Genomic DNA, 112,725 nt, shown 5'->3' with positions numbered 1-112,725 from the left:
CCCAGGCCGCAGAGTCGGACCCCGAAGACCAGGGCAACGAGCCGACCGAGATCACGTTCGACGAACACCTGCACCCCGCGCGGCCGCGCGCCCTGCGCTACCGGCCGCGGGTCCGCGCGCCCTTCACCCGTCGCTCGCTGGCCCAGGACGGCGAGCCCGCCGGTGACAACCCCGCGTACGTGTCGTGGCTGCTCAGCCAGTCGATGCTCGCCGACGCCAACGAGATCAGCCAGCAGTTCTCCGGTCAGGGCTCGATGTGGCAGAACCCGTACGCCACGCCGAGCCCCCGGCACGCCGTCGAGACCGCATCGGTGTGGTTCACCGCCTATCCGCTCTCGCTGATCACCCGGCCCGACGAGTCGTTCCTCAAGTCGATGGCCGACGAGAACCTGTGGAAGGCGTTCGCCGAAATCGGCATCGAGGGCATCCACACGGGACCGGTGAAGCGTGCCGGCGGCATCTCCGGCTGGGAGCTCACACCGAGCGTCGACGGCCACTTCGACCGCATCAGCACCCAGATCGATCCGGCGTTCGGCACCGAGGACGAATTCCGCACGATGTGCGGCACCGCCAACTGGTACGGCGGCACGATCATCGACGACATCGTCCCCGGTCACACCGGTAAGGGCGCTGATTTCCGGCTCGCCGAGATGAAGTACGCCGACTACCCCGGCATCTACCACATGGTCGACATCGACCCCCGCGACTGGGAGTACCTGCCCGACGTGCCTCCCGGCGCGGACTCCGTCAACATCGATCCCGCGACCGAGGAGTGGCTCGACAAGGCCGGCTACATCATCGGCCGACTGCAACGCGTGATCTTCTACGCGGAAGGGATCAAGGAGACCAACTGGAGCGTCACGCGACCGGTCGTCGGGATCGACGGCGTCGAGCGCCGCTGGGTCTATCTTCACTACTTCAAGGACGGTCAGCCGTCGATCAACTGGCTCGACCCGACGTTCGCGGGGATGCGGCTGGTGATGGGCGACGCGCTGCACTCGCTCACCGACCTCGGCACCGGCGGGCTGCGCCTCGACGCCAACGGTTTCCTAGGTGCGGAGAAGACCGCGGCCGAGGACAGCGCGGGGTGGTCCGAAGGGCACCCGCTGTCGGAAGCGGCCAATCACCTCATCGCCAGCATGGTCCGCAAGGTGGGCGGCTTCACGTTCCAGGAGCTCAACCTCACGATCGACGATATCCGGGAGATCGGGGAAGCCGGCGCCGACCTGTCGTACGACTTCATCAATCGACCCGCTTACCAGCACGCGTTGGCCACCGCCGACACCGAGTTCCTGCGGCTCACGTTGCGCACCACACTGGAATCCGGTGTCGACCCGGCCTCCCTGGTACACGCGTTGCAGAACCACGACGAGCTCACCTACGAGTTGGTGCACTGGTCCACCGGACACCGCGACGACGTCTTCACCTACAAGGGCGAGGAGATCACCGGTGAGGCCCTCGGTGACACCATCCGGGCGGATCTGACGGAGAAGCTGACCGGTGAGAACGCCCCGTACAACCTGACTTTCACCACCAACGGCATCGCGTCGACCACCGCCACCGTGATCGCGGCCGCCCTGGGAATCACCGATCTCGACACGATCGACGACATCGACCGCATTCGGCGGGCGCACCTGCTGCTGGCGATGTTCAACGCGCTGCAACCGGGCGTGTTCGCGTTGTCGGGCTGGGATCTGTGCGGCATGCTCACGCTGCCGGCGTCTGAGGTCTCCGAGCTGATGCGCGGCGGCGACACGAGATGGATTCACCGGGCTGCGCACGACCTGATGGGCGTCAACCCGAACGCGAAGCAGTCATCGGCCGGAATGCCCAGGGGCAGAAGCCTGTACGGCTCGATACCGGAGCAGTTGGCGGACGACACCAGCTTCCTGCGTCAGCTGCAGGCGATCCTGAAGGTGCGCTCGCACTACGGGATCGCGACCAGCAAGCAGATCGACATCCCCGAGGTGTCACATCGCGGCATGCTGGTGCTGGTCCACGAACTCGAAGACGAGGGGCAGTACCAGCTCACGGTGCTCAACTTCGCCAACGAGGACATCGCGGGCACGGTGCGGTCCAAGGAGTTGCCGCCCGGAGCCACCGTGTCGGACATGTTCAGCGGCCACCAGATGGCGACGGTCGACGACCTGTTCAGCTTCTCGGTCGAGATGCCGGCCCACCACGGCATGTCACTGCTGGTCGAAGCGCCGGTCAGTACGCCGGAGCCGACGGACTGACTCGACACCCCGAGTGGCCATACGTAAATCGAGAAACGTATGGCGAAGCGGACGAAAACGCCCCGCCGATGGCGCGTTCGTCGTAGCGTCGGATCGACCACACGGGACACATCAGCCCGATCCGTCTCGCCGAGGAGACCGCGATGCCCACGACCACGACGGCGAAGAGCGTGTTCGACGCGGGCCTGCCGATGCTGGGCTACGACATCGACGCCGAACCCGCGCAGGCGTGGGCCCACATCCGCGAGGCGCAGCGGGTCGCACCCATCGGGATCGGCCCGGCGGGACCCGAGATCCTGTCCTACGAGTACGCCCGCGCGATCATGCGCGATCCCCGCTTCACCACCCCGCCGGGGATCAGCCTGATGGCGCAGGGCGTCACGTCGGGCCCGCTCTACGACAAGGTCATGGCCACGCTGCTCTGCATCGAGGGCGACGAGCACGTCCGTCTGCGCAAGCTGGTGTCGAAGGCGTTCACGCCGCGCGCGACGACACGTCTGCACGACACCATCGACACCGTCGTGAACGGGCTCATCGACTCGGTGGCCGACGCGGGACGCTGCGACATCGTCGAGGACATCGCCAAGCACTACCCGATTCCGATCATCTGCGCGCTGCTCGGCGCCCCCAGCGAGGACTGGAAACTGTTCTCCGACTGGACGGCTGACGTGTTCAAGGCCTTCAGCTTCGGTACCGACCTGGAGACGGAGACGCCGACGGTGCTGCGGGCGTGGGGCGAACTGGACGCCTACGTCGACGAGATGATCGATCGCAGGCGCGGCGCTCTGACCGACGATCTGATCTCCGAACTCATCCGCGCCGAGGACGACGGCGACCGGCTGAGCCAGGACGAACTGCGCACCCTGGCGGCCAGCCTGCTGATGGCGGGCACCGACACCACGCGCAATCAGCTCGCCGCATCGGTTCAGGTGCTGTGCGATCACCCCGATCAGTGGGCCGTCCTGCGCGACAACCCGGAGTTCGCCATGCGCGCCGTCGAGGAGAGCATGCGCCACTCGCCCGCCGTCTGCGGTACCCCGCGCTGGGTGACCGAGGACGCCGACTTCAACGGATACCTCTTCCCCGCAGGGACTTTCATCATGGTGAACACCTACGCGGCGAATCGCGACCCTGCGGTCTACGACGACGCCGACCGCTTCGACGTGTCCCGACAGGGCGCGCCGGCCATCCTCACCTTCGGCGGCGGCGTGCACTACTGCCTCGGCGCGAATCTGGCCCGCCTCGAACTCGCCGAGGCGTTGCGCATTCTCGCCACCCGGCTCCTCAACCCTCGGCGCACCGCGGCGACGAGGTGGAAGCCGATGCTCGGCATGACCGGACCCGAGTCACTGCCGATCGAGTTCGACGTCGTCGCCCGTGCGTAGCCACGGCTGGTCCGGCAACGCGCCCACGTCGGACGAGGAGGCCATCGAGCGGATTCTCGACGCCGTCGACGCGATCATCGCCGCGGACGGCGCGTCGATGCGGATCGCCGACGTCGCCCGAGCCCTCGGCGTGACCCGCCAGACCGTCTACCGCTACTTCCCCGGCACCGATGCGCTCCTCATCGCCAGCGCCATGCGCTCGGCCGACGGGTTCATCAGCCGGTTGGAGAAGCACGTCAGCGGACTCACCGATCCCGTCGCCGCCGTGGTGGAGAGCGTCAGCTACGCGGCCGAGGAGCTGGTGGGCAACCGGCAATTCGAGAACCTGATCACGCGACGACAGGAGGGCGGGTCCATGGTCTCGCTCACCGGGGACACCGCGATGGCGTTTCAGCGTTCGATCCTGCACCGCTTCGACGTCGACTGGGAAGCGCATGGATACGACGACGACGCCATCGACGAACTCGGCGAACTCGCGCTGCGCACCCTGCACTCGCTACTGATCGACCCCGGCGATCCGCCTCGCGACGGCGCCGCGCTGCGCCGGTTCGTCGCACGCTGGCTCGGACCGGCGATCCTTTATCCGAGCCTGGCCCGCGGCGTCGGGGCCATTGCGTCGACGTCAGCCGGTTAGGTCTCGTCGGCGATCTGGTGCCGGTCCTGCTGGAGACCCGGCGCATCCGGGTCCTCGCCCCGGTGGTCCAACTCGTCCTGCCACTCCCGCTGTTCGTCGGTCGCCTCGGTGGCGTCCGTCGGGATGGGCGATGGGTCGTCGGTCCGTTCCATGTCGGGTGGAGTCACCCCGAATCGGGGCGGCTAAACGGGCCGACCTCCCCCGGTTGGTCGGCACCCTCGATGTCATCCGCTCCGTCGAACCCGGCGCAGCCGCACCGCCGGTAGGGGTGGTCGTCGAAGAAGTCCTGGTCGCCCGGTGGGCGCTCCTCGACGTCGGGACAGTCGAGACACCCGTAGCACGTGCCGAAAAGCGAGTGCTCGGGATAGCGGTGCCCACACGTGCACACCTCATGGGTCCCGCGGCTCATCTCGACACTGGAGGATAGTCGTAGATTCTCAACAATCGATCCGAGGAGGACGCGTGGCCGAGACAGGCTTCTGGGTGGCGTGGGGCATTCCGACCCGCGGACGCGAACGGCAGGCGCTCGACCTTCTCAAGAACACCCTCACGGGATATCTCGACGGGCTGGTCCGCGATGGGCGCATCGAGCGGTTCGACACCGCGATCCTCAAGCCGCAGAGCGCCGAGCTGGGCGGCTTCATCCTCGTTCAGGGATCGAAGGCTCAGGTCGCCGCGCTGCGGGCCGAACCCGATTTCGAGCAGTGGGTGATGCAGGTGCAGCTGGTGGCCGACAAGGTCGGAATCGTCGAAGCCTGGGTCGGCGACGGGTTGGCCGAGGCCTTCGGCCTCTACGAGGACGCCCTGCGCACGCTCGACTGAAGAAACGGGTGTGAAAGTTGGGGCATTTCGCGAGTTTGCTCGTGCCCGTGTAACGAATGGGGTCTAATCACTTATTGACGGGGGAGGAACGCACGTGCATTTGACCGAGGGGACACCATGCCAGCCTCCGCCTACATCGGCCGTGTCGGCCGGCTAGCCGTCGCACTGGGAGTCGGCACCGCCGTCTTCACCGGACACGGGATCGCCGCCGCCGACGACACCGACACCTCGTCGTCGAGCACCTCGACGGCCGGCCCGTCCGCCGAGTCGAGCGGCCCGCAGACCGGCGGCGAGCAGACCACCCCGGCCACCGGCACCGCCGTCGACACTCCGACCGAGGGGTCCTCCGGCAGCGCGGGGCAGACATCGCAGGAGGGTGCGACGACGACGCCGGCCGGTGTCGTGAGCGCCCAGACCAACACCGGGTCTGCGACCACCGCGCCGACCGTGCCCGCGGAAATCGAACCCGAGATCGAGCCCGACACCGCCACGCCGGACGACGAGACCGCAGCCCCGTCCGAAGATACCTCGACCACGAAGCCGAAGTCCTCCAAGAAGTCGACGGCCGTCGCCGACACCGCGAAGACCACCCAGACGGCCGCTGTCGAGACGACGTCCGACCCGGAGCCCACGACACCGAAGGCCGGCGAGACCTTCTCCGCCGCAACGACTTCCACCGCAGGGGCGCCCGAAGCGGAGGCCGCGCCCGTCGCGGCGCTGTCCACGCAGGTGTCCGCGGCGACCACCACGGCCACCACGCGAACCGCCGCCGCGGTGGCACCCGCCGCGGCGCCCAACCCGTTCTCCATCGTCACGAACTTCGTGTCCGGGGTGGTGAACTCGATCCTCGGCCCGCTCGTGGGCAGCGGCCCCGCCGCCCCGGCCGGGCAGCCGATGGCGTGGACGCTGCTGGCGTACGCGCGGCGCGAGATCGAGGACTTCGTCAACGCCGTCACCGGCCAGTCGACCACGTCGACCGTCGCGACACAGCAGACCAGCCTGGCAATGGCCGCCGCCAGGGCAGTCGCGAACGTGCCGGGTTTCCCGCTGGCCGGGGCGCAACTGAGCCCGTCGACGAGCTTCGTCAACTGGGTCACCGGCGGCTACCAGGTGCTCGGCGCGAACGGCCAGATCAACCCGTTGATCGCCGACACCCTGACCCGCTTCGGCGTCTCCGGTACCGACGTGGGCACCATGTGGGACAACGGGATCGCCGACGACCCGGCCACCCCGTACAACGAGCATCAGGTGCTGATCGCCTTCGGCGACACCTTCGGACTGCGCAGCGTGCCGGGCGAGGACTGGCGCTTCAACGTGCTGATGCGCAGTGCCGATACGTACCTCGCGGACGGCATGGACGTGCCGGACGGCGAGTTCGGCAACGGCAACTGGTTCGGCGGTATGCCGCTGTGGGACGTGCCCAACGGCAGGCCGTACGAGCAGTACGCGCGGCGCATCATCAACCCCGAGGCGCTCCCGCCGGGACTCGCGCCGGGCATCACCCTCATCCCGACTGCGGGCATCGCGCTGCCCTCGACCGACCCCAAGGCCATCGGCGGGATGACCCAGTACCTCAGCTTCATGTCGGTGCGGCAGTGGGGCGCCGCCGGCCAGTGGACCACCAACTACTCGGGCATCGCCTACTCGATCGACAACGGCGAGAACTGGAAGATCGCACCGCAGTCCATTCGGATGAACGACCCGTGGAGCGGCAACGCCAACTTCCAGCAGGCGGCGCTGGTGCGCCCCGGTGACGGCTACGTCTACTCCTACGGCACGCCGAACGGCCGCCAGGGCGCGGCGTACCTCTCGCGCGTCGCCGAGAAGGACATCCTCGACGTGACGAAGTACGACTACTACAGCAAGGGCAGCGCGGGCGGCTGGTTCGGCATCGGCGCCACCAAGGCGGGCTGGTACCGGAATCAACCCGCGAAGGCGACCGCGGTGTTCGGCGCCAGCGAGCAGGGCGCGTGCGGCGCGGTGAACCCCGGCGTTCAGGTCAGCGAGCTCTCGGTGCAGTACAACAAGCAGCTGAACAAGTACGTGACGCTGTACGGCGACCAGTTCAACAACATCGTCATGCGCACGTCCGATACCCCGCAGGGCACCTGGTCGTCCGCGAAAGTGCTTATGAGCCAACAGCAGGGCGGCATCTACGCGCCGATGATGCACCCGTGGTCACCGTCGACGATGGGCACCGGCAGCGACCTGTACTGGAACCTGTCGATCTGGTCCGAGTACAACGTCATGCTGATGAAGACCGATCTCACCAAGGTGTAGCCGGACCGGGCGAGCGCCCGTTGACACATTACGTTACGACATGTAACGATTCGTCACCATGAGTGCCGACGCCGTCCACGATCAGAGCGGGCTGTCCCACGCGTTCGGTGATCTCCTCGACGAGGTGCGCGCCATCGAGTCCACCATGCTCGACGCCGATCCCCCGTTGCCCGAGGCGGACCTGCTGGACGGATACCGGCTGGCTTTCAGCCTGCTCCGGGTCGCGGTCGACGCGTTCGTGTGGAACGAGAAGGAGCGCCCGCGGTTCGTGGACGTCATCTCACCCTTTCTGAAGTGGGGTGGCGACAACTCGGACGCGTATTACCAACTGGCGCCGATTGATCCGACGCGGACCTACCGCGTCACCGGCAACCGCGGTGATGCCGTCTACCTGTCGCTGACGGTGTACGGCGGCCCGGACGACGGCCGCTACAGCGACCGGATCGTCGGCACGATCAATGACCGAGCACTCGAGTTCGACGCCGACGGCAACTTCGAGTTGACCATCAGCCCCGACCCTCAGCAGGGTCCGTGGCTGAAACTCGAACCCGACGCGGTATTCGCCCTCACCCGAGACTACGTCAACAACCGTGAGACGGCGCGGCGTTCGGAATGGACCATCACCGCACTCGACGCGCCCCAGCGTCGCGACGAGGACCGCGCCGACCTGACTCGCCGGCTGCGCGCCGCGCGCACGTGGCTGCACGAGCAACTGGCGATGCTCCCGGTGAAGGTGGAGCCCGCCAACGAGATTCACGAGCCCTTCCCCGTGCCGACGGTGACGTACGGCTGGGCGGCGGGTGACGCCGCATACGCGATGGGCGCCTACGAGTTGACACCGGACCAGGCGCTCGTCGTCGAGGGCACGTCACCGGAGTGCGCGTTCTGGAATCTGTGCCTGTGGAATCCGTTCCTCCACACCTACGACTTCACCAGCGAGCGCGTCACCATCAACGGCTCCGAGGTCACCTACGAGGCAGACGGGTCGTGGCGGGTCGTCATCAGCGCCGAGGATCCCGGCCATCCGAACTGGGTGTCGACGGCGGGCCGCGGCAAGGGGCTCATCTGGTTGCGCTGGTTCCTGCCCGCGGATACGCCGGCGCGTCCGGTCTGCCGGGTCGTCGGCGTCGCCGAGCTCCGGCCGTGACCAGGCCCGCCGCGATCCGGTTCACCGACCTCGCGAACCCCGTCTTCCCTCCGGAATCGCAACCCATCCGGGACGGGCTCGGCGCCTACGGAGCGACGCTCGACCTCGACCCGGACACCATGCTCGAGACCGCCGTCGACCGCGCTCGACTGGAGGACTTCGGTGATCCGGCGTTCCGGCCACGACTCGACGTCCTGTGCCGGTCGCTGCGCGAGCAAGCCGAACTGTCCAATATGGGAACGGCATTGGCGTTCGAGCAGGTGGTCGGACACCTGGTCAACCGGCTGCGACTCGAGGCGCTCATCGCCGAGCATCCGGAGATCGAGGACGTGTCGATCGACCGGCCGATCATCATCGCCGGACTGCCGCGCACGGGAACGACCCACCTGCACAACCTGATTGCGGCCGACCCGGCGATCCGGTATCTGCCGTACTGGGAGAGCCTCGAACCGTTCCCCGTGCCCGGCGAGGACGAGCACGGCCGACGGGACCGCTGCGAGGCGGGCCTGAACATCGTGAACACCGTCATGCCGGACTTCAAGCGGATGCACGAGATGACGGTGGATCACGCCCACGAGGAGATTCAGATCCTCGGCAACGACCTCTCAACCATGTTGTTCGAGACCACTTTCCACCTCCCCGACTACGCGAAGCACTACCGGGGCGAGGATCAGGCCCCGGCGTACGCCTACCTCAGGCGCTCGCTGCAGGCAATGCAGTGGCTGCGCGGCGGGACTCGCTGGGTGCTCAAATCGCCACAGCATCTCGAGCAGTTCCCCGTCCTGTACCGGACGTTCCCCGACGCCACCTTCGTGGTCACTCACCGCGACCCGGTCGAAGTGATCCAGTCGATGTGCACGATGGTGAGCTACGCCGCGCGGATGAACAGCGAGCGGCCCGACCCGATCAGGACCTCGCGGTACTGGCTGGACCGTGGAGCCGACCTGCTGACCACCTGCCTGCGCGATCGCGCCGTGCTCCCCGGTGCCCAGTCGATCGACGTCGCGTTCGAGGACTTCATGGCCGACGAACAGGGCACTGTCGCAGCGATTTACGCACTCGCCGACCAGCCGTACGACGACCGCGCCCGAGCGGCGATGGCCGCCTTCTGCGCCGCGCATCCGCGCGGCAGGCACGGCGGCGTGCGCTACGAACCCGCGGATCTCGGCCTCGACGTGGACGAGGTGGCCCACCGGCTCGCCGGCTATCGGGAGCGGTTCGTCGGCTGAACGTCACGCGGGTGGGGCCGGTGTTGGCTTCGTCACGCGGACGCCCCGTAGCGCGCTCTCGGCGACCTTCGCGGCCTAGCATCGGACACCAGGAGGCATCTGGTGAGCAAGTCCCTGCACGCGCACGAAACCCGCACGGTCCGAGCGGTCTGCTCGATGCTCGGCGTGCCCGAGGCGGACTGGACGCGGTTCGCGCGGTGGGCCGACGATCTCGTCGGCAGCGGCCTGCACGATGAACTCGACCGCTACGTCGACATGATGATCGCCGATCGCTGCTACCGCGGCACCGACGACCTGCTCAACGACCTCATCATGATCGGCGTCGACGGCGAAGACCTCATGACCGAGGAGATTCAGCTCGCGGTCCGTACCATGCTTAAGCTGGCCCGCCAAGCTGAAATCGCTACTCGCGGAATGTGATTCCGGTTTCCGAGCAGCCGGTGACGGCCTTGTCCTTCGGGAACGCTGCGGGGTCGGCGTCGGCGATCACCGTGTCGCGGTAGTACGCGCGGGTGGCATCGGCCGTGCACTCGAAGTCACCGTTGAGCACGACGAACGAGGCGGCGTCGGCACCGGGTATCACCGCGCCCATCCAGTACGCGTGCGCGCGGTCGCGGGCGTACGCCCCCTCGAGCACCTCGAGCTCCGCCGCGTTCGCGTCGGGCATCGCATCGGTGAAGTAGAAGGCGCCGGCGTCGTCGCGGCTGTACCCACCGGCGAGCACGCGGAAGGTGGCGGGGTCGGCGGCGGTGATCGGGGTGCCGTTGACGTGCACCGTCGTGCCGTCCCTGGTGTAGGTGTAGTAGTCCCTGTTCGACACGATCTCGAAGTTCGCGGGGTCGTCGGACAGCACGCTCCCGTCCGACCAGTAGACGTGGGCTGAGTCCTTCGAGAGGTTCGCGTCCAGCAGTTCGTAGTGCTCGGGGTCATCGGACACCACCCGGTCGCGGGCGTAGACGTACCGGGCGTCCTTCGCGTGGTTCGGCCGGTCGAGTAGGACGAACGTCGCGGGATCGGCGTCGGCCAGCGGTCGGCCGTCGAGATACACCTGCGCCGCGTCCTTCGCGTAGGTGCGGTCGAGCACTTCGAACGAGTTCACGTCCACGCCCTGCATCTCGTCCGCGGCGCCGGGGAAGGCCCGCAGGTAGTAGACCGTGTCGCCGCGGACGTGGTAGCCGGCGGCGTCGAACAACGAGTTCGGCTCGCCCCGACCACAAGCGGGGATGAGCACGACGGATGCGGCGCACATCGCGGCGATCAGCTTTCGCATGCGGTCACGGTACGGTCCTACACTTGGTCGATGCGTGACGTACTCGACGAACTCGCGTCGGTCTGGCGCGCCGGTGGCACCGCAGGCCTGGCCACCGTCGTACGCACCCTGCGCTCCGCACCGCGTCGGGCCGGGGCGGCCATGGTCGTCTCCCCCGACGGTTCGGTGGCCGGTTCGGTGTCGGGCGGCTGCGTCGAGGCGGCGGTGTACGAGATGGCCACCGAGGTGGTCGCGACGGGGACGCCGGTGCTGCAGCGCTACGGCATCAGCGACGACGACGCGTTCGCCGTCGGCCTCACCTGCGGCGGCACCATCGACATCTTCGCCGAACCGGTGTCGGTGGAGACGTTCCCGCAACTCGGTGCCGTGGTCGACGCGATCGCCGCGCACCGGCCGACGGCGGTTGCGACCGTCATCGCCCACCCGGACCCCAGTCGACTCGGTCGCCGGCTCGTCATCGGCGCCGATACCGTCGACGGCTCACTGGGGTCGTCGCGCGCCGACGACGCGGTCGGCGACGACGCGCGCGGCATGCTCGTCGCGGGCAGCACGGGGGTCCTGGTCTACGGACCGGACGGCGAGCGCCAGGGTGCCGGTATGGAGGTCTTCGTCGCCAGCCACGCACCGCCACCGCGCATGATCGTCTTCGGCGCCATCGACTTCGCCGCGGCGCTCACCAGGCAGGCCGCCTTCCTCGGCTACCGCGTCACCGTGTGCGATGCGAGACCCGTATTCGCCACGGCAGCAAGGTTTCCCGCGGCCGACGAGGTTGTCGTCGACTGGCCGCATCGCTATCTGCGCGCGCAGGCCGACGCCGGTGCACTGGACTCGCGCACGGCGATCTGCGTGTTGACCCACGATCCGAAGTTCGACGTCCCGGTGCTCGAGGTGGCCCTTCGGCTGGAGCTCGGCTACATCGGCGTGATGGGTTCTCGCAAGACCCATCTGGACCGGGTGGACCGACTGCGCGCCGCCGGCCTGACCGACGACGAACTGAGCCGGATGTCGAGCCCGCTCGGCCTCGACCTCGGGGCGCGTACCCCCGAGGAGACCGCGGTGTCCATCACCGCGGAGATCATCGCGCGGCGGTGGGGTGGCCAGGGCCGGCCACTCGCCGAGGTCGACGGCCCCATTCACCACGAACGCACGATCTTCGGTCCGTAAAACCGGCCGTACGTGCGGAAATGCCACTCTCTCTTTTTGGCACACCGCCTCTCCGTGTACGATAACGGCACTCGTCCACGTTGTGACAGCTATCACTTACACGCGCAAGTGATACAGGGAGGACCGCCCAGGTGACGACCGCTACGCCCGAGACTCCGCCATCCGCTCCAGACGCCGTCAGTCCCCGCTACTCCGGCACCCGGATGCCGCGGGTCGAGGACACCCGACTGCTGACGGGCAAGGGGACGTTCGTCGACGACGTGATGCGCCCCGGCATGCTGCACGCCTGCTTCGTCCGCAGCCCGTTCGCTCGCGCCACCATCACGAACATCGACACGGCTGCAGCCCTCGCCCTGCCGGGGGTGCACGCGGTGTTCACCGCCGCGGACATCAACGACGACGTCGTCGAAGCGTGGCACGCCGTCGCGGGCAAGGACATTCCCGACACCCCTCGGCCGCCACTGGCCGTCGGCGAGGTGAAGTTCGTCGGCGATCCGGTTGCGCTCGTCGTCGCCGACAGCCGGTACCTCGCCGAGGACGCCGTCGACCTCGTCGACGTGGATTACGAACCGCTGCCCGCCGTCGCGGACTTCCGCAAGGCGGTAGGGGGCGCGGCCGCCGGAGTTCCGGTCGTGCACGAGGCCTACCCCGACAACGTCGCGGGAGGCATGGGCGGCGCACCGCCGGACGAGGAGCTGTTCGCCACCGCCGCCCACGTCGTGTCCGAGCACATCTATCAGCAGATGTACGTTCCGGTGCCGATGGAGACCCGCGGCATGGTCGCCGAATGGAGTGGCAGCACAGAGGAACTCACGGTCTGGGCGTCCACCCAGACGCCACACGAGCTGCGCGCCTTCGCCGCCCGTCTGCTCGGTATCCCCGCCCAGCGGGTCCGCGTCATCATGCGCGACACCGGTGGTGCGTTCGGGCAGAAGGTCGTCCCGATGCGCGAGGACATGTGCATCCTGCTGGCGGCCCGCAAGGTGTCCGCGGCCTTGAAGTGGATCGAGGACCGCCGCGAGAACCTGATGTCCGCAGGCCAGTCCCGGCACGTCGACGGCACCGTGCGGATGGCGTTCGACGAGGACGGGAAGATCCTGGCCGCCGACATCGACTTCGTGCAGGACGTCGGGTCCTACCCGACGCCGTACCCCGTGCTCACCACGGCCGCCATCGGCATGTTCTTCCCTGGACCGTACCGGGTGCCGAAGGCGAGCTTCAACTACAAGACGGTGTTCTCCAACACTCCCGGCCTGCACGCCTACCGCGGGCCGTGGCAGTACGAAACCCTCACGCGGGAAATGCTTCTCGACTCAGCGGCGCGCAAGATCGGGATGGACCCCGTCGAGCTGCGCCGCATCAACATCCTGCGCGGCGACGAGATGCCGTTCTTCAATCCCAACGGAATGCCCTACGACAACTGCGCGCCCGCCGACACCTTCGAGCAGGCCGTCAAGATCCTCGATCACGAGGGCTTCCGCAAGGAGCAGGCCGATGCGCTGGCCGAGGGCCGCTACATCGGCCTCGGTTTCTCGGCCTACATCGAGCCCACCGGCGCCGCGACCGGCCATCTCGCGACCGAGGGCGCGACCGTCCGCATGGAGTCGACCGGCAAGATCAACGTCTACGTCAACGGCGGTTCGGCGGGCAACAGCATCGAGACGACCGTGGTCCAGCTGACCGCGGATGCGTTGGGCGCCGACATCGACGACGTGTCCACCATCCAGGGCGACACCGCGGTCACGCCCTACGGTGCGGGCACGCAGGGCAGCCGCAGCGCACCCATGACCGCCGGAGCGGTGAACGAGGCGGGCACGATCCTGCGGGGGCAGATCATCGCGATCGCCGCTCAGATCCTGGGGGTGGAGCCCGACGCCGTCGAACTCGCCGACTCCCGTGCGACGGTGCGGGATTCCGTCGGGGGCGAGGCGAAGAGCGTGAGCTTCGCCGACATCGCCTACCGGTCGTACTACGAGCCCGCACAGCTCGGCGGCGTGTCGCCGACACTGGAGGCCACCGCCCGCTTCAACTCGCAGGCGATGATCCACTGGGCCAACGCGACTCACGTCTGCACGTGCGAGGTGGACATCGAGACCGGCCACGTGACCCTCACCCGCTACATCGTGAGCGAGGACGTGGGTCCGATGATCAACCCCAACGTCGTCGAGGGCCAGGTCGCGGGCGGCACGGTGCAGGGTATCGGCGGCGCCCTGCTCGAACACCTCGCATACGACGACGCGGGTAACCCCGTCGCCTCGACGTTCGTCGACTACCTGCTGCCGACCGCCACCGAGGTCCCGCCGATCGAGTTCGGGCACGTCGAGATTCCCGGTCCCGGTGTCGGCGGCTACAAGGGCGCGGGTGAGGGCGGCGCGATCGGGTCGCCGCCAGCGGTCATCAACGCCGTCAACGACGCGCTCGCACCGCTCGGGGTGACGGTGACGCAGCTGCCCGCGTCCCCGGCCGCCATCGTCGCGCTCATAGAAGCCGGCGGGCAGGAGCGAAGCGACCGGGGAATCGAACAAGCTGGAAAGGACCATTAGACGTGGAACTGAACAACGAATTCCGGGTGGCCGTACCCCTGGCCGAGACCTGGGAGGTGTTCACCGACGTCGAGCGCGTCGCGCCGTGTCTGCCGGGTGCCACGCTGCTGTCGGTCGACGGCGACGAGTTCACCGGCGCGGTGAAGGTCAAGGTCGGCCCGATCACCGTGTCCTACCAGGGCGTGGCCGCGTACAAGGAGAAGGACGAGGCCGGGCGCCGGATCGTGCTGCGCGCCGAGGGCAAGGAGACCCGCGGCAACGGCACCGCGGCGGCGACCGTCACAGCGCAACTCAGGGACGAGGGTGACGCGACCCACGTGGCCATCACCACCGACCTGGCGATCTCGGGTAAGGCGGCGCAGTTCGGCCGCGGCGTGCTCGCGGACGTGTCGGGCAACCTCATCGCGCAGTTCGCCAGGACCCTCGAGGCCGAACTCGTCGGCGGGTCGACCGCCACGGCGGCGCCCACCGCGGAAACCGCCGCGGCGGCGGCGCTGCCGGCCGACGACTCGGTGGACCTGCTGAAGGTCGTGGCGCTGCCGGTGGCCAAGCGATTCGCACCCGTGCTCGCCGGACTCGCGGCCGGTGTCGCGGTCGGCTTCCTCGTCGGGCGCAGGCGCAAACCGGTCCATCCGGCGGCCGTGAAGACCGACGAGTTGCTCGCGGCGCTGTCGAAGCTGCTGTCGTGAAAGCCGCACCGTTCGCGTATCACCGGGCCGATTCGGTCAAGGACGTCGTCGAGCTGCTCACCGAGTACGGCGACGACGCCAAGATCCTGGCGGGCGGCCAGAGCCTGGTGCCGATGCTGGCGATGCGGCTCACCCACTTCGAGCACCTGGTCGACATCTCCAGGGTCGCGGAGTTGCAGGGCATCGACCTGGTCGACGGCGACGTCGTGGTCGCCGCGGGCACCCCGCACGCGCTGGTGGGCATGGATGACGAAGTGGCCGAGTCGGTTCCACTGCTGACCGCGGTGACACCGCACATCGGGCACTTCCAGATCCGCACCAGGGGCACACTCGGCGGCGCCGTCGCACACGCCGATCCCGCGGCGGAGTACGCGGCTGCGGCACTCGCCCTCGACGCGACGATCGAGGCCACGTCCGCCCGCGGCGACCGGGAGATCCCGGCGGCCGAGTTCTTCACCGGGCTGTGGGAGAACGCGTTGGCGCCCGACGAGATCCTGCGTGCCGTGCGCTTTCCGGTGTGGTCCGGACGCTGCGGTTTCGCCGTGCACGAATTCGCAAGGCGACACGGTGATTTCGCCATTGCAGGCGCGACCGTCGGAGTTCAGCTGGACGACGACGACGTCGTCACCCGTTGCGGTATCGGCCTGCTGGGGCTGGGCTCCACTCCCGAGCGCGGCAGCGCGGCGGAGCGGGCGATCACCGGTCGGCCCGTCTCCGACGTCACCGCCGAGGAGATCGGCGCACTCGCCATGTCGGAGCTCACCGACGTGCCGTCCGACCTCCAGGGGTCGGCGTCCTACCGCACCAGGGTCGGCGCCGCGATGGTCGCGCGCGCCTGGACCGACGCCATGAGGGAGGCGCTCGATGCATGACGTTCCGGTCGGCCTGTCGGTCAACGGTCGCCGTTTCGAGGCCGTCGTAGAGCCGCGCCTGACGCTCGCGGACTTCCTGCGCGAGAAGTGCGGGCTGACCGGCACCCACCTCGGGTGCGAGCACGGCGCCTGCGGTGCCTGCACGGTCCTGCTCGACGGGCAGGCCGTTCGCGCCTGCCTGCTCTTCGCCGTCCAGGTCGACGGCCAGGAGATCACGACGGTCGAGGGCCTGGCGTCACCCGACGGCCAGCTCTCGCCGGTGCAGGCCGCCATGCGGGACTGCCACGGGCTGCAGTGCGGCTTCTGCACGCCGGGCTTCGTCACCTCCATTACGGCGTTGCTGCGCGACAATCCGCAGCCCACGGACGCCGAAATCCGCGAGGGGTTGTCCGGTAACTTCTGTCGGTGCACCGGGTATCAGGGCATCGTCAACGCCGTGCACAAGGCGGCCGAGGCCCGGCAGTAACGCCTCGACACCCGCCGTCGATAGGCAACGAGACGTTTGCCGACGTACTGTTGGCTTTTGATCTGGGACAGGGGATACACATGGGAATGAAGCTCATCCTGGCGGCAGCGGTCGTCGCCGTCGGAACCGCTTCGGCCCTCGCTGCACCCGCGACGGCCGAGCCCGCGGACCCGAACCAGGAGCAGCGCGACGAGTTGTTCGCCAAGGCCGTTCGCGAGAAGGGCCTTCGAATCAGCGCTAACGAGGCGATGGACATCGCCCAGTCGACGTGCGATGTACTCAAGCGCGGCAAGCCGGTGTATCAGGCGCTCGAGCACGTCAAGAACGCGACCGGCTGGACGAACGAGAAGGACATCACGGCACTCGGCCAGCTGGGAGTTCAGGCGTACTGCCCGGCGGCCCTTCCCGCGTCGTAACCCGGCTCAGTTCACGACGCCGCGCAGGCCGTCGGCGCCGAAGACCGGCTCGAGCATGGCGGACATGTCGGGTCCGCGACGCAGGCAGTGCCCACCGTCGACGTTGATCACCTGTCCGGTGATCCACGAGGCGGCGTCACTGAGCAGGAACACCGCGGCGTTCGCGATGTCCTCGACCTCACCGGGGCGGGTCAGCGGAGTGCAGCTCGCGTAGTCGGCGCTGATCTCGGGCGAATCCAGAATGGGCGCAACCATATCCGTCTTGATCAAGCCGGGCCGGATGCTGTTGACGCGGACCTTCGACGGGCCGAGTTCGTCGGCGGCCAGCATCATGAGGTGATCCAGCGCGGCCTTGCTCGGGCCGTATGCGGCGAACCACCGGTGGGTGTTGCTCGACGCGATCGACGAGATCCCGACGAATGAGCCGCCGCCACCGCGCACCATCTCACGCGCGCTGTGCTTGAGCACGTACATGGTTCCGTTCACGTTGAGGTCGACGGTCTGCCGCCAGCCCTCGGAATCCACCTGCGTCAGGGGCCCGATGGTCAACGAGCCGCCCGCGCAGTGCACAACGCCGTCGAGCCGCTCGTGCCACGCGGTTGCGGCGTCGACAACCGCCGCGACCTGGTCCTCGTTGGTGATGTCGGCGGGCTCGTAGCGCGCCTCGCCGCTGTCGTCGCCGCGCTGCGCGTTGATCTCCTCGACGGCCGACGCGAGCTTGTCGGCGTTGCGGCCCACCAGCATCGCGTTGCCGCCGGACGCCACCACCTCCGCGGCGACGCCCTTGCCGATACCACTACCGCCGCCGGTCACGATGTACGTCCGGCCTGCCAACGAAAGCTGCACCGCTATCCTCCGCGTCGAGAAGTTCAGAAGCTGGAAATTGGAACACGTTCTCGTTTATCGAACCATGCTCGGCCGCCGTGTCATAGGGCGACTCGGCAGGGAGATCGGAGGCGATCGTCAGCAAATCCACAATGGCTACTCAGGAGACTTCCAGAAATGGCACGGCCGCACCATTTCGATCGTGTGTCCCGCGGTGAAATCACCGCTCACCGCGTATTCTCGTCCATGCAGTCACCCTGCGAGATGGACCAACACCTCTAGACGAAGGCGTGCCATGGCTACTATTGATTCCCGCGTCGGAACCAGCGTCTCGCTCCGGCGCCTGATTCTGGCCGGCGGCTTCGCGCTCGCGGTCGCCGCAGCGCCCGTCATCGCCGCGCTCGGGGTCTCGGCGTCCGGTCCGGCGGTCGCGGCGTGCCCCGGCGGCGAGACCGAGGACACGTTCACCGGGTCCTGCACCCCGGACCTGGTACCCAACTCGCCGGAGTTCGGCCAGACCTCTCCCGCCGGGGGGCTGCCCGAGATCAGCGGCGTCCCGTGCACCGGCGCCAACAGCGGTCAGTGCCTGGGACTGGCCGAGGAGCAGCAGGCCGAGGGACCCCAGCCGATCCCCCGTTCGACCGTCAGCTCGAGCCCGTAAGCACGCGCTGGCGGAGGCCCGGCGTCGGCGGGTGGTCGCGACTTTGCGCGACACCCGGGGCGGGAACTGTGCGAACGTGTGCAGATTCCTGGCAGCTTCCATAGAATTCTCCCGACGACCCGGTCAATAACCGACAGAAAGCGTGACGATGGCGATCTCCGACTTCTCAGCCCGACGACTTGTCCTTGCGGGTGGCTTTGCCCTCGCGCTCGCGGCTGCACCCGCCGTCGCCGCGTTCACGGCCCCCGCGCCCGCGCCCGGCGTGGTCGCAGAGGGCTGCTCCGGCGGCGAGGAGGCGGACACCTTCACCGGCAACTGCATCCCCCACACCGTGCCCAGCTCGCCGTTCAGCTCCATCCCCGGCAATCCCGACATCCCGGCGATCGACGGCATCCCCTGCACCGGCGCGAACAGCGGCCAGTGCATCGGCCTCGCCGAGGACGCGCCGCAGTACGTGCCGCCCACATCCAGCGAGAGCAACACCCCGACCGCTACCGGTTCCATCGGTTAGCGCTACCGGCCATTGGTCCAACCTCTAGGCGGCTCCGTCTCGGAGTCGCCTAGAGTTGTCTCATGGCAGCCAAGACTGAAGCCGACATCGATGATGTCGAACCCGTAGCCGACGACACCGCGAGCCAAGCCCGCCGAGTGGTCGCCGCGTACGCCGAGGACGCCGACGAGTGCAGGGTCTTCCTCTCGATGCTGGGTATCGGGCCGGCGAAGCTCGACGCGTAGTGACGCCTGGAGGCGGCAAGAGCGCCGACTCCGGGACCGCCGACTTCGTGGTGGTCGCCAACCGGCTGCCCATCGACATGGAGCGCCTACCGGACGGGTCGACGACGTGGAAGCGCAGCCCCGGCGGGTTGGTCACCGCACTCGAACCGCTCCTACGTAAACAGCGCGGCGCATGGATCGGCTGGCCGGGAATCACCGACGGTGACGAGGAGCCGATCGTCGAGGACGGCCTGTCGTTGCGGCCGGTCCGACTGTCCGCCGACGACTTCGAGCTGTACTACGAGGGCTTCTCGAATGCCACCCTGTGGCCCCTCTACCACGACGTCATCGTCAAACCCGTGTACCACCGCAACTGGTGGGACACCTACGTCGACGTGAACCGTCGGTTCGCCGAAGCGACGGCCAAGTCCGCCGCGAAGGGCGCCACCGTCTGGGTCCAGGACTACCAACTGCAGCTCGTGCCCAAGATGCTGCGCGAGCTGCGGCCCGATCTCACCATCGGGTTCTTCCTGCACATTCCCTTTCCACCCGTCGAGCTCTTCATGCAGATGCCGTGGCGCACCGAGATCATCGAAGGACTGCTCGGCGCCGACCTCGTCGGTTTTCACCTGCCCGGCGGAGCCCAGAATTTCCTGTTCCTCGCACGACGGCTGGTGGGAGCCAACACGTCACGCGGCACGGTCGGGGTGCGCTCGCGATTCGGTGAGGTTCAGGTCGGATCCCGGACGGTGAAGGTGGGCGCCTTCCCCATCTCGATCGACTCCGCCGACCTCGACGCCAAGGCCCGCAACCGCACGGTCCGGCAGCGGGCCCGCGAGATCCGCGCGGAACTCGGCAACCCGCGCAAGGTGCTGCTGGGCGTCGACCGACTCGACTACACCAAGGGCATCGACGTTCGGCTGTACGCGTTTTCGGAGCTCCTCGACGAGGGCCGGATCAACGCCGACGACACGGTGCTCGTCCAGTTGGCCACGCCCAGCCGCGAGCGAGTCGAGAGCTACAAGGAGATGCGCGAGGACATCGAGCGGCAGGTCGGCCACATCAACGGCGAGTACGGCGAAGTGGGCCACCCCGTGGTGCACTACATCCATCGGCCGCTGCCACGCGACGAGCTGGTGGCGTTCTTCGTCGCCGCCGACGTCATGTTGGTGACCCCGCTTCGGGACGGGATGAACCTTGTCGCCAAGGAGTACGTGGCCTGCCGCAGCGATCTCGGCGGCGCGCTGGTGCTCAGCGAGTTCACCGGCGCCGCAGCCGAATTACGCCAGGCGTACCTGACCAATCCGCACCACCTCGACGGCGTCAAGGATTCCATCGAGGCCGCGGTGAATCAGGAACCCGAAGAGGGCAGGCGTCGGATGCGCGCCCTACGTCGTCAGGTGCTGGCGCATGACGTCGACCGCTGGGCGAGATCGTTCCTCGACGTGCTGGAATCCACCAGAAGCAGCTAGATCGGACAGCCCTGACGCGGAACTCGCGGCATCCGGCCTCCGTTTCTGCGGGAGGGTCGTGATCCGTCGAGGAGTACCGCCCACACGCAGAACTCGAGGTAACCGGCGTCCGCTTCTGCACCAGGGTCGTTGGCTCGCGACCACCGCGCGACCGTCGCGCAGAAATCGTTGATGCAAACCAGCTAGATCGGCTGGATGTACTTGATCTTCCACTCGCCGCGCTGCTTGGTGTAGTCGACGCGCAGCCGGCTACCGTCGTACACCGGCTGCTTGGACTTGTCGGTGACCGTGCGGTTCAGGAACACCAGCACCGAGCCCGAATCACGTTGCGCGTCGAGCATTCCCGCGCCGACGACGTTGGCCTGCGTGACGAGCTGACGCTCGCGCGCCTGGGGGATGATCTCCTTCTGGGCGCGGTTCTCGAACTCGACCTTGTAGTCGTCGGTGAGCAGGAGCGCAGCGGTGTTCAGGCTACCCTCGACCGTCTGGTAGTCGAACCCGAAGATCTGCGGAACCTGCTCAGTCGCCAACGCGGGCAACGCGTCCCGTGTCTCCTTGGCGCCCTCGGCCTGCACGCCCTCCCAGAAGACGTAGCCACCGAGTCCGCCGAGTCCGACCACGACGACGGCCAGCAGCACTCCGACGACGGCCAGCAGCCTGCGCACGGCGAGCGACATCAGTTACCCCCGTCCGGGTACTTGAGGTCGTAGCCAGACATCGTTCCGTCGTCGGCCTCGTGCACGATGACGCGCAGCCGGTACGGCTTGGACGGTGCGTTCACCCCGTCGATGTCGGTCACGGTGACCCGCACCGCCACCAACACCGAGGCGTTCTTGGCGATCTCGTCGACCTTCTCCAGGGCCGCGCCGCTGACGACCGCCTCCGAGTCCGCCTGCGTCTGCTTGAAGATCGCCTTCAGATTGTCCTTGTTGTTGCCCTGCGCCATCATGTCCCGAAGCGGACCGCTGATCCCGTTGTAGAACCGGTCGACGCTCTCGTCGATGGTGTTCTGGGTGTAGCTGAACATGTTCACCACGGTCTGCTCCGCGGTGCTGACGAACAGCTGGTCCCGCTTCTCGACCGCGCCCGCGTGCCGGAGCTGAACGGCCCCGTAGGCGATCGCGCTACCGAGGGCGAGCGCGAGCACCGTCAGCACCGAGAACCAGCCCAGGGCGACACGACCGCGCGACGGTTGCCTGCGCGGCGGCGGCGCGGCGGTGCTCACCCGCTGCTTCGGGGGCGTGACAGGCTTCTCCAGCTTGATTCCGAGCGCCGCGGGCCCGACCTCGTCGCTCGCGGGGCCTGCGGCGCGAGACGCGCGACGACGCGTCGAGGATCGAACCGCGGGCCGGGCTTCGGCCTGGGTGTCGTCCGAACCCATTTACACCTTCCGTGGATCCAGCAGCATCAGGTCAACCCAGTTCTCCGCACCCGTGGCCTTGTCCATGCCGGCCGCGAAGACACCGGTCCCCCCTGCGGGGTCGACGAAGACGCCCGTCCTGGAATCGTACGTCGCCGTCGCAGGCCCACCGGCCATCGGCTGGTCACCGGGCGGCGGGGGAACCGGCGGCTGCCCTACTTCCGCGGGCAGCAGCGGTCCCTGCCCCGGAGGCAGCTCGGCGGGAGCCGGGGCCGGAACCGCTGCATCGGCAGGCGGTGGGGCCGGCGCTCCGGGTGGCGCCTGCCTGCCGTACGGCGGCAGCACCTGGTCCTGCGGCGCGAAGAACGGCCACGGTGCAGGCTGCGGACCCGGCTGATTCGGCGGTACCGGCAGCGGGAACGGCGCGTGCGGAGCTGGGCCGGGACCCGGTGTCACGCCGGGTGGCAGCTGCACCGACGGCGCTCCGGGGTCGTAGTCCGCGTACGGCGGGATGAACGGGAACTTGTTGGGCGGCGCCAGGTTACGGCCATCCGGCTCGTAACGCTGGTCCTCCGACTGACCCATCGGCGTGCCGTATGGGATCGGCGGCCCGCGCCACGGGTTGGTGCCGATCGGCACGTAGCCGACCGGGTCGCGGCACAGCTGCACCGTCGGCGCACGCTTGCCGGGGAACTCCTGGCACGGGTAGTTGCGTGCCCCTCGCACCACCGACGCGTCGTTCTGCGCCGTCTTGCAGTACAGGTCGGTCGGCAGCTCGCGCAGCGTGGTGTCGGCAGGCGACCGGATCAGCGGCGGCGGAATGAAGCCCGTCGAGCACGGCGGCGGATCACCGAGGTCCACCTTGAAGTCCAGCTTGCCACCCTCGTCGGCGGGCAGTCCGCCACCGACGGTGACGAGTGCGGCCATCAGAGCGGGGAAGATCACCAGCGCCTGCTCGATCGACTTCCGGTAGATGACGCCGATGCGGCCGACGTTCGCGAGATTGGCAGCCAGCATCGGGAAGTTCGGCCGGATGCCGTCGAACGTCTCGTTGGCGGCCTGCGTCGCACCCGGCACGGTCTCCAGCACCGACCGCAGCTGCGGATCGGCGTTCGCCACCTCGCCGGTGAACCGCGCCAGTCCCTCCGCGAGCGACTTGATGTCGTCGCCGCTGCGGATCTGCGCGTCGAGGAACGGACCCGTCTGATCGATCAGCTGGATCGTCTGGTCGTAGTTCGCGTTGGCTTCGTCGACCAGGAGCCGCGACGACGAGATCAGCCGCGATAGTTCCGGGCCGGATCCGTTGAACGCCTTGAACGTCTCCCGCAGCAGTTCCTGCAGCTTGCTGTCGCCGATGCTGCTGACCAGGTTGTCCGCCTGAGTCAGCAGACCCGCGATGTCCTGGCCGACGGCGGTCCTGTCGACGTCGATGGTGGAGCCGTTGGCCAGCATCGTGTTCGACGCGTTCTCCGGAGGCACCAGGTCGATGTACTGCTCGCCGACCGCGGAAACGCTCTTGACGGTCGCGGTGACGTTCTCCGGGACGGGCGTCCCCGAGTTCAACCGCATGTCGGCGACGATGCCGTCGTTCGTCAGACCGACCGACTCGACGCGGCCGACGGTCACGCCGCGGTAGGTGACGTTCGCGTTCGGGTAAAGGCCGCCGCCGACAACGAAATTGGCCTTGACCTTGTAGCTGCCGATGCCCAGCGCCGACGGCACGTGCAGGTAGAAGACCGAGATCGCACCGACGCACAGCACGGTGACGATCGAGAAGATCGTGAGTTGAAAACGGGTGAGCCGATTCATCCGTTGTCCCGTCGCTTCGCTCGCCTCATCAGGGCACCGCTTCCGTGTGCTGAGTCGCCGTGCCCGGCGGGATCTGGAACGGGTCGGCCGCCTGCCCGGACAGGTTCGACATGGCTCCGGTGAGGAAGTCCGGCGGATTGACGACCTCGTCCATCCGCTTCATGTTCGGGTCCAGTCCCGCCGATGTGGTGAAGACCGACTCGCCGAGGCGTCGCACGGTGAGGTCGAACGTGACGAACACGTTCAGGTAGTCACCGCGAACCGCATTGCGCAGGTACTTGTAGTGGAACGGGAACGTCGGCAGCAGTTCCAGATCGGAGATGAAGTCGTCGGCGTTGTCGTTGAACGCCTTGATCACCGGGTAGAGGTCCTTGAAGTTCGCCGCCAGGTCGTCGGAGGTCTGCGACAGCACGTTCGAGGCGATCTCCGCGAAACTCCGCAGCGCGGTGAACGCGTCGACGATGTTGGCCCGGTTGTCGTTGAGCACCTTCAGCGCCTCGGGCAGCGAATCGAGGGTGCGGCCCAGGGAGTCCTTGCTGCGCGCCAGGATTCCCGCGAAGCGGTCCAGTCCCTCCGCCGCCGAGATGATGTCGCTGGTCTGCTGGTCGAGCGAGGTGGTGAGCTCGGCGAGACGCGGCAACAGGTCGGCGAACTGTCCGGTCCGGCCCGCCACCGCGGCGTAGGTCTCGTCGCTGATGTCCTGCAGCGCGCCGAGATTGCCCTTGTTGACCACCACGCCGAGCGAGGACAGCACCTCTTCGGTGGTGGGGTAGCGACCGGTCTGCTCGATCGGGATGTTGGATCCCTCGCGCAGCCTGCCCCGCCCGGCCTGGTCGACCGGCCGCGCCAGCTCGACGTGCTGGGAGCCGAGCAGCGACGTCTGCGCGACGGTCGCCGTCGAGTTGTCCGGCAGGTCGACGTCGGAGTTCAACGACAGCTTGACCGCCGCGAAGAACGTGCCGTCGGGACGCTGGACCGCGTCGATGCCCGACACACTGCCGACGGTCACGTCGTCGACCATGACGGGCGAGTTCTGCGGCAGCGTCGCCACATCGGGCAGTTCGACGGTGATGGTGTACGAGCCGGACCCGTGCCCCTGGGTGCCGGGCATGTCGATCGAGTTCAGCCCTCCGAACGAGCACCCCGCCAGCAGTAGCGCGCCCGAGCCGAGCGCCACCACACTGCGACCGCAGCGCAACGCCTTGGCGGTCAACGGTTTACGCATCTAGCCGCCCCCCTGCTCGCTGGGCAGGGGTTCCCCCGGTGCGGGACCGGGAAGCGGACCCGCCCCCATCGGCGAGGGCGCCGGAACCGGACCGGCCGGCGAGATCTGACCGGGCACCGCGGGCGGCGGCAGGATCAGGTCGCTGAGGTTGCCGTCGGGCGACGTTGTAGGCGGGATCACTCCTGGCGCCGGCTGCCACTGCAGATACGGCACCGGCGTCTGCGCCTTGGCCTGGGTCTCAGGGGTGTCGTAGATGATCTGGCCCTTGTACGCGGTGATGCTGTTGATCGGGTGGAACAGCACCGGCGGGTAGTTCATGGTGATGCGCTTGAGCACCGGACCCATGCGCTGCCTGCAGATCTCGGCGCGCTTGAAGTTGTCCGGCGACGCGCCGACGTCGAAGGTGCCACCGCAGATGAACTGCACCGGGTTGGCGAAGTTGGGCAGCGACAGCAGGCCGCCGACCGTGCCCTGCGCGGGGTTGTAGATGTTGTAGAAGTTCGCCAGGCCGTTCGGCGTGATGTGCAGGACCTGCTCGATGTCGTCGCTGTGCTCGGTCAAGAGGTTGGTGAAATCGGTCAGCTTGGAGATCTGACCGATGAGCGCCGAATTGTTCTCGTTGAGGAAGCCCTTGACGTCTCCGAGGGCCTGATTCAGCGTGCCGAGCGTCGCGTCCAGATCCGTCGACGCGTCCGCGAGCACCTGCGACACCGAGGCGACGTGGTTGGAGAACTGGACGATCTGCTCGTTGCTGTTCGACAGCGCGTTGACGAGAACCTGCAGATTGCGGATCGTGCCGAACAGATCGGTACGCGAATCCCCCAGCCGCCCAGCGGTTTGCGACAGCTCGCGGATCGCGTTGCGGAACGAGTCGCCGTTGCCGTCGAACGTGTCGGCGGCCTGGTTGACGAACTCGGTCAGCGGACCCTGCATGGAACCCTGCTGCGGCCCCAATTGGGTGCTCAGTTGCGTGAGCTGTTCCTTGACCTCATCCCATTCGACGGGAACACCGGTGCGGTCCAGGCCGATCTCGGTGTCGTCCGCCAGCGCCGGTCCGTCCGTGTAGGCCGGGGTGAACTGAATGAAGCGGGCCGACACCAGGTTCGGCGAGATGATGATCGCCTTGGCGTCGGCGGGCAGCGTGACGCCGTCCTCCACCTTCATGGTGATCTTCACGTCGCCGGCCCGCGGCTGGATGGATTCGATCTTGCCGACCGGCACGCCGAGCACCCGGACGTCGTCGCCGGGGTACAGACCGACGGCATTGGTGAACAGGGCCGTCACGGTGCGGCCCTGTCGCGAGGGCCACAGCAGGTAGGCGCCGCCGATGATCCCGGCGAGCAGCATCGCCACCACGGCGAGGCGCAGCCAGCGTGAGCGCGAGGGCGTCGAGTTGTCGTGGGTCATGGCGTCTTCGGCCTGATGATCATGCGCTCCGAGATGTATCCACGCAGGTAGTCGGCGAGGCTGTCGGGCAGCTTGCCCGGTTGGAAGTAGGTGTCCAGCAACACTTCCGACAGCGTCGCGGGAGGCAGGCCGTACAGGTTGATCTGGAAGCCGGGGCCGGAGCCGACGACCTCGCCGAGGGCGGTGGCGTACGGCGGCAGCCTGCGCAGCGCCTCGCCGATGTGCTCCCGGCGTTCGAGCAGGTTGTCCAGCACGGCGTTGAGCTTCTCGAGGGCCGGCTTGAACTCGCGCCGGTTGTCGGCGACGAAGCCCGAGAGCTGTTGGGAGACGTCGTCGATACCGGAGATGAGCTGGCTCAGTGCCTGCCTGCGCTCGTCGAGTGCGGCGAACAGCAGGTTGCCCTCGGTGATCAGCTGGTTGACCTGGCCGGACCGCTGCGCCAGCGTGTCGGACACCCGCTTGGCGTGCATCAGCAGCTGATCGAGTGCCTCGTCGCGCTTGTTGAGGCTGCGCGACAGGTTCGCGACCCCGTCCAGCGCGCCGCGCAACTGCGGGGTGGCGTCCCTCAGCGTCGACGTCAGCGTCTGCAGGGCCTGCTCGAAGCGCGGCTTGTCCAGCTCGCTGGCGTTGCCGCCGAGGTCCTGCAGCGCGGTGTTGAGGGTGTACGGAGTCGTGGTGCGCCCCAACGGGATCGACGTGACGCTGCCCGCACCCTTCGGTGTGACGTTCAGCGATCTCTCACCGAGCACCGTGTCGGTCTTGATGGCCACCAGCGACTGGTCGCCCACCTTGATCTTGCGGTCGACGGTGAAGTTCACCTTGGCCGAGTTGCCGGCCAGCGCCACGCTCGACACCTTGCCGACGGTGATGCCGGAGATGTTCACGTCGTTACCGGGCGTGATGCCGCCGGCGTCGGCGAAGAAGGCCTCGTAGTTCTTGCCCTGCGGCCAGAACGGCAGCCCCGTGTAGCCGAAGGACACCAGCACCAGCATCGTCACCAGGGCGATGCCGAAGATGCCGGTACGGATCGGATTGCTTCCGTCCTGTGAGCCGAAACTAGCCATTGTCCGAGCACCTGCCCTTCGACGGGTCGGGCGGACCACCGAACGGGATGAGGATGTCACTGCCGGCGGGGCCGTTGATCTTCATCCGGATCGAGCAGTAGTAGATGTTGAAGAACGACCCGTAGGCGCCGAGTGCGTTGAGCCGCAGGTAGTTCTCGGCCAGCGGCTCGATGACCTTGTTGACGTCGGCCTTGCGCTCGTCCATCCGCTGCGCGAACGGGCGGAGGTTCTCGATGACGCCCTGGATGGGCCTGCGCCCCTTCTCCAACGTGTTGGTCAGCTCGCTGGACGCCGTGGCGAGCGGCGGGATGGCCCCCGCGATCGGGTCGCGGTTCTCGGCGAGTCCGCTGACGAGCTGCTGGAGTTGGTCGACGCTGGCGTCGAACTGGGCGCCCTTGTCGTCGATCGTCGCGAGCACGGTGTTCAGGTTGTTGATCACGTCGCCGATCAGCTGATCGCGGGCGGCCAGATCCTGGGTGAACGTGCTCGTCGTGGTGAGCAGCGTGGACAGCGCACCGCCCTGCCCCTGCAGCAGTTCGATGACCGCGTTGCTGACCTCGTTGATCTTGTCGCCGTCGAGTCCCTTGACCACCGGCCGCAGGCCGCCGAGCAGTGCGTCGAGATCGAGAGCGGGCTGGGTGTTCTCCTTGGCGATCGTCGAACCCGGAGGCAGCTTCTTCAATTCGCCCGGCCCGGAGAGGATCTCGAGGTAGCGGTCGCCGACCAGGTTCTCGTAGCGCACCGCCGCGCGGGTCGAGCTGTACAGCTGGTAGCGCTTGTTGACGTCGAATTCGACGTCCACGGTGTTGTCGGGGTTGAGCGAGATGCCCTTCACTGAGCCGACGGGCACACCCGCGATCCGGACGTCCTGGCCCGACTTCAGCCGGGACGCCTCGCTGAACGTCGCGTGATAGGTCTGGCCGGAGGCGAAACGGAACTGGCCGAACACGACCACCAGTCCCGCGGCCACCAACAGCATGACGGCGGCGAACACGCTCACCTTGATGAGAACCGCGCGATGTCCTATCACCAGTCGTCCCGTTCTGCGAACGCACCGTTGAACAGGAACTGCAGGGTCGACGGCGCGTCGAACTGCAACTCGGTGTTCGGTTCGAACGGGATGTACGCGTTGTCGGTCACCAGGAACGGCGTGTGGTACCAGGAGCCGCCGTACTGCTTGGTGGGCACGTCGGGGAGGCCGCGGCAGTTGGGACCACCCGAGGCGTTCACGATCGGCAGGCTCTCCGGGAAGGTGTAGGCGGGTGCGCCCGGCAGGAAGTTCGAGGCGACGAACAGACCCGGCCGGATACCGCCGATGACGGGTGCGAAGGTGTCGAGCGCCTTCTTGGTGCCCTTGATCGTGCAGGGCAGCACCGGCGAGTACTCGCCGAGGACGTTGAGGGGTGCGCGCAGTCGCTGGATCGCGGCGATGAAATCCTCGGCGGCCGGCTCGAGCGTCGCCGCGCCGTTGTTGGCCAGCCCGGTCGTGGCCAGCAGCGTGGCGTTCAGATTGTCCTGCTGGTCGACGATCGTCTCGCTGAGCGCGGGGGCGTTGTCGAAGATCCGCGCGAGGTCGGGTGCCGCGTCGCCGTAGATGTTGGCCACGACGCCGGTCTGACGCAGATCGTCCTGAAGCGTGGGCAGCTTCGGATTGAGCTGCTGCAGATAGTAATTCAGCCCGGACAACGTGGCGCCCAGGTTGTCACCGTTACCGCGCAGCCCCTCGCCCAGCGCGGTGAACGTCGCGTTGAGGTTGACCGGGTCGATCTTCTTCAGGACGTCGGTGAGCGTCTGGAACAGCGTGTTGACCTCGAGCTGCACGGACGACGCCGCGACCTGCGCACCCGGCCTCAGCGGGTTGCGCGAGGGATTGTCGGGCGGGAGGAACTCGACGGCCTTGGCACCGAACACGGTGGTGCCGCCGATCCGGACGTCGGCGTTCGAGGGGATGTACGCCATCTGACTGCTGTCGATCAGCAGGGTGAGCTTCGCCTGATCCCCGGCGTACTCGATGTCCTTGACCTTGCCGATCTGGATGCCGCGGTACTTGACCTTCGCGTCGGTCTCCATCACCAGGCCGGCCCGCGGCGACGTCACGGTGACCGTGTCGACCGACGTGAAGAACGCGGTGTACGAGAGGTAGGTGAAGACGGTGGCGGCCAGCAGCAGCACGCCGAGGATCGCCGCAGCGATCCGAACGTGGCTGCGCTTCGCGTCACCTCCTGCCATCTTTCGACCCCGCCCTATCCCGAGAGGTTGAAGTTGCCGGACGCTCCGTAGACGGCGAGCGAGATGAACAGGACGATCGTCACGACGACGATGAGCGAGGTGCGTACGGCCTGGCCGACCGCGATGCCGACGCCGACGGGCCCACCGGATGCGTTGTAGCCGTAGTACGTGTGCACGAGCATCACGGCTATCGACATGATGATGGCCTGGAGGAACGACCACAGCAGGTCGCTCGGCACCAGGAACGTGTTGAAGTAGTGGTCGTAGAGACCCGCCGACTGACCGTTGATGAACACCGTCGTGAAACGGGCGGCGAAGAACGCCGCCAGCACCGACAGCGCGTACAACGGCACGATCGCGATGAGCCCCGCGATCAACCGCGTCGACACCAGGTACGACACCGAGTGCACGGCCATCGCCTCGACGGCGTCGATCTCCTCCGCCACGCGCATGGCGCCCAGCTGTGCCGTCGTACCCGCCCCGATCGTGGCGGCCAGCGCGATGCCCGCGATGACCGGCGCGACGATGCGCACGTTGAGGAACGCCGAGAGGAAGCCCGTCAGCGCTTCGATGCCGATGTTGCCCAGCGAGGAGTAGCCCTGCACGGCGATGACGCCGCCGGATGCCAGCGTCATGAACGCCGCGACCCCGACCGTGCCGCCGATCATCACCAATGCGCCTGTGCCCATGGTCATCTCGGCGATCAGCCGGATGGTCTCCTTGCGGTACCGGGTGAGCGCGTTCGGGATGTAGCGGATCGACTCGCCGTAGAAAAGCGCCTGCTCGCCGATGCCGTCGACGGACTTCGGGACGCCGCGGAAGAAGCGGCGTAACCGGATGGTGGCGTCATAGCTCACGACTACTTCACCAGCACTCTCACGCCGATCGCCGTCATGATCACGTTGATCACGAACAGGCAGATGAACGCGTACACCACCGTTTCGTTGACCGCGACGCCGACGCCCTTCGGGCCGCCCTGCACGGTGAGCCCGCGGTAGCAGCCCACCAGGCCGGCCATCACGCCGAAGAGCAGTGCCTTGACCTCGGCGAGTAGCAGCTCCGGCAAGCCGGTCAGGACGGTGAGCCCGTTGATGAAGGCACCGGGATTCACGCCCTGCAGGAAGACCGAGAAGACGTAGCCGCCGGAGAGGCCGATGGCGCACACCAGGCCGTTGAGTAGCAGCGCCACCAGGGTCGACGCGAGGACGCGGGGGACGACGAGCCGATGGATCGGGTCGATGCCGAGGACCCGCATCGCGTCGATCTCCTCGCGGATGGTCCTCGCTCCGAGGTCGGCGCAGATGGCCGTCGCGCCGGCACCCGCGACGACGAGGACGGTGACGATCGGGCCGAGCTGGGTGATGGTGCCGAACGCCGTACCCGCACCGGACAGGTCGGCGGCGCCGATCTCGCGGAGCAGGATGTTGAGCGTGAACGCCACCAGCACGGTGAACGGAATCGCGACCAGCAGCGTCGGCACCAGCGACACGCGCGCGATCATCCAGGTCTGCTCGAGGAACTCGCGAAGCTGAAACGGGCGACGGAACATCTTCACGAACGTGTCGAAGGACATCTCGACGAATCCACCCACGGCTCGAGCCGGAGCCGCAAGCTGTTCGATCAACCTCGGCTCCGTTCTCGGGTGGGGATGGATAGACATTTTGGGCGAAGAGTCCGGGAACTCTCACCGAAATTGCCGAACCGCCCCATCTTTAAGCGTTGCTCTTAGTGAGCCGGCTCATACTAACTAGAACGTGTTCGCAGTGTCAAAGAACCGACATATCGGCCGCCATAAGGTCGTTTATGCTGGTCAACGCCACTGTGACACAGGTCATTCTAGAACGTGTTCTACCCCGCCAAAGCGCGCTTCGAATGAGACGTTCAGTCTCGCGACGCCATTAGCGCGTTGGCCGAGAAACCCACTTCCGGGTCGCGGTCAGCAAAGTAGTCACGCAGCGTTGCGTCGAGGTCGGCGGCGGCCCACGCGTCCGATGTCGCAGTGAACTGCTGCTCGACAACGGGCGCTGCCACCAGCGTCACCGTCGGACCATAGACGATGAACAGTTGTCCGTTCACCCCTTCGGAGGCCGGCGACGACAGGAACCGCACCAGCGTCACGACGTGTTCGGGAGACAGCGCGTCCACCTGGCCGTCCGTCAGTTCGGGCGCGTCGCCGAAGACGTCGGCCGTCATCGCGGTCCTGGCGCGCGGCGCGATCGCGTTGGCGCGCACCCCGTAGCGGCCGAGAGCCCTTGCCGCGGTGAGGGTCAGCGAGGTGATGCCCGCCTTGGCCGCGCCGTAGTTCGCCTGGCCGACCGGCCCGACAAGGCCCGCCTCCGACGAGGTGTTGACGATGCGGCCGTACACCTGGCCCCCGTTGGCCTTCGCCTTGTCGCGCCAGTAGGTGGCGGCGTTGCGGGTGAGCAGGAAGTGGCCGCGCAGATGCACGGCGATCACCGCGTCCCAGTCCTCGTCGGACATGTTGAACAGCATGCGGTCGCGGGTGATGCCCGCGTTGTTCACGACGATCGACAGTCCGCCGAGTCCGTCGGCGGTCGCGACGAGTTCGTCGGCGGTGCTGCGCTCGCTGATGTCACCGGGTACCGCAACGCCCTTGGCACCGGCTGCAGCTATCTCGGCGAGCACATCGGAGGAGTCCAGCGCGGGGGCGATGTCGTTCACCACGACGGTGGCGCCGGCACGTGCCAGCCCGATGGCCTCGGCCCTACCGAGTCCCGCGGCGGCACCCGTGACCACCGCGACCAGGCCGGACAGATCTGACGCGTCAGAGTTCGTGCTCAATTTACGAATACCTCTAGTCTTTGCGGAGCAGAGCGGCTCTTGGGCATTCCTGGATGGACTGCTCCGCCAGCTCCTCCTGGTCTTCCGGAACCGGATCGGCCTTGACGACGGCGTAGTCGTCGTCGTCGAGATCGAACAGGTCCGGGGCGATTCCCACGCATACCGCATTGCCTTCGCAGCGGTCGCGATCGACTATTACGTGCACGACAAACCTCCCTGCAGTACTCGCTTCAACCGTGTGCCGGTCAGAATACGACGTCACCTGGTAGGTGCCAGTGCGACACCGCCCTGGACCCCAAGACTAGAACGTGTTACAACCGGGGAGGGAAGTGCCCCCTGTGCCCCCACGGTTCGGTAGACGAAAGAGGAAGTCGCGATGCGCATCGGATACACGCCCGAGCAGGAGGAGTTGCGCCGCGAACTGCGCGCTTACTTCGGCAAGCTCATGACACCCGAGCGCGCCGAAGCGCTGTCCAGCAGCGAGGGCGAGATGGGACGCGGCAACGTCTACCGCGACACCGTCCAGCAGATGGGCAAGGACGGTTGGCTGACCCTGTCGTGGCCGAAGGAGTTCGGCGGACAGGCGCGGCCTCCGATGGACGGGCTGATCTTCAACGACGAGGCCGCCATCGCCAACGTGCCGGTGCCCTTCCTCACGATCAACAGCGTCGCGCCGACGATCATGCACTTCGGCTCCGACGAACAGAAGAAGTTCTTCCTGCCGAAGATCGCCGCCGGTGAGCTGCACTTCTCGATCGGCTACTCCGAGCCGGGTGCGGGCACCGACCTGGCCGCTCTGCGCACCACCGCGGTGCACGACGGCGACGATTACGTCATCAACGGCCAGAAGATGTGGACCAGCCTCATCGCCTACGCCGACTACGTGTGGCTGGCCGTCCGCACCAACCCCGAGGCCAAGAAGCACCGCGGCATCTCGATGCTCATCGTGCCGACCACCGCCGACGGCTTCTCCTGGACGCCGGTGCACACCATGTCCGGGGTCGACACCAGCGCGACGTACTACCAGGACGTCCGCGTTCCGAAGTCGGCGCTCGTCGGCGAGGAGAACGGCGGCTGGAAGCTCGTCACCAATCAGCTCAACCACGAGCGCGTGGCGCTGGTGTCGGCGCAGCCCATCTTCTCGGCGCTCGACGGCGTCCGCGAGTGGGCGCAGAACACGAAGGACGCGCACGGCCGGCGTCTGATCGACTCGGAGTGGGTGCAGCTCAACCTCGCTCGCGTACACGCCAAGGCCGAGGTACTCAAGCTGATCAACTGGGAACTGGCCTCGACCGAGGACGCGTCGCCCTCCCCCGCGGACGCATCCGCCGCCAAGGTGTACGGCACCGAACTGGCCACCGAGGCCTACCGACTGCTCATGGAGGTGCTCGGCACGGCGGCGACGCTGCGCAAGGACAGCCCCGGCGCGCTCCTGCGCGGTCGCATCGAGCGCATGCACCGGTCCTGCCTGATCCTCACGTTCGGCGGCGGCACCAACGAGATTCAGCGCGACATCATCGGCATGGTGGCCCTCGGCCTGCCCCGAGTGAACCGATAGGAACGACAATGGATTTCACGACCGCAGAAGAGACCAACGACCTGAGTGGCCTCGTTCGCGACATCACCCAATCGGTGTGCACGCCCGACCACTTCAAGGAACTCGACAAGCTCGACGAGCGCTTCGACACCGCGCTCTGGAACAAGCTCATCGCCGCCGACGTGCTCTCGGCCGCCGCACCGGAGTCGTTGGGCGGCGGCGGTTTCGGCGTCCTCGAGCAGACGGCGATCCTGACGGCGCTGGGCCGTCAACTGGCCGCAGTCCCCTATCTGGAGTCGGTCGTTCTGGGCGCGGGGGCCCTGGCCAGGTTCGGCTCCGAGTCGCTGCGGACCGAGTGGGCCACTCCCGCGGTCACCGGCGAGAAGGTGCTGACCGTCGCGCTCGACGGCGAAATGGGGCAGGGGCCCGTCCAGGGTCAGGCGAACGGCGACGGCTACCGCCTCACCGGCACGCGGGCACTCGTCGCGTTCGGCCCCGTTGCGGACGCGTTCCTCGTGCCCGCCGAGACCCCGTCGGGTGAGCAGGTCTTCCTCGTCGCCAAGGATGACGCCGGCGTGACGGTCACGTCGCTCGACACCACCGGGCACGGCAGCGTCGGACAGGTGGACCTGCAGGGTGTCGAACTCGGTGCCGATCGCGTGATCGGCGGCAGCGAGGTCCTCGACTGGATTCGCACGCTGTTCACGCTGGGCCACAGCGCTTTCCAGCTCGGCGTGCTGGAGCGGGCGCTGGAGCTTACCGCGACGTACGCGCGCGAGCGCGAGCAGTTCGAGCGCCCCATCGGCAGCTTTCAGGCCGTGTCGTCGCGATTGGCCGACGGGTACATCGACATCAAGGGCCTGCGACTGACCCTCACCCAGGCCGCGTGGCGGCTCTCCGAGGATCTGCCCGCTTCGCTCGAGGTCAACAGCGCGGCGTTCTGGGCCGCTGAGGCGGGCCACCGCGTGGCGCACACCACGGTGCACGTACACGGCGGTGTCGGCATCGACACCGACCACATCGTGCACCGCTACTTCCTGGCCGCCAAACAGACCGAGTTCGCCGTCGGAAGTGCCACCGGGCAGCTGCTGCAGATCGGCCGTGAGCTCGCCGAGACGCCCGTCTAACTCTTGACGGCCCAACGTAATCCGACGGTTTCCGATCTACTGGCGCCGCTCGTCGACGTCACTGATCGGGGCATCCACGACGAACACGGATTCGTCACCTACCGCGACCACATCCGGGCGGGTGCCGAGATCGCCGCGGCGTTGACGGCCCGCCTGGATCCGGCCCGGCCGCCGCACGTCGGGGTGCTGCTCGGCAACACGCCGTTCTTCTCCAGCGTGCTGGTGGCGGCGAGCCTGGCCGGCCTGGTGGTCGTGGGCTTGAATCCGACCCGGCGCGGCGAGGCCCTGGCCCGCGACGTCGAGAGGGCGGACTGCCAGTTCGTGCTGACCGACGACGCCGCCCTGGTGCCTGCGGGAGTAGAGGTCGTCGACGTCGAATCATCCGACTGGGCTGCGGAACTCGATGCGCACCGCGGTGCACCGGTGGCGTTCGTCGACGTCGCTCCCGACGATCTGTACATGCTGATCTTCACCTCGGGCACCAGCGGCGAGCCGAAGGCCGTGCGCGTGACGCACGACAAGGTGGCGTTCCCCGGCCGAATGCTGGCGGAGCGGTTCGGGCTGGGTGCGTCCGACACCGCCTACCTGTCGATGCCCCTGTTCCACTCCAACGCCGTCATGGCGGGCTGGGCGGTGGCCGTAGCCGCGGGTGCGTCGATCGCGTTGCGCCGCAGGTTCTCCGCGTCGGCGTTCATCCCGGACGCGCGGCGCTTCGGCGCCACCTACGCCAACTACGTCGGCAAGCCCCTGTCCTACATCCTGGCGACGCCGCCGTCGGCAGACGACGCCGACAACCCGTTGCGCTTCCTCTACGGCAACGAGGGCGCCCCACGGGATCTGACGCGCTTCGCCGAGCGCTTCGGCGTCACCGTGGTCGACGGGTTCGGCTCCACCGAGGGCGGTGTCGCGATCGCGCGCACCCCCGACACCCCCGAGGGATCGCTGGGGCCGCTCACCGATGAGGTCGCGATCATCGACGTCGAGACCGGCGAACCGTGCCCGCCCGGCCGCATCGGCGAGCTCGTCAATCCCAAGGGTCGCGGGTGGTTTCGCGGGTACTACGGCGACTCGTCAGCGGAAACCGAGCGCATGGCAGGCGGCGTCTACCATTCCGGCGATCTGGCGTACCGGGACGAGGCGGGTTACATCTACTTCGCGGGGCGCCTCGGCGACTGGATGCGCGTCGACGGCGAGAACCTCGGCACCGCACCGATCGAGCGGATACTGATGCGTTACCCCGACGTCGTCGAAGCCGTCGTGTATCCGATCCCCGATCCCGCGGTCGGTGATCAGGTGATGGCCGCGCTGGTCCTCGCCGGACGGGCGGCGTTCGACGTCGACGAATTCACCGCGTTCCTGGCCGACCAGCCGGACCTCGGACCCAAGCAGTGGCCGAAGTTCGTCCGCGTCAGCTCCGGACTCCCCCGCACCGAGACGTTCAAGGTGCTCAAACGCCAACTGTCCGCGGAGGGCACCGGCTGCGCCGACGCGGTGTTCGCGATCCAGCGCTAGGTTGGACCCGTGGGCTACCGCGAAACGGCGGCCCCGACCCCGCTCCGCGAGCTGGTCGAGTGCCGCTGGACGAACGACGTTCCGCGTTCGGGCGCGCGGATCCTTCCCGACGGATCGACGACGAGGTGATCGTCGCCGGTCCCGACACGACCGAACTGGTCACTCCGCGAGATGGAATCTGACGACGCGAACCCGCCGAACACGTCGTCAGATTCCGTCTCGAGTCGCGGTCAGGCCAGCGCCGCGACGTGGCCGGTGGCCTACTCTGACGCCGTGGCCGTATCCCCCGATCAGATCCTGCTGACCGACCGCGTCGCCGTCGTCACCGGTGGCGGATCCGGCATTGGCAAGGGCATCGCCGCCGGACTGGCCGCGTTCGGGGCCACGGTCGCGATCTGGGAGCGCAACGCGGAAACCTGCGCAAGCGCCGCGGAGACCATCGGCGCGCTGGGCATTCCGACCGATGTCCGGGACTCCGCGCAGGTCGACGCCGCGCTCGCCCGGACCGTCGACGAACTGGGCGCCGTCACGATCCTGGTGAACAACGCGGGCGGAGTCTTTCCCTCGCCACTGCTGGAGACGTCGGAGAACGGCTGGGACGCGCTGTACCGCGCCAACCTCCGACACGTGCTGCTCTGCACGCAGCGGGTCGCCCGATTGATGGTCGAAAACCGTTCGGGCGGAAGCATTGTCAACATCACGTCGATAGAGGGTGTGCGAGCGGCGCCCTATTACGCGGCCTACGCGGCCGCCAAGGCGGGCGTCGTCAACTACACCAGGACCGCCGCACTGGAGCTGGCTCCACACGGCATCCGGGTCAACGCCCTGGCGCCGGACTTCACGCTCACCGAGGGCCTGGCGGAGATGATGACGAAACCGGGCCAGCTGGAGAGCGCGGCGGCGATGGTGCCGCTGGGCCGCGCGGGCCACGTCGACGAAATGGCGAACGCCGCGGTGTTTCTCGCGTCGGCCATGAGCGACTACATCACCGGGCAGACCATTCACATCGACGGCGGTACCCACGCCGCCGGTGGGTGGTACCCGCATCCCGAGACCGGCCAGTACGTTCTGGGACCCGTATGAGAAGTCGCCACGCGCCTGAAAGATTCGACGCAGACGAAAACGAGTAGATCTACTCACGCAGATGAGCGCCCTAATTGGGCTACGCTTCGCTGCGGAATGGCCAACGGTGATGTTTGCCCTCAGCCTCCCGAATGTCACTGAGAACAAGGAGTGGAAGACATGAGAGCATCTGCGCTCACCGGCGTGGCCGCGGCCATGACCGCCCTGGCCGTGGTGCTGTCCGGCTGCGGTTCGGATACCAAGACCGCGACGGAGAGCAGTTCCAAGACGGAGACGTCATCCAAGGCCGACAAGACCACGGAGACCTCCAAGAAGCCCAAGGTTACGAAGACGTCGGAAGCGCCTGCAGCAGGCCCGAATCCGACGATCGCGACCTACATCCAGGAGAACAACATCCAGGAGATCGGCATCAAGATGGGCGACCCCTCGGCGCCTCCCGTCAACCTGCCGGTTCCCCCCGGCTGGGCGGTCGTGGCACCCGAGGAAGCCCCCGAGTGGGCCTACGGCGCGATCGTGAACACGGAACCCGAATGGGCCGACGACCAGCCGAACGTCATCGCGATCATGTCGAAGCTCGTCGGCGACGTCGATCCGGATCAGATCGTCGCGCTCGCGCCGGGTGAGCTGATGAACCTCCCGGACTACGACGGCGGTGAGGGTGAAGCCAGCACGCTGGCCGAGTTCCCTGCCGTGGTGCTCGGTGGCACCTACACACGCGACGGCGAAACCCGCTTCATCGCGCAGAAGACCGTGCTGATCCCCGCACCGGACGGTCAGTACGTTCTGCAGCTCAACGTCGACGGACCCGAGGATGCGAGGGACGTGCTGAACGCCGTGACCGAGACGATCGACAACGAGACGACGATCGGCTGACCTTCTTCACCAAACTCGAACGCCGTCGGGGTCAAACCCCGGCGGCGTTCGGTACTTTTACGTGATGGAGGTGTGATGGAGGGAACCGAGTTCGGCCGCTACCGACTGCTCGACCTGCTGGGTCGCGGCGGAATGGGCGAAGTCTGGCGGGCTCGCGACACGCTGACCAACCGCGTTGTGGCACTCAAGGTGCTGCTGGCACAGTTCGCCAACGACCCCACCTTCCAGCAGCGGTTTCTCCGCGAGGCACAGACGGCCGCGGCGCTCAACGAACCGCACATCGTGCCGATCCACAACTACGGTGAGATCGACGGACGACTGTTCGTCGACATGCGGCTGATCGAAGGCCAGGATCTGCAGGAACTGCTGGAGTCCGGCCCACTTGCCGTGTCGCGCGCGGTCCGCATCATCGAGCAGGTCGCCATGGCTCTCGAGGCCGCCCACGAGGTCGGCCTCGTCCACCGCGATGTCAAGCCGTCGAATGTCCGCGTCGCGAAATTCGACTTCACCTACCTCATCGACTTCGGTATCGCGCGCACCGCGGCGGACGCCGGCCTGACGGGCACCGGCAATACCATCGGCACGTGGCACTACATGGCGCCCGAGCGGTTCAACACCGGCCAGGCGGGCACTCGCTCCGACGTCTATGCGCTGGCCTGCGTGCTTCACGAATGCCTCACCGGGGCAAGGCCTTTCCCCGGTGACAGCATGCAGCAGCAGATCACCGGCCACTTGATGTCGCCGCCGCCACGGCCATCGGAAGCCCGCCGCGAGCTGTCTCCCGCGTTCGACGAGGTCATTGCGCGCGGAATGGCCAAGGACCCGAACGACCGCTACCCGACTGCCATCGCACTGGCCCGCGCCGCCCTTGCCGCGGCCGACACCCCCACCGCCGCTGCGGATCCCACGACCGGTCGATATCGTCCCCTGACCCCGGCTCCCCGCGCCGCCACCACCTCGCAGCCGCCGGGACCGCATGCGCCGCAACCGTATCCGACACCGCCGCCGATTCCGTACCCGACACCGCCGCCGGCCCGCTACCCGACGCCGATGCCCTACCCGACACCTCAGCCGCCGTCAGCCGCACCCACCGGCGGATCCAAGCGCAGCCGAACGCCGCTCGTCATCGGCGGTGCGATCGTCGCGGTGATCGCCGTCGTGGCCGCGATCATCGGCGTGGTGGCGATGACCGGATCGTCCGGCAGGGACGAGCCCGCGCCGAGCTCCACCGTGCGCGCTCAGGTCCCGAGATCCCCCGACCCGACCTCGACGGACCCCACCACCGCAACCACTGAGGCGCCGGCACCGGGCGAGCCGCAACCGACGATCGCGACGTACATCGCGGACAACGGCATCACCGAGACCGCGGTCCGGAAGGGCGATCCCGGCGCTCCGGTGATCGGCCTCCCCGTGCCCGCGGGTTGGGCGGTCGCCACCTCTCCGCCGGAGTGGGCGTACGACGCGATCGTCAGCACCGATGCCGCGTACCAGGACGATCCGCCGGCGATATTCGCGATCATGTCCAAACTCGAGGGCGCCGATGCGGAGCAGCTCCTTGCGCACGCCCCCGGCGAGCTTATGAATCTCCTTGACTACCAAGGGGGAACGGGCGAGTCCAGCGAGTTGGACGGCTACTCCGCCGTCGTGCTCGCCGGCACCTTCACCGGGGACAACGGTGCGCCTCGTTCGATCGCCCAGAAGACGGTGGTGATCCCGGCGTCGGACGAGATCTACGTGCTCCAGCTGAACGCCAACGGCCCGGAGGGCGCCCAGGCGATCCTGGACGCCGCCACGGCGACCGTCGACGCCGAAACGACGATCACGTTCTGATCCGTCAGTTGTCGCGGATACCGTCGAGGCGTCTGGTGGCGTCCTCGAACCCACCGACGAGTTCGGCGATGATGTCGGCGACGGGCCGGATCTCGTTCATCCGCCCCACGATCTGACCGACTGGCATGGCGACCGTCGTCGGATCGCTGGATTCGCTCATCCGCTGATGCGCCTCGGAGACCAGGATGTTCTGCAGCGGCATCGGCAGCGGTTCCGGTGCACCGTCGGCGTCCCAGGCGTCGGTCCACCGACTCTTGAGCAGTCGCGCCGGCTTGCCGGTGTAGATGCGGCGGCGCACGGTGTCGCTCGAACCGGCAGCCAGCAGCGCCTGCTGGATCACCGACGCACCACCCTCGGTGCGGACGCCGAGGTCGTATTCGGCGGCGGTGAGGAACGCCGAACCCATCCACACGCCCTGCGCACCGAGCGCGAGCGCGGCCGCCACCTGGCGGCCGGTGCCGATACCGCCCGCGGCCAGCACCGACGTCGAAACGCCAAGAGCGGCCAACCCATCCACGACTTCCGGGACGAGCACCATGGACGCGATCTCGCCGGTGTGCCCGCCGGCCTCATGGCCCTGGGCGATCACGATGTCGACGCCGTTCTCGGCGTGGCGCTGCGCGTGCTTCGCGCTACCGGCCAGCGCGGCGACCGGAACCCCCGCGGCGTGCACCTGATCGATGACGTCCTTGGGCGGTGACCCGAGTGCGTTGGCGATCAGCTTGATCGGATGCTTCAGCGCCACCTCGACGTGGCTGCGAGCCACCGAATGCAGCCAGCCGAGCACGCCTTCGGACTTCTCCTCGTCGTCGGGCAACGGCGGCACCCCGAGGTCGGCGAGCGTCTTGTCGACGAAGTCCCGGTGGGTCTGCGGGATCAGCTTGTTGATGTCGACCGACGTGCCCTCGGTGGGCACCTTGGCGGGCATCACGATGTCAACGCCGTAGGGCTTGCCGTCGGTGTTCGTGTCCATCCACTGCAGGACGTTCTCGAGGTCGTCGGCGTCGTTGAAGCGGACGCAGCCGAGCACGCCGAGGCCACCGGCCCGGCTCACGGCGGCGGCGACCTTCTCCGACGGCGTGAAGACGAAGATCGGGTAGTCGATACCGAAGCGGTCGCAGAGTTCGGTGCGCATTTATTTCTCCCGTCGCTTCGCTCGCCCCATCAGGTGGCCGCCTTCGCGTGCTTGGCGTGCACGTCGTCGGCGGGCCGCTCCTCCGTGGTGTCCTTCGCCCAGCGGTAGTCCGGCTTGCCCGCGGGTGAGCGTTTCACCTCGTCGACCAGCCACAGGCTGCGCGGCACCTTGTAGCCCGCGATCTCACTGCGCACGAACGCATCCAGATCGGCGAGCGACGGGCGGGTGCCCTCACGCGGCTGCACGACGGCGGCGACGTGCTGACCGAAACGCGGATCCGGCACGCCGACCACCAGTGCGTCGAAGACGTCGGGATGGCCCTTGAGCGCGGCTTCGACCTCCTCGGGATAGATCTTCTCGCCGCCACTGTTGATCGACACCGAGCCGCGGCCCAGCATCGTCACCGAACCGTCGGCTTCGACCTCGGCGTAGTCACCCGGAATCGCGTACCGCACGCCGTTGTAGGTCCGGAAGGTCTCCGCGGTCTTCTTCTCGTCCTTGAAGTAACCGACCGGGATGTGGCCGCACTTGGCGATGATGCCCCGCACTCCCGAGCCCGGCACGACCTCGTTGCCGTCCTCGTCGAGCACCTTGGTGTTCTTGTCGATCGTCACCCGCGGACCGCCGGTGTGCGACTGACCTTTCGCCACGATGCTGGTGCCACCGAAACCGGTCTCCGAGGAACCGATCGAGTCGGTGATGACGCGGTTGGGCAGCAGTTCCAGGAACTTCTCCTTGAGGCTGGTGGAGAAGAGCGCCGCGGTACTCGCGAGCAGGAAGAGGCTCGACAGGTCGTATTCGTTGCCGGCGTCCTGATGGGCGAGCAGCGCGTCGAGCAGCGGGCGCGCCATCGCGTCACCGGTGAAGAACAGCAGGTTGACCTTGTGCTCGTGGATGGCGCGCCAGACCTCGTCGGCGTCGAATTCCGGTGCCAGCACGGTGGTTTGGCCCGAGAAGATCGACATCCAGGTGGCCGACTGAGTGGCGCCGTGGATCATCGGCGGGATCGGGTAGCGGATCATCGGCGGATTCGCGGCGGCGGCCTTGGACAGGTCGTACTCGTCGGCGATCGGCTCACCCGTCGCGAAGTCGGTACCGCCGAACAGGACACGGTAGATGTCCTCGTGCCGCCACATCACGCCCTTCGGGAAGCCGGTGGTGCCACCGGTGTACAGCAGGTAGATGTCGTCGGCGCTGCGGGGACCGAAGTCGCGCTCGGGCGAACCCTGCGCGATCGCCGAGTAGAACTCGACGCCGCCGTAACGCTCGAAGTCGTCGTCGGAACCGTCCTCGACCACCAGGACCGTCTTGACGTTCGGCGTCTCCGGCAGCACGTTGGCGACCCGGTCGGCGTAGCGGCGCTCGTGCACCAGCGCCACCATGTCGGAGTTCTCGAAGAGGTACTTCAACTCGCCCTCGACGTAGCGGAAGTTGACGTTGACGAGAATCGCGCCGGCCTTGACGATGCCGAGCATCGCGATGACGATCTCGATGCGGTTCCGGCAGTACAGGCCGACCTTGTCGTCCTTCTGCACACCCTGGTCGATGAGGTAGTGGGCCAGGCGGTTGGCCTTCTCCTCCAACTGGGCGTAGGTGAGCTGTTCGCCGCCCGAGATGAGGGCGACACGGTCTGGCACGGCGTCGATGGCGTGCTCGGCAAGATCGGCGATATTCAGGGCCACAGCACTAAACTAGAACGTGTTACATTTCGAGACAAGTCTGTGGCGACGAAGCTGAAAGGCGCATCCTGTTGAGCGAGTTGGAAAAGGGCCCCGATGCCCTCATTGAGCAGCGCGGACACACCCTGATCCTGACGCTGAACCGGCCGGAGGCGCGCAACGCGCTGTCGACTGAGATGCTCTCGATAATGGTCGACGCCTGGAACCGCGTCGACGAGGATCCGGAGATCCGCACCTGCATCCTGACCGGCGCCGGGGGTTACTTCTGCGCGGGCATGGATCTGAAGAACGCCACCAAGGCCCCTCCCGGCGACTCGTTCAAGAGCGGCGCCTTCGACCCGACGAAGATCGAGGGCCTGCTGAAGGGTCGGCGGCTCACCAAGCCGCTGATCGCGGCCGTTGAGGGCCCGGCCATCGCCGGCGGCACCGAGATCCTGCAGGGCACCGACATCCGCATCGCCGGAGAGAGCGCGAAGTTCGGCATCTCCGAAGCCAAGTGGAGCCTGTACCCGATGGGCGGCTCGGCGGTGCGACTGCCGCGCCAGATCCCGTACACCATCGCCTGCGACCTGCTGCTGACCGGCCGCCACATCACCGCGGCCGAGGCGCTGTCCTATGGACTCATCGGTTACGTGGTGCCCGACGGCACCGCACTGGACAAGGCCCTCGAGATCGCCGACGTCATCAACGGCAACGGGCCACTGGCCGTGCAGGCGATCCTCAAGACCATCCGCGAGGCCGAGGGCATGCACGAACTCGACGCGTTCAAGCCCGACACCGCCAACGGCATCCCGGTGTTCCTGTCCGCTGACGCCAAGGAGGGCCCCTTGGCGTTCAAGGAGAAGCGGGCGCCGGTCTGGCAGATGAAGTAACTGCGTAACCCCACTTATGCGCGAACGTTGGTTACCGGCACGCAGAATCGCTCGGAAGCGTGGCGGTAACCAACGTTCGGCGGGATGTGGTCAGAGCCTCGCGCGGAGCAGCCCGAGCACGTCGAGGTCCTCGATGGCGGCCGTCATCGACAGCAGCGCGGGTCGCGTGACCTCGACTGGCTGCCACTGCTCACCCATCGCCGCCGTCGAGACCGCTGCGATCCACGAGTAGAGCGAGAACAGTCGGTACTGCTCGCGTGCCGTGTCCGCGGCGAGGTCCCAGCCGTGCGACGACAGCGCCGCGAGGTAGCGATCCAGCAGCGCGTCCTGTTCGGAGCGGCGCACCTCGATGGGCAGCGAGTTGCACGTGAAGTACGCGACGTCGCGCAGGCCCGGCGACCGGCACGCGACGGCCCAGTCGAAGAACCCGGTGCGACCGCCGTCCACGAAGAGGTTCCCGATGTGGTCGTCGCCGTGGATCAGCGTCTGCTCGCCCTCTCCGTACAGTGCGATCACGTCGCCGGAGCGCTCGATGTAGAGCTCGGCCAGCTCCTGGAACGCCGCACCCATCTCGTCGCCGAACTGCTCGAGACCGAGCCGGATGAAGTGCGTGCGCTGCGCGGCGAGCTCGCCGTCGGTGGGCGTGCGGCGCATTCCCTCGGCGGGCGTCAGCCAGCTCATATCCGTCCCCCGGTACGCCGCGTGCAGCACCGCGAGCTCGTCGACGAGTGACGTGGCCACGTCCAGCACATCGGGGTCGGTCGGAGTCGGGAACCTGCAGCCCGCAGCGGCGAGATCCTCGAGCACCATGATGAACGAACCGTCGGCCGGATCGCAGGCGGCATGCCACACGTGTGGAATCCGCACCGGCAGTTCACCTCCCACCGCCCCGTAGAGCCGCGCCTCGGCCACCCCCAACCCGATCCTGCGAAGAAAGCCGCGCTGCTCGGCTGTGAACGGCTGCAGCTTCACGAACACGCTCGCCGGCAACTCGGAGTGCCCGGTCAGTCCGACGCGGGCCCGCCCGGTGGTGCCGGAGTGCGCGTCGAGCAGGTCGACCGCCGTCACCGGCAGGCCGAACACCTCGCTGAACCAGACAGCGGTCAAGTCCGCGGGATCCGCCGGAATCGTCACCGCACGGAAATTACCCGCATCGCGCATGTATCGGACAAAAACGGTCTAATGTCCGATCTGTGGTACGAGCGCGCGAACGACGAACTGGTCGACGAATCGCCGCTTGGCCGCTTGGCCGCGGTACCGCCACGGCGGCGACAACAGGAACAGCGCCGCGGTGTGAATCCACCGCGCCACCTCGCGCCGATCCAGGTCCGGGTACATGTCGCCGCTGTCCTGCCACATCGCGAACAGTGCGTCGTAGTGCGCACTCACCACGTCGACGATCTGCTCGGACCCCAACTCCAGGGCCGCCGACAGCGCCGTGCTCTCGCTGGCGAACAGCGCCTCGTTCAAGGCGTCGCCGGCCACCGAACCGACCGGGACCAGGACCATCCGGGGGATGCAGCGCCGCGGATCGTCCGGTCGCTTCAGTGACCGCACCAGGCGCGCCAGTGCGGCGTCGATCCGCACCAGAACCAGGGCCAGCAGCAGATCGTCGCGCGTCGGGAAGTAGCGGTACACCGTCGACCGGACGACGCCGGCTTCGTCGGCCACTGCGGCCATCCGGATCTGAGTGTCACCGCGTGCCACGATGCACCGCCCCGCGGCGGCCAGGATGCGGTCCCGTGCGTCGTCGCTCATCGGCCAGATCGTACGGCTCGTAGATAGGAACACATGGGAATCAAGGACATTGGTCGCCTGCTCGGGGCCGACGAGGGACTGAACCACCAGATCGTCGACACGTTCGCGACGCTGTCGCAGGCCGACCTCGCGTGGACCGAGAAGATCTGGGCGTCGATCGCACGCACCGACGGATCCCTGCAACTCGACTTCGGCCTGGGCAAGTACCAGAACCGCGGCATCATCGACGGCTTCGGCGGTGTCTCGCGCGGGCGCGAGCAGTGGACCGTCCGCGGCAGCCGCGAACTGCGCAGCGCGCCCGAGGACATGGCCGTCGGTCCAGTGCGCATGGAGATCGACCAACCGCTGCGCAGGATCCGCTTCCTGCTCGAACCCAATGACGTCCAACCCATCTCGTTCGACGTGACTCTGGAGGGTGTCACACCGCCGTACTTCGAGGAGCGCAACCTGGTGCGCAACCGACGCAGCGGACGCGTCGACGTCGACGTCATCCGCTACCACCAGGGCGGGTGGGCGACTGGCACCGTGACCGTCGCGGGCGAAACACACCGGATCACGCCCGACGAGTGGTTCGGATTCCGCGATCACTCCTGGGGCGTGCGGCAGGCCATCGGTGCGCCGGTCGCCGACCTCATCCCCACGCCGGCGCCTCCGCCCGGGGTGCGCGGCGGGATGAAGTGGTCACCGGCGTTCTTCCGGCGGCCCGACGGCTCGTACTACGAGACGGCGATCTTCGTCGTCGAAGGTCCTTGGGCCTACAGTTCGGCCTATCTCAACGACGCCGAGGGCAACCAGACTCCGGTCGCACGCGTCACACCGCACATCTCCTACGACCCCGCAACGCGTTTCGTGACGGGCGGGCACCTGGTCCTCGACATGCACTCCGGCGAGGAGCGTGTCGTCGAGATCGAGGCGCTCGGGAACAGTGGCTTCTTCCTGAAGACGGCCGGCTACGGCGATTGGGCCGGGCACAAGCACGGGTCGTGGAAGGGCAAGCTGCACGTCGACGGCGAGTACGTCGCCGATTGCCACAGTGACGAGAACCTCCGCCTGCTCGGGCAGTTCCGCGACACCCCCATCCGGGTCCGAGACGGTGACGCCGTCGGTTACGGCATCATGGAGAGCCTCATCTCCGGTGAGTGGCCCGAACTCGGGCTGACCGCCGCTTCCGACCACGAGGTGTCGTACACGTGACACACGCGCAGGACGTCACGGACCGGCTGACCGCGTGGCTGCGGGACGAGGTGGGTACCCACGTCCGGATCGAAGGCCTGGAGAGCGTCGAATTCGGCCACTCCGCAGAGCTTCTCGCATTCGCGGTGATCACAGCCCGAAACGATTCGGAGAGCTGTCGCGACGTGGTGCTGCGCATGCGGCCGCCCCCGCCGGCGCTACTGGAACCCTACGACCTCGACCGTCAGTTCCGTGTTCTTTCCGCGCTCGCCGGTTCGGCCGTCCGCGCTCCGTCGGTCTGCTGGTACGAGCCCACGGGCGAGATCCTGGGGCGGCCCTTCTTCGTGATGGATCGGGTCGACGGCACGGTCTACGAACTCGAGGCGCCCGAGGCGATCTCCGAACGTGGGGAGCGCATGTGCCGCAGCATGATCGAACAACTCGCGGCCGTGCACACGGTGGACGTCGCCGCAGTCGGTCTGGCCGACCTGGCCGACGGTGCGAGTCACCTGACGCGCGAACTCGAGCACTGGACCGCCGAGAGGCACCGGGTGCAGGCGGCGCCGTTGCCCGCACTCGATCGATTGCGGGCCGAACTCGAACGTGCTGCGCCGTCGCCGTTTCCGCTCGTCACCCTGGTGCACGGTGACGCGAAGCCGGGCAACTTCGCCTTCGCCGATGACGAGGTGAGCGCGGTATTCGACTGGGAGATGACGACTCTCGGCGATCCGCTGACCGACCTCGGTTGGTTGGAGCTGCTCTGGATGCAGCCCGTCGGCCTCGCCAGCCATCCCGGCGCACCCGCCATCGACGACCTACTGGCGCACTACACGGCGGTCAGCGGAATCACCCCGCAGCACCGGCCGTGGTACCGCGCGCTCGCTGCCTACAAGATGGCGGTCATCTGCCTCATCGGGTCGATGCTGTACGCCGCAGGCCACAGCACCGATGAGCGGTACGCGTTGAACGCGTACGGTATTCCCATGATCACCAAGCTCGGGCTATCCGAACTCGGCGTCACCGAAGCCCTCGACGACGGGCCGGTGCTGGCGCGTTAACCGAGCACCTTGGCAGTCGGGGTGAACACCACCGGCATGGACTCGGGGCCGCTAACGAAGTTGGCCGGCCGCAACGGGACCTCGGCTCCGTCGGCGAGCCGGAGATCGGGCAGCCGCTCGAGCACCCGCTTCGTCATCATCGACAGCTCGAGGCGGGCGAGCTGGTTGCCGAGGCAGAAGTGCGAGCCGAAGCCGAAAGCCATGTGATTGTTCGGGTTACGGTCGATCCTGAAGTTCTCCGGGTCGCCGAAGACGCTCTCGTCGAAATTCGCCGACTCGAACATCAGCATGATCTTCTCGCCCTCGCGCAACTCCGTGCCGTGGAACTCGGTGTCGGCCATCAGCGTGCGGCACATGTTCTTCACCGGTGACGTCCACCGCAGCATCTCCTCGATGGCGGCCGGCAGCTTCTGCTCATCCGCCACCAGCGCCTCCCACTGATCCCGATGCCGCAGCAGCTGTTCGGTGCCGCCGGACAGCGTGTGTCGCGTCGTCTCGTCGCCGCCGATGAGGATCAGCAGCGTCTCCATCACGATCTCGTCATCGGACATCCGCTGGCCCTCGACCTCGGCGTTCACCAGGATCGAGAACAGGTCCTCGGTGGGTTCGGTACGACGCTTGGCGATGATGTCCATGGTGAACGCGGTGTAGCCGGCGAACGCCTCCATGACCTTCTGCGCGGTCAGTTCGTCGATGTGCGAACTCAACCCGGTCACCAGGTCGTCGGACCACTCCAGAAGCAGCGCACGGTCTTCGGGCAGCACACCGAGCATGTCGCCGATCACCGCCATCGGCAGCGGTGCCGCGATGTCGCGGACGAAGTCGGCCTCCCCGCGCTCACAGACCGAGTCGATCAGCGTGTCGCACAGCGTGGCGATCGACGGCACCTTGTCCATGACGCGCTTGCGCGTGAAGCCGGAGTTAACCAGCTTGCGGCGCAACACGTGTTGCGGATCGTCCATGTCGATCATGTACGGCATGCCGGGCGTCTCGGGCCGGATCCCGCCGGTATTGGAGAACAGTTCCGGGTTGCGCTCGGCCTCCAGCACCGCCTGATGCGTGGTCGCGGCCGCCAGTCCGTTGCGGTCACGGAAGACCGGCGAGTTCTCGCGCATCCACGCATACGCCGCGCGCGCACCACCGTCGGCGTAGAAGGTGCCGTCGGTGAAGTCGACGTCGGGTTTGGTCGAAAGTAGGGCGGTCACGCGATCTCCTCCGCGTCGGCGAACGTCATCTCCACGTTGTCAGCAGAACTCGAGAACAGTGCCCGTTTCGGGAAACCCAGCGTCGCGAGTTCCCTGGCGTACGGGTGGTCGCCGAGTCGGACCGTCGCGCCGCCCGGCCGGTAGCGCACGCCGGACAGCGTCATCTCCCCCGCGGTTCGCCGCGTCACACCGTCGAGATGCGAGTAGGTCGGATGGACCTGCGGCTTCGAGGTGAAGCGCGACGGCACCGCGAAGCCGGATTTGAAGTCCATGCCCACGGCGAACTGCCCGTCGATGTCGACGTCGAAGCCGAACGGCTTGCCCTCGCGAGCCCCGGCCGGATTGTTCGCTCCGCGAACGGTGAAGTCCGCCATCACCTTCGGGTAGCCCCAGATGTTGCGGCCCGCCTCCAGCGTGAACGCCTGATCGACCGGGAGATGGTGGATGAAAGCGCCCGCGGACTGCAGCGCGCGCAACCCCGAAGCCTCGGACCCCGGCGGGTTCACCATGATGTTGGTGCCGTACTCCAGGTACTGGCCGAGGTCGCCGTCGACGTAGTGCATCAGCATCAGCACCGCGACAGCCTTACCCGGTCGGTACCGGCAGACCTTCAGACCGCTGTGGTCGATCATCCGCTGCGCGGCGTCCGCGTCCACCGAGAACATCGCCATGTGCTGCGCCGCCTTGCGGATGCGCACCGGCATCGTGACGGTCTGGCCGGCGACAGTGTGCACGGACGAGCGCTCGCGCGAGGAACCAGTGGCTTGAGTCACACGACGAATGTAGAACCCGGACTAGACACTACGCAACAAAGTGTCTAGTCGGCGGTCACCAAGCCGGCGAGATCCGTGATCTGCTCGGGCGAACGCGCACCGACGACCATCATGGTGACGCCCGCGGCCTCCCACGCCGTGATCTGCTCCTGTACGTAGGCCAGGTCTCCGACGATCGCCGAGTCGTCCACCAACTCGTCGGGGATGATCTTCGCGGCCTCGTCTTTGCGGTCACTCCGGAACAGCTTGGTCACGTCGTCGACCACCTCCGCGTAGCCCATCCGGCGGTACACGTCGGCGTGGAAGTTGGTGTCCTCGGCACCCATGCCGCCCATGTAGAGCGCGAGATGCGGCTTCATCAACTCCATGATCGCGGGCCGGTCGTCGGTGACCACCACCTGCGCCGTCGCGCAGATCTCGAACGTCTCGCGGGTGCGACGCGCACCGGGCCGGGCGAAGCCCTCGTCGAGCCACTCGTTGTACATGCCCGCGATGCGGGGCGAGTAGAAGATCGGCAGCCAGCCGTCGCAGATCTCCGCGGCCAACGCCACGTTCTTGGGACCTTCGGCGCCCAGCATCACCGGGATGTCCGCGCGCAGCGGATGGGTGATCGGCTTGAGGTTCTTGCCCAGCCCCGTGGTGCCCTCGCCCGTCAGCGGAAGCGGGTAGTGCGGACCGTCGCTGTGTACCGGCGCCTCCCGCGCCCACACCTGGCGCAGGATGTCGACGTACTCGCGGGTGCGGGCCAGCGGCTTCGGGAACTTGGCGCCGTACCAGCCCTCGACCACCTGCGGACCGGACACACCGAGGCCGACGATGTGCCGCCCGCCGGAGAGGTGGTCGAGGGTCAGTGCGGCCATCGCGAGCGCGGTGGGCGTGCGCGCCGAGAGTTGGAGCACCGACGTGCCGAGCCGCATGCGGGTCGTCTCCCGACCCCACCAGGCCAGCGGCGTGTAGGCGTCCGAGCCCCACGCCTCGGCGGTGAAGACGGTGTCGAAACCGGCCGCCTCCGCCGTCGCGACCAGTTCGGCGTGGTTGTCCGGCGGCTGCGCGCCCCAGTATCCGAGTTGCAAACCGAGCTTCATAAGCACACCTTCCGACACGTCCTTGCAACCATTATTAGAACCTGTTCTACTTCATTCCGTGAGTGCCAGCCAAAGCAGCCCGGCCCAGAGTCCACCTGTGACGGAAGATCATCTGCCACCACTTTCCGCTCCGCTGAAACTGTCTTTCGACTACACCCGTTCAGTTGGTCCGGTGCTCGGTGCGTTCTTCACCGCGCTTCGCAGCCGACGAGTTGTCGGCGTGCGCGGGTCCGATGGCCGGGTGCATGTTCCGCCTGCCGAGTATGACCCGGTCGACTATGCGCCACTGACGGAGGTCGTCCCGGTGAGCAGCGTCGGAACGGTCGTGTCGTGGACGTGGCAGCCGGAGCCCCTGGAGGGGCAGCCGCTGCAGCGGCCGTTCGCCTGGGCGCTGGTGAAACTCGACGGCGCGGACACCCCGATCCTGCACGCCGTGGATGCGGGCTCATCCGACGCGATCAGCACCGGGGCCAGGGTGCACGTCCATTGGGCCGACGAACCGGTCGGAGCCATCGGTGACATCGCCTACTTCGCCCTCGGTGAGGACGCGGAACCCGTCTCGGACGAGCCCGCCGACCGCGAGCCGATCACCATGCTCGTCATTCCCAGCTCGCTCGAGATCCAGCACACCGCGTCACTTCCCGAGAGCACGTTCCTGCGCGGACTGGAGCAGGGCAAGCTGCTCGGCGCGCGGACCGGCGAGACCGGGAAGGTGTACTTCCCGCCCAAGGAGGCCGACCCGGCCACGGGGCTGGAACTCGACACCTACGTCGAACTGCCCGACAAGGGCACCGTCACCACGTTCGCCATCATCAACATCCCGTTCCCCGGCCAGCGCATCAAGCCGCCCTACGTCGCGGCCTACGTGCTGCTCGACGGCGCCGACATCCCGTTCCTGCACCTGGTCACCGAGATCGACCCCGCCGACGTGCGGATGGGCATGCGGGTCCAGGCGGTGTGGAAGCCCCAGGAGGAATGGGGTCTCGGTATCGACAACATCGACTACTTCCGGCCGACGGGTGAGCCCGACGCCGAGTACGACTCCTACCGCCACCACCTCTGAGGACTCATGACTGACGTAGCAGTAGTGGGTTTCGCCCACGCTCCCCATGTGCGCCGCACCGAAGGCACCACCAACGGCGTCGAGATGCTGATGCCGTGTTTCCACCAGCTCTACGAAGAGCTGGGCATCCAGCAGACCGACATCGGATTCTGGTGCTCCGGATCATCGGATTACCTTGCCGGGCGGGCGTTCTCGTTCATCTCGGCGATCGACTCGATCGGGGCGGTACCGCCGATCAACGAGAGCCACGTCGAGATGGACGCGGCGTGGGCGCTCTACGAGGCCTACATCAAGATCCTGACCGGCCAGGTCGAGACGGCACTCGTCTACGGGTTCGGCAAGAGCTCGGCTGGGGTGCTGCGCCGGATCCTCGCCCTGCAGACCGATCCTTACACCGTCGCTCCGCTCTGGCCGGACGCCGTGTCGATGGCCGGCCTGCAGGCCCGCCTCGGCCTGGACTCCGGCAAGTGGACCGCAGAGCAGATGGCACAGGTCGCGCTCGACTCGTTCGCGGCCGCCCAGCGCACCGACCGCGAGCCACCCGCGAAGTCCATCGACGAACTGCTGGCCCGGCCGTACTTCGCCGACCCGCTGCGCCGACACGACATCGCACCGATCACCGACGGTGCGGCCGCGATCGTGCTGGCCGCCGACGGCAGGGCCCGCGAGCTGCGCGAGAACCCGGCGTGGATCACCGGAATCGAGCACCGCATCGAGACCCCGGTGCTGGGAGCCCGCGACCTCACGGTCTCGACGTCCACCGCGACGTCAGCGGCCATCGCGACCGGTGGGGACGCCTCGTCGATCGAGGTGGCCGAACTCCACGCGCCGTTCAGCCACCAGCAGCTGATCCTGACCGAGGCGATCGGGCTGGGCGCTGACACGAAAATCAACCCGTCGGGCGGGGCGCTGGCCGCCAACCCGATGTTCGTCGCAGGCCTCGAACGCATCGGCTTCGCGGCGCAACACATCTTCAACGGCACGGCCACCCGCACGCTGGCGCACGCCACCAGCGGCGCAGGCCTGCAGCAGAATCTGGTCGCCGTGCTGGAAGGGAAGAACTGATGGCCGGTAGGAACGCCGCGGTCCTGGGCACGGGACAGACGAAGTACGTCGCCAAGCGGCACGACGTATCGATGAACGGTCTGGTCCGCGAGGCGATCGACAGGGCACTGGAGGATTCGGGCTCGACGTTCGACGACATCGACGCCGTGGTCGTGGGCAAGGCGCCCGACTTCTTCGAGGGCGTGATGATGCCCGAACTGTTCATGGCCGACGCCGTGGGCGCGACGAACAAACCGCTGATCCGGGTGCACACCGCCGGTTCGGTGGGCGGGTCCACAGCGATCGTCGCCGCCAGCCTGGTGCAGTCCGGCAAGTACAAGCGCGTGCTGACCATGGCGTGGGAGAAGCAGTCGGAGTCGAATGCCATGTGGGCGTTGAGCATTCCGGTGCCGTTCACCAAGCCGGTCGGCGCGGGTGCCGGTGGCTACTTCGCTCCGCACATCCGCGCGTACATCCGGCGCTCCGGTGCACCGAACCACATCGGCGCGATGGTGGCGGTCAAGGACCGCCTGAACGGGGCGAAGAACCCGCTGGCCCATCTCCACCAGCCCGACATCACCCTGGAGAAGGTGATGGCGTCGCCGATGCTGTGGGACCCGATTCGCTACGACGAGACCTGCCCGTCCTCCGACGGCGCCGCGGCGATGGTGATCGGCGATGAGAACGCAGCGGAGGCTCGAATCGCCGACGGCCATCCCGTCGCGTGGATCCACGCCACCTCGCTGCGCACCGAACCCCTGGCCTACTCCGGCCGCGACCAGGTCAACCCGCAGGCCGGCCGCGACGCCGCGGCGGCGCTGTGGAAGGCGGCGGGGATCACCAGCCCGATCGACGAGATCGACGTCGGCGAGGTGTACGTCCCGTTCTCGTGGTACGAACCGATGTGGCTGGAGAACCTCGGCTTCGCGCCCGAGGGCGAGGGATGGAAGCTCACCGAAGCCGGCGAGACCGCGATCGGCGGACGCATCCCGTTCAACCCGTCGGGCGGCGTGCTGTCGTCGAACCCCATCGGCGCGTCGGGCATGATCCGCTTCGCCGAATCCGCCATCCAGGTCATGGGCAAGGCCGGCGACCACCAGGTCGAGGGCGCCCGCAAGGCGCTCGGCCACGCCTACGGTGGCGGCGCGCAGTACTACTCCATGTGGGTGGTCGGGGCGGACAAGCCGGCCGCCACGTCCTAGTGACCGAGAGCGCTGTCCACCGTGCCGGGCGACTGTCCCGTGAGGCCGCAATGGCCGGTGACAAGGACGCGTGGCTGGCGTTGTTCGCCGACGACGCGATCGTCGAGGACCCGATCGGGCCGTCGCACTTCGACCCGGAGGGCAGGGGCCATCGCGGCAAGGAGGCGATCGCGAGGTTCTTCGACATGGCGATCGCGCCCAGTCGGCTGGAGTTCCACTTCGAGAAGACCTACGAGTGCGGCCTCGAGGAGGCCAACGTCGGTCACATCGTCATCGTCGCCGGTGGGTTCCGCGTCGTGGCCGAGGGCGTCTTCACCTATCGCGTGAACGCCGACGGTCAGATGGCCGCGTTGCGGGCGTACTGGGATGTGAACGCGGCGACGGCGAGCGCCCGGAGAATCTGACGCGAAAAAAGTGTGCGAGTGATGCGCGCACCTGGCTCCTTTCTGCGAGTGCGACCCACAAGGGCCGCAACCGACCAGAAGGAGTACGACATGAGCACCATCATCAAGGCGATCGGCACCGCGGCGGCCACCCTCGCGGCGCCGGCGATCCTCGTCGCGGGAGCGGGCAGCGCCCAGGCGGCCTCGACACTCGACACCACCAGCGACGCGGCGGGCGTCACCGTCGAGGTCACCTCGACGGGCAGTCAGGGGCTGTGCTTCTACAGCGCCGAGCCGTGGTTCGGCTGGAAGACCGTCGTGCCGCCGCTGCCCGTGTACAAGGTGCCGTTCGTCCTGCAGGCCAACCAGAGCCACAACCTGTGGTTCCCCGGCATCCAGACCGGCACCACCTGGAAGGCCAAGGTCGAGTGCACCATCGGCGGGGTGGACTTCTTCAACCCCACCTACTGAGCGCCGTCGGCGGCGGGGTTTTTGCCCCGCCGCCGATGACCCGCGTACCGTGGAAGACGGCTCCGATCCAATCCCGTTGCCAATCCCCCAATTTGAGTTGCCTTGCTCACACATGCGTTCACCCAGTAGCCCCGTCCACACCAGCCGCCTCGTCGCCGCCGCCGCCCTGCTCGCCATCGGCGTCAGCGCGTGTACACCCGCCGAACAGGGCGGTGCCACCAGCACCGCACCGGCGCTGCCGGCGTTCACGACCACCAGTCCCACGACCTCGACGACGACACCGACCGCCGAGGCGACCGACTACGGGCGCCTGCTGCTGACCGCCGACGACCTCAGCGACGCCGAGGACACGTTCGTCGAACGGACCAAGACGGCGACACCGGATGGCGTGCCCGGTTCCAGCGCCTTCTTCGTCAACGAGAAGGACACCCGCGCGATCACGGACACCGTGCTGATCTACCCGGACGCGGCAACCGCGACCGCGATGCTCAAGCAGGCGACGGACACGCTGGGCACGCTCGTCTCGGGTGGCACCCCTAAGTCGGCGAACGTCGGCGCAGACAGCGTCGTGGTCAGCGGTACCAAGCCGGACGAGGAGTCGGCCGTCACCGTGTTGCTGTTCACGGAGGGCCGCGCGCTGGTGCGGTTGAGATTCGAAAGCGCCACCGGCGACGCGACCACGGACCGTTTCGTCACGAGCGTCGGCAAGATGCAGCGGATCGCGCTGCGGATCGGGTTGGCCGACGAGCAGTAGCGGGTGCTACACCGCCTCGAAGCCGGTCTGATACCGCCGAGCGAGATCCTGGTACGCGCCGGGATTCACGTTCACCCAGTATTCGGCACCGGTGCCCGCGATGGGGCCGCGCACCTTCGCGGGCACGCCCGCGACGAACACCTCGTCGGGGATCTTCGTCTGCGCGGTCACCAGCGCGTGCGCGGCGACGAGGCTGCGCCGGCCGATGACGGCGCCGTCGAGCACGGTCGCGTGGTTGGCGATCAGCGCCTCCTGGCCGACGTGCACGCCGTGAATCACGCAGCAGTGCGCGATGGTGGCACCGGGTCCGACGTCGGTCGGGATGCCCGGCGGTGCGTGCAGCACGCTGCCGTCCTGCACGTTAGCGCCTTCCCGGATGATGATCGGTGCGTAGTCCGCGCGCAGTACGGCGTTGAACCACACCGACGCGCCGGCGTGGACGTGCACGTCACCGATCAGGACGGCGGTGGGGGCGATGAACGCGCCCTCGTCGACTTTGGGTGCCCGACCTTCGAATGAGTACAGCGGCATCGTCTACGTATACCGCAGTTCAGCCTGCCTGCATTGCGCGTCGAGGGGCAAAAACTGTAACGTGTTCTAGTTAGAGAGCTCAGAAACGGGAGGCCCGGCATGAGTACTGAAACAGCAGGTGTCCGCGAGATCGACACCGGAGCGCTGCCCGACCGGTATGCGCGCGGCTGGCACTGCCTCGGGCCGGTGGCGGATTTCCGCGACGGCAAGCCGCACGGCGTCGAGATCTTCGGCACCATGCTCGTCGTCTTCGCCGACTCCAACGGCGAGCTCAACGTCCTCGACGGCTACTGCAGGCACATGGGCGGCAACCTGTCACAGGGCACCATCAAGGGTGACACCGTGGCGTGCCCGTTCCACGACTGGCGCTGGGGCGGCGACGGCAAGTGCAAGCTGGTCCCGTACGCCAAGCGCACCCCGCGGTTAGCCAGGACCCGCGCCTGGGAGACCGACGTGCGCGGCGGACTGCTGTTCGTGTGGCACGACGTGGAGGGCAACCCGCCGCCGCCCGAGGTGCGGATCCCCGAGATCCCCGAGGCCGCTGACGACGAGTGGACCGAGTGGCGCTGGAACACGATGCTCATCGAGGGCAGCAACTGCCGCGAGATCATCGACAACGTCACCGACATGGCGCACTTCTTCTACATCCACTACGGCCTGCCGACGTACTTCAAGAACGTCTTCGAAGGCCATATCGCCAGCCAGTACCTGCACAACGTGGGCAGGCCCGACATCAACGACATGGGCACCACCTACGGCGAGGCGCACCTCGACTCGGAGGCGTCGTACTTCGGCCCGTCCTTCATGATCAACTGGCTGCACAACAACTACGGCGGCTTCAAGGCCGAGTCGATCCTGATCAACTGCCACTACCCCGTCACCCAGAACAGCTTCATGCTGCAGTGGGGCGTCATCGTCGAGAAGCCCAAGGGCCTCGACGAGAAGACCACCGACAAACTGGCCCGCGTGTTCACCGAGGGCGTGTCCAAGGGCTTCCTGCAGGACGTCGAGATCTGGAAGCACAAGACCCGCATCGACAACCCGCTGCTGGTCGAGGAGGACGGCGCGGTGTACCAGATGCGCCGCTGGTATCAGCAGTTCTACGTGGACGTCGCGGACATCTCGCCCGACATGGTCGACCGCTTCGAGATGGAGGTCGACACCACGGCGGCCAACGAGAAGTGGCATGTCGAGGTGGAGGAGAACCTCGCCGCGCAGAAGGCCGCCGAGCAGCAACCGGCGACGTGAGCACTGAAAGCGACGCGCCCGACGTCGACCGGCTGGCCCGGTCGATGCTGCAACTCGCCGGTCACGACGACGAGGACGGCCACGAGCACGCCACCGGATCCGGCAGCGGTTCCGGTTCGTGGTCGAAGGCGCCCGACTTCGCCGCGGACCCGCAGCGCGCCGCCGCGGTCCGCGAGGCCAGCGCCCGCGATCGCGAGCGCTACCTGACGGCGGGCCTCGTTCCGGTCGACTGCCGGTTCTGCCACGCCACGGTGTCCGTCAAGAAGCTCGGGCCCGGACATACTGCGGTGCAATGGAATTCGGCTGCAACGCAGCGCTGCGCGACGTTCGCGGAGTTGCGAGCGACCGGCGGGGACAGCAGTCGAAGTCGGGCCTGTCCGCGGCTTGCGGACAGCATCAAGCACGCGGTCGCCGAGGGCTGTCTCGAAGAGGTCTGCAGCGCACCCCCGCCCGGCGACGGTTAGACCCGCCGACCGGTGTCTTAGTCCCTAAACTGTCGCCATGGGCAAAGGGGCGGTGATTGTGGCGCTGTGTGCGGTCCTCGTCGGCTGCACACGTGTCATCGACACGCCCCCGCCGGCCAGCGGACCACCGATCGCACCCATCGCCGCCGGGCAGATCGAGGACCTGCTGAGCGACGACGCCCAGAAGGGTGACGACGGCAACCTCTTCGTCACCGTCGAACCCGAGGATTGCGCGGGCGTGGCGCGTGAGGTCGACCCGCCCTTCATCTTCGACGCGAAGCCCGCCGCCCACAGCGGCGGGCACTGGGACGCCGAGGTCGGCGGCCGGGTGGTGTACGTCGAGGAAATCGTCGCGATCTACCACGCCGACTTCGACGCCCGCGCTCGCGTGGCCGACGTTCGCCGCACCATCGAGTCCTGCCGGAACACCCCCCTGACGATCACCGCGATGGACGGGGACTCCTACGTCTTCGCAATGTCGCAGGCCGCCGAAAGCGAGTCTCCCGAGGTCGTGCTGTGGTCGTTCACCGCGAATTCCTGGGCGTGCGACAACACCTACGTCGCTGCGCACAACGCGGCCATCGAGATCACCACGTGCTCGGAGATCAACGGCTACGACGTCTCCGCACTGGCCGAGGACGCCCTCAAGAGGATCGACGCACTTGCGAACACGAAGCTGTAGTGCCGTTGCGGCCGTGGCCCTGCTGCTCGCCGGATGCACGAGGGTGGTCGACGATGCGCGTCCGGCGTCGCAGCGCGCGGTGGCGCCCATCACCGCGGGGCAGGTCAGCGACCTGCTGAGCGAGAAGGCCGAAGAGGACACCGAGCCCAACCTGTTCGTCACCGTCGACCCCGAGCAGTGCGCCGGCCTCGCGCGTGAGGTCGATCCGCCCTTCATCTTCGGCATCACGACCCCCGCGGCGCACGACGGCGGGCACTCCTTCACCGACGACGAGAAGCATTCGGTGCAGGAGATGGTCGGTGTGTACCCCGCCGACTTCGACGCGCAGGCCGCGCTCGCCGAGGTCTCCCGCATGATCGCGGACTGCCAGGGTGAATCGCTGGCGGTCACCACGATGGAGAAGGACACGCTGTACTTCCAGCCGAGACCCGCCGCCGACTCCGGGGTGCCGGAGATCGTGCTCTGGTCCCTCGGCGGACGCAGTTGGGCGTGCGACAACGCGTTCATCGCCGCACACAACGCGGCCGTCGAGATCACCGCGTGCGGGGAGACCAACGGCGCCGACGTGCTGGCGCTGGCGAAGGACGCGTTGACGAGGATCAACGCGCTGGCGAACGCGACCCTCTAGCCGGCGGATCCACCGCTCTACAGCCCGGCGAAGCGCGCCTTCACCTCGTCGGCCGTGAGCCCGTAATCCTCGAGAGCGTAGGTGTGCTTGGGCGCCCGCGGGCCCTGCTGGCTCGCGGTGTGGCTGTCCACGATCGCCGCACGGGCGGCCTCGGTGAACTCGATGTCGAAGTGCCGATAGATGTTCTCGACGCTGGCGATCGGGTCCTTGATGAAGTCGGAGTAGTCCAGATCGTAGAACTGGGCCGGATCCTGTTGCGCGCGTGCGGCGTCGAACAGCCGCAGGCCACGCGACCACGTCTCGAGGGCGTCCGAGCCGATCAGGTCCCCGTGGAAGCTGTTCGACCAGCCCTCGGTGGTGTGCTGCGACAGCGAGCACATCGACGCCATGATGGTCTCGGCCGGGCGGTGGCACTGCACGACGAGCGCGTCGGGGTAGGTGGCGAACAGCGCGTCGAGGGCGAACAGGTGACTGGGGTTCTTGAGCACCCAACGCTTCTCGGGCTCGTTCAGCCCGATCAGCTGCAGGTTGCGCCGGTGCCTGCGATACGGCTTCGTCCAGTCCTGCCGAGACAGCCACTGCGAGTACGTCGGCAGGTGCGCCAGCGTCTCGTAGGACACCGAGTGCAACGACTGGCGCAGCAGCTGCCAGCACTCCTCGACCTCGTCGGCCGTCATGTAGTGCAGACCGGTGTAATCCGGATTCTCCTCGTGGGCCTTGGCGAACTGGGCGTCGATCTGGTTGAACACCGGGTTCTGCGACCAGGTTTCGCGAGGCGGCCGCGGCTGCGGGAACTCCGCGAGCCACAGCTCCAGTCCCTGGTGGCGGGGGTCGGCGGTCAGCAGCCGATGGATCAGCGTGGTGCCGGTCCTCGGCAAACCGGTGACGAAGATCGGCCGTTCGATGGGCACGTCGACGTGTTGCGGGTACTGCGCGAACGCCGCCTCTGAGACCAGCCGGGCGACCAGCGCGTTGCGGACGAAGAACCGGTTCATCTTGCTGCCGAGCTCGGTCAGGTCGGCATCGCGGCGATACGAGTCCAGCAGGACGCCGAGAGCTTCGACGTAGTTGTCGTCGTCGGAACCGAAGTCGTCGAGACCGCAGGCCTTTGTCGCCGAGGCTTTGAGGTCGTCGACGGTGCCGGGGTCGGTGCGCGGACTCATTGCTCGACTCCTCCTCGCTCCGGTCCTCGCTCGTACCTCGCTGCGATCCTCACTCGTTGTCGTCTTCGCACACTCATGCCTTGTACTCCCCGCAGTTCACATCCAGTGCCTGACCGGTGATACCGCTGGACAGGTCGCTGGCCATGAAGATGATGGACGACGCCACCTCGTCCTCGGTCGGCAGCCGCTTCAGGTCGCTGTTGACCGCGGCGGCGTTGTAGATGTCGTCGACCGACGTGCCGTACTTCTTCGCCTGGTGCTCGAAATAGCCCTGCAGGGTGCCACCCCAGATGTAGCCGGGCAGAACGGAATTGACCCGGATCCCCTGCTCACCGAGCTCGGTGGCCAGCGACTGCGACATCGCCAGCAGGGCCGACTTGGCCATCTTGTAGGCGCCGTACTTCGCCTGTGAGTGCCGCACCACCATCGAGTTCACGTTGACGACCGACCCCTTGGCCTCGGCCAGTGCCGGCGTGAAGCCCTGGATCATCCGCAGCGCGCCGAACACCGTCAGCTCGATGGCGTCGTTCATGTGCTCGAAGCTGGTGTTGGCCAGCGGCCGCATCGACGGCACCTTGAACGCGTTGTTGATCAGCACGTCGACTTTGCCGTACGCCTTCAGCGTCTCGGCCACGAGGTTGTCCACCTGCGCGTCATCGGTGATGTCGGTGCCGATCGACACCGCTCGCCTGCCGAGCTCGGTGACCTGCTTGGCCACGTCCTCGAGCCGCTCGACGGTGCGCGCCGCCAGCACCAGATCGGCCCCCTCCTCGGCGCAGCGCCTTGCCAGCGTGGTGCCCAGCGCGGGGCCCACCCCACTGATGACCACGACCTTGTCAGCTAGCAGTCCACTCATGGTCAACCCACCATCCTTTCGCCGATCTGCTTCTGCCGCAAAGCGATCCGCTCGCGCCAATCCTGTTCGGAGATCTTGTTGTGGTCGTGGTACGGCAGCGCGCCGGCCACCTCGTCGACACCCATCACCTCGAGCGTCGGGCCGTCGGCTTCGGTCAGTTCGCGCGACACCCGCTGCCAGCGGAACTGCAGGTAGCCGCGTCCATGTCCCAGCGTTTCGCACCAGTTCGTCACGCCGGGGTTGGCGTCGGCGACGACGATGCGGATCTTGCCGTCCGGATCCGCTTGCGCCTGAGTGCCGTTGAGTGAGGTCTGGTGGTTGATGTAGTCCAGCGAGATGTACCAGAGGCTGCCGAGTTGGAAGCCCAGATACGGCGCGTCGGAGACCGGCAGCGTGATGACGATCGCCTGATCCGGCGCGAGGTCGTAGTGACCGACGGAGGAGTACTGCGTGGCCAGCCCGCCCGGCGTCAAGCGCGGCGCGGTCAGGGTGTTCACGGGCAGGTTGTCGTAGAACCACTTCGGGAACTGCAGCCACGTCTTCACCCGCTGCACCAGTTGCTTGCCCGCCACCGCGTAGCGCTTCTCGATGAGTTCCCTGCTGAGCGGTGGCGGCGCCGTACCCGCGGTGTCGGTGCGCGCGATAGCGAAGGTCCCGCGCTGCGCTGACCAGTCGTTGTAGACCTCGCGAATCACCAACTGCGACGGCGTCTTCGGACTGAATCGCCACTCGAAGGTGCCGTCGTCGGCGATATCGAGCCTGCGGTCGTCGAAGGCCGTGTCACTGTCGGGCACGTTGTCGTCCGTGTACTCCCCGCCGAGCAACTGGAAGCTCACGTCGGTGGTGGCGCCGCGGGTGCCGGTGACGACGTACTCGTGGCCGGGTTGCACGCGCGTGCCGAAGTACATGGTGTCGGGGTTGTCGAGCCCCATCTTGGTGAACGGGCCGGTGCCGCTGTGCAGGAACGGGTGGTCGCGGTCGTAGTCGAACGCGACGTGCGTGCACGCGGCGATGCAGCCGGCCAGATACTGCAGTCCTTCGAGCAGGTCCGCCTCGGACTCGATGAACGGCGCCTCGGAGACCAGGCGCTCGGCCTCGGCGATGGCCTCGGCCAGAGGAGTTGAATACATCGGCGTCCTTGCCTCTATCGGTCCAATATTCGACCGAGATGGTAGAGTTTCCGACCTGACACTAGAACGTGTTCTAAAAACAGTCAACGGCCGGGAGGGTCGATGGACAGCTCGAATCGGCCGTCTCCCCCGACCGAGCGCGTCGTCACGATCCTCGACTTCCTCGCCGCACATCCGCATGACAGCTTCGGACTGTCGGAGGTGGCCCGCCGTACCGACCTGAGCAAGCCGACGTGCCTCGGCATCCTCACCACGCTGGTCGACGCCGATTACCTGTTGCGCGACGCGCAGGACAAGACGTACCGACTGGGGCCGCGGCTGATCGCGCTGGGCCACACCGCACAGGAGTCGATGCGCGTGAATCCGGCTGCGCGCGAGGAACTCCGCCGACTATCGGTGGCGTTCGACACCACCGCAGCGCTGACCGCGGTGATCGACGACCGCATCACGCTGCTGGAACTGGTCGGGCCCCGGGGCCACGACGTCGGGGATTCGGCGGGCAGGAGCGCAGCGACCAGGGGGTCGGTACGGGTCGGCCAGAGCTATCCGTTCGCGCCGCCCGTCGGGCTGATGTTCGTGCTGTGGGATGACGACGCCCTGCGTGCCTGGCTGGCCAAGGAGCCCACGATCCCGCTGCGCACCGACTCGGAGCGCCTCGAGCGGGTCATCCACGACTGCCGCGAATCCGGGTATCTCGTCGAGCGGATGACCCCCGGCGGTCGGCGGCTGTACGCGCTGATGGCGGGCATGTCGAGCACGCTGCCCGACGAGTTGCGCGCCCTGCTCGGCGAGCTGATCTCCGATATCGGCGAGCGGGTGTACCTGCGCAGCGAGGCGGCCGGGGGTCGGCAGCGCTCGGACATCAGCGTCATCTCCGCACCGGTCTACGACCACCACGGACACCAGGCGATGGTCGTCTCGTTGCAGATCGGTCGCGCCCTCACCGACGCCGAGATCGGCAAGCGGGCGCGTGGACTCCTCGTCGCGGCGCGCGCTCTGACCACCCGACTCGGCGGTACGCCGCCGTAGCCGAACCCGTTGACATCCACCCATTGACAAGATTCCGAGTTGTCTGACATCTTACAACTCATGACCCCCGACCCGGAGCAACGGAGGCAGCAGCGCCAGTTGCTGTCGGAGGAAGTGCGGCTGCAACTCGCCGAGGAGTTGTCCAACGGCACCTACGCACCGAACGAGAAGCTCCCCTCGGAGCCCGAGTTCGCGAAGCGCTACGGCATCAGCCGCCCGACGCTGCGTGAGATTCTCAGCAGCCTCGAACGCGACGGGCTGATCCGCCGCGTACACGGCGTCGGAACGTTCGTGACGCTCAAGCAGACTCGGGTCCAGAGCGTGCTCGACCTGGACATCGGGATCACCGAAGCCGTCACCGCCGCGGGCGCGAATCTCAACGTCGAGGTCGTGGAGTCCAGGGTCGGGGCGATCCGCGAGTGGATCTCGACGGCGCTCGAACTCCCGAAGGGCGCCGAGGCGTTCCGGGTCGAGCGCGTCATCAGCGTCGACGGTGTTCCCGCGGCGCACGGCTTCGACGTGATCCCACTGGACATCATCACCGCCGCGGGCTCGCCGGAGTACGACGGCGGGTCGATCTACAAGTTCCTGGAAACCCGATGCAACGTCCACCTGGTCGGCGGCATCGCGGCGATCTCCCCCGTCGCCGCCACCGCCCGGATGGCCAAGATGCTCGACTGCCCGCGCAACAGCCCCCTGCTGCGGCTCGAGCAGACGGAGCGCTCCACGGCGGGCCAGCCCGTCCTGCTGTCGCAAGAGCACTACGCCCCCAACGTCTTCAGCCTGACGGTGCAGCGCCTCCGTCGCGACCGCGCCACACTCACCACCCGGAAAGAGGCCGACCATGACCGATGACCAGCTGTCCCAACGCTCAACCGCACCGTCGGTCACGTCCGACGACGAGGAGCTGCGCGCCCTCGGCTACGAGCCGCAACTCGAACGGTCGATGGGGGCGTGGAGCTCGTTCTCGATCTCCATCTCCTGCATGTGCGTCACCGCAGGCGTTTTCACCACCTACGCCTACTCGCTGGGCATGGTCGGACCCGTCTTCGTCTGGACCTGGCTGATCGTCTCGATCGGCCAGCTGCTGGTGGCGCTCGTCCTGGCCGAGCTCGCGGGCCGCATGCCGATCAGCGGGTACGCCTACCAGTGGACCTCCCGCCTGATCAACTCCCACTACGGGTGGTTCGTCGGCTGGGCGGGGCTGATGGCGTTCATACCGGGGTTCACCGGACTGAACTTCGGCCTGGCACCGGTGTTGTTGAACAGGTTGGGAATAGAGATCACCACGACGTCGACCGTGCTCGTGGTCGTCATCGTGCTGGCATCCCAGCTGGCGATCAACCTCGCCGGGGTGCGGATCGCGTCGCGCATCAACAACGCCGTCGCGTTCGCCGTCGAGATCGGCCTCTCGATCATCCTGACGGCGATCCTGCTGATCGTCGGATTCGTGACCAACCCCGTCCAGAACGTCGGCTTCCTCACTACCAGCAGCGTCGAGGGTGGCACCGGATTCACCACCGCCATCCTGCTTTCCAGCCTGCTCGCGATGTGGGTGCTCACCGGCTTCGAGGGGGCAGCGGACCTCGCCGAGGAGACCAAGATGCCGACCAGGCACGTACCCAAGGCCGTGATCCGGGCCTTGGTGTTCGCCATCGTCGTCGGGTTCCTGATGATCGTCGGCCTCACCATGAACATCGACAACCTCGCCGAGGCCGTCGGCGCCGACGTACCGGTGTCGCACATCCTCGAGACCGCACTCGGGGCCACCGGTGCCGCCGTCTTCGAATCCGTCGCGATCATCGCGCTCTACGCAGGCGGTCTCGCCAACATGGCCGCGGCCAGCAGGCTGATGTTCTCGCTGTCGCGGGACAACATGCTGCCGGCATCGTCGGCGCTGAAAAAGGTATCGCCACAGACGAAGTCGCCGAGCGCCGCACTGCTGGTGGTCGCGGCGTTCAGCCTGATCCTGATCCTGGTGGGAAGCTACGGCTCCTCGCAGGCCATGGCGCTGATCGTCGGCATGGCAGCCCTCGGCTACTACGCCGTGTACGGCTTGACGGTCATCGCGGTGCTCATCGCGTCGCGCAACGGTTCGCTGCCCACCAAGACGAGCTTCGACCTCGGTGGTTACGCCGGGCCGGTCCGGTGGGCGGCGCTGCTGTGGACGATCGTCGTCGTGCTGTGCCTGACGGTGCCCGAACTCAACCACCAGACCGCGCTGACAGCAGGCGTGTTCTTCGTGCTCGCCGGCATCTGGTACGGAGCCGTCCTGCGCAAACGCATCAACGACGACACCGCGGGAGTACCGCAGGGAGGCACCATCCGATGATCGACCGCTTCGTCAAGCCCGGATTCCGGTCCGCCGCGCCGTACAACGCCGAACACCACGACTTCGCCTGGCAGCACCGGCAACTCGCGAGGATGATGTCGAACGAGTGTCCGATCCCGCCGTCCGAAGGAGTGCGGGAGGCGGTCCGAAGGGCCTTCGACATCGGGCACCTCTACCCCTACTCGGGCAAGGATCTGCAGGCGGCGCTGGCGCGCTACAACAACGTGGCGCCGGAATCGATCGTGCTGGGCAACGGCTCCACCGAGGTGCTCGACGTCCTGGTGCGACTGCTGGTGGGTCCCGGCGACGAGACCGTGATCGCCTCCCCGACCTACGCGTTCTTCGAGAGCCAGACCCGCATCAACGGCGGTGAGCCGGTGTCCGTGCCGCTCACCCCGCGGACCTGGGAGCTGGACGTCGACGCGATGCTCGCCGCGATCACCGACCGCACCACGATCATCTTCCTGTGCAGTCCCAACAATCCCACCGGAAAAGGTTGGAGCACAGCGCAGTTGGTCCGGCTGCTGGACACCGGCATCCCCGTCGTCGTCGATCAGGCTTATCTGGAGTGCGGCTACGCGGAGTCGTTCGCCCCGCTGGTCGCCGCGCATCCGAACCTGGTGATCGCCCGGACCATGTCCAAGGGATTCGGCCTCGCCGCGCTGCGCGTCGGCTATCTCATCGGCGATCCCGAGTTGATGGACATCGTCACCCGCGTCCGGATCCCCTTCAGCATCAGCCTGATGGGGATCTGGGGATGCCTGCAGGCACTCGACGAACCCGAGGAACTCGCGTACCGAACCGAGTTCATCAGCTCGGAGGCCGACCGGCTGCACGCCGCGATGCAGCAAGTCGACGGAGTCGAGTCCTACCCCTCGGACGGCAACTTCGTCCTGGCCGACATCTCCGCGAGTGGACGTTCGGTCTCCGCTGTCGTGGATTCCCTACTGGCCGAGGATATCCTGATCAGGGCCATGGGAGCGCACGGGCTGAAGGGGTCGCACATCCGCGTCACCGTCGGCACGGTCGAACAGAACGACCGCTACCTGCGGCTGCTGGAGGAACTGCTGGTGCCCGTCTCCCGAGGGGTGTGAGCGCAGGCCATGAGTTCCCACGTCCTCGCCTTCGACGTCGGCACCAGCGGGGTGAAGGTCGTCGTCGTCGACACCGCGGGCGGTCTGGTCGACAGCGCCTATCGGGCGTACGGCCTCCTGATGGTCGGGGACGCGGGCGTCGAGCAGGACCTGGATCTGATCATCGCGGCGGCACTCGACGCGGCGCGGGAACTCGTCGACCGCGCGGCGGTCACGATCTCGGGGATCAGCGTCACCGCACAGATGTTCAACGTCGTGCCCGTCGACCACGCGGGCCGACCCCTCGGCCCGATGATCAGCTGGCTCGATCAACGCGGCGAGGTGGCGGCCGCCACGCTCGCCAAGGTTCTGCCGCCCGCCGAGCAGTTCCACCGACTCCACGCCGTGGTGTCCGGCAAGGACATCGTCCCCAAGATCCTGTGGCTGCGCGACGAACGCCCCGACGTCTATACCGCCGCCGCGAAGCTGCTCGACTGCAAGGAAGCCGTCGTCATGCACCTGACCGGAGTGGCCGTGACCGACCACGCGGGCGCGTCGGCCTATCGGCTGTTCGACCAGTCCACCCGCGACTGGGACGAGGTCGCCTGCCTGCTCACCGGTGTCGACCCGGCCAAGCTGCCGACGGTGCGGGCCGCAACCGAGGTCGCAGGCCACCTGCTGCCCGACGTGGCCGACCGACTCGGGCTCAGCGCCGACGTCGCGGTGTACGTCGGCGTCGGCGACGTGCCTGCCAGCCAACTCGGCTCGGGCGCAGTCGATCCCGGCGATCTGCACGTCAGCCTCGGCACGGCCGTGTATTTCGGTCTCGCGATGTCCGAGCCGAGACCCGACCCGCGGCAGCGCCTCGGCGTGCTCGCCCACGCCGACCCCGACCAGTGGATCCTCTGGCTGGAGATCGCCACGGGCGGAGCGGCGCTGGCCTGGGCGGTACGCATGCTCGGACTGGACCGGCCCGGTCCGGTCGACTACGGGCGCATCGAACAGCTGGTCCGTGACAGCGCCGACGACATGGACGGCCTGCTGTTCGCGCCGTGGCTGAGCGGTGAGCGGGTTCCCGTGTTCGACGATTCCGCCCGCGCGGCGTTCGTCGGGCTCGGCCTGCACCACGGGCCGGGCCACGTGCTGCGTGCGGTGATGGAAGGTGTTGCCTTTCAGATGCGTTGGGCCCTCGAGTACGCCATCGACTACGGGCAGGACGTCAACCGGATCAGGGCGGTCGGCGGTGGAACCATGGGCTCGGAGTGGACCCAGATCATCACCGACATCCTCGAACGCCCACTCGAGACCGTCGACCAACCACAGGATGCCGCGGCGGTCGGCGGCGCCGCGTGCGCACTCGTCGGCAGCGGCGCTCAACCGGATTACGCCTTCCTGACCGCGCGTGCAGCGGTCGCACGCACCTATCGCCCGGATACCTCACGGGCACTGGAGTATTCGGAGCGGTACGCGCACTACCGGCGGCTGTACGACGCGCTCTATCCCGTGTATCACCCGACGACCGGCGGCGAGGAATGACTGTGGACCGATGCGTGGTGTTCGACCTCGACGGGGTGCTCGTGATGTCGGAGCACCTATGGGAACAGGGCTGGCAGACCGTCGCCGCCGAGCACGGCTACGCCTGGTCGTCCGAGGACACCAGGACCTGCCAGGGCAAGAGCGTGCCCGAGTGGGCGACGTACCTCTCCGACCGCGCCGGCATGGCTCCGCAACGAGCCGCCGACGGCGTCATCTCCCACGTCGCGAGTGCGTACGACCGCGGCGAGGTGCCGCTCATCACCGGTGCGCTCGAACTGGTGCGGTCCGCCGCCAGCAGGGTGCCCGTGGCGCTGGCCTCGTCGGCACCCCGCGAGATCATCGATCGCGTGATGACGACGACGGCCATCGGCGAGTACTTCGCCGCGACGGTGTCGAGCGCCGAAGTGGCGGCGGGCAAGCCCGCTCCCGACGTCTACCGGGAGGCCATCGCCCGCCTGGGTGCGCGCAGCGCGGGCAGCCTCGCGGTCGAGGACTCGAGCAACGGCGTCAGGGCCGCAGCGGCCGCCGGGCTGCGGGTGCTCGGTATGGAGCACGCGCAGTATCCGATCGATCAGGACGCGGCGGGGCGCACCGTGGGCATCTACCACGCCCTCGACGAGGTCACCGAGAAGCTCGTCGCGCTCCTCGACAACCGCTGACTCAGACCTCGGCGAGTACCGCGAGCGCGTCGGTCGGAGCGACCTGCAGTCCGCAGCGATCCTTGAACGCGACGTAGGGCGCCTGGATGGCGCGGATCGCGTCCGCCTCCACCGGGTGGTTCTTGAAGAAGTCGTCGAACTGTCCGACGGCGATGAAGGACGGCTGGCGGGTCGCGTCGATCATCGCCTGGTTCACATCGGGATGCGCGGCGAAGTAAGTGCTCAACTCCGCGGTCACCGAGCTGATGGTCGAGGCCAGCCCGGCGGCGGTGCAGTCGTCGGCCGCAGCGGTCGCCTCCGGGGCCGGGCCCGGCAGCGGCGCCGTGGACGGCTGGGCCGGCGCGGTCGGCACGGTCGGATCCGCGGGCTCCACCGGGTCGGTCGGCTCGGCAGCCGCCGAGGGCAGGCTGAGCAGAACAGCGGCTGAGCCGGCGGCGAGCAGAGCCAGAGCGTTCGCGGCACGAGTCATGGACATCTCCTTGGTTCGGGCCGCACTACGTTTTCCCCGGCCACTGGGGAGGTTGTCGCCAGCAAAGGTGACCGCGTTACAGATGGGGCACGAGTTACCGGTTAGTTGGTGCTTGCCAGGGCGAAGGGCAGCACGTCGGGGGCGCCAGCCGCGCGGATGACACGCGCGGCCATCGTCAGCGTCCAACCGGTGTCGGCGAGGTCGTCGACCAGCAGGATGGGCCCGCCCACCGCGGCGATCGCCGCCGAGTCCGGCGCGAGCCACGACCCGTCGAGAGCCGCGACCCGGTATGCGGAGTTGACCGCCGTGACGGGTGTGCGCTCCGGCGCGTACTGCAGCGTGCCGAGATCGGTGAGGCGCCCGAGTTCGGCGAGCCGGCGCGCCAGCGAACCGATGAGCAGCGGGTGGCGATCCGAATCGAGGGCCATCACCGCCACCGGGCGGACCGCCCAGTCCCATGACGCCAGCACCTTGACCGCGGCCTGCACCACGTCGTCGTCGACCTCACCGTCGGGCGCGTCGAGGATTCGGCGCAGCCGCGCACCCCAGCCGAGGTCGGTGAGGCGTCCGATCACCCGCCCCGCCGCGGGTCCGTCGGCGATCTTGCCCGACAGCGCCACCCCGAGCTTCGACAAGCCCGTCGGCCACTGCTTGCGCGGGGCCAGTTCCACGCCGGGCCGCATGAGCCGCTGCCGGGTCTCCTCGGCGGCGGCGGCGTCGACGTGCCCGTCGTAGCGCGCGCCGGTGCAGTTGTCGCACCGCCCGCAGCGCTCCCCCGCGGTGAGCTCCGGATCATCGAGTTGCTTGCGCAGGAACGCCATTCGGCACTCGTCGGTGACCTGGTAGTCGCGCATCGCCTGCTGCTCGCGCTTGCGGGCGGCGTCGAGGTTCTCATACCGCGGCTCGTCGTACTCCCACGATGCACCGGTGCCCACCCAACCTCCCTTGACGCGCCGGACCGCTCCGTCGACGTCGAGGACCTTGAGCACCATCTCCAGTCGGGACCGATTCAGGTCGACGAGCGGTTCCAGCGCGGGCGTCGACAGCGGACGTTCGGTGTCGAGCTCGCGAATCACGTTGCGCACCATCGACTCCGACGGGAACGCGACGGAGGCGAAGTACCGCCAGACGTCCTCGTCCTCGCGGCCGGGAAGCAGGATCACCTCGGCGCTGTCGGTGGAGCGCCCGGCACGTCCGACCTGCTGGTAGTAGGCGATCGGCGACGACGGCGCACCCAGATGTACGACGAACCCGAGGTCCGGCTTGTCGAATCCCATGCCGAGCGCCGACGTCGCGATCAGCGCCTTGACCCGGTTGCCCAGTAGGTCCGCCTCGAGTTGTTCGCGCTCGGCGGTCTCCGTCGAGCCGGTGTAGGCGGCGACGGGGAACCCGCGCTCGCGCAGCAGCGTGGCCACGTCGTGCGCCTGCGACACCGTAAGCGTGTACACGATCCCCGAGCCCGGCAGCGAGTCGATGTGTGCACCCAACCACGCCGCGCGCTGTGCCGGGGTGCCCGCCGACACCACCGACAGCCGCAGCGACTCGCGATCCAGTCCGCCGCGCAGCACCAGCGTGTCGCCGCCGCCGACGCCGAGTTGCGTGACCACGTCGGCGACGACGCGGTCGTTGGCCGTCGCGGTCGTGGCGAGCACCGGCACGTCGGCGCCCAACTCGGCGATCAGCGTGCGGATACGCCGGTAATCGGGCCGGAAGTCGTGGCCCCAGTCCGATACGCAGTGCGCCTCGTCGACCACGACCAGGCCGGCGTCGCGCGCCAGCGCGGGCAGCACCTCGTCGCGGAAGTCGGGGTTGTTCAGGCGTTCGGGGCTGACCAGCAGCACGTCCAGGTCTCCGGAGCGGACGCGGGCGTGCACATCGGCCCAGTCGGCGACGTTGCTCGAGTTGATGGTCGCGGCGTGCACGCCCGCTCTTTCGGCGGCCGCCACCTGGTTGCGCATGAGGGCCAGCAGCGGGGAGACGATCACGGTCGGGCCGAAGCCCGCACCGCGCAGCAGCTTGGCGGCGATGAAGTAGACCGCCGACTTACCCCACCCCGTGCGCTGGACGACGAGGGCGCGGCGACGCTGCACCACCAGCGCTTCGATCGCCGCCCACTGGTCGTCGCGCAGCCGGGCGTTCGGACCCGCCAGCTGTTCGAGGATCGCCTGGGCCTGCTCGCGGGTCGCCTGTGCTGCCATGGGCACCATCGTGCCCGCACGGTCCGACGCACCTAATAGGCGTAGGTGTTCTTCGGCCTGTCGATACGCTGCACCTCGGTCACGGACATCGTCGGAACGAACCCGTCGTCCGGATGCGACGAGCCCGGTTCGATGCGGCCGACCACCCGCAGCCAGGTGTCCTCCGGAAAGTCCCGGCCATCCAACCCGGCCAGGTGCACCCTGGCGAGCTGGGCGTCCGCGGCGCAACAGACGATCACCACGCGGCCCAGGTCGACGCGGCCGTTGGCGTGCACGGTGAACCCGGTGAGCGTGATGGTCCTGCCGTCGAGCGATTTCGCGCTGTCGGCCGCGGCACGCATGACGGCGTCGGGCAGCGACACCTCCGGCGCGGGTCCCTCCGGCAGCGGCGGGAACGGTCTCGGCTGCGGCGCACTGATCGCCGGCGGCGGATTGGCGCCCGCCGCGTCCAGCGGCGGAGGCGCGACGAACGCGATCATCGCGATCGGTATCAGCAACAGCCAGGTCAGCCACGACCGGTGCGCGTGACCGTGCTCGGGGGTGACCGCATGCCGCAGCTCGTGGACGACACCGGTGACACCGAGCACGACCAACACCACCGCCGCGACGAGCAGCCACGGCCACAGGCTCGGCTTCACGTAGTTCACGTACGTGCCCCTGGCGAGCATCATCGCGACGCTCAGCCCGACGAGCAGCAGCAGGACGTGCTGCGTTCCTCTGCTCACAGGACGCTCATGTCAGCATCACCGAGCCGACGAGAGTCGCCGTCACGGTCGCCACCACGAACGTCGTCGAACCGAAGCGCAGCGCGAAGGGCCTGCCGAACATGCCCGCCTGCATCGCAGCCAGCTTCACGTCGATCGCGGGCCCGACGACGAGGAACACCAGTTTCGGCACCAGCGGCAGCATCGTGAGGCTGGCGGCGACGAACGCGTCGGCCTCCGAACACAGCGCGAGCACGACGGCGAGCAGAGCCATCACGAGGACGCCGACGAGGAGGTTGCCCGCCAGGTGGTCGAACACCCACGCGGGCACCAGAACCCGCAGCGCGGCGGCGGCCAGCGCGCCGAGCACCAGGAACGACGCGGCCTGCAGGAAGTCGTGTCGTGCGGCTGCGCTGAACACCGCCCATCGGGACGCGTCGCCCGCGGGCGGATCGGGCAGTTTCCGGGTCACCCACTCGCCCCTGCCGAAGCGGGCCCACAGCAGGCCCATGACGACGGCGGTCGCCAGCGAGGCCACGCACCGCGCGGCGACCATCGCGGGCTGGCCGGGGAACGCGACCGCCGTCGCAACCAGCACGACGGGGTTGATCGCCGGCGCCGACAGCATGAACGTCAGGGCGGCCGCGCCGGTGCTACCGGGCCCGAAGAGCCTGCGCGCCACGGGAACCGAGCCGCACTCGCAACCGGGGAGCGCCGCCCCGCCGAGGCCCGCGACGAGAACGGCGGCCGAGGGTCGGCGCGGCAGCCACCGCGCGAGCCGCTCCGCGCTGACGTACGCGGCGATCAACCCGCTGAGCACGACGCCGAGCACGAGGAACGGCAGTGCTTGCACGAACACCCCGCAGAACACGGTGGCGGCGGTGCGCAGGTCGACGTGCCGCGTCACGAAGGCACTCACCGCACCCGCCGACACCGCCAGCGCGATGAGGCTGAGCAGCAGGCCCTCCAGGGAACCGAGGCGCCGTCGGCGGTCGGTGGGGGCAGCGGTCACCGAACCATAGTGCCCGCGGATCTATCGGACGACGAGCCAGATCGCTGCGAAGTGGCAGACGGCCGCCGCCGCGGTGAACGCGTGGAAGAACTCGTGGTGGCCGAACGTGGACGGCCACGGGTTGGGCCACTGCGTGCCGTAGAGGATGGCGCCGATGTTGTAGAGCACTGCTCCGGCCACCAGCAGGGCGACGACCGCGACGCCCGCACCGTGCAGCAGGACTTCGGTGAACAGGACGGCGACGTAACCGAGCAGGAGGTACAGCGGCACCCCGACCCACCTCGGCGCCGACGGCCAGAACATCTTGAGCGCCACCCCCGCGGCCGCTCCGGTCCACACGATGGCCAGCACCTTGGTGCCGACGTCCGGGGGCATGGCCAGCACCGCGAACGGCGTGTAGGTGCCCGCGATGAACACGAAGATGATCGAGTGGTCGAACCGCATCATCCACTTCTCGGCCACCGGTGAGACCCAGCGCACCCGGTGATACACGGCGCTCACGCTGAACATGGCGACGGCGGCGACGACGTAGATGAGCGCCGCCCAACCGGCCCGCGGTGCCCCCTCGCCCCAGGCGACGAGCACGAGCGTCGCTCCGGCCACGATCGCGAAGACGGCGGAGACCAGGTGGATCCAGCCGCGGAAGCTCGGGATGCCGATGACGTCGGCGACGGTCGTCAGGGGGTCGGCTTGGCCGGTGGTCACCGCGGAGTTCTCCAGACGTCGTGAGCGGGCCGACCTGGAAAGTGGTCAGCCGCCGCGAGAATCTGGACGGCGCAGCCCAAACCCTACCGGCCGACGGGCTCCGAGGGCGCGCCGTGTGACCCATTCGGAATCTGACGACGCGAAAGGGCGTGAAACGTCGTCGAATTCAGTCTCGCGGCCCCTCAGGCGTTCGCAGCATCTCCCCCTAGCTTCGCTGGAGGCGCCCCCAGTTCGCGCTTGATCTCCAGTGCGATGTCGATGAGCTGGTCCTCCTGGCCGCCGATGAGCTTGCGCTGCCCGGCGCGGTGCAGCAGCTGGTGGGCGGGCACGCCGTAGCGCTCGGACTGGCGGATGGCGTGCTTGAGGAAGCTCGAGTAGACCCCGGAGTAGCCCATGATCAGCGCGTTGCGGTCCAGCAGGCACTCGGCCGGCATCGCGGGCGCCACGACCTCCTCGGCGGCGTCGGCGATGTCGAAGAAGTCGATACCGGTCTTGACGCCGATCTTGTCGAACACGCCGATCAGCGCTTCGACGGGAGCGTTGCCCGCGCCCGCGCCGAAGCGGCGGCAGGAGCCGTCGATCTGCTTGGCGCCCGCCCGCACGGCCTCGATGGAGTTGGCGACGCCGAGTCCCAGGTTCTCGTGCCCGTGGAAGCCGACCTGGGCGTCGTCGCCGAGTTCGGCGACGAGGGCGGCGACGCGGTCGGCGACGCCGTCGAGGACCAGCGCACCGGCCGAGTCGACGACGTAGACGCACTGGCAGCCGGCGTCGGCCATGATGCGCGCCTGCGCGGCGAGCTTCTCCGGAGAGATGGTGTGGCTCATCATCAGGAAGCCGACCGTCTCCAGGCCCAGCTCGCGCGCGAGTCCGAAGTGCTGGATCGACACGTCGGCCTCGGTGCAGTGCGTCGCGATCCGGCAGATCTCACCGCCGTTGTTCTGCGCCTCCTTGATGTCCTCCTTGGTGCCCACACCGGGCAGCATGAGGAACGCGATCTTCGCCTCTTTGGCGGTCTCGGCGGCGAGCTTGATCAGTTCCTGCTCAGGGGTTTTCGAGAAGCCGTAATTGAAGCTCGACCCACCGAGGCCGTCGCCGTGGGTCACCTCGATCACCGGCACACCCGCGGCATCGAGCGCGGCGACGATCGCACCGACCTCGTCGAGAGTGAACTGGTGGCGCTTGTGATGGCTTCCGTCGCGCAGCGAGGTGTCCGTCATCCGGACGTCCCAAATGGGATTGAAGAAGATGTCGGCGGTGCTCATGCGTGACCTCCAGTCGTCGCAGCCAGAACCTCTTTGGCGATCTCTTCGCCGACCTTGGTGGCCGCGGCGGTCATGATGTCCAGGTTCCCGGCGTACGGCGGCAGATAGTCACCGGCACCCTCCACTTCCACGAACACGGTGACGAGGTGGTTGCCGCCGTTGTACACCGTCGGCTCGTCGAACTGCGGCTCGTTGAGCAACCGGTACCCCGGCACGTAGGTCTGCACCTCGGCGACGACGTCGGTGATCGACTGCGTGATCGCGTCGTGGTCGGCGTCCTCGGGAATCGCGCAGAAGATGGTGTCGCGCATGATCATCGGCGGATCCGCCGGGTTCAGGATGATGATCGCCTTACCGCGCTTCGCCCCCCCGATCACCTCGACACCCGCACTGGTGGTCTTGGTGAACTCGTCGATGTTGGCCCGCGTTCCCGGTCCGGCCGACGCCGACGACACCGACGCCACGATCTCCGCGTACGGCACGACTCCCCCTTGTCCGGCGACTGCGGCACACACTGCGTAGACCATCGGGATGGTGGCCTGCCCGCCGCACGTCACCATGTTCACGTTGGGGGCGTCCACGTGCGCGCGCAGGTTCGCAGGCGGGATCACCCCCGGCCCGACCGCCGCGGGTGTCAGATCGATCGCCCGGATCCCGGCCGCCTCGTAGCGCGGCGCGGCGTCGCGATGCACGTACGCCGAGGTGGCCTCGAACACCAGATCCGGCAACTCGGACTGCGACAGCAGCCAGTCGACACCCTCGTGCGACGTCTCCAACCCGAGCGTGCGGGCCCGCGCCAGACCCTCACTCTCGGGGTCGATGCCGATCATCCAGCGCGGCTCCAGCCACTCGGACCGCAGCAGCTTGTACAACAGGTCGGTGCTGATGTTGCCGGATCCGACGATCGCAACGGACGCCTTGTCGGGCATGGGGACTCCCTCACTCGAAAGAAAGATGTACTGAACCTAGTCCGGCGAAATCGGCTACGAAATCGTCACCTGGACGTGCATCTATCGCACGCGTGCACGAGCCGGGAAGCACGATGTCGCCCGCCTTCAACCGAACCCCGAACTGGTCGACCTTGCGGGCCAGCCACGCCACCGACGTCACCGGATTCCCGAGTACCGCGTCGCTGCGCCCCTCGGCGACGACCTCGCCGTTGCGGCGCAGCACCGCGTCGATGTTCTTGATGTCGATGTCCTTGGGCGACACCCGCTCCTTGCCGAGCACCCACCCCGCCGACGACGCGTTATCCGCGATCGTGTCGCAGAGCTTGATCTTCCAGTCGGTGATCCGGGTGTCGATCAACTCGATCGACGGGGCGTAGGCGGCGGTCGCGGCGAGCACGTCGTCCTCGGTGCACCCCTCGCCCGGCAGGTCGTCGGCGAGGATGAAGCCGACCTCCACCTCGACGCGCGGGTAGAGGAACGTGCCCGCCTTCACGGGCTGATCCTCGAACACCTCCATGTCGGCCAGAAGGTGGCCGTAGTCGGGTTCATCGACGTTCATCATCTTCTGCATGGCCTCCGACGAGAGGCCCACCTTGTGGCCGATGACGCGTGCGCCGTCGGCCACCCGCTGACGGATGTTGATCAGCTGAATCTCGTAGGCATCGACCACGTCGATAGACGGATTGCCATCGGTCAGCGGGGTGATCGGCTGGCGGCTGCGCTCCGCCTGCGCGAGGTCGGCTGCGAGTTGTTCGCGCACCTCAACGGGCAACATGGAAGTGAAGTCCCCTCGTCTGTTCGACCGGCCCTGTTGTGGTTCGGCCGGGCAATTCTATAACGTGTTCTACTATGACTGAGCAGGAGTACGACGTCGTCGTGGTCGGCAGCGGCGCCGCCGGCATGGTCGCCGCCCTCACCGCGGCCCATCAGGGCCTCTCGACAGTAGTCGTTGAGAAGGCACCGCACTATGGAGGTTCCACCGCGCGGTCGGGTGGCGGCGTCTGGATTCCGAACAACGAGATCCTCGAGCGCGACGGCGTCAAGGACACCGCCGAAGCGGCCCGCACCTACCTGCACTCGATCATCGGCGATGTGGTTCCCGCCGAGAAGATCGACACCTATCTGGAGCGCGGCCCGGAGATGCTGTCCTTCGTGCTGGCGAACTCGCCGCTGAAGCTGTGCTGGGTGCCGGGCTACTCCGACTACTACCCGGAGACCGCGGGCGGAAAGCCCAGCGGCCGGTCCGTGGAACCTAAGCCGTTCAACGCGAAGAAACTCGGCTCGGACGAGAAGGGCCTCGAGCCGCCGTACGGCAAGGTGCCGTTGAACATGGTGGTGATGCAGCAGGACTACGTCCGGCTCAACCAGCTCAAGCGGCATCCGCGCGGCCTGCTGCGCAGCCTCAAAGTCGGCGTGCGCTCCGTGTGGGCGAATGCCACCGGCAAGAATCTGGTCGGCATGGGCCGCGCCCTGATCGCACCGCTGCGCATCGGCCTGCAGCGGGCGGGGGTGCCGGTCCAGCTGAACACCGCGCTGACCGACCTCCACGTCGAGGACGGCGTCGTCAAGGGGGTGTACGTCCGCGACACCACCGAGCCGGAAAGCGCTGAGCCGCGGCTGATCAAGGCGCGGCGCGCGGTGATCCTCGGCAGCGGCGGGTTCGAGCACAACGAGCAGATGCGGGTGAAGTACCAGCGCGCGCCGATCACCACGGAGTGGACCGTCGGCGCGGTGGCCAACACCGGCGACGGCATCCTCGCGGCCGAGAAGCTCGGCGCTGCACTGGAGCTCATGGAGGACGCCTGGTGGGGCCCGACTGTGCCGCTCGAGGGTGCGCCGTGGTTCGCGTTGTCGGAACGCAACTCCCCCGGCTCGATCATCGTCAACATGGCGGGCAAGCGGTTCATGAACGAGTCGATGCCCTACGTCGAAGCCTGCCACCACATGTACGGGGGCCAGTACGGTCAGGGAGCCGGGCCCGGCGAGAACATCCCGGCCTGGTTGATCTTCGACCAGCAGTACCGCGACCGCTTCATCTTCGCGGGTCTGCAACCGGGACAACGCATTCCATCGAAGTGGCTGGAGTCGGGCGTCATCGTGAAGGCCGATTCACTGGCCGAACTCGCCGAGAAGACCGGCCTGCCCGCCGACGCCTTCCAGGCCACCGTCGAGCGCTTCAACGGGTTCGCCCGTTCGGGTGTCGACGAGGATTTCAAGCGCGGCGAGAGTGCGTACGACCGGTACTACGGCGATCCGACGAACAAGCCCAACCCGAACCTCGGCGAGATCAGTCACGGGCCGTACTACGCCGCGAAGATGGTGCCGGGCGACCTCGGCACCAAGGGCGGTGTCCGTACCGACGTGCACGGTCGCGCCCTCCGCGACGACGACTCCGTGATCGAGGGGCTCTACGTCGCGGGCAACGCCAGCTCACCGGTGATGGGCCACACCTACCCCGGCCCCGGCGGAACCATCGGGCCCGCCATGACCTTCGGGTACCTGGCGGCACTGCACATCGCCGGAGCCGGAAAGAAGTAGCATGCCAATCGATCTGAGCGTTGCGCTGGGTTCCGAACTGCCGCCCGCCGAGTTCTCCTGGAGCAGCAGCGACGTGCAGCTCTACCACCTCGGCCTCGGTGCGGGCCAGGACCCGATGGACGTGCGCGAGCTGCGCTACCTGACCGACGACACCCCCCAGGTGCTGCCGACGTTCGGCAACGTGGCGCAGAGCTTCCACATGACCGAGGCGCCGACGGTGCAGTTCCCCGGCATCGACATCGAACTGTCGAGGGTGCTGCACGCCAGTGAGGCCGTCACGGTGCCCGGCCCGATTCCCGCGACGGGCACCGGTATCGCGGTCACGCGATTCACCGACATCTGGGACAAGGGCAAAGCCGCGGTCATCTGGTCGGAGACCGAGGTCACCTCGCCCGACGGCACGTTGCTGTGGACGCAGCGCCGGTCGATCTTCGCCAGGGGTGAGGGCGGTTTCGGTGGTGAGCGCGGGCCGTCCACGTCATCGGAGCCGCCGGCTCGCGCACCCGACCACGAGGTCGCGATTCCGGTGTCACCCCAGCAGGCGCTGCTCTACCGGATGTGCGGTGACCGCAACCCTCTGCATTCCGACCCCGAATTCGCCTCGGCGGCAGGCTTTCCCAAGCCGATCCTGCACGGCCTGTGCACCTACGGGATGACGGCCAAGGCCATGACCGACCTCCTGCTCGACGGCGACGCCGCGCGTGTCGGCAGCTACGGCGCCCGGTTCGCCGGAGTCGTCTTCCCCGGCGAGACGCTGAAGGTGAGCATCTGGTCCGAGGGCGACGGCTACCTCGCGGTGGTCACGGTGCCCGAACGCGACGACGCCGTGGCCCTGGCCGGTGTGGAGTTCACTCCCGCCTGAGGGATCATTTCAGTTGCTGAAATGTTGTTTAATCGCTTGTAGCACTACATTCGACCTACGAAATCGTTTGCCAATCGCCCTTGGAGCAGTCGGGCTGCGACGATTGCGTCCCGCTTTCCTGCGGTTACCGTGAAATGTTTGCTGTGCTGTGTACATCTACTGCTCAGCGGCATGACGCCCGGAAACAGCGGCCTGCTCAACGGCGGCACCGGAAACAGCGGTATCGCCAACAATCTGCTGGGCCCCGGAACCGGCAACACAGGCATCGCGAACGGTCTTCTCGGCGGTTCGGGCAACACCGGCATCGCGAACCTCGGCAGCTTCAACAGTGGCCTGCTCAACATCGGTGGCCCCAACGTCGGCATCGCCAACATCGGCACGCTCAACGGCGGTGTCGCGAACATCGGTGCGCTCAACGGCGGCCTCGTCAACGTCGGCGCGGGCAACGTCGGACTGGTTCAGGTCGGCGGGGGCAACCTCGGCGCGGTGAACATCGGCAACGGCCGCACCGGACTCCTGCGCATTCTGGGGTAGCCGGACACGAGCGGGTTACAGGTTTCGCGATACGTCCGCGTCGGTGCCGCGCGAACTCGGCGGCGGAGACACCGGAGCAGGAACCGCGGCGTGCGGACGGTCGCCGGGTCCCGCCGCTGCCGCCGGCGGCTGTCCCAGCGGAGCCCGCTCGGTGGGCTCGCCCCGAGTCGTGTCGCGCTCCTGGGCGGGCCGTCCGTCACCGCCTCTTCCCGATCCGTCCTTCTGCCCGTCGCCGGAAGGAGTGGAGCCGCCTGCATTCGACGACTGGCTCGCGGGCGGGCCCGCCATACCGGCCGACTGGTGCCCCTGAGCGCCGTGCCCATCGGTGCCCTCACCTGACTGGCCCTGTGAGCTTTCGGTCGCGCCCTGGACCGCCTTCATGGCCTGTTCCATCAGGCTGCTGAAAATGCCTCCACCACCGCCGGATTCGCCACCCTTGCTCGCGGCGCTCGCCGCCTGCTGTGCCATCTGGCCCATCTGACCGCCCAGTTGGCCCACCGCCTGGCCGCCGGCGTCATCGGTGTTCTGATAGGCCGACTGCGCATCGACCACCTTGCCGGAGAACATGCCCTCCTTCGCCTGCAACGAGGTCACGCTCGCGGTCATCTCCGCGTGCAGCGCCGGAATCGCGGCCGAGATGGTCGCGCTCATCGAATCCTCACCGGCCTGAATCGACGGCAACGGGGGCAACGCCACCGATGCCGGATTCCACGAAATGCTCTCGGGCTTCTCGAAAATCGGATTGTTCATCGTGTCACCTTCGCCGGATCACCAGTCATCGTCGGTGTCCTCGTCCACGTCGTAGTCGAGCGCCGGCGGCGGTGCGAGCGATGCCGCCGTGCCGCCCCCGCCCTCTGCTCCACGGTGCGGCATCATGCCCATGCCTCCGCCGCCGACCCCCGCGCCCACCGGCGCCAGCCCCGCGACCCCGCCTCCGCCGGCGCCGACTGCTGCCGCCGCCGTCGGTGCGCTGCCCACCAGGTTGCCCATCAACGACGTCTGCGCTGGCACCCCGCCGGAGCCGGGAACCGAAGCGGCCTTGGTCATTCCGCCGCCACCGCCGGCACCCGAGCCGCCCGCGAGCGGATGATTGGAGAACGCCGAGAACGGCGACGGCGAACTCGCGCCACCGCCCTTGCCCCCGAACATCGACGTCAGCTGCTGCAGCGGTTGCGACAGCTGCTGCAGCGGTTGCATCAGCTGCTGCGGCGCCTGAGTCGCCATGCCCATCAGCTGCCCCGGCAGCTGGGTGGCCATGCTCAACATCTGACCCATCATCTGCGTGGACTGCTCGGCGCCCTTCTGGCCCGCCTGCTGCGCACTGGCCGTCGGGGGCGCACCGGGGTCGTGCATCACCGGCGGTGTGCCTAGGGTGGCCGCCAGTTCGGCGGTGTTGGCGTTGACGTACGCGATGTTCTGCGAGAGCCCCATCTTGATCCGGCTCTCGATGAGTTCCTGCGTGTTGCTGACAACGGCCGCCATCGCCTGCAGCGCCATGCACTCCTGCTGCACCTCCGTCGCGGTGGCGTTCACCAACATCTTCGTCTTGGCGACGGTGACCTCCATGGCCCGCAGCTTCATCGCGGTCGCCGCGGCCTGGGCGGCGTTCGCCTCGTGTCCTCCGATGATCCGGGTCGCCTCACCCGACGCGCCCACCGCGCCGAGCCCCCGCCAGCTATCGGTCATGCTCATCAACTGGCTGGTCTGCTCGGGCACCACGGAGCCGGTGAGCTTGGCGGCGAGCGCGTCGTACTGCGCCGCCGCGGCGGCGAGCTGTTCCTCTTCGACATTCGGCCACGCCGGCCCCGTGACGGTTTGCGAGCCGTACGGGCTGACGTCGCGCGGGATCCCCACGCGACGATGCTACCGCCGAGCCGGAGCCGGCCGACGCACGTGTTTTCGGGCTCAGCCGAGGATCAGGCCCGACGTCGGAACGCCGGTACCAGCGGTGACGAGCACGTGCTCGACGTCCGGCACCGGGTTCACCGACGTGCCCCGCAGCTGCCGCACACCTTCGGCGATGCCGTTCATGCCGTGGATGTACGCCTCGCCGAGCTGTCCGCCGTGGGTGTTGATCGGCAGACGTCCGCCCACCTCGATGGCGCCGTCCTTGACGAAGTCCTTGGCGTCACCCCTGGCGCAGAACCCGAGCTCCTCGAGCTGGATCAGCGTGAACGGCGTGAAGTGGTCGTAGAGGATCGCCATCTGGATGTCGGCGGGCGTCAGGCCGGACTGCGCCCACAGCTGGTCGCCGACCAGTCCCATCTCGGGCAGACCCAGTTCCGGCCGGTAGTAGCTGACCATCGAGTACTGGTCGGGGCTGGAGCCCTGCGACGCGGCCTCGATGACCGCGGGCCGGTGCTTGAGGTCCTTGGCGCGCTCCGCCGAGACGATCACCAGCGCGACGCCACCGTCGGTCTCCTGGCAGCAGTCGAGCAGCCGCAGCGGCTCGGCGATCCACCGGGAGCTCTGGTGCTCCTCGATGGTGATCGGCTTCTCGTAGAAGTACGCCTTCGGATTTTTGGCGGCGTGCTTGCGGTCGGCCACAGACACCGCACCGAAGTCGCGGCTCGTCGCGCCGGACAGGTGCATGTAGCGCTTGGCGATCATCGCGACCTGGGCGGCGGGCGTCGAGAGGCCGTGCGGGTAGGAGAACGAGTTGTCGACACCGGTCGAGTCGGCGTTCTCCACCAGCCGCAACTGGACCTGACCGAATCTCATGCCGGAGCGCTCGTTGAAAGCGCGATACGCCACAACACAATCCGCGACGCCGGTGGCCACCGCGATGGCCGCCTGCTGGACGGTCGCGCAGGCCGCGCCGCCGCCGTGGTGGATCTTGGAGAAGAACTTCAGGTCACCGATACCGGTGGCGCGCGCGACGGCGACCTCGGTGTTGGAGTCCATCGTGAACGTCACCATGCCGTCGACGTCGGCGGGCGTCAGTCCCGCGTCGTCGAGCGCGTCGAGTACGGCCTCGGACGCCAGTCGCAGCTCGCTGCGACCCGAGTTCTTGGAGAAGTCGGTCGCGCCGATACCCGCGATCGCGGCCTTGCCGGACAGTGGGCCGGGCATCAGGCTCCTTCTCCGATCGTCAGGGTGGCGTTGGCGATGACGTGATCGCCGAGACTGTTGCTGCCAACGACTTTCAGTGTGATCAGCCCGTCGGTGACGTCGGTGACCTCACCGTTGAACGTCACCGTGTCGTAGGCGTACCACGGCACGCCGAGTCGCAGCCCGATGGACTTGATCACCGCGGTGGGGCCGGCCCAGTCGGTGATGAACCGCTGCACCAGACCCGTGTCGGTGAGGATGTTGACGAAGATGTCCTTGGACCCCTTGGCCTGCGCGAGGTCCCGGTCGTGGTGTACGTCCTGGTAGTCGCGGGTGGCGATCGCGGTGGACACGATGAACGTCGGGCTGCCGTGCAACTCCAGCGGCGGCAGCTTAGTTCCGACCTCTACCGTTGGCGCACTCATACCCCAACTCCTTCAACGGGCTCCCACGCGTAGAGGGTCCACGCCGGACCCGAATCCCCTTCGGGGAAGTCGATATACGTGGCTTTGACCTTCGTGCCGATCTCGACGGCGGCGGGGTCGATGCCGCGCAGTTCGCCGAGCATGCGCACGCCCTCCTCGAGTTCGACGAGCGCGATGACGAACGGCAGCGTGCGACCCGGCACCTTCGGCGCGTGGTGTACCACGAAGCTGAACACCGTGCCCCTGCCCGACGCGACGACGTAGTCGGTGGGTGCTTCCTTGTCGGCCCAGAGCGCGGGCACCGGCGGATGCTGCAGGGTGCCGTCGCCACGCTTCTGGATGCGGAGTTCGTGGGCGTTGACGCCGTCCCAGAAGAACTTGGTGTCCTTCGACGACGCCGGCCGCATCATGGCGGCGGCGTCGAGGTCCTCGGGCACCGCGGATACCGCGGAATCCTGTACGTCACTCTCAGCGGGCCGGAATTTCATGATGCGCCACATCATCTCGGCGACGTCCTCGTCGCCGACCGTCCAGCTGATCCGCTGCGTGATGAAGAAGCCCTCGCCGAGCGCCGTCCGCTTCGGACCGACCACGCCGGTGAGCTCAGCGGCGACGCTGACCTCCTCGCCGGGCCGCAGGTAGCGGTGGTAGGTCTGCTCGCAGTTCGTCGCCACGACGCCGATATAGCCTGCGTCGTCGAACAATTCGAGGATCTTGCCCAGCGGGTCGTCGTCGGGGCGATTGCCGCCGAGCCCCATCATGGTCCAGACCTGGATCATGGCGGGCGGCGCGACGACGCCCGGATGGCCGGCGGCCTGCGCGGCGGCCTCGTCGGAGTAGATCGGGTTCCTGTCGCCCATCGCGTCGGTCCAGTGGTCGACCATCGGCTGGTTGACGGGGTGACGTCCGGTGCGCGGCTTGCTCTTCCCCTCGGCCTTCACCCGCTCCGCGGCGGCCAAAATCTCCTCGGACGTGGTCAACAGTGCCCCCTGCTCTTCGCGCGAGCGCTCATCGCGGAACCCTCGGCACCTTCAGCCCTGACGCCGCGATCATCTCGCGCATCACCTCGTTTACGCCGCCACCGAAGGTGATGACGAGGTTCCGCTTGGTCTGGCTGTCGAGCCACTCGAGCAGTTCGGCGGTCTGCGGTTCCGCGGGATTGCCGTACTTGCCGACGATCTCCTCGGCCATCCGGCCCACCTTCTGGATTCGCTCGGTGCCGAACACCTTGGTCGCGGCGGCATCGGCCACCTCGATGGTCTCGGCGCCGGCGGCGACCTGCCAGTTGAGCAGTTCGTTGACGCGCCAGATCGCCCTGATCTCACCGAGCAGCCTGCGCACGTCGTCGTGGTCGATCGGGGTGACGCCGTCGCCCCCCGGCTTCGACGCCCACTCGTGCACCCGGTCGTAGATGCCCGCCACCTTGCCCGCCGGGCCGAGCATCACGCGCTCGTGATTGAGCTGGGTGGTGATGAGCCGCCACCCGGCGTTCTCCTCGCCGACCAGCATGTCGGCGGGCACCCGAACGTCGTTGAAGTAGGTGGCGTTGGTGTGATGTGCGCCGTCGGACAGGATGATCGGCGTCCAGGAGTAGCCGGGATCGGTGGTGTCGACGATCAGGATCGAAATACCCTTGTGCTTAACGGCTTCCGGATCCGTCCGAACTGCGAGCCACAGATAGTCGGCATCGTGGCCGCCGGTGGTCCAGATCTTCTGACCGTTGACGATGTACTCGTCGCCCTGGCGCACCGCGCTGGTTCGCAACGACGCGAGGTCGGTACCGGCCTCCGGCTCCGAGTAGCCGATCGCGAAGTGGATCTCGCCGGCGAGGATCCCCGGCAGGAACTTCTTCTTCTGCAGTTCCGTGCCGTAGACCTGCAGCGTGGGTCCGACGGTCTGCAGCGTCACCGCGGGCAGCGGCACGTCGGCGCGCGCGGCTTCGTTGACGAAGATCTGCTGCTCGATGGGGCCGAAGCCCAAGCCGCCGAACTCCTTCGGCCAGCCCACGCCGAGCTTGCCGTCCGAGCCCATCCGTTTGATGATCGCCCGGTAGGCCTTGCCGTGCCGGTCGGTCTCCATCTCGGCGGACTCTTCGGCCGTGATGAGATTCGAGAAGTACTCCCGCAGTTCGGCCTGCAGCTGCCTCTGCTCGGGGGTCAGTTCGATGTACATCCCTATCTCCCGTCGCTTCGCTCGCCCGGTGCGGCTGCCACCAGGTCGAGACGGTGTGAGGGCCCACCCAGGAGACGGGTCAGGTCCTTGATCGTGGAGTAATACCGGTCCATCGGGTAGTCGATGTCCATGCCCATGCCGCCGTGCAGGTGGTGACACGTCTGCATGACAGGGGGCGCCTGCGAGGTGATCCAGTAGCCGAGCACGTCGAGATCCTCGGCGGCGTCGCGGTCCTCGGTCAGTCGCCAGATCACCGACGTCGCAGCCAGCGAGATCGTGCGCGACGCGATGTAGACCTCGGCCAGTTGCGCGGCGACGGTCTGGAACGTCGACAGGGGCCTGCCGAACTGCTCCCGCTTGGCCACGTAGTCGGCGGTGAGGCGGAGCGCGCCTGCCACCAACCCGGCCGCGTAGGCGCCGATCGCGGCGAGGGCGAGCTGGTTGACCCGCTCGACGCTGCCGTCGATCACGTCGGCATCCGCGTCGTCGAACACCACCGCGTACTCGCACGCGTGGTTGGCCGTCGGGGTCTTGGTCAGCGTCACACCGTCGGCCTTCGGGGACACCACCGCAACGCCGTTGTCGGTGCTGACGACGAGCCAATCCGCTTGCGCCGCATAGGGAACACCGATCTTCGTTCCCGATAGCTTGCCGCCGATGAGGTTCGTGGTCGGCCGATCGGGAAGCGCGCGCCCCGGTTCGTTGAGAGCCGTCGCCACCACCCCGCCCTTGGCGACGCCTGCGAGGTAGCGGTCCTGCTGCTCGTCGGACGCCAGGTCGAGGAGTATCAGGGTCGAGGCAAGAGTCGCGAAGCCCGCGCTGGTGTTGCCGTGCCGCCCGATCTCCGTCAGCGCGGAGGTGAGTTCGGCGAGCCCGAGTCCGTCACCACCGAGCCGGTCGGGGACCCCGAAGGCGAGGACGCCGCCGCCGACGAGCGCCTCCCAGGTGTTGTCCCGTCCCAGCGCCGACGTCACCACGTCGGCAACGGCCTGCTGTCCTTCGTCTGGACTGAAGTCCACCCGAATCCTCCTTGATTCGATAGCGCTAAGCGCTGGTGCCCGTGTAGTCAACCTGCCAGTGCTTGATGCCGTTCAGCCACCCCGACTTGAGCCGCTCGGGCTCGCCGATCGACTTGAGATCGGGCATCGTGTCCGCCACCGCGTTGAAGATCAGGTTGACCGTCATGCGCGCCAGGTTCGCGCCGATGCAGTAGTGGGCGCCGGTGCCGCCGAAGCCGACGTGCGGGTTCGGGTCGCGTTGGATGTCGAAGGTGTTCGGGTTCTCGAACACCTCGTCGTCGAAATTGGCTGAGCGGTAGGACATCACCACCCGCTCGCCCTTCTTGATCGGCACCCCCGCGAGCACGGTGTCCTCGAGCGCGGTGCGCTGGAACGCCGACACCGGCGTCGCCCAGCGGATGATCTCGTCGGCGGCGGTGCCGGGCCGCTCCTTCTTGTACAGCTCCCACTGCTCGGGGAACTGCGAGAAGGCGATCATCCCGTGGGTGATCGAGTTGCGCGTGGTCTCGTTGCCCGCGACCGCGAGCATCACCACGAAGAAGCCGAACTCGTCGTCGCTGAGCTTCTCACCGTCGAGGTCCGCCTCGATCAGCGTCGTGACGATGTCGTCGGTCGGGTTCTTGGCCCGCTCCTCCGCCATCTTCATGGCGTAGGTGATCAGTTCGAACGAGGACATCGCCGGGTCGACGTCGGCGTACTCCGGGTCCTCGCCCGCCGTCATCTCGTTGGACCAGCGGAAGAGCTTGTCGCGATCCTCCTGTGGGACACCGAGTAGGCCCGCGATGGCCTGCAGCGGCAGTTCGCACGACACCTGCTCGACGAAGTCGCCGGTGCCCTCGGCGGCGGCGGTCTCGGCGATCCGCTTGGCCCGCTCGCGCAGCTCGTCCTCCAGGCGACCGACCGCGCGCGGGGTGAACCCGCGCGAGATGATCTTGCGCAGCCGGGTGTGCTGTGGCGCGTCCATGTTGAGCAGCACGGCCTTCTGCAGATCGATCGCCGAGCGTTCCATCCCCTGTGGCCACGTCGGGATGGCGCCGTCGGGCGAGCTGCCGTAGACGTCGCTGCGCTTGGACACCTCTTTGACGTCGGCGTGCTTGGTGACCAGCCAGTAGCCTTTGTCACCGAAACCGCCGGTGCCGCCCGGCACGTCGACCCAGTGCACGGGCTCGGATGCCCGCAGCTCCGCCAACTCCTCTACGGGCAGTCGCTCGAGGTTCAGGGTCGCATCCAGGAAATCGAAGTCGGCCGGAATCATGTAGCTCCTCAATTGCAACGTGTTCTAGTGTCAGTAAAACATGCCCTCACCGCAGATCAAAGGCGTGGGGGGATCACCGCTTGTCAGAATTATGAAACGTGTTCTAGCCTGGCGGAATGGGTAACCCTGTCATCGTTGAAGCCACCCGCAGCCCCATCGGCAGACGGAACGGATGGCTGTCCGGTCTGCACGCCACCGAGTTGCTGGGGCTGACCCAGAAGGCGCTCGTCGAGAAGGCCGGCATCGACGCCGGGATCGTCGAACAGGTCATCGGCGGTTGCGTCACGCAGTTCGGCGAGCAGTCGAACAACATCACCAGGGTGGGCTGGCTGGTGGCCGGTCTTCCCGAGCACGTCGGCGCGATGACGGTGGACTGCCAGTGCGGCAGCGGTCAGCAGGCCAACGGACTCATCGCGGGCCTCATCGCCGCGGGCGCCATCGACGTCGGCATCGCGTGCGGCATCGAGGCGATGAGCCGCGTCGGCCTCGGCGCGAACGCCGGCCCGGACCGTGGCATCCTGCGCCCCGAATCGTGGGACATCGACCTGCCCGATCAGTTCACCGCCGCCGAGCGAATCGCCAAGCGCCGCGGCATCACTCGCGAGGACATCGACCAGTTCGGCTTCGACTCGCAGCGCAAGGCCGCCATCGCCTGGGCCGAGGGCCGGTTCGACCGCGAGATCTCGCCGATCGAGGCGCCGGTCCTCGACGAGAACAAGCAGCCGACGGCCGAGCGCGCTCCCGTGACCCGCGACCAGGGCCTGCGCGACACCACGCTCGAGGGTCTGGCCGCGCTGAAGCCGGTGATAGAAGGGGGCATTCACACCGCGGGCACGTCGTCGCAGATCTCCGACGGGGCGGCCGCGGTGCTGTGGATGGACGAGGACAAGGCGAAGGCGCTGGGACTGACGCCCCGCGCCCGCATCGTCAGCCAGGCACTCGTCGGCTCCGAGCCGTACTACCACCTCGACGGTCCCGTGCAGTCGACGACGAAGGTGCTGGAGAAGGCCGGGATGAAGATGGGCGACATCGACATCACCGAGATCAACGAGGCGTTCGCCTCCGTCGTACTGTCCTGGGCCAGGGTGCACGAGCCGGACATGGACACCGTCAACGTCAACGGCGGCGCGATCGCCCTCGGCCATCCCGTCGGAAGCACGGGCAGCAGGCTCATCACGACGGCGCTGCACGAACTCGAGCGCACCGACAAGACCACGGCGCTCATCACGATGTGCGCCGGCGGCGCGCTGTCGACGGGCACCATCATCGAGCGGATCTAGGTGGCACCGGCGGGCAGGAGCGAAGCGACCGGGGAATCGGCTGTGCACACCGAGCGCGAAACGGCCGCGCGGGCGTATATCGACGCGCTGGCGACCCACCGTGCCGACGGCGTGCCGTTCGCAGCCCGCTGCACCCGGATCGAGTTCGGGATCAAGACCGGATTCTCGGGAGATCACCTGCGCCGCAGTCTGAATCGCGGTCCGCAGTACCGGATCATCGAAACGACCACCGACCCCGAGTTCACCGCCGAGGGCGATGTGCTGCTGGCGAGGTTCGACGTCATCACGAAGCCGTCGCTCGCCGGTCGACGGGTCTGCGCGCACGTGGCCGAGACGTTCCGGTTCACCGATGACGGCGAGATCGCACACATCCACGCGGTCGTCAGGCCGTTCATCAAGCGATAGGTTCACGACATGGCAGAACCGTCCCGTCCCTTGAGCCCCAAACAGATCGAGGGCCTGAACTCCGCGAAGACCGGCATCGCGATCAAGTGGATGTCGAAGGCGCAAACGTTCCTCTTCAAGAAGACCAAGGGCAAGCTCGGCAACAAGTTCCTGAAGGGCACCGAGGTCGGGATCCTGACCACGATCGGCCGCAAGTCGGGGGAGCCGCGCGACAGTCCGCTGTTGTTCCTGAAGGAGGGCCAGCGGATCGTGCTCGTCGCGTCGCAGGGCGGACGAGCGACGAATCCCATGTGGTACCTCAACCTGGTCGCCAACCCGAAGGTCACCTTCCAGACCAAGGACGGTGTGTTCGCGCTCACCGCGCGCGATGCCACCGACGCTGAACGCGACGAGTACTGGCCCAAGCTCGACGCCATGTACCCCGACTTCATCAACTACCGGTCGTACACCGACCGCAAGATCCCGATCGTCATCTGCGACCCCGCCTAGCGTTTGCGCGGGCCGGGCCGCGGCTATCACCCGGCCATGGCCGACATCGCCGATCAGGTGCGCAACTCCAGCGCGCTGAAGCACGCATTGAAGTACTTCACCCGCGCCCACGTGTGGCTGTATCAGCGGACGAACAGCCGGGTGGGCGCGACGCTGCTGCGCTACCCGGCGGCGCTCATCACCACCACCGGTCGCAAGAGCGGCCTGCGGCGTACGACGGCGACGCTGTACCTGCGCGACGGGGACCGCGTCGTCCTGCCCGCGTCGTTCGGCGGACGCGATCACGACCCGGCCTGGTACCTCAACATCGAGGCGCACCCGGAGGTGGAGGTGCAGGTGCGTGCCGAGCGGTGGCGGATGCGCGCCCGAGACGCCACGGCGGCCGAACGCGACCGCTACTGGCCTGCGCTGACCGAGATGTATCCGCCGTACCGCGACTATCGCGAGGCCGCTCACCGGCCCATCCCGTTGGTGGTGTGCGAGCGGATCGACGGGTGAGCGCTCGGAAACGTTAGGGTTTTCCCTGATGCGTTGCAGGGGCCGCTCCGCCTAATCTCAGGGTGCGACATCGAGTTGGGGGGCTCGACGAGCACAGTGATGTTGGCCGGGGTGCTATTCGGGGGAAGCACCCCGCCACCATCGAAAGTTCGGCAGACTTCAGGCACCACACGAGGGGTTGCCGATGTCGCCGACACGCCGGGTAGTCAGAATCCTGACGGCCGCGCTCGCGGCCGTACTCCTGCTCATCGCCAGCGCACTGCCCGCGTGGGCGGCCGAGGCGATGACGGTGACGTTCGTCCGGCACGGCCAGTCGGAGGCGAACGCCGCGAACGTGCTCAACACGGCGGTGCCCGGCCCCGGTCTCACGCCACTGGGTCACCAGCAGGCGCAGACCGTCGCAGCCCTCCTCGCCGCGGAGGCACACGACGGCATCTACGCGTCGACGATGATCCGCTCCCAGCAGACGGCGCTACCGCTGTCCGCCGCCACCAGCACGCCCGTGACCGTCCTGCCCGGTCTGCAGGAGATCTCCGGCGGTGTCTTCGAGGGCGGGCAGGAACGCGGGGTGGTGACGCTGCTCGGCTACGGCGGTCCACCGCTCGCGTGGACGCTGGGACTGCGCGCGGTGCCGATCCTCGGCTCGTCGGACACCGGTAACTCCTTCGATGCGCGCGTCGACGGTGCGCTGCAGACCATCTACGACAGCGGCGACCGCGCCCCGGTGGTGGTCGCGCACGGCGGCACCATCATGTTCTGGGTGATGATGAACGTGGACAACCCCGATCCGTTCCTCATCCTCACCCGCCCGCTCGACAACACCGACGTCGTGGTCGTCGACGGCAACTCCGAGGACGGCTGGACCCTGACCAGTTGGGCGGGCAGGGCGATCGATCCGAATCCGTCGCTCGTCACGCGGGTGTTCGTCGTGGTGCGCGACGTGCTCGCTGCCGTATCGGGTGCCGCCGCCGCTCCTCCGCCGGTGACACCGGCCCTCACGACGAATCCCGTTCCCGTGCAACGGACCGCGACACCGGCCTCGGTCCCCGCCGAGCCGGAACCCGAGCAGACGCGCCGTCCGACGAAGGACACCGAGCCCACTGCCACCTCCGCGCAGGCGACGCCCAACGGGGCGACGGACCTCTCGAGCGGCAACAAGGTCGAGCCCGGCACGGGGCACTCGCAGGACGAACAGGCCGAAGGCGCCGACCCCGAGCGCGAGCCGGAGATCGAGCCGGAGGCCGACAGCACCGAACCCTCGACGCCCGAGCCCACCACCGAAACGAGTGCAGCCGAGGGTGATTCGGAGCCGGCCGCCGCTTAAGCGCCGAAGACCGGCAGCGGCGTACGCGACTTCGCCAGCAGATCGGTGACCACCGGGCCGAGTTCGGCGGGATCCCACCTGGCGCCCTTGTCTATCTCTCCCCCGCGTGCCCAGCCCTCGGCGACGCGGATGATGCCGCCTTCGACCTCGAACACCCGACCGGTGACAGCGCGGGACTCGACGCTGCCGAGCCACACCACCAGCGGCGAGATGTTCTCCGGCGCCATGGCGTCGAAATCGGCCTCCTGGGTGGACATCATGTCGGCGAACACGGTCTCCGTCATGCGCGTGCGCGCCGAGGGTGCGATCGCGTTCACGGTGACGCCGTAGCGACCCATCTCGGCGGACGCCACCAGTGTCAGGGCGGCGATACCCGCCTTGGACGCGCTGTAGTTGGCCTGCCCGACGCTGCCCTGCAGACCCGCGCCGGAGCTGGTGTTGATGATGCGGGCTTGGAGTGTGTCGGGGCCGGTTTCTCCGCTTTTCACCTTGGCCCGCCAGTACGCGGCCGCGTGCTTCATCGTGGCGAAGTGTCCCTTGAGGTGCACTGCCGTGACGGCGTCGAACTCCTCCTCGCTGGTGTTGGCGAACATCCGGTCGCGGACGATGCCCGCGTTGTTGACCAGAACGTCGAGCGTGCCGAAGGCGTCAACCGCCGTCTGGATCAGCCCTTCGGCCTGCGCCCAGTCCGCGACGTTGGCGCCGCTGGTGACGGCTTCGCCTCCCGCACTGGTGATCTCGTCGACAACCCCCTGTGCCGCGCTTCCGCCGCCCGCCGGCGAACCGTCGAGGCCGACCCCGATGTCGTTGACGACGACGCGTGCGCCTTCGGCGGCGAACGCCAGCGCGTGCGCCCGTCCGATGCCGCCGCCCGCACCCGTCACGATGACCACGCGGCCGTCGAGCAGTCCCATACTCCGTACTCCCTTACTTGATGTCTGCGGTAGTCGTTGCCAGGTAGTGCGGCGGTTCGCCGCCGCCGTGCACTTCGAGTGACGCGCCGCTGATGTATGCGGCGGCGTCGGACGCGAGAAAGGCGGCGGCCCAACCGATGTCGGCGGGTTTCGCCAGCCGGCCCAGCGGGACGTTCTTCGAGATCGCCGCGATGGAGTCCGCGTCACCGTAGAAGAGTTCGGACTGCTCGGTCTCGACCATGCCGACGACGACGGAGTTCACCCGAACCTTCGGCGCCCACTCGACGGCCAGCGTGCTGGTCATGTTCTCCACGCCCGCCTTCGCCGCGCCGTAGGCGACGGTGCCCGGCGTGGGCCGCCTGCCGCTCACGCTGGTGATGTTGACGATAGATCCACCGGTCTCCTGCGTCTGCATCACCGAGTTCGCGTGCGTCGAGACCGATAGCGAGCCCAGCAGATTCAGCGCGACGATCTTGGCGCTGAACTTCGCCGACGCTTCGGCGGCCAGGACGTAGGGCGAGCCGCCCGCGTTGTTGACGACGACGTCCAGACGACCATGGGCGGCCACGATCGCGTCGACGAGGGCCTTGACCGAGTCGTCGTCGCGGATGTCGCAGGGCTGGAAATCGTAGGGCAGACCATCGACCGGGCGGCGCGCGCAGGTGACGACTGTGGCGCCCTGAGCTGCGAAGACCGAGCTGATCCCGGCGCCGACACCGCGAACCCCGCCGGTGACGAGGACCACCCGGCCATCGAGTCGGAGATTGATTCCAGCGGCGTCGCTCACTGTGCTAGCGTACCAAGCAAGTGCTTGCTTTCCTAGCCGCCCCCTGTTCACGAGCTCACTGGAGACCTCATGACGATTACGTCCACGACCGTCGAACCGGGCATCGTCTCGGTGACCGTCGACTACCCGCCCGTGAACGCGATTCCGTCTCGCGGGTGGTTCGAACTCGGTGACGCGATCACCGCCGCGGGCCGGGACCGCAGCACCCACGTGGTGATCCTGCGCGCCGAGGGTCGCGGCTTCAACGCCGGCGTCGACATCAAGGAGATGCAGAACACCGAGGGCTTCACCGCACTCATCGACGCCAATCGCGGCTGCTTCCACGCCTTCCGGGCCGTGTACGAGTGCGAGGTGCCCGTCGTGGCCGCCGTCAACGGATTCTGCGTCGGCGGCGGCATCGGACTGGTGGGCAACGCCGACGTCATCGTCGCCTCCGACGACGCGAAGTTCGGCCTCCCCGAGGTGGAACGCGGCGCACTGGGTGCGGCGACGCACCTCTCGCGACTGGTCCCCCAGCACATGATGCGTCGACTCTTCTTCACCGCCGCGACGGTCGATGCGAACACGCTGCACCACTTCGGCTCCGTGCACGAGGTCGTGCCCCGCGCCGACCTCGACGAGTCCGCGCTACGGGTGGCACGCGACATCGCCTCGAAGGACACCAGGGTGATCCGCGCCGCCAAGGAAGCGCTGAACTTCATCGACATCCAGCCGGTCAACGCGAGATACCGCATGGAGCAGGGCTTCACGTTCGAGTTGAACCTGGCCGGCGTCTCCGATGAACACCGCGACGCGTTCGCGGGTACCGACAAGGGAACCAAATGAGCGACAAGAGAACGACTCTCGACGAAGCAGTCTCGTCGATCGAGAGCGGGATGACCATCGGCATCGGCGGCTGGGGGTCGCGCCGCAAGCCGATGGCGTTCATCCGGGCACTGCTCCGCACCGAGGTCACCGACCTGACCGTCGTCACCTACGGCGGCCCGGACCTCGGCCTGCTCTGCTCGGCGGGCAAGGTCAAGCGCGTCTACTACGGTTTCGTATCGCTGGACTCGCCGCCGTTCTACGATCCGTGGTTCGCGAAGGCGCGCACCTCCGGGTCGATCGAGGCCCGCGAGATGGACGAGGGCATGCTGCGCTGCGGGTTGCAGGCTGCGGCGCAACGGCTTCCGTTCCTGCCGATCCGCGCGGGCCTGGGAAGCGACGTCCGGGCGTTCTGGGGTGACGAGCTGAAGACCGTCAAGTCCCCGTATCCGACGGATGATCTCGGCTACGAGGAGTTGATCGCCATGCCCGCACTCAACCTCGACGTCGCGCTGGTACACCTCAACCTCGGTGACGAAGCGGGTAACGCCGCCTACACCGGCATCGACCCCTACTTCGACGATCTGTTCCTCATGTCGGCGCAGCAGCGCCTGCTGTCGGTCGACCGCGTGGTGTCGACCGATGAGCTGGTGAAAGCCGTTCCGCCGCAGGCACTGCTGGTCAACCGGATGATGGTCGACACCGTCGTCGAGGCCCCCAACGGCGCCCACTTCACGATGGCCGAACCGGATTACAAGCGCGACGAGAAGTTCCAGCGGCACTACGCCGAAGCGGCGGCGTCCGATGAGGCCTGGGCCGAGTTCGTCTCGACCTACCTGTCGGGCAGCGAGGCCGATTACCAGGCCGCCGTCCGCAAGTTCAAGGAGGAGCAGGCATGATCGCCGGGGCGAGCGAAGCGACCGGAGAGATGTCCGCAACCCGTGCCGAGGTGTGCGCCGTCGCATGCGCCGAACTCTTCCGCGATGCGGGCGAGATCATGGTCAGCCCGATGGCCAACATGGTGTCGATCGGCGCCCGCCTCGCGAGGCTGACGTTCTCCCCCGACATCCTGCTGACCGACGGCGAGGCCCGCATCCTCGCCGACACCCCGGCGATGGGCGCCACCGGAGCCATCGAGGGCTGGATGCCGTTCGGCCGCGTCTTCGAAACCCTGGCGTGGGGTCGGCGGCACGTCGTGATGGGCGCCAACCAGGTCGACCGCTACGGCAACCAGAACCTGTCGGCGTTCGGCCCGATCCAGCACCCGAAGCGCCAGATGTTCGGCGTCCGCGGCGCGCCGGGCAACTCGATCAATCACGCCACCAGCTACTGGGTGGGGGCCCACTCGACGCGCGTGTTCGGCGAGTCCGTCGACATCGTGTCGGGGATCGGCTGGGACAAGGTCGATCCCGCCAATCCCGCCTACCGCTTCGTCAACGTGTTCCGGGTGGTGTCCAACCTCGGTGTGTTCGACTTCAACGGACCCGACCACCAGATGCGCGCTGTCTCGCTGCATCCCGGTGTGGACGCGGCCGAGGTCGCCGAGAACACGTCCTTCGAGGTGCACGGACTCGACTCCGCAGAGCAGACCAGGATGCCCACCGGGGCCGAGCTGAAGCTCATCCAGGAGGTCATCGACCCGAAGGGCCTGCGAGACCGCGAGATCCGGTCATGACGGCCACGCTGAAGACGCCCCTGACCGAACTCGTCGGAATCGAGCACCCCGTCGTTCAGACCGGCATGGGCTGGGTGGCCGGTGCTCGTCTGGTGGCGGCGACGTCGAACGCCGGCGGCCTCGGCATCCTCGCCTCGGCGACGATGACGCTCGAGGAACTCGGCACCGCGGTCGGCAAGGTCAAGGCCGCCACCGACAAGCCGTTCGGCATCAACATCCGCGCGGACGCGGGCGACGCGAACGATCGCGTCGACCTGCTGATCCGCGAGGGCGTCAAGGTCGCGTCGTTCGCGCTGGCGCCCAAGCCCGACCTCATCGCGCGACTGAAAGACGCCGGCGTGGTCGTCATTCCGTCGGTCGGGCTGGCGAAGCACGCCAAGAAGGTCGCCGGATGGGGCGCCGACGCGGTGATCGTGCAGGGCGGCGAGGGCGGCGGCCACACCGGACCGATCGCGACGACGCTGCTGTTGCCGTCGGTGCTCGACGCCGTCGCCGACACCGGTATGCCGGTCATCGCGGCCGGCGGCTTCTTCGACGGGCGCGGTCTCGCCGCCGCACTCTCCTACGGTGCCGCCGGTGTCGCCATGGGGACGCGCTTCCTGCTGACCTCGGATTCGACCGTCCCCGACGCCGTCAAGAAGCGCTACCTCGAGGCAGCGCTGGACGGCACCGTGGTGTCGACGCGCGTAGACGGCATGCCACACCGAGTGCTCCGCACCGGCCTCGTCGAGAAGCTCGAAAGCGGCTCGCCCGTAAGGGGTCTCGCAGCGGCCGTCGGTAACGCGCAGAAGTTCAAGAAGATGTCCGGCATGACGTGGAAGTCACTGGTCACCGACGGACTGGCGATGCGGCGCGGCAAGGACCTGACGTGGTCACAGGTCGTGATGGCCGCCAACACCCCGATGCTGCTGAAGGCCGGTCTGGTCGAGGGCAACACCGAAGCCGGCGTGCTTGCGTCCGGCCAGGTCGCGGGAATCCTCGACGACCTGCCGTCGTGTGCGGACCTGGTACCGGCCATCGTCGCCGAGGCGATCGAGCACCTTCGGGCCACCGCTGGCTACATCGTCGACTGAGCACAATGCGCACAACCTGCTAATCGGCTGTTACGCGAGTAGTGCGCGCAAGCGCGAGATGTGGCGACGCCGAAAATAGCGTGGCCGCATGACCACTGTCACCAGGCCCGCCCAGCGCACCTCGATGAAGCGCGTTGCGCTCGCGAGCTTCGTGGGATCGGCGATCGAGTACTACGACTTCTACATCTACGGCACCGCAGCGGCGCTGGTGTTCCCCAAGGTGTTCTTTCCGCATCTGAACCCGACCATGGCGATCGTCGCGTCCATGGCCACGCTCGCCGCGGCGTTCGTCTCCCGGCCGGCGGGTGCAGCGTTCTTCGGGCACTTCGGAGATCGGTTGGGGCGCAAGGCCACACTGACCGCCACCCTGATCATCATGGGACTGTCCACCGTCGCCGTGGGCCTCGTCCCCGGCGCCGCGGTTATCGGCGTCGCCGCGCCGGTGCTCCTGTTGGCACTGCGCCTCCTGCAGGGCTTCGCGGTCGGCGGGGAGTGGGCGGGCGCCGCACTGCTCGCCACAGAGCACGCGCCCGCCGAATCTCGCGGCCGCTACGGCATGTATCCCTCGTTGGGCTGCGGGAGCGGCCTCACGATCAGCAGCCTGGTGTTCCTCGTCGTGAACGCCACGATCGGTGAGAGCAGCCGAGCGTTCCTCGATTGGGCGTGGCGGGTGCCGTTCCTGTTCAGCATCGTGCTGGTCGCGATCGCGCTGTACGTCCGGCTCAACGTCGCCGAGTCACCGGTCTTCGCCCGCGAACACGCCCGCGGTGCGATCGGCATGCCGTTGCTCGCGCTGCTGTCCGAGCAGCGTCGCGAGGTGGTGCTCGCCGCGGGCAGCATGATCGGGTTCATGGCCTTCGGGTACACGGCCAACGCGTATCTCACCGGGTACGCGCACAGCCTGGTGGGCCTGTCGCGCGACCTGATTCTCGTCGTCAACGTGGCTGGCGGGCTCACCGCGATCGCGATGTGCGCGCTGTCGGCGATCGCGTGCGACCGGTACGGACGTCGTCGCGTGGTGATGATCGCTCTGGCCGCGGGTCTGCCGTGGGCTTTCGTACTGATCCCGATGATCGACACCGCTGCCGCCGGCTGGTACCTGGTAGCCATCGTGGGCACCTACGCCATCGCCGGCGCGGCCTACGGGCCGATAGGTGCGTTCATTCCGGAGATCTTCGCGACGCGGTACCGCTACAGCGGCACGGGCCTCGCATTGAACCTCGCGGGTCTGTTCGGAGGTGCGCTGCCCCCGCTGATCGCGGCGCCCCTCATGGCGGCCCGGGGTGCGACCGCCATCGGAGCGATGCTGGCGGCCTACGTCGCCGTCTCCCTGGTGTGCACGTACCTGCTGCCGGAGACATTGCGCGGCGCGCTGTGATGCCCCACTATCCTCAGCTTGTGAGCGTCACGGTGAATCTCGACGAATTGGCCGGTGCCCTGGCGAAGTTCACGTTCGCCTACCTGGTCACGGTCGGTGACGACTACAGCGCTCACACGGTCGCCGTCGACCCGGTGTTGACCGACGGTCGGTTCCATGTCGGGGGCATCGGGAACAGCACCCGCCGCAACGCCGCCGCCCACCCCGACGTGACGCTGGTCTGGCCGCCGACCGAGGCGGGCGGTTACACGCTCATCGCCGACGGGCGCGCCGACGTCACCGCGGCCGGACTGACGGTCGCGCCGGCCCGTGCGGTACTGCACCGCGCGGCGACACCCGGCACTCCGACGGCTTCCGGATGCGGCGACGACTGCGTTCCGCTCGAACGCTGACAGCGGCGCATGACCGACGATCGCGGCGAACGGTACGACGCCCTGCTGGCGGCGGCGTCGCTGCTGTTCGCCAACGGACAGTCCACGGCCATGACCCAGACCGCGGTCGCGCGGCTCAACCGCGGGCTGGACCTGGACGCCGTCGTGGTCCCGACGTGGTCGATGCTGACGTTGACCGCTGCCGGGTCCCGCACCACGGTGCTCACCTCGGCGGTGTCACCGACGGCGATCAACATGCGCCGAGTCGCGGCCATGATGAGCGTCGCCGACCGCGCCCAGGACGGACCGCTCGAACTCGAGCACGTGACCGCCGGGGTTGCGAAGGCCGAGCGTCAACCAGGCTCCGGCACAACCGCTTTCGTGATCGCCTGCGCGGCGGGCGCCGCCGCGCTGTCGGTCATCTACGGGGCCGATCAGCCGCTGGTACTGCTCCTGGTCGCGGTGGCCGCCGCGGGCGGCGGACTGCTTCGGCGATGGCTCGGCGCCGCCGGTGCCGGCCCGCTGACCCAGGCGTTCGGCGCGGCCCTGCTGGCGGGCGGGGTTGGCGCTGCGGCCACGCACGCCGGACTCGGAACCGCTGCGGCGCTGGTCGCCATCTGCCCGGCGATGGTGCTGGTGCCGGGCCCGCACATCCTCAACGGCGCACTCGACATGCTCGACCTTCGCGTTCCGCTCGGTCTGGCCCGACTGGCCTTCGGGCTCCTGCTCCTCACCGCGATCAGTGGCGGGCTGATCGTAGGCCTGCACGCCGGCGGGCAGACGCTGGCGGTGACGGCGCAATCGAGTTCGGCACCGTTCCTCGTCGACGTCGTCGCCGCAGGCGTGGCAGCGGCGTCCTACCCGGTGTTCTTCTCGATGCCCTGGCGGATGATCGGCTGGCCGGTCGCGGCGGGCATGCTCGCCCACGGGGTGCACTGGTTGGCCGTGGCGGCGGGCGCCAGCCTGGCGATCGCGGCGTTCGCATCGTGCCTACTGGTCGGAACGCTGCTGGTACCGATCTCACATCGCATGCGAATTCCGTTCGCGGGCATCGGCTTCGCCGCCGTCGTCGCGCTGGTGCCCGGCGTATTCGTCTTCCGCACCCTGGCGGGTTTCGTCGAGTTCGCAGGCGCCCCGTCCGCGGAGTTGCTGTCCGCCTCGGCAGGCGACCTCATCGGCGCGTCGGTGATCGTCGCCGCCATGGCACTGGGACTCGCGCTGCCGATGCACGTGCACGCGGCGATGCTGCGGCGACGTCACGCAGCGGCGTGAGTCAGTCGCGCGACTTCAGCGCGGGGTGCTGCTTCGCCAGCAGCGGCAGTAGCACCCGGTGCGGAATCAGTTGAAACAGCCGGGTGCTGAGTTGGCTCGGCAGCCCGGCGATCACGTCGCCGCGATCGTGCTCGAGCGCGTCGATACCGACCTTCGCGACGTCCCGTGACGGCATCCACATGAACTTGGGGAACGCGGCGGCGAACGCCTTCTCGTCCATGCCGGCGGAGGCGATGAACTCGGTGCGCACCGGGCCGGGGTTGAGGGTGGCGACGGTGACCCCGCTGCCCGCGAGTTCAGCCCGCAGTCCCTCGGTGTAGGAGCGGACGAAGGCCTTCGTCGCCGCATAGCCCGCCTGGCCGGGAAACGGCTGGAACCCCGCCGTCGAGCCCACGTTCAGGATGGCGCCGCGACCGCGCGGCACCATCAGCTGCACGGCTCGCGTGGTCAGGTCGATGACCGCCTCGACGTTGACCCGGATCTGGGCGATCTCGCCGTCGACGTCCGCCTCGGCAACCGGTCCCATCGTTCCGATCCCGGCGTTGTTGACCAGCACGTCGACGGTCAATCCGCGGCGCTGCACCTCGTCGAACAGTACTTTCCTGGCCGCCGGATCGGCGACGTCGCAGGCGATGACCTCGACGCGCACCGAGTCGAGTTCCTTCGCCAGGTCGAAGAGCCGGTCCTCGCGACGGGCCACCAGGGTGACACCGTGCCCGCGAGCGGCGAGCTCGCGAGCCAGATCGGCTCCGATTCCCGACGAGGCCCCTGTGACGACGGCGGTGGACGTGGACGAGGGCTGAGGTAGCGGCATGCCTCGGTAACTTCGCGTACCGCCGCTTTTGTTCCCCACACGAAGGAGCCCGGCCCCGCGAACGGAACCGGGCTCCTCGAGTTGAGCTAGGACTTAGAAGTCCATGCCGCCCATGCCACCGGTCGGGTCGCCCGCGGGTGCGGACGCCTTCTCCGGCTTGTCGGCGACGACGGCCTCGGTGGTGAGGAACAGCGCCGCGATGGACGCCGCGTTCTGCAGCGCCGAGCGGGTGACCTTCACCGGGTCGGCGACGCCGGCCTTGAGCAGGTCCTCGTACTCACCGGTCGCGGCGTTGAGGCCGTGACCCGCGGGCAGGTTCGAGACCTTCTCGGCGACGACACCCGGCTCCAGACCACCGTTGAAGGCGATCTGCTTCAGCGGGGCCGACAGCGCGACGCGCACGATGTTCGCGCCGGTCGCCTCGTCACCGACGAGCTCGAGCTCGTCGAGCGACGGAGCGGCCTGCAGCAGCGCCACGCCGCCACCGGCGACGATGCCCTCTTCGACGGCGGCCTTCGCGTTGCGAACGGCGTCCTCGATGCGGTGCTTGCGCTCCTTGAGCTCCACCTCGGTGGCAGCTCCGGCCTTGATCACCGCAACACCGCCGGCCAGCTTGGCCAGGCGCTCCTGCAGCTTCTCGCGGTCGTAGTCGGAGTCGCTGTTCTCGATCTCGGCGCGGATCTGCGAAACCCGACCGGCGATGGCGTCGGAGTCACCGGCGCCCTCGACGATGGTGGTCTCGTCCTTGGTGATGACGACCTTGCGGGCCTGGCCGAGCAGCGCCACGTCCGCGGTCTCCAGCGAGAGGCCGACCTCTTCGCTGATGACCTGGCCACCGGTCAGGATCGCGATGTCCTGCAGCATGGCCTTGCGGCGGTCACCGAAGCCGGGGGCCTTGACGGCCACGGACTTGAAGGTGCCACGGATCTTGTTGACCACCAGGGTCGACAGGGCCTCGCCCTCGACGTCCTCGGCGATGATCAGCAGCGGCTTGCCCGACTGAATGACCTTCTCCAGCAAGGGAAGCAGATCCTTGACGGTCGACACCTTGGACGACACCAGCAGGATGTAGGGATCCTCGAGGACCGCTTCCTGACGCTCGGCGTCGGTCACGAAGTACCCCGAGATGTAGCCCTTGTCGAAGCGCATGCCCTCGGTGAGCTCCAGCTGGAGACCGAAGGTGTTGGACTCCTCGACGGTGATGACACCCTCGTTGCCGACCTTGTCGAGCGCCTCGGCGATGAGGTCACCGATCGACTGGTCACCGGCGGAGATGCCCGCGGTGGCAGCGATCTGCTCCTTGGTCTCGACCTCTTTGGCCGATGCCAGCAGCGTCTCGGTGATCTTCTCGACGGCCTTCTCGATGCCGCGCTTCAGTCCGAGCGGGTTGGCGCCGGCCGCGACGTTGCGCAGACCCTCGCGAACCAGCGCCTGAGCGAGCACGGTGGCGGTGGTGGTGCCGTCGCCGGCGACGTCGTCCGTCTTCTTGGCGACTTCCTTGACCAGCTCAGCGCCGATCTTCTCGTAGGGATCCTCGAGCTCGATCTCCTTGGCGATGGACACGCCGTCGTTGGTGATCGTGGGAGCGCCCCACTTCTTCTCGAGGACGACGTTGCGACCCTTGGGCCCCAGCGTCACCTTTACCGCGTCGGCGAGGCTGTTCAGGCCCCGCTCGAGGCCGCGGCGGGCCTCTTCGTCATACGCAATTGTCTTTGCCATTGCGAAGTGATTCCTCCGGATTGGGGATGCACGTCTTGTTGGCCGGGTTCAGTGCCCGCGACGGACGGCTGTGGGCTGTGCGGCCCCTGCCTCACCGTCCCGACCTAGCACTCACTGATCGAGAGTGCCAACGTCATTCTTAGCACTCGACCTAGGCGAGTGCAAGGTTGGGCCATACCTCCGCCCCCAGGCCCGCCACGAGCGAATATGTGCAGGTGCCCGCCGCTGACACCCCACCGCGCTTCGGGGAGCCGGACTCCTTCGACGCCGCGGCCGACGAGTTGCAGACGCTGATCGACTGGGCGAAGGGGGCCGAGCACCGGATCGGGTATTTCGCCGCCGTGTACAAGCGGACCACGCTCGCACTCAAGCAGGCGGCGGAGGCGAACGCGTTCGAAGACGGCGAACGCATGAGCCGGCTCGCCGGGATCTTCGCCACCCGCTACCTGACGGCGGTCAACGCGTTCTTCCGTCCGGACGAGTTCACCCTCACCGAGTCCTGGCGGGCGTCCTTCGATCAGTTGGACAACCCCCGACCGGTCATCGTTCAGCACATTCAGGCGGGGATCAACGCGCACACCGCGTTCGACCTGGGCATGGCGGTGAACGAGATCACCGGCAGTAGGAACGTCGACTCCGTGCGCGTCGACTTCCTGGCGGTGAACGCCGTGCTGGCCAGCCAGACCGAGGACATGCTCGACAAGGTCGAGGAGATCTCGCCGCGGCTGAGGGCGATATTGGACACCGTTCCCGGCGACGAGGCCCTACTCATCGGGCCCGCCATCAAGTGGATGCGCGAGGAGGCCTGGGCCTTCGTGAAGACGTTGGAGTTCTTCCCTGGCATGACGTTCAACGTCATCCCCGCCGACGTCAAGGATTCCTGGGTCGGTGTCCTCACCCGCAGCCTGTTCAACGGATTGATGGCAGCGGTGTTCGACGAGATCGGCGAGCAGGAGAGCCGTGACGTGCGGCGCAACATCGAGGTCCTCGACGCGGTCGCCGACGACGTCGCCAACGTCGAGACGACCCTCTAGCGCGTCACCGGCAGGGCCCGGGGTTAGCGCGACCGCAGACCGTCCACGACGACGTCGGCCACGCGCTCGGCCACCCCTTCGCCCATGTCTCCGCTCGACTTGCACACCATGAACAGCGCCTTCAGTTCGGCGGCGCCGACATCGGTGCGCACCGTGCCCGCACGCTGGGCGGCGGTCAGCAACTCGTCGGTGAGCCCGAGGAACGTGGCTTCAGCGCCGGGCGCGGCGGTGTCGAAGTCGACGCCGTAGCGCTCCAGCGCGTCGGCCAGCCCGTGGTCGAACGCCGCCGTGCGAACCATGCCGCGCAGGAACTCGAACAGCGCGGTGCCGGGATCGTCGGCGAGCAGTGTGCGGCCCTGCTCGACGATCACCCGGACGCGATCGGAGATCACCGCCTCGAACAGCGCCTCCTTGGTCGGAAAGTGCCGGTAGATGGTGCCGGGCCCGACGCCGGCGCGACGCGCGATCTCGTCGATCGGCACCGCGACCCCCTCGGCGGCGAACGTGTCGTAGGCGACCTCGAGCACGCGCGCGCGATTGCGGGCCGCGTCGGCCCGCATCGGCCGTGCTGTTTCGGTCACGTCACGTTTCCCTTCCCTGTTGACAAAGCGGAGCGCACGTTCCGTATAGTCGAGACAACCGGAGCGGACGTTCCGAATCCATCGTAAAGGAGTTCCCGTGAGCGGATCGAAGACAGGCTGGACTTCCACCGACATCCCCGACCAGACCGGTCGCATCGCGGTCGTCACGGGAGCCAACACCGGGCTGGGCTACGAGACGGCGACCGCCCTGGCCGCCAAGGGCGCCACCGTGGTGCTCGCCGTGCGCAACCTCGACAAGGGCAGGGCCGCGGCTGATCTCATCGTCCGCGCCCATCCCGGCGCGAACGTGTCACTGCAGGAGTTGGACCTCGGCTCGCTGGATTCGGTGCGGGCGGCAGCAGCCGAGCTGCGCGCCGAGCACGACCAACTCGATCTGCTGATCAACAACGCCGGCGTGATGATGGCGCCGAGATCGACCACGGCGGACGGCTTCGAGCTCCAGCTCGGCACCAACCACCTGGGTCACTTCGCGCTGACGGGCCTGCTGCTGGACCGGCTGCTGTCGACACCGCTGTCGCGCGTCGTGACGGTGAGCAGCCTCGGCCACCGTTTCGGTCGGATCCGCTTCGACGACCTGCAGTCCGAGCGGCGCTACAGCCGCGCGGGCGCCTACGGACAGGCCAAGCTGGCCAACCTGCTGTTCACCTACGAGCTGCAGCGCAGGCTCGAGGGCACCGACACCATCGCCGTCGCCGCCCATCCCGGCGGCTCGTCGTCCGAACTCTCGCGGCACCTCCCCGGCGTCGTGCAACTGGCGTTCAGGACCCTCGAGCAGAGCACCGAGATGGGTGCGCTGCCCACACTGCGGGCCGCCACCGATCCGAACGTCGCGGGCGGCGAGTACTACGGCCCCGGCGGGTTCATGGAGATGAACGGCTATCCCACCCTCGTCGACTCGAACCGGCGGTCACACGACCCCCAAGCGGCTCGCCGACTGTGGGACGTCTCCGAGGAACTCACCGGAGTGAGTGTCCCCGCGTAGCCGTCGGCCGTAGGGTCGATGACGATGTCGCTTATCGTCCCGCCGTACCCGCCGCCGCGCTACACCGCCGAACAGCCGGAGGTCAGCGCCACTCTGCGGCGCGGCGACGAGCCCGCCGACTACGACGCGTTCGGCCTCATCCAGTACCACTACCTGGCGAACCAGCAGAAGACCGACGGCGACTACGGCCTGTACCGCGTGGACATCGCGCCGCGGGGCGGCGGCCCCGGTCCGCACTTTCACCGCGCGATGTCGGAGGCGTTCTTCGTCCTGTCGGGAACCATCGAGCTCTACGACGGCACCGCGTGGACCGCAGGGGGTGCGAACGACTTCCTCTACGTCCCGCCCGGCGGCGTGCACGGCTTCCGCAACGTCTTCGACGACCCGACGTCGGTGCTCATACTGTTCGCGCCGGGGGCACCGCGGGAGCACTACTTCGAAGGGCTCGCCGAGCTGGGCGACCTGAGCGACGACGAACGCCGGCAGTGGTTCATCGACAACGACAACTTCCTCGTCGAGTAGCCCGTCACGCGAGCCGCTGCCCGGCGAGCGGCACGAACTCCCACCCCGCCGACTGCATGGCGGGGATGGCGGCGGCCACGCCCGCCCCGGTGCCCGCCTCGGGATGGTTCACGTGGGCCAGTACGACCGAGCCCGCGGGAGCGTGCTGATAGGCGGCGCTCACCGAGGTCGGCGCCGACGTCGCGCCGTTGTCGGCGTTCACCGAGAAGCCCACGGGCACCAGGCCGAGTTGGTGAACGATGTCGACCGCGACGTCGTCGTAGTGCGCCGTTCCGGTGCGGTAGAACACCGGCCCCTTTCCGAGGAGCGAGGTGAGCCGGGTCTGGTTGGCCCAGACCTCGTCGACGACCTCCGCGGCGGAGTGCGTGCCCGCGATGCCGTAGGCGGATCTGCCGGTCACCGACAGCGGCACGTGGCGAGTGCCGTGGTTGCCGATGTCGAACAGCGGGTTCGCGGCCAGCTGCTCCGTCCGGCCGGGATTCGCGTCGATCCACTTCGAGCAGACGAACAGCAGCGCCGGGACACCGTGGTGGGCGAGGGTGTCGAGCAGCGCGTCGTCGCACGCCCGGTCGCACGCGTCGAAGGTCAGGGCGAGCTGACGACCCGACGTGGCAAACGTCGTCACGATGCCGGGCAGTGTCATGCCCCACTGCGTCGGGGACCGGCCGGCGTTGGCCGTCGCCACGTCGCGCGCATCGACACCCGACGGCGCGGCGAGGGCGGCCGCGACGTCGACTCCGCTGGCGAGTACCGCTGCGGAACCGGCCAGCGCGCCGAGGAGGAATCGCCTCGAGAGCATCTGCGCAACGTAGGCGGCCAGGCTGACGACAGCTTGGCAGTCCGGTATCAGAACTCTGGGTGCGGCCCCGCGCCGACACGCGGAGCACCGCGACACGCGGCGTCATGATGCGCGCCCGAAACACCCTGCCCTAGACTGCCCTTCGGTCCAATGCACGCCTCCGGCGTGGGTGACCAGTTAGGAGTCTCACGGGTGCAGGCATCTGCAGCGCCCAGCACCCAGGCATTGCGGGGCTGGCAGCGTCGGGCGTTGGTCAAGTATCTGGCCGCCAAACCGCGGGACTACCTGGCTGTCGCGACCCCCGGAGCAGGCAAGACGACGTTCGCCCTGCGGATCGCCGGGGAGTTGCTGTCGGAAGGCGTCGTCGAACGCGTCACGGTGGTGGTACCCACCGAGCACCTGAAGGTGCAGTGGGCGCAGGCCGCCGCGGGCGTCGGCATCGCCCTCGACCCGAAGTTCAGCAACTCGTCGGCGCAGAACTCCGACGAGTACCACGGCGTCGTCGTGACCTACGCGCAGGTGGCCAGCCACCCGACCCGCCACCGGGTCCGCACCGAGAGCCGGCGGACGCTGGTGATCTTCGACGAGATCCACCACGGCGGCGACGCGAAGAGTTGGGGCGACGCCATCCGCGAGGCGTTCGACGAGGCGACGCGCAGGCTGCTGCTCACCGGCACCCCCTTCCGCAGCGACGACTCCCCCATTCCCTTCGTCAGGTACGAACACGGTCCCGACGGCTTCGCTCGCTCGCAGGCCGACCACACCTACGGGTACGCCGACGCCCTGGCCGACGGCGTCGTGCGGCCCGTCGTGTTCCTCGCGTACTCCGGGGAATCGCGCTGGCGTGACAGCGCGGGCGAGGAGCACTCGGCCCGGCTCGGCGAGCCCCTCACCGCGGAGCAGACCGCACGCGCGTGGCGGACCGCGCTGAACCCCGCGGGCGAGTGGATGCCCGCCGTCATCGCCGCCGCCGACAAGCGGCTGGACCAGAAGCGACAGCACGTGCCCGACGCCGGCGGCATGATCATCGCGTCGGACCAGACCGCGGCGCGCGCGTACGCCGAACTGCTGACCAGGCTCACCGGTGAGGCGCCGACCGTCGTGCTGTCCGATGACCCCGGCTCGTCCGGCCGCATCACCGCGTTCTCGGCGGGAACGTCGAAGTGGCTGGTCGCGGTGCGCATGGTCTCCGAGGGTGTCGACGTGCCCCGCCTGGCGGTGGGTGTCTACGCCACCAGCGCGTCGACGCCGCTGTTCTTCGCCCAGGCGATCGGGCGGTTCGTGCGGTCCCGAAAGCCCGGCGAGACGGCCAGCGTGTTCCTGCCGTCGGTGCCGAACCTCCTGTTGCTCGCCAGCGAGATGGAGGCGCAGCGCAACCACGTGCTCGGCAAGCCGCACCGCGAGGCCGACGGTCTCGACGACGAACTGCTCGAGGACGCGAACAAGACCAAGGACGAGTCCAGCGACATGGACAACGGCTACGAGATGATCGGGGCCGACGCCGAACTCGACCAGGTGATCTTCGACGGCTCGTCGTTCGGCACCGCGACCCCGGCGGGCAGCGACGAGGAGGCCGACTATCTCGGCATCCCCGGCCTACTCGACGCGACGCAGATGCGGGATCTGTTGAGCCGCAGGCAACAGGAACAGCTGACGAAGCGCAGTGCAGCCGCTCCGGCAGGAGTGGTCACAGCCCCGGCGACGACGTACGGCCAGTTGCGCGACCTCCGCAAGGAGCTCAACGCGCTGGTGACGCTCGCCCACCACCGCACCGGTAAGCCGCACGGGTGGATCCACAACGAGCTGCGCCGGATCTGCGGTGGCCCCGTGGTGGCGGCCGCCAATTCCGATCAGATCGCCGCGCGCATCGAGGCGGTTCGGACGCTTCGGGCTTAATCGGTCGCCAGCATTGCCAGGTGGCTCAGCGAGTTCTCCAGGTGGTCGGGCCCGAACGGCGGGAACTCGATGTGCTGTCTGAGCTCCGCAGGGACGGCGGACCAGTCGTAGGTCAGCGTGACCTCGACGCCCTCGCTCACGGGCGTGACGTCGTACCGCCAGATCCAGCCGCCGTAGCCGATCGCACCGTCCGCTTCGGCCTGCCCGGGCTCCCATGCGATGGCCCGCGGTGATTCGTAAACCCTTACGGTGTTGGTCATTTCGTAGTCGCCGTCGGGATGGTTGTCGTGATACATGGCGATGCGGAAGTGCTGGCCGACCGCGGTCAGCGGCTGGCCGTCAAGCGACTCCCGAACCCAGCCGGTGCCGTCGATGGCCTGATGAGTGGACGGGTCCGCGAGAATCTCGAACACCCGCTCGGCGGGGGCGGCGACGGTGATGCGGACGGAGATGGTGTCAGTGCTCATAACCGGTAGACCGACCGAATCGACGGTTTTCATCGTGGGCCCCGAAACCGGGCCTACCATCGGCGGAATGAGGCGCTCAGGTGCCGCAGCAGGGACGACGGTCGCGGTCATCGTCGCGTTCTGCTGCGCCGTCGGATTCGCGGGCGCCACCCCGACCCCCGAGGCCGGCGCACCGTGCTGGGGAACTGAGAACGGCGGGGCGATGGAGAATTCGCAGACGTTCGCGCCGGGCGGGGCGGTGCTGCGGTGTGTGAAATCCGATGCGGGCTCCGAGTGGCAACGTCTCGAGGGCGTCGGCAGACCGGCGGACACCTGGTACACCTACGGGTCACCGCAGACGCTCAACGCCGCCGATATCCTGCCTGCGAATTCCTGGGTGAGCGCGTCGGGGTCGACCAGTGAGGTGTGCACCGCCGTGCAGACGCCGACCGGCGGCGGGTTGGCCACCACCCACACGAACGACACCGGGTACTACCGCGACTTCACATTGATCCCGGAGCTGGCGACATTGACTCTCAGCGGACACTGCAACTGGCGCGCGGCGTGGGAACGCGCCCCCGGCTAACCGGCCCGCTACAGGCCCAGCAGCTCGGGCAGATCGGCGATCGAGTCGATCACGTGATTCGGCTGCATCGCGAATTCGTCTGCCGCCCAACGATCTAACGTGTCCTGTCGGAACTTGCCCGTCCGCACCAGGACACCGGCCATCCCGACCACCTGAGCGGCGAGCACGTCGTTGTTGAGGTCGTCGCCCACCATGTACATCTCCTCGGGTTCGACGCCGAGCCGGCTGGCCGATGCGAGGAACCCCTCGGGCGCCGGCTTGCCGACCGCGGTCGCCTTCCGCCCCGACGTCTCCTCCATGCCGATCAGATACATGCCGGTGTCGATACGAAGCCCGTCGGCGGTGTTCCACGCCGTGCTGCGGTGCATCGCGACGACCGGCACGCCCTGCGCCATCCAGTCGTAGACGCGGCTGAGCGTGACGTGGTCGTACTCGGGCCCCGCGCCGCCCAGCAGGATGACGTCGGGCCGCTCGGGCTCCCGATCCAGGACGTCACCGGAGTACACGACGTCAATACCCGGCATGTCCTCCCCGATGGCGCCGCTGTTGACCAGGAAACAGCGGGCGTCGGGGTAGCGGTCCCTGACGTAGTCGGCGGTGAGCACCGCGGCCGTGATGACCTCGTCGGCGGTGACGTCCATCCCGGCTTCGGTGAGCAGGTCGGCGATCTGCACACGGGTACGCGTCGTCGTGTTCGTCAGGTACGTCCGCGCGATCTGATGGTCCGCGAGCGCCTTCAGTGTCTTCGCGGCGCCGTCGATCGGGCTCCACGACGTCACCAGTACGCCGTCGATGTCGAACAGCACCCCGCCGATAGCCATGGAGCAAAGGTAAACCGCTGTCAGTCCAGCGCAACTCGGGCCCGCCCCTGAGTAACCTGGGACACCATGAGCTCGAAGTGGACCGACACCGATGTGCCCGATCAGAGCGGCCGCGTTGCGATCGTCACAGGATCGAACACGGGGCTGGGCTTCGACACGGCCAGGGTTCTCGCCGAACACGGGGCGAAGGTCGTGCTCGCCGTCCGCGATGTCGAGAAAGGCCTGGCCGCGGCCACCCGCATCAGGGATGCGGCATCGGCTGCCGACGTGAGCGTGCAGGCGCTCGATCTCGGCTCACTGGAGTCGGTGCGCGCGGCTGCGGCGGAGCTGAAAGCGGCGTACCCGCGGATCGACCTGCTGATCAACAACGCGGGTGTCATGTACCCGGCGACGCGCACGGTCACCGAGGACGGCTTCGAGACTCAGTTCGGCACCAACCACCTCGGCCATTTCGCGTTGACCGGTCTGCTACTGGAGAACCTCCTGCCCGTGCCGGGATCCCGAGTGGTGACCGTGAGCAGCATCGGGCACCGGATCATCGCCAAGATCCACTTCGACGACCTCCAGTGGGAGAAGAAGTACAACCGCGTCGCGGCGTACGGCCAGTCGAAGCTGTCGAATCTGATGTTCACCTACGTTCTGCAGCGTCGGCTCGCGGCGAAGGGCGAGAACACCATTGCGGTGGCCGCTCACCCCGGCCTGTCGGACACCGAGTTGATGCGGCACATGCCGGGATTCCTGGTGCCCGCAGTCTCCCTGGTGGCGCAGAGTGCCGCGAAGGGGGCGCTCCCGACGCTGCGGGCAGCGACGGATCCGAGCGTCACCGGCGGCCAGTACTACGGTCCCGACGGGCTCGGCGAAGCCAGTGGCAACCCGAAAGTCGTTGGTTCAAGCAATCAGTCGCATGACGTTCAGATCCAGGAGCGGCTCTGGTCGGTGTCCGAGCAGCTGACCGGAGTCACGTACCCGATCTAAAACGGTGCGGTGCATTCGGCGAGGCGGTCTTCGCGGTTGCGTCGTCGCTCGGCGGCAATGGTCGCGGCGCGTTGTTGGGCGCGGGTGCGTCTTCGTTGTGGCATGCGCAGGTCGCGGCCGGGGGTGGGTTCGGTGACCGGTGTCGGGGTGTCGGGTAGTGGGGTGGTGGGGTCCCAGTTCGGGAAGTAGATCCGCGAGCCCGGCGGCGCTCGGTGTTTCAGCCCCGATGGACTCGTCCACACGATCGTGCCGTCGGCGAGCTGGTCCTCCGACCAGCCGCCCTCGCCGACCCAGAACGTCTTGAGCAGATGATGCTTCTATGTCAATGCGGGGCGTTCGCACGTGTTGATCTGGTGTTGCCAGGTGGCTTGGTCGGTGTGCATGGCTCGGTAGATGACGTCGACGAGGTGGCGCTTGAGGATGCGTCTGGCAC

The 112,725-nt window shown here is 67.9% G+C and carries 116 protein-coding genes (1 of these 116 only partly in view); 64 read left to right on the top strand and 52 right to left on the bottom strand.

The features are described from left to right. From treS to NM203_RS04230, 3 genes are all read left to right on the top strand, one after another. Positions 1–2,237: the 3' portion of a maltose alpha-D-glucosyltransferase gene (treS, locus tag NM203_RS04240; protein ID WP_255058435.1), read on the top strand. It extends 4 nt beyond the left edge of the window; 2,237 of the gene's 2,241 nt are visible here — the last part of the coding sequence; the start codon falls outside the window, past its left edge; it ends in the stop codon at positions 2,235–2,237. A 143-nt stretch (positions 2,238–2,380) separates the two neighbouring features. After that, on the top strand, positions 2,381–3,622 hold the full coding sequence (locus tag NM203_RS04235; protein ID WP_255058434.1) for a cytochrome P450: 1,242 nt from the start codon (positions 2,381–2,383) through the stop codon (positions 3,620–3,622). Continuing rightward, positions 3,615–4,256, top strand: coding sequence for a TetR/AcrR family transcriptional regulator (locus NM203_RS04230; protein WP_255058433.1), 642 nt, complete (start codon positions 3,615–3,617; stop codon positions 4,254–4,256). Before NM203_RS04235 ends, NM203_RS04230 begins: the two co-directional genes overlap by 8 nt. On the opposite strand, the gene NM203_RS04225 is transcribed toward NM203_RS04230, so the two are convergent. Continuing rightward, positions 4,253–4,408 carry a hypothetical protein gene (locus NM203_RS04225; protein WP_255058432.1) on the bottom strand — a complete coding sequence of 52 codons (156 nt, stop codon included), beginning with the start codon at positions 4,406–4,408 and terminating at the stop codon, positions 4,253–4,255. The two genes, NM203_RS04230 and NM203_RS04225, sit on opposite strands and share 4 nt — an antisense overlap. A gap of 11 nt (positions 4,409–4,419) precedes the next feature. After that, positions 4,420–4,665, bottom strand: a complete 246-nt coding sequence (locus tag NM203_RS04220; protein WP_255058431.1) for a hypothetical protein — start codon at positions 4,663–4,665, stop codon at positions 4,420–4,422. 53 nt (positions 4,666–4,718) lie between these two features. Between NM203_RS04220 and NM203_RS04215 the strand changes: the two genes are divergently transcribed. The 5 genes from NM203_RS04215 to NM203_RS04195 all read left to right on the top strand — a co-directional run bounded on the left by NM203_RS04215 (position 4,719) and on the right by NM203_RS04195 (position 10,154). After that, positions 4,719–5,078: a hypothetical protein gene (locus NM203_RS04215; RefSeq protein WP_255058430.1), complete on the top strand. Its 360-nt coding sequence runs from the start codon at positions 4,719–4,721 to the stop codon at positions 5,076–5,078. Between the two features lie 117 nt (positions 5,079–5,195). Then, on the top strand, positions 5,196–7,358 hold the full coding sequence (locus tag NM203_RS04210; RefSeq protein WP_255058429.1) for a DUF4185 domain-containing protein: 2,163 nt from the start codon (positions 5,196–5,198) through the stop codon (positions 7,356–7,358). Positions 7,359–7,416: 58 nt separating this feature from the next. Next, positions 7,417–8,505 (top strand): DUF1214 domain-containing protein, encoded by a 1,089-nt coding sequence (locus tag NM203_RS04205; RefSeq protein WP_255058427.1) that lies wholly within the window; start codon positions 7,417–7,419, stop codon positions 8,503–8,505. 14 nt (positions 8,506–8,519) lie between these two features. Further along, complete coding sequence (locus tag NM203_RS04200) at positions 8,520–9,734, top strand: sulfotransferase family protein (RefSeq protein WP_408633304.1); 1,215 nt, start codon at positions 8,520–8,522, stop codon at positions 9,732–9,734. Positions 9,735–9,836: 102 nt separating this feature from the next. After that, the gene (locus NM203_RS04195) at positions 9,837–10,154 is read left to right on the top strand and encodes a cytochrome P450 family protein (protein ID WP_255058424.1); all 318 of its coding nucleotides are present in this window, start codon (positions 9,837–9,839) and stop codon (positions 10,152–10,154) included. On the opposite strand, the gene NM203_RS04190 is transcribed toward NM203_RS04195, so the two are convergent. Further along, positions 10,138–11,004: a DKNYY domain-containing protein gene (locus NM203_RS04190; protein ID WP_255058423.1), complete on the bottom strand. Its 867-nt coding sequence runs from the start codon at positions 11,002–11,004 to the stop codon at positions 10,138–10,140. The genes NM203_RS04195 and NM203_RS04190 overlap by 17 nt on opposite strands. A 30-nt stretch (positions 11,005–11,034) precedes the next feature. Here NM203_RS04190 and NM203_RS04185 point away from each other — a divergent pair, with 30 nt between their 5' ends. The 6 genes from NM203_RS04185 to NM203_RS04160 all read left to right on the top strand — a co-directional run bounded on the left by NM203_RS04185 (position 11,035) and on the right by NM203_RS04160 (position 17,154). Beyond that, complete coding sequence (locus NM203_RS04185; RefSeq protein WP_255058422.1) at positions 11,035–12,168, top strand: XdhC family protein; 1,134 nt, start codon at positions 11,035–11,037, stop codon at positions 12,166–12,168. A 203-nt stretch (positions 12,169–12,371) separates the two neighbouring features. Continuing rightward, complete coding sequence (locus tag NM203_RS04180; protein ID WP_255059105.1) at positions 12,372–14,711, top strand: xanthine dehydrogenase family protein molybdopterin-binding subunit; 2,340 nt, start codon at positions 12,372–12,374, stop codon at positions 14,709–14,711. Between the two features lie 2 nt (positions 14,712–14,713). Then, on the top strand, positions 14,714–15,400 hold the full coding sequence (locus tag NM203_RS04175; RefSeq protein ID WP_255058421.1) for an SRPBCC family protein: 687 nt from the start codon (positions 14,714–14,716) through the stop codon (positions 15,398–15,400). Further along, a complete protein-coding gene (locus NM203_RS04170) occupies positions 15,397–16,272 on the top strand; it encodes an FAD binding domain-containing protein (protein WP_255058420.1) in 876 nt (291 codons plus the stop codon). Before NM203_RS04175 ends, NM203_RS04170 begins: the two co-directional genes overlap by 4 nt. Then, positions 16,265–16,738, top strand: coding sequence for a (2Fe-2S)-binding protein (locus NM203_RS04165; RefSeq protein WP_255058419.1), 474 nt, complete (start codon positions 16,265–16,267; stop codon positions 16,736–16,738). Before NM203_RS04170 ends, NM203_RS04165 begins: the two co-directional genes overlap by 8 nt. Positions 16,739–16,818: 80 nt before the next feature. Then, positions 16,819–17,154 (top strand): DUF732 domain-containing protein, encoded by a 336-nt coding sequence (locus NM203_RS04160; RefSeq protein ID WP_255058418.1) that lies wholly within the window; start codon positions 16,819–16,821, stop codon positions 17,152–17,154. Positions 17,155–17,160: 6 nt separating this feature from the next. Here NM203_RS04160 and NM203_RS04155 read toward each other — a convergent pair whose 3' ends face one another. Beyond that, on the bottom strand, positions 17,161–18,000 hold the full coding sequence (locus NM203_RS04155) for an SDR family oxidoreductase (protein ID WP_255058417.1): 840 nt from the start codon (positions 17,998–18,000) through the stop codon (positions 17,161–17,163). A 274-nt stretch (positions 18,001–18,274) separates the two neighbouring features. Between NM203_RS04155 and NM203_RS04150 the strand changes: the two genes are divergently transcribed. The 4 genes from NM203_RS04150 (at position 18,275) to NM203_RS04135 (ending at position 20,826) form a co-directional block, all read left to right on the top strand. Next, positions 18,275–18,640 carry an intersectin-EH binding protein Ibp1 gene (locus NM203_RS04150; protein WP_255058416.1) on the top strand — a complete coding sequence of 122 codons (366 nt, stop codon included), beginning with the start codon at positions 18,275–18,277 and terminating at the stop codon, positions 18,638–18,640. A 148-nt stretch (positions 18,641–18,788) separates the two neighbouring features. Next, positions 18,789–19,151: an intersectin-EH binding protein Ibp1 gene (locus NM203_RS04145; protein WP_255058415.1), complete on the top strand. Its 363-nt coding sequence runs from the start codon at positions 18,789–18,791 to the stop codon at positions 19,149–19,151. A gap of 62 nt (positions 19,152–19,213) precedes the next feature. Continuing rightward, positions 19,214–19,375: a hypothetical protein gene (locus NM203_RS04140; protein ID WP_255058414.1), complete on the top strand. Its 162-nt coding sequence runs from the start codon at positions 19,214–19,216 to the stop codon at positions 19,373–19,375. Continuing rightward, complete coding sequence (locus tag NM203_RS04135; RefSeq protein WP_255058413.1) at positions 19,375–20,826, top strand: alpha,alpha-trehalose-phosphate synthase (UDP-forming); 1,452 nt, start codon at positions 19,375–19,377, stop codon at positions 20,824–20,826. The genes NM203_RS04140 and NM203_RS04135 overlap by 1 nt, the downstream gene beginning before the upstream one ends. Before the next feature lie 182 nt (positions 20,827–21,008). On the opposite strand, the gene NM203_RS04130 is transcribed toward NM203_RS04135, so the two are convergent. The 12 genes from NM203_RS04130 to NM203_RS04075 form a co-directional block, all read right to left on the bottom strand. Then, positions 21,009–21,503, bottom strand: a complete 495-nt coding sequence (locus tag NM203_RS04130; RefSeq protein ID WP_255058412.1) for an Rv1363c family protein — start codon at positions 21,501–21,503, stop codon at positions 21,009–21,011. Then, a complete protein-coding gene (locus tag NM203_RS04125) occupies positions 21,503–22,207 on the bottom strand; it encodes an Rv1363c family protein (RefSeq protein WP_255058411.1) in 705 nt (234 codons plus the stop codon). Before NM203_RS04125 ends, NM203_RS04130 begins: the two co-directional genes overlap by 1 nt. Further along, entirely contained in the window at positions 22,208–23,995 is a 1,788-nt protein-coding gene (locus NM203_RS04120) for a virulence factor Mce family protein (RefSeq protein ID WP_255058410.1), read from the bottom strand. 28 nt (positions 23,996–24,023) lie between these two features. Beyond that, complete coding sequence (locus tag NM203_RS04115) at positions 24,024–25,220, bottom strand: MCE family protein (protein ID WP_255058409.1); 1,197 nt, start codon at positions 25,218–25,220, stop codon at positions 24,024–24,026. Continuing rightward, a complete protein-coding gene (locus NM203_RS04110) occupies positions 25,221–26,627 on the bottom strand; it encodes an MCE family protein (RefSeq protein WP_255058408.1) in 1,407 nt (468 codons plus the stop codon). It abuts the gene before it with no gap. Then, the gene (locus NM203_RS04105; protein WP_255058407.1) at positions 26,624–27,691 is read right to left on the bottom strand and encodes an MCE family protein; all 1,068 of its coding nucleotides are present in this window, start codon (positions 27,689–27,691) and stop codon (positions 26,624–26,626) included. Before NM203_RS04105 ends, NM203_RS04110 begins: the two co-directional genes overlap by 4 nt. Then, on the bottom strand, positions 27,684–28,718 hold the full coding sequence (locus NM203_RS04100; RefSeq protein WP_255059103.1) for an MCE family protein: 1,035 nt from the start codon (positions 28,716–28,718) through the stop codon (positions 27,684–27,686). Before NM203_RS04100 ends, NM203_RS04105 begins: the two co-directional genes overlap by 8 nt. Then, a complete protein-coding gene (locus tag NM203_RS04095) occupies positions 28,718–29,920 on the bottom strand; it encodes an MCE family protein (RefSeq protein ID WP_255058406.1) in 1,203 nt (400 codons plus the stop codon). Before NM203_RS04095 ends, NM203_RS04100 begins: the two co-directional genes overlap by 1 nt. Positions 29,921–29,934: 14 nt before the next feature. Next, positions 29,935–30,777 (bottom strand): MlaE family ABC transporter permease, encoded by an 843-nt coding sequence (locus tag NM203_RS04090; RefSeq protein ID WP_255058405.1) that lies wholly within the window; start codon positions 30,775–30,777, stop codon positions 29,935–29,937. Positions 30,778–30,779: 2 nt separating this feature from the next. Further along, the gene (locus NM203_RS04085) at positions 30,780–31,544 is read right to left on the bottom strand and encodes an MlaE family ABC transporter permease (RefSeq protein ID WP_255058404.1); all 765 of its coding nucleotides are present in this window, start codon (positions 31,542–31,544) and stop codon (positions 30,780–30,782) included. 257 nt (positions 31,545–31,801) lie between these two features. Then, positions 31,802–32,722, bottom strand: a complete 921-nt coding sequence (locus tag NM203_RS04080) for a 3-oxoacyl-ACP reductase (RefSeq protein WP_255058403.1) — start codon at positions 32,720–32,722, stop codon at positions 31,802–31,804. A gap of 13 nt (positions 32,723–32,735) precedes the next feature. After that, positions 32,736–32,927, bottom strand: coding sequence for a ferredoxin (locus NM203_RS04075; RefSeq protein ID WP_255058402.1), 192 nt, complete (start codon positions 32,925–32,927; stop codon positions 32,736–32,738). A gap of 171 nt (positions 32,928–33,098) precedes the next feature. Between NM203_RS04075 and NM203_RS04070 the strand changes: the two genes are divergently transcribed. The 6 genes from NM203_RS04070 to NM203_RS04045 all read left to right on the top strand — a co-directional run bounded on the left by NM203_RS04070 (position 33,099) and on the right by NM203_RS04045 (position 40,684). Next, positions 33,099–34,280 (top strand): acyl-CoA dehydrogenase, encoded by a 1,182-nt coding sequence (locus NM203_RS04070; protein WP_255058400.1) that lies wholly within the window; start codon positions 33,099–33,101, stop codon positions 34,278–34,280. Positions 34,281–34,288: 8 nt separating this feature from the next. Next, complete coding sequence (locus NM203_RS04065; protein ID WP_255058399.1) at positions 34,289–35,386, top strand: acyl-CoA dehydrogenase family protein; 1,098 nt, start codon at positions 34,289–34,291, stop codon at positions 35,384–35,386. Positions 35,387–35,389: 3 nt separating this feature from the next. Further along, entirely contained in the window at positions 35,390–36,898 is a 1,509-nt protein-coding gene (fadD17, locus tag NM203_RS04060) for a long-chain-fatty-acid--CoA ligase FadD17 (protein WP_255058398.1), read from the top strand. 273 nt (positions 36,899–37,171) lie between these two features. Further along, entirely contained in the window at positions 37,172–37,981 is an 810-nt protein-coding gene (locus tag NM203_RS04055; RefSeq protein WP_255058397.1) for an SDR family NAD(P)-dependent oxidoreductase, read from the top strand. Between the two features lie 159 nt (positions 37,982–38,140). Continuing rightward, positions 38,141–38,854, top strand: coding sequence for an envelope biogenesis lipoprotein LpqN (locus tag NM203_RS04050; RefSeq protein WP_255058396.1), 714 nt, complete (start codon positions 38,141–38,143; stop codon positions 38,852–38,854). 75 nt (positions 38,855–38,929) lie between these two features. Next, positions 38,930–40,684, top strand: a complete 1,755-nt coding sequence (locus NM203_RS04045) for a protein kinase domain-containing protein (RefSeq protein ID WP_255058395.1) — start codon at positions 38,930–38,932, stop codon at positions 40,682–40,684. Positions 40,685–40,688: 4 nt separating this feature from the next. On the opposite strand, the gene NM203_RS04040 is transcribed toward NM203_RS04045, so the two are convergent. Together NM203_RS04040 and NM203_RS04035 are read right to left on the bottom strand one after the other, a co-directional pair. After that, a complete protein-coding gene (locus NM203_RS04040; protein ID WP_255058394.1) occupies positions 40,689–41,819 on the bottom strand; it encodes an NAD(P)H-dependent flavin oxidoreductase in 1,131 nt (376 codons plus the stop codon). A 29-nt stretch (positions 41,820–41,848) separates the two neighbouring features. Beyond that, on the bottom strand, positions 41,849–43,501 hold the full coding sequence (locus NM203_RS04035) for a medium/long-chain-fatty-acid--CoA/3-oxocholest-4-en-26-oate--CoA ligase (protein ID WP_255058393.1): 1,653 nt from the start codon (positions 43,499–43,501) through the stop codon (positions 41,849–41,851). 68 nt (positions 43,502–43,569) lie between these two features. On the opposite strand from NM203_RS04035, the gene NM203_RS04030 reads away from it, so the two are divergent. Then, positions 43,570–44,370 carry a crotonase/enoyl-CoA hydratase family protein gene (locus NM203_RS04030; RefSeq protein WP_255058392.1) on the top strand — a complete coding sequence of 267 codons (801 nt, stop codon included), beginning with the start codon at positions 43,570–43,572 and terminating at the stop codon, positions 44,368–44,370. Positions 44,371–44,460: 90 nt separating this feature from the next. Here NM203_RS04030 and NM203_RS04025 read toward each other — a convergent pair whose 3' ends face one another. Further along, a complete protein-coding gene (locus tag NM203_RS04025) occupies positions 44,461–45,504 on the bottom strand; it encodes a phosphotransferase family protein (RefSeq protein WP_255058390.1) in 1,044 nt (347 codons plus the stop codon). Positions 45,505–45,549: 45 nt separating this feature from the next. Beyond that, positions 45,550–46,128, bottom strand: coding sequence for a TetR/AcrR family transcriptional regulator (locus NM203_RS04020; protein WP_255058389.1), 579 nt, complete (start codon positions 46,126–46,128; stop codon positions 45,550–45,552). Between the two features lie 33 nt (positions 46,129–46,161). Between NM203_RS04020 and NM203_RS04015 the strand changes: the two genes are divergently transcribed. Continuing rightward, on the top strand, positions 46,162–47,322 hold the full coding sequence (locus NM203_RS04015; protein ID WP_255058388.1) for an Rv3169 family protein: 1,161 nt from the start codon (positions 46,162–46,164) through the stop codon (positions 47,320–47,322). Continuing rightward, positions 47,319–48,359 (top strand): phosphotransferase family protein, encoded by a 1,041-nt coding sequence (locus tag NM203_RS04010; RefSeq protein ID WP_408633292.1) that lies wholly within the window; start codon positions 47,319–47,321, stop codon positions 48,357–48,359. Before NM203_RS04015 ends, NM203_RS04010 begins: the two co-directional genes overlap by 4 nt. Here NM203_RS04010 and NM203_RS04005 read toward each other — a convergent pair. The 3 genes from NM203_RS04005 to NM203_RS03995 all read right to left on the bottom strand — a co-directional run bounded on the left by NM203_RS04005 (position 48,356) and on the right by NM203_RS03995 (position 51,422). Further along, positions 48,356–49,564 (bottom strand): cytochrome P450, encoded by a 1,209-nt coding sequence (locus NM203_RS04005; RefSeq protein WP_255058386.1) that lies wholly within the window; start codon positions 49,562–49,564, stop codon positions 48,356–48,358. The two genes, NM203_RS04010 and NM203_RS04005, sit on opposite strands and share 4 nt — an antisense overlap. Next, positions 49,561–50,268 (bottom strand): acetoacetate decarboxylase family protein, encoded by a 708-nt coding sequence (locus NM203_RS04000; RefSeq protein WP_255059101.1) that lies wholly within the window; start codon positions 50,266–50,268, stop codon positions 49,561–49,563. The genes NM203_RS04005 and NM203_RS04000 overlap by 4 nt, the downstream gene beginning before the upstream one ends. A gap of 113 nt (positions 50,269–50,381) precedes the next feature. Next, the gene (locus NM203_RS03995; RefSeq protein ID WP_255058385.1) at positions 50,382–51,422 is read right to left on the bottom strand and encodes an LLM class F420-dependent oxidoreductase; all 1,041 of its coding nucleotides are present in this window, start codon (positions 51,420–51,422) and stop codon (positions 50,382–50,384) included. Between the two features lie 58 nt (positions 51,423–51,480). On the opposite strand from NM203_RS03995, the gene NM203_RS03990 reads away from it, so the two are divergent. From NM203_RS03990 to NM203_RS03965, 6 genes are all read left to right on the top strand, one after another. Beyond that, complete coding sequence (locus NM203_RS03990; protein WP_255058383.1) at positions 51,481–52,485, top strand: Zn-ribbon domain-containing OB-fold protein; 1,005 nt, start codon at positions 51,481–51,483, stop codon at positions 52,483–52,485. 6 nt (positions 52,486–52,491) lie between these two features. Further along, positions 52,492–53,550, top strand: a complete 1,059-nt coding sequence (locus NM203_RS03985; protein ID WP_255058381.1) for a thiolase family protein — start codon at positions 52,492–52,494, stop codon at positions 53,548–53,550. Then, on the top strand, positions 53,550–54,731 hold the full coding sequence (locus NM203_RS03980) for a thiolase family protein (RefSeq protein WP_255058380.1): 1,182 nt from the start codon (positions 53,550–53,552) through the stop codon (positions 54,729–54,731). The genes NM203_RS03985 and NM203_RS03980 overlap by 1 nt, the downstream gene beginning before the upstream one ends. Next, positions 54,731–55,135 carry a nuclear transport factor 2 family protein gene (locus NM203_RS03975; protein ID WP_255058379.1) on the top strand — a complete coding sequence of 135 codons (405 nt, stop codon included), beginning with the start codon at positions 54,731–54,733 and terminating at the stop codon, positions 55,133–55,135. The genes NM203_RS03980 and NM203_RS03975 overlap by 1 nt, the downstream gene beginning before the upstream one ends. Positions 55,136–55,225: 90 nt before the next feature. Further along, positions 55,226–55,585, top strand: coding sequence for a hypothetical protein (locus tag NM203_RS03970; protein ID WP_255058378.1), 360 nt, complete (start codon positions 55,226–55,228; stop codon positions 55,583–55,585). Positions 55,586–55,697: 112 nt separating this feature from the next. Continuing rightward, positions 55,698–56,339, top strand: a complete 642-nt coding sequence (locus NM203_RS03965) for a hypothetical protein (RefSeq protein WP_255058377.1) — start codon at positions 55,698–55,700, stop codon at positions 56,337–56,339. Between the two features lie 6 nt (positions 56,340–56,345). On the opposite strand, the gene NM203_RS03960 is transcribed toward NM203_RS03965, so the two are convergent. Further along, positions 56,346–56,870, bottom strand: coding sequence for a gamma carbonic anhydrase family protein (locus tag NM203_RS03960; RefSeq protein ID WP_255058376.1), 525 nt, complete (start codon positions 56,868–56,870; stop codon positions 56,346–56,348). A gap of 99 nt (positions 56,871–56,969) precedes the next feature. On the opposite strand from NM203_RS03960, the gene NM203_RS03955 reads away from it, so the two are divergent. The 4 genes from NM203_RS03955 to NM203_RS03940 are packed head-to-tail and all read left to right on the top strand — an operon-like array spanning position 56,970 to position 59,892. Continuing rightward, positions 56,970–58,118 (top strand): 3-ketosteroid-9-alpha-monooxygenase, oxygenase component, encoded by a 1,149-nt coding sequence (locus NM203_RS03955; RefSeq protein WP_255058374.1) that lies wholly within the window; start codon positions 56,970–56,972, stop codon positions 58,116–58,118. A gap of 44 nt (positions 58,119–58,162) precedes the next feature. Further along, positions 58,163–58,582, top strand: a complete 420-nt coding sequence (locus tag NM203_RS03950; protein ID WP_255059100.1) for a hypothetical protein — start codon at positions 58,163–58,165, stop codon at positions 58,580–58,582. A 37-nt stretch (positions 58,583–58,619) separates the two neighbouring features. After that, positions 58,620–59,264, top strand: coding sequence for a sensor domain-containing protein (locus NM203_RS03945; RefSeq protein ID WP_255058373.1), 645 nt, complete (start codon positions 58,620–58,622; stop codon positions 59,262–59,264). Positions 59,265–59,277: 13 nt separating this feature from the next. Beyond that, the gene (locus NM203_RS03940; protein ID WP_255058372.1) at positions 59,278–59,892 is read left to right on the top strand and encodes a sensor domain-containing protein; all 615 of its coding nucleotides are present in this window, start codon (positions 59,278–59,280) and stop codon (positions 59,890–59,892) included. A 17-nt stretch (positions 59,893–59,909) separates the two neighbouring features. Here NM203_RS03940 and NM203_RS03935 read toward each other — a convergent pair whose 3' ends face one another. From NM203_RS03935 to NM203_RS03925, 3 genes are all read right to left on the bottom strand, one after another. Next, positions 59,910–61,055, bottom strand: coding sequence for a sulfotransferase family protein (locus tag NM203_RS03935; protein WP_255058371.1), 1,146 nt, complete (start codon positions 61,053–61,055; stop codon positions 59,910–59,912). 73 nt (positions 61,056–61,128) lie between these two features. Beyond that, entirely contained in the window at positions 61,129–61,911 is a 783-nt protein-coding gene (locus tag NM203_RS03930; RefSeq protein ID WP_255058369.1) for an SDR family oxidoreductase, read from the bottom strand. A 2-nt stretch (positions 61,912–61,913) separates the two neighbouring features. Then, positions 61,914–63,041 carry a hypothetical protein gene (locus tag NM203_RS03925; RefSeq protein WP_255058368.1) on the bottom strand — a complete coding sequence of 376 codons (1,128 nt, stop codon included), beginning with the start codon at positions 63,039–63,041 and terminating at the stop codon, positions 61,914–61,916. A 102-nt stretch (positions 63,042–63,143) separates the two neighbouring features. Here NM203_RS03925 and NM203_RS03920 point away from each other — a divergent pair, with 102 nt between their 5' ends. From NM203_RS03920 to NM203_RS03895, 6 genes are read left to right on the top strand one after another with little or no spacing between them, the layout of a single operon-like run. Next, entirely contained in the window at positions 63,144–64,070 is a 927-nt protein-coding gene (locus NM203_RS03920) for an IclR family transcriptional regulator (RefSeq protein ID WP_255058367.1), read from the top strand. A 60-nt stretch (positions 64,071–64,130) separates the two neighbouring features. After that, positions 64,131–64,925 carry a GntR family transcriptional regulator gene (locus tag NM203_RS03915; RefSeq protein ID WP_255058366.1) on the top strand — a complete coding sequence of 265 codons (795 nt, stop codon included), beginning with the start codon at positions 64,131–64,133 and terminating at the stop codon, positions 64,923–64,925. After that, positions 64,915–66,402, top strand: coding sequence for an APC family permease (locus NM203_RS03910; protein WP_255058365.1), 1,488 nt, complete (start codon positions 64,915–64,917; stop codon positions 66,400–66,402). The genes NM203_RS03915 and NM203_RS03910 overlap by 11 nt, the downstream gene beginning before the upstream one ends. After that, complete coding sequence (gene hisC, locus NM203_RS03905) at positions 66,399–67,496, top strand: histidinol-phosphate transaminase (protein ID WP_255058364.1); 1,098 nt, start codon at positions 66,399–66,401, stop codon at positions 67,494–67,496. The genes NM203_RS03910 and hisC overlap by 4 nt, the downstream gene beginning before the upstream one ends. Positions 67,497–67,505: 9 nt before the next feature. Further along, positions 67,506–69,011, top strand: coding sequence for a xylulokinase (locus NM203_RS03900; protein ID WP_255058363.1), 1,506 nt, complete (start codon positions 67,506–67,508; stop codon positions 69,009–69,011). Next, on the top strand, positions 69,008–69,670 hold the full coding sequence (locus NM203_RS03895) for an HAD family hydrolase (protein WP_255058361.1): 663 nt from the start codon (positions 69,008–69,010) through the stop codon (positions 69,668–69,670). Before NM203_RS03900 ends, NM203_RS03895 begins: the two co-directional genes overlap by 4 nt. A 1-nt stretch (position 69,671) precedes the next feature. Here NM203_RS03895 and NM203_RS03890 read toward each other — a convergent pair whose 3' ends face one another. The 8 genes from NM203_RS03890 to NM203_RS03855 all read right to left on the bottom strand — a co-directional run bounded on the left by NM203_RS03890 (position 69,672) and on the right by NM203_RS03855 (position 77,745). Then, the gene (locus tag NM203_RS03890) at positions 69,672–70,139 is read right to left on the bottom strand and encodes a hemophore-related protein (protein ID WP_255058360.1); all 468 of its coding nucleotides are present in this window, start codon (positions 70,137–70,139) and stop codon (positions 69,672–69,674) included. A 101-nt stretch (positions 70,140–70,240) separates the two neighbouring features. Next, complete coding sequence (locus NM203_RS03885) at positions 70,241–72,337, bottom strand: RecQ family ATP-dependent DNA helicase (RefSeq protein ID WP_255058359.1); 2,097 nt, start codon at positions 72,335–72,337, stop codon at positions 70,241–70,243. Between the two features lie 32 nt (positions 72,338–72,369). Beyond that, positions 72,370–73,062, bottom strand: coding sequence for a TIGR03943 family putative permease subunit (locus NM203_RS03880; RefSeq protein WP_255058358.1), 693 nt, complete (start codon positions 73,060–73,062; stop codon positions 72,370–72,372). A 7-nt stretch (positions 73,063–73,069) separates the two neighbouring features. Continuing rightward, positions 73,070–74,053, bottom strand: a complete 984-nt coding sequence (locus NM203_RS03875; protein WP_255058356.1) for a permease — start codon at positions 74,051–74,053, stop codon at positions 73,070–73,072. 21 nt (positions 74,054–74,074) lie between these two features. Then, positions 74,075–74,758, bottom strand: a complete 684-nt coding sequence (gene trhA / locus NM203_RS03870) for a PAQR family membrane homeostasis protein TrhA (protein ID WP_255058355.1) — start codon at positions 74,756–74,758, stop codon at positions 74,075–74,077. 182 nt (positions 74,759–74,940) lie between these two features. Continuing rightward, positions 74,941–76,020 (bottom strand): 4-hydroxy-2-oxovalerate aldolase, encoded by a 1,080-nt coding sequence (dmpG, locus tag NM203_RS03865; protein ID WP_255058354.1) that lies wholly within the window; start codon positions 76,018–76,020, stop codon positions 74,941–74,943. After that, positions 76,017–76,949 carry an acetaldehyde dehydrogenase (acetylating) gene (locus NM203_RS03860; protein WP_255058353.1) on the bottom strand — a complete coding sequence of 311 codons (933 nt, stop codon included), beginning with the start codon at positions 76,947–76,949 and terminating at the stop codon, positions 76,017–76,019. The genes dmpG and NM203_RS03860 overlap by 4 nt, the downstream gene beginning before the upstream one ends. A 10-nt stretch (positions 76,950–76,959) precedes the next feature. Further along, the gene (locus NM203_RS03855) at positions 76,960–77,745 is read right to left on the bottom strand and encodes a 2-keto-4-pentenoate hydratase (RefSeq protein WP_255058352.1); all 786 of its coding nucleotides are present in this window, start codon (positions 77,743–77,745) and stop codon (positions 76,960–76,962) included. 74 nt (positions 77,746–77,819) lie between these two features. On the opposite strand from NM203_RS03855, the gene kstD reads away from it, so the two are divergent. The 3 genes from kstD (at position 77,820) to NM203_RS33080 (ending at position 80,904) form a co-directional block, all read left to right on the top strand. Then, the gene (kstD, locus tag NM203_RS03850) at positions 77,820–79,508 is read left to right on the top strand and encodes a 3-oxosteroid 1-dehydrogenase (RefSeq protein ID WP_255058351.1); all 1,689 of its coding nucleotides are present in this window, start codon (positions 77,820–77,822) and stop codon (positions 79,506–79,508) included. A gap of 1 nt (position 79,509) precedes the next feature. After that, positions 79,510–80,370, top strand: coding sequence for an enoyl-CoA hydratase ChsH3 (locus NM203_RS03845; RefSeq protein WP_255058350.1), 861 nt, complete (start codon positions 79,510–79,512; stop codon positions 80,368–80,370). A gap of 171 nt (positions 80,371–80,541) precedes the next feature. Further along, positions 80,542–80,904, top strand: a complete 363-nt coding sequence (locus tag NM203_RS33080; protein ID WP_303624176.1) for a hypothetical protein — start codon at positions 80,542–80,544, stop codon at positions 80,902–80,904. Between the two features lie 15 nt (positions 80,905–80,919). Here NM203_RS33080 and NM203_RS03835 read toward each other — a convergent pair whose 3' ends face one another. The 8 genes from NM203_RS03835 to NM203_RS03800 are packed head-to-tail and all read right to left on the bottom strand — an operon-like array spanning position 80,920 to position 88,826. After that, a complete protein-coding gene (locus NM203_RS03835; protein WP_255058349.1) occupies positions 80,920–81,654 on the bottom strand; it encodes a hypothetical protein in 735 nt (244 codons plus the stop codon). An 18-nt stretch (positions 81,655–81,672) separates the two neighbouring features. After that, on the bottom strand, positions 81,673–82,758 hold the full coding sequence (locus NM203_RS03830; RefSeq protein ID WP_255058348.1) for a hypothetical protein: 1,086 nt from the start codon (positions 82,756–82,758) through the stop codon (positions 81,673–81,675). A 51-nt stretch (positions 82,759–82,809) separates the two neighbouring features. Continuing rightward, positions 82,810–83,976 carry a 17-hydroxy-3-oxo-4-pregnene-20-carboxyl-CoA lyase gene (locus NM203_RS03825; RefSeq protein WP_255058347.1) on the bottom strand — a complete coding sequence of 389 codons (1,167 nt, stop codon included), beginning with the start codon at positions 83,974–83,976 and terminating at the stop codon, positions 82,810–82,812. After that, entirely contained in the window at positions 83,976–84,380 is a 405-nt protein-coding gene (locus NM203_RS03820) for a MaoC family dehydratase (protein WP_255058346.1), read from the bottom strand. The genes NM203_RS03825 and NM203_RS03820 overlap by 1 nt, the downstream gene beginning before the upstream one ends. Continuing rightward, a complete protein-coding gene (locus NM203_RS03815) occupies positions 84,377–85,360 on the bottom strand; it encodes a bifunctional MaoC family dehydratase N-terminal/OB-fold nucleic acid binding domain-containing protein (protein ID WP_255058345.1) in 984 nt (327 codons plus the stop codon). Before NM203_RS03815 ends, NM203_RS03820 begins: the two co-directional genes overlap by 4 nt. Positions 85,361–85,388: 28 nt before the next feature. Continuing rightward, positions 85,389–86,552, bottom strand: coding sequence for an acyl-CoA dehydrogenase FadE29 (gene fadE29, locus NM203_RS03810; RefSeq protein ID WP_255058344.1), 1,164 nt, complete (start codon positions 86,550–86,552; stop codon positions 85,389–85,391). Between the two features lie 2 nt (positions 86,553–86,554). Beyond that, on the bottom strand, positions 86,555–87,571 hold the full coding sequence (locus NM203_RS03805; protein ID WP_255058343.1) for an acyl-CoA dehydrogenase family protein: 1,017 nt from the start codon (positions 87,569–87,571) through the stop codon (positions 86,555–86,557). A gap of 25 nt (positions 87,572–87,596) precedes the next feature. Beyond that, positions 87,597–88,826: a cytochrome P450 gene (locus tag NM203_RS03800; protein WP_303624174.1), complete on the bottom strand. Its 1,230-nt coding sequence runs from the start codon at positions 88,824–88,826 to the stop codon at positions 87,597–87,599. Between the two features lie 116 nt (positions 88,827–88,942). Here NM203_RS03800 and NM203_RS03795 point away from each other — a divergent pair, with 116 nt between their 5' ends. From NM203_RS03795 to NM203_RS03775, 5 genes are all read left to right on the top strand, one after another. Next, positions 88,943–90,106 (top strand): steroid 3-ketoacyl-CoA thiolase, encoded by a 1,164-nt coding sequence (locus NM203_RS03795; protein WP_255058342.1) that lies wholly within the window; start codon positions 88,943–88,945, stop codon positions 90,104–90,106. A gap of 42 nt (positions 90,107–90,148) precedes the next feature. Then, complete coding sequence (locus NM203_RS03790; RefSeq protein ID WP_255058341.1) at positions 90,149–90,511, top strand: DUF8021 domain-containing protein; 363 nt, start codon at positions 90,149–90,151, stop codon at positions 90,509–90,511. 9 nt (positions 90,512–90,520) lie between these two features. Further along, positions 90,521–91,000, top strand: coding sequence for a nitroreductase family deazaflavin-dependent oxidoreductase (locus NM203_RS03785; protein ID WP_303624173.1), 480 nt, complete (start codon positions 90,521–90,523; stop codon positions 90,998–91,000). A 36-nt stretch (positions 91,001–91,036) separates the two neighbouring features. Further along, positions 91,037–91,498, top strand: coding sequence for a nitroreductase family deazaflavin-dependent oxidoreductase (locus NM203_RS03780; protein WP_303624172.1), 462 nt, complete (start codon positions 91,037–91,039; stop codon positions 91,496–91,498). A 184-nt stretch (positions 91,499–91,682) separates the two neighbouring features. Further along, positions 91,683–92,822: a histidine phosphatase family protein gene (locus NM203_RS03775; RefSeq protein WP_255058340.1), complete on the top strand. Its 1,140-nt coding sequence runs from the start codon at positions 91,683–91,685 to the stop codon at positions 92,820–92,822. Here the strand turns inward: NM203_RS03775 and NM203_RS03770 are convergent. Together NM203_RS03770 and NM203_RS03765 are read right to left on the bottom strand one after the other, a co-directional pair. Further along, a complete protein-coding gene (locus tag NM203_RS03770; protein WP_255058339.1) occupies positions 92,819–93,736 on the bottom strand; it encodes an SDR family oxidoreductase in 918 nt (305 codons plus the stop codon). The two genes, NM203_RS03775 and NM203_RS03770, sit on opposite strands and share 4 nt — an antisense overlap. Before the next feature lie 13 nt (positions 93,737–93,749). After that, positions 93,750–94,523 carry an SDR family oxidoreductase gene (locus NM203_RS03765; protein ID WP_255058338.1) on the bottom strand — a complete coding sequence of 258 codons (774 nt, stop codon included), beginning with the start codon at positions 94,521–94,523 and terminating at the stop codon, positions 93,750–93,752. A 69-nt stretch (positions 94,524–94,592) separates the two neighbouring features. Here NM203_RS03765 and echA20 point away from each other — a divergent pair, with 69 nt between their 5' ends. From echA20 to NM203_RS03730, 7 genes are all read left to right on the top strand, one after another. After that, entirely contained in the window at positions 94,593–95,348 is a 756-nt protein-coding gene (gene echA20, locus NM203_RS03760) for a (7aS)-7a-methyl-1,5-dioxo-2,3,5,6,7,7a-hexahydro-1H-indene-carboxyl-CoA hydrolase (protein WP_255058337.1), read from the top strand. Next, positions 95,345–96,226, top strand: a complete 882-nt coding sequence (gene ipdA, locus NM203_RS03755; protein ID WP_255058336.1) for a cholesterol ring-cleaving hydrolase subunit IpdA — start codon at positions 95,345–95,347, stop codon at positions 96,224–96,226. The genes echA20 and ipdA overlap by 4 nt, the downstream gene beginning before the upstream one ends. Before the next feature lie 29 nt (positions 96,227–96,255). Next, positions 96,256–97,002, top strand: coding sequence for a cholesterol ring-cleaving hydrolase subunit IpdB (ipdB, locus tag NM203_RS03750; RefSeq protein WP_255059094.1), 747 nt, complete (start codon positions 96,256–96,258; stop codon positions 97,000–97,002). Beyond that, positions 96,999–98,075, top strand: coding sequence for a (3aS,4S,5R,7aS)-5-hydroxy-7a-methyl-1-oxo-octahydro-1H-indene-4-carboxyl-CoA dehydrogenase (ipdC, locus tag NM203_RS03745; RefSeq protein ID WP_255058335.1), 1,077 nt, complete (start codon positions 96,999–97,001; stop codon positions 98,073–98,075). Before ipdB ends, ipdC begins: the two co-directional genes overlap by 4 nt. Positions 98,076–98,199: 124 nt before the next feature. Continuing rightward, complete coding sequence (locus NM203_RS03740; protein WP_408633303.1) at positions 98,200–99,453, top strand: MFS transporter; 1,254 nt, start codon at positions 98,200–98,202, stop codon at positions 99,451–99,453. A gap of 20 nt (positions 99,454–99,473) precedes the next feature. Then, positions 99,474–99,845: a pyridoxamine 5'-phosphate oxidase family protein gene (locus NM203_RS03735; protein ID WP_255058333.1), complete on the top strand. Its 372-nt coding sequence runs from the start codon at positions 99,474–99,476 to the stop codon at positions 99,843–99,845. Positions 99,846–99,854: 9 nt separating this feature from the next. Continuing rightward, a complete protein-coding gene (locus tag NM203_RS03730; protein WP_255058332.1) occupies positions 99,855–101,096 on the top strand; it encodes a threonine/serine exporter family protein in 1,242 nt (413 codons plus the stop codon). Position 101,097: 1 nt separating this feature from the next. On the opposite strand, the gene NM203_RS03725 is transcribed toward NM203_RS03730, so the two are convergent. Both NM203_RS03725 and groL read right to left on the bottom strand, forming a co-directional pair. Next, positions 101,098–101,910 carry an SDR family NAD(P)-dependent oxidoreductase gene (locus NM203_RS03725; protein WP_255058331.1) on the bottom strand — a complete coding sequence of 271 codons (813 nt, stop codon included), beginning with the start codon at positions 101,908–101,910 and terminating at the stop codon, positions 101,098–101,100. A 93-nt stretch (positions 101,911–102,003) separates the two neighbouring features. Beyond that, positions 102,004–103,629: a chaperonin GroEL gene (gene groL / locus NM203_RS03720; protein WP_255058330.1), complete on the bottom strand. Its 1,626-nt coding sequence runs from the start codon at positions 103,627–103,629 to the stop codon at positions 102,004–102,006. Between the two features lie 215 nt (positions 103,630–103,844). Here groL and NM203_RS03715 point away from each other — a divergent pair, with 215 nt between their 5' ends. Continuing rightward, complete coding sequence (locus NM203_RS03715) at positions 103,845–104,663, top strand: DUF5995 family protein (protein WP_255058329.1); 819 nt, start codon at positions 103,845–103,847, stop codon at positions 104,661–104,663. 23 nt (positions 104,664–104,686) lie between these two features. On the opposite strand, the gene NM203_RS03710 is transcribed toward NM203_RS03715, so the two are convergent. Then, complete coding sequence (locus tag NM203_RS03710; protein WP_255058328.1) at positions 104,687–105,244, bottom strand: TetR/AcrR family transcriptional regulator; 558 nt, start codon at positions 105,242–105,244, stop codon at positions 104,687–104,689. Positions 105,245–105,341: 97 nt separating this feature from the next. On the opposite strand from NM203_RS03710, the gene NM203_RS03705 reads away from it, so the two are divergent. Together NM203_RS03705 and NM203_RS03700 are read left to right on the top strand one after the other, a co-directional pair. Next, positions 105,342–106,247, top strand: a complete 906-nt coding sequence (locus NM203_RS03705) for an SDR family NAD(P)-dependent oxidoreductase (RefSeq protein ID WP_255058327.1) — start codon at positions 105,342–105,344, stop codon at positions 106,245–106,247. Positions 106,248–106,271: 24 nt separating this feature from the next. Then, positions 106,272–106,769, top strand: coding sequence for a cupin domain-containing protein (locus NM203_RS03700; protein WP_255058326.1), 498 nt, complete (start codon positions 106,272–106,274; stop codon positions 106,767–106,769). Between the two features lie 4 nt (positions 106,770–106,773). On the opposite strand, the gene NM203_RS03695 is transcribed toward NM203_RS03700, so the two are convergent. After that, positions 106,774–107,568: a polysaccharide deacetylase family protein gene (locus NM203_RS03695; RefSeq protein WP_255058325.1), complete on the bottom strand. Its 795-nt coding sequence runs from the start codon at positions 107,566–107,568 to the stop codon at positions 106,774–106,776. Positions 107,569–107,760: 192 nt separating this feature from the next. Here NM203_RS03695 and NM203_RS03690 point away from each other — a divergent pair, with 192 nt between their 5' ends. After that, positions 107,761–109,464, top strand: a complete 1,704-nt coding sequence (locus tag NM203_RS03690; protein WP_255058324.1) for a DEAD/DEAH box helicase — start codon at positions 107,761–107,763, stop codon at positions 109,462–109,464. Here the strand turns inward: NM203_RS03690 and NM203_RS03685 are convergent. Then, a complete protein-coding gene (locus tag NM203_RS03685) occupies positions 109,461–109,931 on the bottom strand; it encodes an SRPBCC family protein (protein WP_255058323.1) in 471 nt (156 codons plus the stop codon). The two genes, NM203_RS03690 and NM203_RS03685, sit on opposite strands and share 4 nt — an antisense overlap. 67 nt (positions 109,932–109,998) lie before the next feature. On the opposite strand from NM203_RS03685, the gene NM203_RS03680 reads away from it, so the two are divergent. Continuing rightward, entirely contained in the window at positions 109,999–110,496 is a 498-nt protein-coding gene (locus tag NM203_RS03680; RefSeq protein ID WP_255058322.1) for a hypothetical protein, read from the top strand. A gap of 8 nt (positions 110,497–110,504) precedes the next feature. On the opposite strand, the gene NM203_RS03675 is transcribed toward NM203_RS03680, so the two are convergent. After that, positions 110,505–111,317 (bottom strand): HAD-IIA family hydrolase, encoded by an 813-nt coding sequence (locus NM203_RS03675; protein WP_255058321.1) that lies wholly within the window; start codon positions 111,315–111,317, stop codon positions 110,505–110,507. A 66-nt stretch (positions 111,318–111,383) separates the two neighbouring features. Here NM203_RS03675 and NM203_RS03670 point away from each other — a divergent pair, with 66 nt between their 5' ends. Next, complete coding sequence (locus NM203_RS03670) at positions 111,384–112,292, top strand: SDR family NAD(P)-dependent oxidoreductase (RefSeq protein WP_255058320.1); 909 nt, start codon at positions 111,384–111,386, stop codon at positions 112,290–112,292. Here NM203_RS03670 and NM203_RS03665 read toward each other — a convergent pair. Then, a complete protein-coding gene (locus NM203_RS03665; protein WP_255058319.1) occupies positions 112,289–112,534 on the bottom strand; it encodes a hypothetical protein in 246 nt (81 codons plus the stop codon). The genes NM203_RS03670 and NM203_RS03665 overlap by 4 nt on opposite strands. Positions 112,535–112,725 lie beyond the last annotated feature (191 nt).

It is taken from the genome of Mycolicibacterium arenosum, assembly GCF_024320865.1.
GTDB lineage: Bacteria > Actinomycetota > Actinomycetes > Mycobacteriales > Mycobacteriaceae > Mycobacterium > Mycobacterium arenosum.
Note: the sequence above shows the minus strand (reverse complement) of the source record. Positions and strands in the feature narration are given on the sequence as shown.

Excerpts from the sequence above, each read along its gene's own strand:
- NM203_RS03930 (WP_255058369.1), bottom strand. The coding sequence starts at position 61,911 with ATGAGTGGACTGCTAGCTGACAAGGTCGTGGTCATCAGTGGGGTGGGC.
- NM203_RS03685 (WP_255058323.1), bottom strand. The coding sequence starts at position 109,931 with ATGAGCACTGACACCATCTCCGTCCGCATCACCGTCGCCGCCCCCGCC.
- NM203_RS04130 (WP_255058412.1), bottom strand. The coding sequence starts at position 21,503 with ATGTCGCTCGCCGTGCGCAGGCTGCTGGCCGTCGTCGGAGTGCTGCTG.
- NM203_RS03885 (WP_255058359.1), bottom strand. The coding sequence starts at position 72,337 with ATGGCAGCACAGGCGACCCGCGAGCAGGCCCAGGCGATCCTCGAACAG.
- NM203_RS04045 (WP_255058395.1), top strand. The coding sequence starts at position 38,930 with ATGGAGGGAACCGAGTTCGGCCGCTACCGACTGCTCGACCTGCTGGGT.
- NM203_RS03985 (WP_255058381.1), top strand. The coding sequence starts at position 52,492 with ATGACTGACGTAGCAGTAGTGGGTTTCGCCCACGCTCCCCATGTGCGC.
- NM203_RS04150 (WP_255058416.1), top strand. The coding sequence starts at position 18,275 with ATGGCTACTATTGATTCCCGCGTCGGAACCAGCGTCTCGCTCCGGCGC.
- NM203_RS04070 (WP_255058400.1), top strand. The coding sequence starts at position 33,099 with ATGCGCATCGGATACACGCCCGAGCAGGAGGAGTTGCGCCGCGAACTG.
- NM203_RS04110 (WP_255058408.1), bottom strand. The coding sequence starts at position 26,627 with ATGACCCACGACAACTCGACGCCCTCGCGCTCACGCTGGCTGCGCCTC.
- NM203_RS04140 (WP_255058414.1), top strand. The coding sequence starts at position 19,214 with ATGGCAGCCAAGACTGAAGCCGACATCGATGATGTCGAACCCGTAGCC.
- NM203_RS03820 (WP_255058346.1), bottom strand. The coding sequence starts at position 84,380 with ATGAGTGCGCCAACGGTAGAGGTCGGAACTAAGCTGCCGCCGCTGGAG.
- NM203_RS04185 (WP_255058422.1), top strand. The coding sequence starts at position 11,035 with ATGCGTGACGTACTCGACGAACTCGCGTCGGTCTGGCGCGCCGGTGGC.
- NM203_RS03890 (WP_255058360.1), bottom strand. The coding sequence starts at position 70,139 with ATGACTCGTGCCGCGAACGCTCTGGCTCTGCTCGCCGCCGGCTCAGCC.
- NM203_RS03915 (WP_255058366.1), top strand. The coding sequence starts at position 64,131 with ATGACCCCCGACCCGGAGCAACGGAGGCAGCAGCGCCAGTTGCTGTCG.
- NM203_RS03785 (WP_303624173.1), top strand. The coding sequence starts at position 90,521 with ATGGCAGAACCGTCCCGTCCCTTGAGCCCCAAACAGATCGAGGGCCTG.
- NM203_RS03900 (WP_255058363.1), top strand. The coding sequence starts at position 67,506 with ATGAGTTCCCACGTCCTCGCCTTCGACGTCGGCACCAGCGGGGTGAAG.
- NM203_RS33080 (WP_303624176.1), top strand. The coding sequence starts at position 80,542 with ATGACGCCCGGAAACAGCGGCCTGCTCAACGGCGGCACCGGAAACAGC.
- NM203_RS03675 (WP_255058321.1), bottom strand. The coding sequence starts at position 111,317 with ATGGCTATCGGCGGGGTGCTGTTCGACATCGACGGCGTACTGGTGACG.
- NM203_RS04020 (WP_255058389.1), bottom strand. The coding sequence starts at position 46,128 with ATGAGCGACGACGCACGGGACCGCATCCTGGCCGCCGCGGGGCGGTGC.
- NM203_RS03950 (WP_255059100.1), top strand. The coding sequence starts at position 58,163 with ATGCTGCAACTCGCCGGTCACGACGACGAGGACGGCCACGAGCACGCC.
- NM203_RS04105 (WP_255058407.1), bottom strand. The coding sequence starts at position 27,691 with ATGGCTAGTTTCGGCTCACAGGACGGAAGCAATCCGATCCGTACCGGC.
- echA20 (WP_255058337.1), top strand. The coding sequence starts at position 94,593 with ATGACGATTACGTCCACGACCGTCGAACCGGGCATCGTCTCGGTGACC.
- NM203_RS03795 (WP_255058342.1), top strand. The coding sequence starts at position 88,943 with ATGGGTAACCCTGTCATCGTTGAAGCCACCCGCAGCCCCATCGGCAGA.
- NM203_RS04205 (WP_255058427.1), top strand. The coding sequence starts at position 7,417 with ATGAGTGCCGACGCCGTCCACGATCAGAGCGGGCTGTCCCACGCGTTC.
- NM203_RS04160 (WP_255058418.1), top strand. The coding sequence starts at position 16,819 with ATGGGAATGAAGCTCATCCTGGCGGCAGCGGTCGTCGCCGTCGGAACC.
- NM203_RS03725 (WP_255058331.1), bottom strand. The coding sequence starts at position 101,910 with ATGCCGCTACCTCAGCCCTCGTCCACGTCCACCGCCGTCGTCACAGGG.
- NM203_RS04220 (WP_255058431.1), bottom strand. The coding sequence starts at position 4,665 with ATGAGCCGCGGGACCCATGAGGTGTGCACGTGTGGGCACCGCTATCCC.
- NM203_RS04095 (WP_255058406.1), bottom strand. The coding sequence starts at position 29,920 with ATGGCAGGAGGTGACGCGAAGCGCAGCCACGTTCGGATCGCTGCGGCG.
- kstD (WP_255058351.1), top strand. The coding sequence starts at position 77,820 with ATGACTGAGCAGGAGTACGACGTCGTCGTGGTCGGCAGCGGCGCCGCC.
- NM203_RS03730 (WP_255058332.1), top strand. The coding sequence starts at position 99,855 with ATGACCGACGATCGCGGCGAACGGTACGACGCCCTGCTGGCGGCGGCG.
- NM203_RS03925 (WP_255058368.1), bottom strand. The coding sequence starts at position 63,041 with ATGTATTCAACTCCTCTGGCCGAGGCCATCGCCGAGGCCGAGCGCCTG.
- NM203_RS03770 (WP_255058339.1), bottom strand. The coding sequence starts at position 93,736 with ATGGGACTGCTCGACGGCCGCGTGGTCATCGTGACGGGTGCGGGCGGC.
- NM203_RS03955 (WP_255058374.1), top strand. The coding sequence starts at position 56,970 with ATGAGTACTGAAACAGCAGGTGTCCGCGAGATCGACACCGGAGCGCTG.
- NM203_RS04120 (WP_255058410.1), bottom strand. The coding sequence starts at position 23,995 with ATGAATCGGCTCACCCGTTTTCAACTCACGATCTTCTCGATCGTCACC.
- NM203_RS03775 (WP_255058340.1), top strand. The coding sequence starts at position 91,683 with ATGTCGCCGACACGCCGGGTAGTCAGAATCCTGACGGCCGCGCTCGCG.
- NM203_RS03845 (WP_255058350.1), top strand. The coding sequence starts at position 79,510 with ATGCCAATCGATCTGAGCGTTGCGCTGGGTTCCGAACTGCCGCCCGCC.
- NM203_RS03995 (WP_255058385.1), bottom strand. The coding sequence starts at position 51,422 with ATGAAGCTCGGTTTGCAACTCGGATACTGGGGCGCGCAGCCGCCGGAC.
- ipdC (WP_255058335.1), top strand. The coding sequence starts at position 96,999 with ATGACGGCCACGCTGAAGACGCCCCTGACCGAACTCGTCGGAATCGAG.
- NM203_RS03920 (WP_255058367.1), top strand. The coding sequence starts at position 63,144 with ATGGACAGCTCGAATCGGCCGTCTCCCCCGACCGAGCGCGTCGTCACG.
- NM203_RS03740 (WP_408633303.1), top strand. The coding sequence starts at position 98,200 with ATGAAGCGCGTTGCGCTCGCGAGCTTCGTGGGATCGGCGATCGAGTAC.
- NM203_RS04165 (WP_255058419.1), top strand. The coding sequence starts at position 16,265 with ATGCATGACGTTCCGGTCGGCCTGTCGGTCAACGGTCGCCGTTTCGAG.
- NM203_RS03860 (WP_255058353.1), bottom strand. The coding sequence starts at position 76,949 with ATGCCCGACAAGGCGTCCGTTGCGATCGTCGGATCCGGCAACATCAGC.
- NM203_RS04050 (WP_255058396.1), top strand. The coding sequence starts at position 38,141 with ATGAGAGCATCTGCGCTCACCGGCGTGGCCGCGGCCATGACCGCCCTG.
- NM203_RS03895 (WP_255058361.1), top strand. The coding sequence starts at position 69,008 with ATGACTGTGGACCGATGCGTGGTGTTCGACCTCGACGGGGTGCTCGTG.
- NM203_RS04115 (WP_255058409.1), bottom strand. The coding sequence starts at position 25,220 with ATGCGTAAACCGTTGACCGCCAAGGCGTTGCGCTGCGGTCGCAGTGTG.
- groL (WP_255058330.1), bottom strand. The coding sequence starts at position 103,629 with ATGGCAAAGACAATTGCGTATGACGAAGAGGCCCGCCGCGGCCTCGAG.
- NM203_RS04235 (WP_255058434.1), top strand. The coding sequence starts at position 2,381 with ATGCCCACGACCACGACGGCGAAGAGCGTGTTCGACGCGGGCCTGCCG.
- NM203_RS03910 (WP_255058365.1), top strand. The coding sequence starts at position 64,915 with ATGACCGATGACCAGCTGTCCCAACGCTCAACCGCACCGTCGGTCACG.
- ipdA (WP_255058336.1), top strand. The coding sequence starts at position 95,345 with ATGAGCGACAAGAGAACGACTCTCGACGAAGCAGTCTCGTCGATCGAG.
- hisC (WP_255058364.1), top strand. The coding sequence starts at position 66,399 with ATGATCGACCGCTTCGTCAAGCCCGGATTCCGGTCCGCCGCGCCGTAC.
- NM203_RS03835 (WP_255058349.1), bottom strand. The coding sequence starts at position 81,654 with ATGAACAATCCGATTTTCGAGAAGCCCGAGAGCATTTCGTGGAATCCG.
- NM203_RS04125 (WP_255058411.1), bottom strand. The coding sequence starts at position 22,207 with ATGGGTTCGGACGACACCCAGGCCGAAGCCCGGCCCGCGGTTCGATCC.
- NM203_RS03855 (WP_255058352.1), bottom strand. The coding sequence starts at position 77,745 with ATGTTGCCCGTTGAGGTGCGCGAACAACTCGCAGCCGACCTCGCGCAG.
- NM203_RS04190 (WP_255058423.1), bottom strand. The coding sequence starts at position 11,004 with ATGCGAAAGCTGATCGCCGCGATGTGCGCCGCATCCGTCGTGCTCATC.
- NM203_RS03960 (WP_255058376.1), bottom strand. The coding sequence starts at position 56,870 with ATGCCGCTGTACTCATTCGAAGGTCGGGCACCCAAAGTCGACGAGGGC.
- NM203_RS04065 (WP_255058399.1), top strand. The coding sequence starts at position 34,289 with ATGGATTTCACGACCGCAGAAGAGACCAACGACCTGAGTGGCCTCGTT.
- NM203_RS03780 (WP_303624172.1), top strand. The coding sequence starts at position 91,037 with ATGGCCGACATCGCCGATCAGGTGCGCAACTCCAGCGCGCTGAAGCAC.
- NM203_RS03945 (WP_255058373.1), top strand. The coding sequence starts at position 58,620 with ATGGGCAAAGGGGCGGTGATTGTGGCGCTGTGTGCGGTCCTCGTCGGC.
- ipdB (WP_255059094.1), top strand. The coding sequence starts at position 96,256 with ATGTCCGCAACCCGTGCCGAGGTGTGCGCCGTCGCATGCGCCGAACTC.
- NM203_RS04000 (WP_255059101.1), bottom strand. The coding sequence starts at position 50,268 with ATGCCGGTGCGCATCCGCAAGGCGGCGCAGCACATGGCGATGTTCTCG.
- NM203_RS04040 (WP_255058394.1), bottom strand. The coding sequence starts at position 41,819 with ATGCGCACCGAACTCTGCGACCGCTTCGGTATCGACTACCCGATCTTC.
- NM203_RS03980 (WP_255058380.1), top strand. The coding sequence starts at position 53,550 with ATGGCCGGTAGGAACGCCGCGGTCCTGGGCACGGGACAGACGAAGTAC.
- NM203_RS04210 (WP_255058429.1), top strand. The coding sequence starts at position 5,196 with ATGCCAGCCTCCGCCTACATCGGCCGTGTCGGCCGGCTAGCCGTCGCA.
- NM203_RS04225 (WP_255058432.1), bottom strand. The coding sequence starts at position 4,408 with ATGGAACGGACCGACGACCCATCGCCCATCCCGACGGACGCCACCGAG.
- NM203_RS03935 (WP_255058371.1), bottom strand. The coding sequence starts at position 61,055 with ATGAGTCCGCGCACCGACCCCGGCACCGTCGACGACCTCAAAGCCTCG.
- NM203_RS03700 (WP_255058326.1), top strand. The coding sequence starts at position 106,272 with ATGTCGCTTATCGTCCCGCCGTACCCGCCGCCGCGCTACACCGCCGAA.
- NM203_RS03970 (WP_255058378.1), top strand. The coding sequence starts at position 55,226 with ATGAGCACCATCATCAAGGCGATCGGCACCGCGGCGGCCACCCTCGCG.
- NM203_RS03825 (WP_255058347.1), bottom strand. The coding sequence starts at position 83,976 with ATGCCCGGCCCACTGTCCGGCAAGGCCGCGATCGCGGGTATCGGCGCG.
- fadE29 (WP_255058344.1), bottom strand. The coding sequence starts at position 86,552 with ATGTACATCGAACTGACCCCCGAGCAGAGGCAGCTGCAGGCCGAACTG.
- dmpG (WP_255058354.1), bottom strand. The coding sequence starts at position 76,020 with ATGAGCACCGCCGACATCTTCTTCAATCCCATTTGGGACGTCCGGATG.
- NM203_RS03800 (WP_303624174.1), bottom strand. The coding sequence starts at position 88,826 with ATGATTCCGGCCGACTTCGATTTCCTGGATGCGACCCTGAACCTCGAG.
- NM203_RS03965 (WP_255058377.1), top strand. The coding sequence starts at position 55,698 with ATGCGTTCACCCAGTAGCCCCGTCCACACCAGCCGCCTCGTCGCCGCC.
- NM203_RS04015 (WP_255058388.1), top strand. The coding sequence starts at position 46,162 with ATGGGAATCAAGGACATTGGTCGCCTGCTCGGGGCCGACGAGGGACTG.
- NM203_RS04180 (WP_255059105.1), top strand. The coding sequence starts at position 12,372 with ATGCCGCGGGTCGAGGACACCCGACTGCTGACGGGCAAGGGGACGTTC.
- NM203_RS03695 (WP_255058325.1), bottom strand. The coding sequence starts at position 107,568 with ATGCTCTCGAGGCGATTCCTCCTCGGCGCGCTGGCCGGTTCCGCAGCG.
- NM203_RS04145 (WP_255058415.1), top strand. The coding sequence starts at position 18,789 with ATGGCGATCTCCGACTTCTCAGCCCGACGACTTGTCCTTGCGGGTGGC.
- NM203_RS03680 (WP_255058322.1), top strand. The coding sequence starts at position 109,999 with ATGAGGCGCTCAGGTGCCGCAGCAGGGACGACGGTCGCGGTCATCGTC.
- NM203_RS03670 (WP_255058320.1), top strand. The coding sequence starts at position 111,384 with ATGAGCTCGAAGTGGACCGACACCGATGTGCCCGATCAGAGCGGCCGC.